Below are 103397 nucleotides of genomic sequence, written 5' to 3' on the forward strand. Positions count from 1 at the left end.
CAACCGTCTCTCCGGTCCGTTTCCCGTCCAACTCAGCGTCGCCGCCGCCCCGTCCGGTGTGTCTCAGCTGCGCCTCAGCGCCGCCGGTGAGGGGGCTTTTACGGATACCCCCGAACACCCGCAACCCAAAAAACGCAAAAAACAGAACTTTCCAAAAAGAAAAATCACAAATCAAACAATATCAACAACTTACACAACAACAAAGTCAGCAACACTGACCAAAAACCCAAAGCCCGCTCAAACCCAGGACCAACCCAATCACACCAAAACCCCGCCAGAAACCACTTACCCACAGACTCAACAAACATATCCACAAAACCAAAACCAGGAATCGAAAGTTCAGAGCCGAAGCCCCTCTTCCGCACTGCTTCACTTCGGCCAGTCCAGCCCGGAAGCCCCAACCGGAAGCGCTCCGCTGCCCTTTCCGCAGCCGCAGCCGGAGTTTCGCAGTTGCCAAGACGGCCTAGACGCCACGAGCGGCCCCATTGCTCATTAAAACCAGGCCAGCGCAGATCTGGCGGATACAGCAGGTGGCAAGCTCCGGTCGCAGGTAAAGACACCGCGAGCCGGCCTGTATCCAGCGAAGCTGGCAATACCGATCGCCTTGGCTTCGGACTGTAACTTAAGGACCGAGAGAACGGGACCAAAGATGTCCTCGCTTGCGGAACTACCGTGGGGCGCACCGACATCATGCGGCATTTCGACAAGGCGGAAGTGGGCGCTGAAGGCGGGCTGATGCAGCTGGGCACGCTGTAAGGCAATCAGGTGGCGGCGGTTGCGAGCCTGAAAACCATGGAAGTTTTGCGCGGCGAAGGTACCTATGACCAGCTGAACCGCATCGGCCAAAGGCTGATGCAGATGACCGTTGCAGCATTGGAAGAAGCCGGGGTCCCGTTCCAGATCGCAGGTGAACCAGCAGTGTACGAGGTCGTTTTCACAGATTCCAAAGTATGCGATTACCGGGACACCCAGGCCGGAAAAGCCGAACGCACCAAGCGCCAAAACGAGGTGCTGCGCCAGGAAGGCATCTTCAAATCGCCGGGCAAGACCTACCCCAGCCTGGCGCTGACAGACGAGGATCTGGAACAGACCGAAGCGGCCATTAGGAAGGCTGCCGCGGCTCTGGACTAAATATCAGGAAAAGGCGGGCTGCCTGCCCGCCTTTCCCATACCAGCCAAGGCTAACTTAGGCTTTGGCCGCGGTTACGATCAGTTCCACCAGGAAATCCTCGCGGGCCAGCTTCGCTTCGCCGCAGGCGCGCGCCGGGGCATGGCCCTCTGCCACCCAGGCATCCCAGACCGCGTTCATCTCAGCAAAATCCCTCATGTCAGACAGCCAGATAACCGTCTGAAGGATTCTGGTCTTGTCACTGCCCGCCTCCGCCAGCAGCGCGTCGATCTTGTCCAGGCAATCCTGGGTCTGCTGCGCCACACTGGCGCCTGCGGTGCCGACCTGCCCTGCAAGATAGATGGTATCGCCATGGGTCACGATCTGGCTCATGCGCTGGGTGGTGTGGCTGCGGGTAATTTCAGACATCTCTTTTTCCTCGGAATAACTGCTGCGGGGGGGGGCACTGCGGCCTTACTGGGACAGCAGCCACTTGCCTTCGGAAAGGCAGAATTTCCGGCGGGCCTGCTTTGGCGTCTGATCGTCTTTGACAAAGGCCTGGTGCTGCAAAAGAACGCAGTCGCCTTCCTTGCCCGCCACCTGAACCTCGCCGTGCGCGCCGCTGTCCGGGTTGCTCCACTTGGCCCGTTTACCGCCCTGTGCCTCAGCCAGCAGGGATTGCTCCGCCTGCCGCATGATGTTGGTGTCCTGCGGTGTCAGCCCGGACTTGGCCAGGATACGGCTGAGCGGATTGGCAGCTGCGGGCGAGGCAATCACTGCTGCCACCGCGGCAGCTGTCAGAATTCCGGAAAAACGCATGTGAATACTCCTGCCTGAATGAAACCGGCTATACCATCAGTAAGGCGCAACCGGCGAGCAATGTCCATGCGGCGGATCAGGAGAACTTGCGGAACAGCCGGGTCATATCGAACAGCTCATCCAGCCGGTCATAGCGGTCCTTGGTCTTGTCCCAGCTCTCCTCCTGGGTGGCGGCAATCATCGCCTCCAGCAGCATCATGGTGGAGATGTTGGAGTCCCAGGCCGAGGGGATTTCGACCCAGCAGTTGAAGGTGTGCTCGGCTACCGACGCAATCGGGCTGGCCCATTGATCGGTGATCAGCACGATCTTCACCCCGCGCTCCGAGGCCAGCTCGGCCAATCTTTGCAGGTTGGTCTCATAGCGGCGCACGTCGAACATCAGGAGCGTATCGCCCTCAACCATGTCCAGAACGTAATGCGGCCAGGTGGCGGATGAGGACGTCATATGGGTGACCCGCTGCCGGATCGCCTGGAAGTGGGTGAAGGCATAATCCGCCAGCGCCCGGGTGATGCGCCCGCCCACAACGTAAAGCCGCCCCTCAGTGTTGGCCAGCTGATGCACCGCGGCGTCGAAATGGGCGGAGTCGATGTTGGAGAACGTCTGCTGCAGGTTGTCAGTCACCGCCTGTGCAAATCTGTTCAGCAGGTGGCCTTCGGGCGCCTCAGAGGCCCAGTTGTCGCGCCGCTTGGTGGGACCGGAAACCTTGGCCTCCAGCTCCTTAAGCAGGGCCTGATGAAACTGCGGATACCCTTTGAACCCCAGTTTCTGCACCATCCGGGCCACCGTCGGCGTGGACACTTCAGCATTCCCGGCGACGATGGTGATCGAGGCCAGCCCGGCCGCAGGATAGTTTTCCAGCAGCAAGTTCGCGAACTTTCGTTCGGATTGAGTGAGCGAGGAATAGTTTTCGCGGATCAATTCGCGAACGGTGGCAGGAGGTTTCGACAACGGCGCAATCCTGTTTTTGAACAGACACTTTCTACCCCGGAACCGGCCTGAAAAGAAAGTTTCAGGAATCCCTGTCCGGAACCGATCATGAAAAGATATTGACACAAATATCTCTTCATGGAAACATTTTTCCAATTCGCAGGGAGGCGGCGCATGCACGAGAGTGATTCTCACACTCAGAAGGACGCGGTGGAGGTGGTGAACCGTAACGGCACCAGCCCGGTCCTGCTTCTGTGCGAGCATGCCTCCAGCAATATCCCCGCCCGTTATGACGGGCTGGGCCTGCGCGAGGCCGACCGGCTGAGCCATGCCGCATGGGACCCAGGCGCGCGGGCCGTGGCCCTGCATATGTCCAAAGTGCTGGATGCCCCGATGGTTGCCAGCACCGTGTCGCGGCTGGTCTACGACTGCAACCGCCCGCCAGAGGCCTCCAGCGCAATGCCGGGGAAATCCGAACTGGTGGAAATTCCCGGCAACAAGGGACTGACCGCAGAACAGCGCCTGGAACGGGTTGAAACGGTTTATGACCCCTTCTGCGCTGCCGTTTCTGAGGTGATCAAGGCCCGCAAAGAATCCGGGCTGCAGACTGTTCTGGTCACGATGCACAGCTTTACGCCAGTCTATTTCGGCAAGCAGCGCGCGGTGGAGATCGGCATCCTGCACGATGACGACAGCCGCCTGGCAGACGCGATGCTGGCAGAGGCCCCTGCCCTGCCGCACCGCCGGGTTGAACGAAACGAGCCCTATGGCCCGGCTGACGGCGTCACCCATTCATTGAAAATCCACGGGCTGGCGCATGGGCTGGCCAATGTAATGATCGAGATCCGCAATGATCTGGTGGCGTCACCAGAAGAAGAAGAGGCCATGGCAGAAGAAATGCTGACATTGCTGCGCCCAGCCCTGGCCGCGCTGACGGCAGAGGGAGGGCCAGATGCCTAGAATTATCCGGGCTTACGTCCGCGGCATCGACGCGATGAACCGCGCCATTGGCCGCTTTGCCATGTATCTGATCTTTGCTCTGATCGGGGTGCTTCTGTGGTCCTCGGTCTCCAAGACGTTTTTCAACCCGTCGCTCTGGACGCTGGAGACCGCGCAATTCGTGATGGTCGCCTATTACATTCTGGGCGGCCCTTACTCGATGCAGCTTGGGTCAAACGTACGGATGGACCTGTTCTACGGGGCCTGGTCCACGAAGACCAAGGCAATGGTCGATGCTTTCACCGTGCTGTTCCTGATCGCCTATCTGGTGATCCTGATGTACGGCGCTCTCAGCTCAACCGCCTATTCCCTCGGCTATTTCGGGCTGGAACCGCTGCAGTTCTTCTGGGACCTGCTGAAAACGCTGCTGAGCGAAGGCCCCGCCGCCGCAGGCGAAAAACTCGGCTATCTGGAGCGCAGTTCCACCGCCTGGCGCCCCTTCTTGTGGCCCGTCAAAACCATCCTTTGCTTCGGCGTATTCCTGATGCTGCTGCAATGCCTTGCCGAACTGTTCCGGGATATCGGACGCCTGCGCGGAGTTGAAATCTGATGTCCTACGAATGGATCGCCATCGTGATGTTTGCCGGCATGATGCTCATGCTGATGACCGGCCAGAGGGTATTTGGCGCCATCGGCTTTGTCGGCGCGGTTGCGGGCATGCTCCTGTGGGGCACCGGCGGGGTAGAGATCCCCTTCTCCGCCGCCATGAAGCTGATGAAGTGGTATCCCTTGCTGACACTGCCGATGTTCATCTTCATGGGCTACGTGCTGTCGGAGTCGAAAATCGCCGACGATCTCTACAGGATGTTCCACGTCTGGATGGGGCCGGTTAAGGGCGGTTTGGCCATCGGTACTATCGGCCTGATGGTTCTGATCTCAGCCATGAACGGCCTGTCGGTTGCTGGCATGGCCATTGGTGCGACCATTGCGCTGCCGGAACTCTTACGCCGCGGCTATGACAAGATCCTGGTGACCGGTACCATTCAGGCGGGCTCCTCACTGGGTATCCTGGTGCCGCCTTCGGTGGTGCTGGTGCTCTATGCGATGATCGCGCGCCAGCCCGTGGGGCAGCTGTGGCTGGCTGGTGTGATCCCGGGCTTGCTGATGGCCACCATGTTCATCATCTACATCTACGTCCGCGCCCGGATGCAGCCGAACCTCGGCCCGGCAATGCACCCTGAAGATCTGGCTGAGTACGAACAAGTCACCGACCATCCGCTGCGCCTGAACTACATCGTGCTGGGTGCGCTGGTGCTGGTTCCGCTCTTGATCCTGTCCGGTGCTATGGAAACCAAGTCCGCGCTTGGCGTGGCACTGGCGCTCGGCCTCCTCTCCTTCCTGACCCGCAAAAACGCGATGTTCTACAAGGACGTTTTCATGAAGGAGAAGTACCGCCTGCTGTTCTCCGGCGTGCTGCCGCTGGCGATCTTTGCCGCGATGATGGTGCCCTTTGTGAACGGCTGGACCTCTCTGGTGGAAAGCTCTGCCATCGGCGCCATGACCGCCTTCATCGCGGCGGTGCTGAAGGGGCGGATGACCAAAGAGGTGTTCGAAACCTCAGTGCGCTCGACGCTTGGCATCTCCTGCATGTTCATGTGGATCATCCTCGCAGCCCTGGCCTTCGGCGCCATTTTTGACGGCCTAGGTGCAGTCAAGGCAATTGAGGACCTGTTCACCACCAAACTGGGTCTCAGCCCCTGGATGATCCTGATCCTGATGCAGCTGAGCTTTATCGTGATGGGCACCTTCCTGGATGACACCGCGATGCTGGTGATCGTGGCGCCGCTCTATGTGCCGCTGGTGGGGGCGCTTGGCTTCGACCTGATCTGGTACGGGGTGCTTTACACCATCACCACCCAGATCGCCTATATGACGCCGCCGTTTGGCTACAACCTGTTCCTGATGCGCGCCATGGCGCCGCCGGAGATCGGACTGAAGGACATCTATGTCTCGATCATCCCCTTTGCCGCAGTGATGGTGCTGGCGCTCGCCCTGATCATGATCTTCCCGCAAATCGCCCTGTGGCTGCCGGAATATGTCTACGGAAAATAACCAAGGAGAGTCCTGCCAAGGGGCCGGATGTTTCAACAAGGAGTGAGAATTATGACAACAAGACGTAAGTTTCTTCAGTCCGCCGGCGTTGGCGCCATGACGGCACCGCTGGCCACCCCGGCGCTGGCCCAGTCCACCATCAAGTGGCGGATGCAGACCTATGCAGGTGCTGCGCTGGCCGAGCATGTGGTGAAACCCGCCATCGATATGTTCAACAAGATCGCCGGCGACCGGATGCAGATCGAGCTATACTATGCCGACCAGCTGGTTCCCACGGGCGAGCTGTTCCGCGCCATGCAGCGCGGCACCATCGACGCGGTGCAGTCGGATGACGACTCGATGGCTTCGCCCACCGAAGTCACCGTGTTCGGCGGCTACTTCCCCTTTGCCTCCCGCTACTCGCTGGACGTTCCGGTGCTGTTCAACCAGTACGGCCTGAACGAGATCTGGGACGAGGAATACTCCAAGGTCGGCGTCAAGCACATCTCGGCCGGCGCCTGGGATCCATGCCACTTTGCCACCAAGGACCCGATCAACTCGCTGGCGGACCTGAAGGGCAAGCGCGTCTTCACCTTCCCGACCGCGGGCCGCTTCCTGGCCCAGTTCGGCGTGGTGCCGGTCACTCTGCCCTGGGAGGACATCGAAGTTGCGGTGCAGACCGGCGAGCTGGACGGCATCGCCTGGTCCGGCATAACCGAGGACTACACCGTCGGCTGGGCTGATGTGACCGACTACTTCCTGACCAACAACATCTCCGGCGCCTGGGCGGGGTCGTTCTTTGCCAACCAGGGCCGCTGGAACGAGCTTCCGGAAGATCTGCAGACCCTGTTCCGCGTCTGCTGCGACCAGTCGCATTATTACCGCCAGTGGTGGTACTGGGGCGGCGAAGCATCCTTGCGCGTGAACGGTGACAAGATGAAGCTGACCACCATTCCGGACAACGAGTGGCAGCAAGTGGAAGACGCGGCCGTGAAATTCTGGGATGAAATCGCGGCCGAGTCCGAAACCAAGGCGAAGGTTGTGGAGATCTTCAAGAAGTATAACGCTGACATGCAGAAGGCCGGCCGTCCCTACCGTTACGGCTGAGGCCAGCGCTGAAACATGGAATTTGGCCTGCGTCTAAGCGGGCCAAATTCCTTACTCAAGGAATTTGCCAAAACTTTTGAAGAAAAGTTTTGCGCGCAACAGACAAAGGGCCGCTCATGCTCTCCTTCGACACTCTTAAGGACCAGGTTGCCGATGGCACCGTAGACACCGTTCTGGTCTGCCTTGTGGACATGCAGGGCCGCCTGATGGGCAAGCGCTTCCACGCCAAGCATTTCGTGAATGGCGCCTGGGAGGAAACCCATTGCTGCAACTATCTGCTGGCCACCGACCTGGCGATGGCGACGCCGGACGGCTATGCCTCGACCAGCTGGGAACGCGGTTACGGCGATTATGTGATGAAGCCCGACCTCTCCACTCTGCGTCCGGTGCCGTGGCTGGAGGGCACCGTGATGGTGCTGTGCGACGTGCTGGACCACCACACCCACGAGGAAGTCTCCCACTCCCCCCGGGCGATCCTGAAGAAGCAGGTGAACCGGCTGAAGGCGATGGGCTACGACGCCATGTGCGCCACCGAGCTGGAGTTTTTCCTGTTCGCCAGGAGCTTTGACGAGATCCGCCGCTCGGGTTTCCGCGACCTCGAGCCGATCTCCGGCTACAACGAGGATTACAACATCCTGCAGACAACCCGCGAGGAGCATGTGATGCGCCCGATCCGCAACCACTTGTGGGATGCGGGGCTGCCGATCGAGAACTCCAAGGGAGAGGCCGAGACCGGCCAGGAAGAGCTGAACATCAAATACGCGGCGGCGATGGACACGGCAGAGTTCCACACCATTGCCAAACACGCGATCAAGGAAATCGCCGAGCAACAGGGCCACGCGGTGACCTTCCTTCCGAAGTGGAGTCACGACAAGGTCGGCTCCTCCTCCCATGTGCATCAGTCGCTGTGGCAGGACGGCAGCCCTGCGTTCTTTGACGAGAGCGACGAGCTGGGCATGTCCGCGCTGATGAAGAACTATATGGCGGGATTGCTGAAATACGCCCCCGACTACACCGCCTTCATGGCGCCCTATATCAACAGCTACAAGCGCTTCATGAAGGGCACATTTGCGCCGACCCGGATCATCTGGTCGGTGGACAACCGCACGGCGGGCTACCGGCTGTGCGGCGACGGGACCAAGGCAATCCGCGTCGAATGCCGCATTCCGGGCTCCGACATGAACCCCTATCTGGCGATGGCAGGCATGCTGGCGGCCGGCATTGCCGGCATCGAAGAAGGGCTGGAGCTGCAAGCCCCCACTCGGGGCGATGTTTACCAGGGCGATACCGGCATGATCCCGGGCACCCTGCGCGATGCGGCGGCGGCTCTTAAAGGCTCAGCAATGCTGCGCAAGGCCCTTGGCGATGATGTGGTCGACCACTACGTCCGCGCGGCGGAAGTGGAGATCGAGGATTTTGACCGGGTGGTTACCGATTACGAGATTGCGCGCGGGTTCGAGCGGGCATGATCCGGACGCGCCGGGGGCCAGCCCCCGGACCCCCGGAGTATTTTCGGAAAGATGAAGAGGGCTTTGCCCTTTCTGAATGGAGTGAATGGCAATGGGCCAGGTATTGAAATGCATCTCACCGGTTGACGGATCGGTCTTTGCGGAACGCGAAGTGCTGTCGCGCGAGGACGCGTTTGCAGCGGCGGAACGGGCACGGGCAGCGCAGACAGCCTGGGCGGAACGGCCCTTGCAGGAGCGCATTGAACTGGTGATGGCAGGCGTGGCCGCCGTCGGTGCGATGAACGATAAAATCGTGCCGGAACTGGCGCATATGATGGGCCGGCCGGTGCGTTACGGCGGCGAGTTTGGCGGTTTTAACGAGCGCGCAGGCCACATGGCAAAGATCGCTGCAGAGTCGCTGGCGGATATTGAGGTCGGCGAGGACGCAACCTTCAAGCGCTACATCAAGCGTATTCCGCATGGGGTGGTCTTTGTGGTCGCCCCCTGGAACTACCCCTATATGACCGCAATCAACACCGTGGCACCGGCACTGATTGCCGGTAACACCGTGGTTCTTAAGCACGCGACCCAGACCCTCCTGGTGGGCGAGCGCATGGCGCAGGCCTTCCATTCCGCAGGGGTCCCCGCAGACGTGTTCCAGAATGTCTTCTTGGATCACGGCACCACCTCGGAGCTGATTGCCGCCAAGGCCTTCAACTTCGTGAACTTTACCGGATCGGTTGGCGGCGGCCAGGCGATGGAGCGCGCGGCAGCCGGCACCTTCACTGGCGTTGGCACCGAGCTGGGCGGCAAGGACCCGGGCTATGTCATGGAAGACGCCGATCTGGACGCCGCGGTGGACACGCTGATTGACGGCGCCATGTTCAACTCCGGCCAATGCTGCTGCGGCATCGAGCGGATCTATGTGCACGAAAGCCTGTTTGACGCCTTCCTGGAGAAAGCGATTGCCATCGTGAAGGGCTACAAGCTGGGCAACCCGCTTGATGCGGAGACCACCATCGGCCCGATGGCCAATGTGCGTTTTGCCAGCGAGGTGCGCGGCCAGATCGCCGAGGCGGTTGAGGAGGGCGCGGTGGCCCATATCGGGACCTTTTCCGAGGATGACGGCGGCGCCTATCTGACGCCGCAAATCCTGACCAACGTGTCTCACGACATGCGGGTGATGCGGGAGGAAAGCTTTGGCCCGGTTGTCGGCATCATGAAGGTCTCCTCGGATGAGGAAGCCATCCGGCTGATGAATGACAGCGACTTCGGCCTCACCGCCTCGCTCTGGACCAGAGATGTGGAGCGGGCGCAAGCCGTGGGGGACCGGATCGAGACCGGCACTGTCTTCATGAACCGCGCCGACTACCTGGATCCGGGCCTGTGCTGGACCGGCTGCAAGGACACCGGCCGCGGCGGCGGGCTCTCGGTCATCGGCTATCACAATCTGACCCGTCCGAAATCCTATCACCTGAAAAAGGTCACCGGCTGACGGACGGCCCCGCCCGCCCCGTTTCTCCTCCCGGGGCGGGCCACTTGCATCAAAGGAACACATCATGTCTCTCGTTGGAAACTGGTCCTACCCGACCGCAATCAAGTTCGGCGCAGGCCGGATCAAGGAACTGGCGGATGCCTGTGCCGCCGCCGGCATCACGCGCCCGCTGCTGGTCACCGACAAAGGCCTGGCCGATCTGCCGGTCACCCAAGGCACACTCGACATTCTGGAGGCCGCAGGCCTGGGCCGCGCCATGTTCTCCGAGGTCGATCCGAACCCGAATGAGAAGAACCTGGACGCCGGCGTTGCCGCCTACAATGCGGGTGGCCATGACGGGGTGATCGCCTTTGGCGGCGGCTCCGGCCTGGACTTGGGTAAGATGGTCGCCTTCATGGCAGGGCAGACCCGTCCGGTTTGGGATTTTGAGGATATCGGCGACTGGTGGACCCGCGCCGACGCCGATGCCATTGCGCCGATCATCGCAGTGCCGACCACCGCTGGCACGGGTTCCGAAGTGGGCCGCGCCTCGGTGATCACCGACAGCGTCACCCACCAGAAGAAGATCATCTTCCACCCCAAGGTGCTGCCCGCGGTGGTGATCTGCGATCCAGAGCTGACCGTCGGCATGCCCAAGTTCATCACTGCAGGCACCGGACTGGATGCATTTGCTCATTGCGTCGAGGCGTTCAGCAGCCCCCATTATCACCCGATGTCCCAAGGCATTGCGCTGGAGGGCATGCGCCTGGTCAAGGACTACCTCCCGCGCGCCTATGCCGACGGCACCGACATCGAGGCCCGCGCGCAGATGATGTCGGCGGCTGCAATGGGCGCCACCGCCTTCCAGAAGGGCCTCGGCGCGATCCACGCGATGAGCCACCCGATCGGCGCGCATTTCAACACCCACCACGGCACCACCAACGCGGTCTGCATGCCCGCGGTGCTGGAGTTCAATGCCGCTGCGATTGCGGACCGGTTCAAAATGGCGGCGGCTTACTTGGGCATTGATGGCGGCTTCGACGGGTTCCGCAGCTTCGTGCAGGAGCTGAACGACTCCTTGGGCATCCCGCGCGGTCTCTCAGACCTGGGCGTAACCGAAGCGGCCATCCCCGAGCTGGTCAAGGGGGCCATCATTGACCCCTCTTGCGGCGGCAACCCGATTGAGCTGACCGAGGAAAATCTTACCCAGCTTTTCAAGGCTGCGATGTGAACTTAAGCCATATCACAGGCTACGGCGCTCTCCGTCCCGCGGGGAGCGCTTTTTCTTTTGGCAGAGGCTTCACCCGCTGACATAAACCTTGTCCTTCGGGTAATAGAATATCTTTTGGTTATGCAGTTGCCCCAGCAGGGCATGAACCCGGCGCAGGGTTTCCGCATCTGCGCTGCCCGCTGCGGGATGCGCTTCAGATAATGCATCCCGCGTGTGGCGCAACGAGGTTTCAATCAGGTCCATATCTTCGACCGAAAGCTCGAACATGTCGTTGTACTTAGGCATCTGCACTCCTTTAGCGGGCTGACCCGTGCTGCACTGGAACCATGTTCTCAGGTTGCCTCGGGGCGGCCGGTAAAGCTAGAAAAATCGCCGGGCGGCCCGGCAGGCCCGTACCCTTCCGAAGGAAATGCTTATGATTCCGGCGGTTGACTACAGCGTCTCACCCAGGCTGATTGCCGGTGCCAGGCGATTGAATACCAGCCCGTCTGTCCCGCCCGGCTCCCGCGATTTCAGAATGATCTGCGCCGCGCGTTCACCGATTTCATGGCGGCAGGCATCCGTCGTCGCCAGTTGCAGCGGCAAGCCCTGCAGGATTTGAAGATTATTGAAACCGGCCAAGGCGATATCACCGGGCACCGACAGGCCCGCGGCCAGGCAATGCATCAGCCCGCCAACGCTCATCACATCGCTGGAATAGTAAATGCACTCTAAATCCGGTCTGCGCGCCAGCATTTGCGCCGTCAGCTGGCGGCCGGTTTGGATTGCGCTTTCACCGGAGTAATGCTCAGTATCGCCGAGCGTCACACCCTGCGCCGCCAGCCCGTCCGTGAAGCCATCAAAGCGTTTCCTGGCACGAAAATCCTGCGGCATCTTGGTGCCGATGAAACCGATCTTGCGGTAGCCGCGGGCAAGGATCTGCTCTGCCATATCGCGGCCTGCCTGCAAATGCGAAATGCCGACGCAGTGGCGCACAGGGTCGCCGTCAACATCCATCACCTCCACCACCGGGCAGTCGGCCTGCTGCAGCATCCGGCGTGTTGCCTCGGTATGCTCCAGCCCGGCGACAATCAGACCGGAAGGGCGCCAGCTGAGCATCTCGCGGGTGACGCTTTCCTCTTCTTCAAGGTCGTAGCCGGAGACGCCAACGACGGGCTTCAGCGGACTGTCCTTCAAGACGGCAGAAATACCAGAGAGCACCTCCGGGAAAACAAAACTGTTCAGCGACGGCACCACCACCGCCACCAGATTGACCGACTGCGAGGACAGGGAACCGGCAATCCGGTTCGGAACATAACCGTGGGTCCGGGCAATTTCCTCGATCTTCGCCTTGGTCTTGGCTGATACATCCGGTGCCCCGCGCAAGGCACGGGACGCGGTCATCTCACTGACACCGGCCAGCTTGGCCACGTCTTTCAGAAGCAGTTTCTTGGTCATCCCCCCATGCTCCTGCAGTTTGCTGGCCACCGCAAGGGCTGCTCTGCCGGCGAGGGGCTTGATTTTCGCATTCGTTATCGCTATCGGTATCGCAACCGTTATCGCTACCGGATTGAACTCCGGTACACCAGCCGGAGATCAGAGATGACACTGAAAATTGCAATCAACGGATTCGGGCGGATTGGCCGCGGGGTACTGCGGGCGCTGCTGGAACGCGATGCCAGGGATATCGAGGTCGTGGCCATCAACGACCTGTCGCCGCCGGAAACGCTGGTGCATCTGCTGAAATACGACAGCGTGCACGGACGCCTGAAGACACCTGTGTTTCTGGCGGACGATCTGATCCGCGTCGGCCCTCATAGCATCCGCCTAAGCGCCTTCCGCAACCCGGAGGACCTTCCCTGGGAGGATGTGGACATCGCCTATGAGTGTACCGGCCTGTTCACCGCTCGTGACGATGCCGCCCGGCATCTGAAAAACGGCTCCAAGCGGGTTTTGATCTCCGCCCCCGGAAAGAATGCCGACCGGACTGTGGTCTTTGGTGTGAACCACATGGACCTGACGGCAGAGGATTTGATCGTTTCCAACGCCTCCTGCACCACCAACTGCCTGGCGCCGCTGGCCAAGGTGCTGGACGAGGCCTTTGGCATCAAAACCGGCTATATGACCACGATCCACGCCTATACCGGCGACCAGCCGACCCATGACACCAGCCACAAAGACCTCTACCGCGCGCGTGCCGCCGCGTTATCAATGATCCCCACCTCCACCGGAGCGGCCCGGGCAATTTCGGAGGTGCTGCCGCATCTGAATGGCCGCCTGGAAGGCTCTGCCATCCGGGTGCCCACTGCCAACGTTTCCGTTGTGGATCTGAGCTTTGTGCCGGAGCGCCCAGCCACAGTTGAAGCAGTCAATGCCGCAGTCAAAGCGGCTGCCACGAATGGGCTGGAGGGCATCCTTTCCTACGAGGATGACCCGCTTGTCTCCGTCGACTTCAACCACGACCCGCATTCCAGCTGCTTTGCCGCAGCGCAAACCGCTGTCACAGCGGAGGGGCTGGTGCGGGTGGTCAGCTGGTATGACAACGAATGGGGATTCTCTAACCGCATGGTGGACACCGGCCGCCGCATCGGCGCGGTGATGAACGCCGCCGAAGTGGCCTTAGCCAGCTGACGGGATCCTCCCGCCCGTCCTCGGCCCGATGGGCCTCCTCCCGTTGGGCCCAGCGCCGCGCTGACGCGCGGCGCTGCGGCGTTTACCGACAAGTGTCCGGTCTTGAACAAGGCCAGCCCGCAAAAAAGCTGACTCCAGGATGCGCTAAATCAAACTCCTGCCCGGGTATGGCTGGCAAGACCAGCCGAATTGCGCCAGAACAGGCGCAAGACATGACCAGCTACAGGAGACCGGCGTGACCGTCACCCGTGAAACCGTCCTTGAGGCGCTCAAATCCATCACCGACCCCGTCAGCGGCAGTGACATTGTCAGCGCAGGCATCGCCCGCGCAGTTACCGTCGAGGGCAGCACCGTCCGCTTTGTGCTGGAAATTGATCCCGGCAAGTCCGATGCCTACGGCCCGGTGCGCGATAAGGCAGATGCGGCCGTGGCGGCACTGCCCGGGGTGGAGAAGGTCTCTGCGATGCTCACCGCCCATTCGGAAAAGGCACCGCCGGACCTGAAACCGAAGAAAGCAGCCCAGCCGCAGCAGCAGGCGCCGCAGAAGGTGCCCGGCGTGGCCCGGATCCTCGCCGTGGCCTCGGGCAAGGGCGGCGTTGGCAAGTCCACCGTTTCCGCCAATCTCGCCTGCGCGCTGGCAATGCAAGGGCGCAAAGTGGGCCTGCTGGATGCCGACGTCTATGGCCCCTCGCAGCCCAAGATGCTGGGCGTCAGCGGCCGCCCCGCCAGCCCCGACGGCAAGACCATCCTGCCGCTGCGCAACCATGGGGTCACCATGATGTCGATGGGGCTGATGACCGGCGAGGATCAGGCGGTGATCTGGCGCGGACCGATGCTGATGGGCGCGCTGCAGCAGATGCTCTTGCAGGTGCAATGGGGTGATTTGGACGTGCTGATCGTCGACCTGCCGCCGGGAACCGGCGATGTGCAGATGACGCTGGCGCAGAAGACCCATGTGGACGGCGCCATCGTGGTCTCCACCCCTCAGGATGTGGCGCTGATCGACGCGCGCAAGGGCATCGACATGTTCCGCAAAATGAACGTGCCTGTACTGGGCATGATCGAGAACATGTCCATCCACATCTGCTCCAACTGCGGGCATGAAGAACATGTCTTCGGTCACGGCGGCGTCGCACTTGAGGCGCAAAAGCTGAACGTGCCGCTGCTGGGCGAGGTACCGCTGCATCTGGACGTGCGGCTGGCTGGTGACAACGGCACGCCCATCGTGGCAGCCAAGCCCGGCAGCCCCCAGGCCAAGGTGTTCCTCGACATCGCCACCCAACTGGTCGACGCAGGCGCCGCCTGACCCCTGACAGCCCCGGGCCATGGATCGCAAGGCGGCGGCGCGCTGCGCCGTTTACCCTTGAGGCGGGGCTGGCAGACCAAAAATAGAAAAAGCGCTTCAGGGCAAACCTGCCCCTGAAGCGCGTCGCCGCGCAGCGGCGCCACGCCCAACTGTGACGCACGTTCTGGGAATGTGCTGGAACAGGCGGTAGCTGCCCGCCTGCGGAATCAGGAATACTTCTCCAGGAACTCTTCGGCCCTCAAGCTACGGAAGTCCGGCAGCGCGGTCCGCAAGGCCTCGTGGTCCCAGTCCCACCACGCCAGGTCCAGCATCTGCCCGGCAACCGCCTCAGGGTACCGCCGGCGGATCACTTTGGCGGTATTCCCGCCAACAATGGTGTAGGGTGCCACGTCCTTGGTCACAATCGCGCCTGAGGCCACGACAGCGCCATGCCCGATGGTCACCTCAGGCTTGATCATTGCCCCATGGCCGATCCAGGTGTCATGGCCGATGCAGGCAGTTCGCCCGGCGCGGCGGTCAAACCACTCCGCGTCATCCTCCGCATCATCCCAGTAGCTTGCCGACCGGTAGAGGAAGTGGTGCAGAGACGCTTTCTCCATCGGATGGTCGGAGGCGCCGATCCGCACAAAGCTGGCAATATTGGCAAACCTGCCGATCTCTGCGTTGGCAATGTCACAGATCCGGTCGCAATAGCTGTAGTCGCCGACCACTGCGTTCGCCACCCGGCAGCCGGCGCCGATTTCGACATAGGCACCGAAACGGCTGCCAGTGATCGTGCAATCAGGGTGGATGAACGGTTCTTCGGCCTTCAACCGGGGCATTGTCAGTCCTCCTCAGCAAGCCGGGGCAAGGTCAGGGCAGCAGGAACGCCCCGCCCTCTTCCGGCTTCCGCGGCTTGCGCTTGGCCTTGCCGCCCTCGCCCTTGATCAGGCGGCGCCGCAGCCAGCCGGAGAACCAGTCCATCAGCATCACCATCAGGATGATCAAGGTGATGTAATAGGCCACTTCCTCCCAGTCCTTCTGGGTGATGATCGCCTGTGTCAGCAACAGGCCGATGCCGCCGCCGGTGATCGCACCGATAATGGTGGCTGACCGTGTGTTTGACTCCAAGAAATACAGCAGCTGGCTCAGCAGAACCGGCGTGATCTGCGGGATCACCCCGAAGCGGTAGCGCTGCACCGGCTTGGCTCCGGTTGAAGCCACGCCCTCGATCTGCTTCTGGTCAACGTTCTCCAGCGCCTCGGAGAAGATCTTACCGAAGGTGCCAGTGTCCGTCACCAGAATCGCCAGCGCGCCGGTCAGCGGCCCGGGGCCAAAGGCCCGCGCCAGCACCCCTGTCCAGATCAGCGAGTCGACGCCGCGCACGAAATCGAACACGCGGCGCATGGCAAAGCGGACGCTGCGCAAGGGCATGAAATTCCGGGTCGCCAGAAAGGCCAGAGGAAGCGCGATGATGCCTGCACCGATGGTGCCGAGGAAGGCCATCAGCAGGGTCTCAGCAATGGCCCAGGCCACATCCTGGTGGCGCCACATCTTATTGGTCCAGAACTCCTGGAAGATTGCGCCAGCCTCGCCAGTGGCAGCCCGCTGCACCAGCTCCCCTGCGCCCATGCCGTAGTACGGGCTGTCGAGGGTAAAGAAGAACAGCTCCCACCCCGCGAAATAGCGGAAAACTTCCGCCCGGTTGCGGGTCACGGTCAGGCGGCCCGCCTCCGTGGTGACGGCCAGGCGGTTCTTCGAAACACTGATCCACTCCGGCACATCACCGGCAGGCAGTTCCGCTTGCACGCCCGCGCTGCGGCTCGGCGTGGCGCGCACTGTGCCATAGCCGGGGATTTCATATGCGATGGTCTCCGGGCCGAAGGTGACCTTATGCCCAGCCTCCAGATCAATCACAGTGGTCTCGCCCAGGGCCACCCAGTCCGGTGACATGCCGTCGGGATAGGCGCCCTTGCGCTCGCCCTCGATGGCCACCGACACCTCACCGCTGCGGTTGTCTCGGGTGACATGGGTCTTGTAGCTGTAGCTGTCGCTGACCAGGGTCGTGGCGTTGTCCAGGCTGGCACGCTCCCACAGCCCCGGCATGTCGAAGACCACAAAGACATAGGCGAGATAGGCCAGCACCGCGGCGGGCAGGGCAAAATTCATCAGCCGCTTTTTCAGAAACAGCCGCGAGATGTCTGACTTCAGGTCAGCCGAAGTAAGGGTGGTGTCAAAAGTGGTCATGCCTTCGCTCCATGGGTCAGGCGGTCACGCAAGAGGCCGGACAGCTGGTCAACGGCCACTATGGTGACAAACAGAAGAAGGAAGATCGCGGCTGCCTCGTCATAGCGCCCCTGCCCCCAGGACATGGCGTTTTTCAGCTCGTAGCCGATACCGCCCGCACCGACAAAGCCGAGGATGGCAGAGGCCCGGATGTTGATCTCAAAGCGCAAGAGCGCGTAGCTCACATAATTCGGGCCAACCTGCGGGATCACCCCCAGCGTCATCCGCTGGGCCCAGGTGGCGCCGACAGAGGTGAGGCCTTCAACCTGTTTCAGCGAGGCGTTTTCATTCACCTCGGAAAACAGTTTGCCCAGCGCGCCGGCGGTGTGGATGGCAATCGCGATCATCGCAGGCACTGGCCCGCCGCCGAGCACAAATATCAGCACCAGCGCAATGACGATTTCCGGAATTGCCCGGCAGACATCGCTGATGCGGCGGAACAGCGGGATAAGCGCGGGCCAAGGCGCCATGCCGCGGGTCGCCAGCAGCGACAGCAGTGTGCCGAACACGGCCCCCACCAGGGTCGAAGCGGCGGCGATGTTCAATGTCTCCACCAGCGCCGGAAAGAAATGCACCACATGGCCCGGCAGTTGCGCCGCCTTTTCGGCGGCCTCCGCGAGAACTTCGGCAGGATAGTCGAAAATGCGGGTGAACCCGTCAGCAAAGGAGCCTGCGTTACGGGCATCCGCTGTGCGGAATCCAGACACCATTAGCGCCACAAAAACCGCCAGAAGAATACCGCCATAGAGCCGCTTGCGCTGGGTATGGGCGGTGTAGTGCTGCCGGATGTCCTCGATGCCCGGCCGGGCGGCTGTCAAATCTGCCATTTGGGGATCCTGATCTTCTAGGGATGGGTGTTACTGGGTCCATCCAGGAAATTGCGGGGCTCCAAGACCGGCCCGGAACCCCGCAGAGCACAACTAAATAAGTGCTGGGCTGAAATTACTGGGACTTCAGCTTGCGGGCCTCGATGATCACTTCGTAAGCGTCATGGGTGATCGGCATCAGACCTTTGGATTCGCCGCCCAGCACGTTATACATGCAGTCCGGGTCGATAGAGTTCATCGAGGCCAGCAATCCGGTCATTTTGACCTTCACATCTTCGGGCAGTTCGGTGCGCAGAACAAACGGGCCCTCCGGGATCGGCGCCGATTTCCAGATTTCCACCATGTCGTTCATATCGACCAGGCCGGCATCCACGGCGCGGCGCAGCGCGCCCGAATTGTAGCCGTCTTCCCATTCGCCCAGGCCGTCTGCCCAGCTGACGCCGCCATCCACGTCGCCGTTTGCTACGGCCACAATGGTCTGCTCATGGCCGCCAGTGAACTTCACTTCGCCGAAGTAGTCACCGGAGTCCATGGTCGCGCCAGTCACCTGCGGAATTTCGATCGACGGGATCAGGTAGCCGGAGGTGGAGTTCGGGTCGCCAAAGCCGAAAGTCTTGCCTTTCAGGTCTTCCAGGGTTTCGACACCGCTGTCTTTGCGGGCAAAGCCAATGGAGTAATAGCCATAGCTGCCATCGGTGTTCACCTTGACCAGCACCGGCTCAACAGCCTCAGGGTCAGAAAGGTAGGTCTTGGCATAGCCCGAAGCACCCAGCCACGCCATGTCGATGGTACCGCCCAGCAGGCCCTGGATCACGCCGTTATAGTCGGCAGGGGCAAACAGCTTGGTTTCAACGCCCAGCAATTCCTCGGTCTGTTCACGCAGGCATTCCTGCTTGCTCAAACGGTCCTGAGCGTTCTCTCCGCCCAGGATGCCGATGCGGAATTCCTTGATCTCTTCTGCCGCAACAGGGGCAGTCAGCGCGGTGGTTGCCAGAACGGCAGCAATCAGTTTCTTCATCTCATGTCTCTCCGGTTGGGTCCCGGCAGAGCAGCCCGCCGGGTCGATGAATTCAGGTTCGGGGTTATTCGGCGGGAATGGCGGTGCGCATCGCGTCCGTCTTTTCCAGCGTTTCGATCTCGGTTGAGGTGGCGGCCTCGGAAAATTCCTCTCCGGCGCCGTAAATCTCGCGGGCCACCCCGGTGGTCAGCTGCTCCGGAAGCCCGTCAAAGACGATGCGCCCGTCGCGCATCCCGACCACCCGGTCGCAATAGCGGCGCGCAGTGTCCAACGTGTGCAGGTTGGCAATCACGGTGCGCCCGTCTTCCTCGTGGATGCGGCGCAGCGCCTCCATCACGGTTTGGGCGTTCATCGGGTCCAGCGAGGCAATCGGCTCATCCGCCAGAATGATTTTCGGGTCCTGCATCAGCGCCCGGGCAATCGCCACCCGCTGCTGCTGGCCGCCCGACAGCGCCTCTGCCCGCTTGGCGGCATGTTCAGCAATTCCGAGCCGGTCGAGGATGTCGATCGCCGTGTGAATATCTGCCATCGGATAGAGGTTGAACAGCGTCGCCATCGCATTGCGGCGGTTCAATGTGCCGTGCAAAACGTTGGAAACAACGTCCATCCGCGGCACTAGGTTGAACTGCTGGAAAATCATCGCGCACTCGGACTGCCAGGCGCGCTTGCCCTTGCCCTTCAGTCCGGTAATTTCACGCCCCTCGAACAGGATGCGGCCGCCGCTGGCGTCTTCCAGCCGGTTCAGCATCCGCAGCAGAGTGGATTTACCTGCGCCGGAGCGGCCGATGATGCCGATCATGCAGGGCTTGTCGATGTCCAGCGTAGCGGTATCCACCGCGATCTTACCGCCGAACCGTTTGGTCAGTTTATCAATGCGCAGCACCGGGGCGCTCCCTTCTCGTTCGGGGATTGCCTACCGGCCCTGCTCAAAGCTCATGTGTCACTGCCGTGAAAGTTTTGTAACGCGACCCGGCGCAACCGGCAGGCGCAGCGCCCAAGGAAACGGACCCGATGCTTAATCTGCCCCTGTGCACAGCGGGCCGGACGGTCTATACGGCCTTCGACTCCTCATTTCCCTTTGCAAAAGGAAGCTGCCAGATGTCCTTTGACCGCAAGATCAAGATCGCACCCTCCATCCTGTCTGCCGATTTCGCCAATTTCGGGCAGGAGATCCAGGCGATCGAAACCCAAGGCGCCGACTGGGTGCATGTGGATGTGATGGATGGGCATTTTGTGCCGAACCTCACCTTCGGTCCGCAAGCCGTGAAGGCGTTCCGCCCGCATGTGAAGACCGTGATGGACGTGCACCTGATGATCGCGCCGGTCGATCCCTACATCAACGCCTACGCCGATGCCGGCGCCGATGTTCTAACCGCCCATATCGAGGCTGGCCCGCACATCCACCGCACCCTGCAGGCGATCCGCGGCGCGGGCATGAAGGCAGGTGTCGCACTGAACCCCGGCACCCCGGCAGAGGCCGTTGAGCACCTTCTGGACCTCACTGATCTGGTTTGCGTCATGACTGTGAACCCGGGCTTCGGCGGCCAGAAGTTCATCGACATGACCGCCAAGATCCGCCGCCTGCGGTCAATGATCGGCGACCGCCCGGTGCATATCGAGATCGACGGCGGTGTCGATCCCACCACCGCGCCGCTGGTGGCCGAAGCCGGCGCCGACGTGCTGGTCGCAGGCTCCGCCGTGTTCAAGGGAGGTTCGGTCAACACTCCGGAAGTCTACGGCGAGAACATCCGCAAGATCCGTGCCTCGACCGAAGGCACCTGGACCTGAGCACCGGACTCTCCCGCCAATCGCCGGGCGCATCCAAGATGCGCGGCTCTTGTTGGGCCAGGCGCCGCGCGTTCCGCGCGGCGCTTTTTTCGTGCTACGGTCAGCGTTTGCGCGTCCAGCCCGGCAACGCCGGGCCGCGCCCCGATGGCCCTCGACGGGCCGGAGGGGCGCCGCCCGCTTGCCTAGGCGCCTTTGTTCAGATCGCCGAAGGTTCTGCCCTCAGCCACCAAACGCTCCAGCAGCGGCGCCGGCTGCCAGAAGAATTCATCCTCAACCGCAAAAGACCGGATATCGGTCAGGATGCCGTCCAGCCCCTGCAGATCGGCCCATTTCAGCGGCCCACCCCAGAAGCGGGGGAAGCCGTAGCCGAACAGCATCACCATATCCACATCCAGCGGACGCCGGGCGATTCCCTCGCCCACCACCTTGGCGGCTTCGTTCACCATGGCGCACATGTAGCGGCGCAGTACCTCGGCATCACTAAACTCCCGCGGGGTGACACCCTGCTGCTCCTGGTCCCGGGCAATCAGCTCCGCCACCTCCGGGTTCGGGACGCCGCCGCGCTTGCCTTCCTCGTAGACATAAAAGCCCTTGCCGGTCTTCTGGCCGAAGTCACCGCCCTCGCAGAGCATCTCGTAGAACCGCGGCACCCTCTCACGCGGATCCCGCGTCGGCGCGCGGCGCTTGCGGGCCGCCCAGTTGATGTCCAACCCCGCCAAATCGCCCATCGCAAACGGTCCCATCGGGAAGCCGAAAGTGGTCACCACCTTGTCCACCTGGTAGGGCGAAGCGCCATCCAGCACCACATATTCCGCCGCCTTGCGGTAGGCGTTCATGATCCGGTTGCCGATGAAGCCGTCGCAGATGCCGGAACGGACCGCCACCTTCTTCAGCCGCTTTCCGAGAGCAAAGCCGGTGGCCAGAACCTCCGGCGCGGTTTTCTGAGCGACCACAACTTCCAAAAGCTTCATCACGTGGGCGGGGGAGAAGAAATGCAGCCCGATCACATCCTGCGGGCGGGAAGTTGCAACGGCGATCTCATCCACATCCAGATAGGAGGTATTGGTCGCCAGCACCGCCCCCTGCTTGCAATGCGCATCCAGCTTGCCGAAAACCTCGCGCTTGACGCCCATGTCCTCGAACACGGCCTCGACCACCAGATCCACCTGCCCCAGCGCGGCATAGTCCGTGGACACGGTCAGCGCCTCTCCGGTCAGCTGATCAAATTGCATCTGGGTGATCTTGCCCCGCTTCAGGGCGCCTTGTAGATTGCCTTCGATCCGGCCGCGCGCGGCGGCGACCCCCTTATCCGTCATCTCTATCAGCGCCACCGGCAACCCGGCCAGCAGCGCGGCTGTGGCGATGCCCGCCCCCATGGTGCCGCCGCCGATTACCCCCATGGCGGAAACGTCCCGCGGTTCAACGCCGTCCAGCTCCGGCAGCTTGCTGACCGCACGTTCCGAGAAGAAGGCATGGATCAGCCCCTGCCGCTGATCTGATTCCATCAGCTCTGTGAACAGCGCACGCTCGCGTTTGAGGCCCGCCTCAAAGCTCTCTGCTTCCACCGCTGCCTGAACCGCCCGCACCGCCGTCGCCGGAGAAAGCTGGCCGCGGCCCTTCTTCAGCGTCGCATCATAGACGGCATCGAATTCCACAGCTTCCGGCGCAGGCATTTCGCCTACAGCCCGGCGCGGCGCACCTGCATCCAGCAGTTCCTGCGCATAAGCCAGGCCGATTTCACGGGGTTCGCCGTCTGCAATACGGTCGATGATGCCCTTGTCCAGCGCCTCCGCCGCGCCAAAGTGGCGGCCCGAGGTGATCATCTCCAGCGCAGCCTCCGTTCCGGCCAGCCGCGGCAGCCGCTGGGTTCCGCCCGCACCGGGCAGAATGCCCAGGTTGACCTCGGGCAGCCCCATCTTTGCCGTAGGCACTGCAATCCGGTAGTGCGAGGACAAGGCCACCTCCAGCCCGCCGCCCAGCGCCGTGCCGTGCATGGCAGAGACCACGATCAGCGGTGAGGCTTCGATCCGGCTGCACAGACCCGGCAGGTAGGGGTCCTGCGGCGGCTTGCCGAATTCGCGAATATCGGCACCCGCAAAATAGGTCTTACCCTCGCCGTAAATCAGCACTGCCTTGGCACCCTCTTCTTCGGCACGCTCAATCCCGGCCAGCAGCCCTTTGCGCACATCAATGCCCAGCGCGTTCACAGGCGGGTTCTGCGCCTTCAGAACGGCAATATCGCCGACGCGCTCATATGCAATGGCTTCACTCATCCGGTCTTCCTCTCTCTTCCGCGGCGGCAGTGCCTGCCCCCCGCTCCCAACAGATTAGGCACGGCAGCCGGACCGGCGCCAAGCCCCAATGACAGCAGAAGCCCCGCAAACCCCGCATCACGGTGCTCGCAGCCTCCGGCGGCCTGTTTTGCTGGAATTTACGTAACAGAAACTGAGGAAAATGGAACCTTTTTGAAACACCTTATCCGGCAACGCTGCCGCAAAGCGTATCAGCCGGTTTTCACCACCCCGCTGGCGATCCAGCCATCGAGGATTTCCAAGGTCTTGGCGCAGAAGTCAGCGTCATTGATGTGGCAATCCAGCTCATGCAGCTCCGCATTCTCCGGGCAGCGCTCTCGCATTTCCTCGCAAAAGGCCGCCAGCCCTTCCGCATCATGCAGCGGCGCGCCGGGCCGGTCCCATTCGTTGCACCCGCCTGAGGGCAGCAGCACCGCCACCGGCGCCTGCGCGGTGGAGAGCTTGCCGCAGATCGCCTGCGCCACCTGGCGGCGCTCCCCCGCTTCCAGCATGGCGGAGGTCAAGAGCCGGTTGTGGGCGTGCGTCTCCCGGCCTTGCAACTGTACCGGAGTGTCCTGCCACCCAACAAAATCCACCAGGTCATAGCAGCCCGGCGCCACCAGCTGCGGCGTCGCGGATTTACCTGCGTTGGTCATCCGGTCCGCCCCCGCTGACAGCCCGCCAAACAGGTGGTTCGACACTTCCTGCGGGGCAAAATCCATCACCGCCGCAAAGGCGCCCTCCGCTGCCAAGCTCTCGAAAGCCCGCCCGCCCATGCCGGTGGCATGGAAAACCGCGACCTCAAAGCCGCGGTCCTCCAAGGCCGGTTTCAGCGACACCATGTAGCGCAGCACCGTTTTGCCGAAAGAGGTCATGCCGATCAGCGGCCGGTCGCGTTTGGGCGGCTCCACCGCCCGAGCCGCCCCCAGCACCGCACCGGCGGCCTGGCTGAGCGATGCCTTGCAGATCGAATTCAATCCATAGAGCCCGCCAGCCCAAAGGATCATCTGCACATCCGCCGGAATCCGCTCCGGCGGCATCAGCGGCGAAAATGCGACGGTGGAGACGATATACTTCGGCACTCCAACCGGCAATGCCGCGCACATGTCCAGCGCCAGGTCGGTGCCCATAGTGCCGCCCAGCACGATCACCCCGTCAATGCGACCTGCCCGGTATAGCTCCAGCGACTTGGCCGCGGACCCTGTCCCCATGATCTGCATGGCTGTGTTTTCGTCCCCCGAAGCAATCGCCGCCTCAATCGAACTGCCACCAGCCTCAGCCACCTCGTGCTTGCTGATATCCGCGGGCTGGCTGGGATCCCCCAGCACGCTCACATCCATCGTCAGCACCTTGCCGCCCTGACCACGGATCACCTCCGCCAGGTAGCCCAGTTCATCGTCCTTGGTGTCATAGGTTCCGGCAACCAGAATGGTCTTGTCTGCCACAGGCTTTGTCTCCCGTTTAATCAGCGCCTGGACGGCGGTCACCGGCACGCCCAAGCTTTTCATCTTACCAAAAATACGCCCGCCGGAGGCCGCAGATTTTGCTCTCGCGAAGCCTGCTTCAGAGCTGGATCCAAGCGGTTTTTAGATCGGTGTATTTGTCCAGCGCGTGCAGCGACTTGTCATGCCCGTTGCCCGACTGTCCGACGCCCCCTAACGGAACGGTATTATCCGAACCGCCGTAGGTGTTCACATGCACGACACCGGCACGAACGCCAGCGACCATCCGGTGCGCGCGTGACAGGTTTTCGGTCCACACCGCGGCGGCCAATCCGAAGTCGGTACCATTGGCCAAACTCAACGCTTCTTGTTCGGTCTCGAATTTGGTTACTGCCAGAACCGGCCCGAAAACCTCGCGCTGGAACAGCGCATGATCCCGGGTCACATGGGTCACGATGGCCGGCGACATATAGGTGCCGCCTGTGTCCTCCAGAATGCGCGTGCCGCCGGTCACCACCTGCCCGCCTTCGGACCGCGCCATGTCCATGAAAGACAAGTTGCGGCGAAGCTGCTCCTCAGAGTTCACAGCGCCGACCTGCGTGCTCAGTTCGAGCGGGTCGCCCACCAGCAGTGCCTCCGCCTCAGCTTTCAGCATCTCAACAAACTCGTCGTGAATCGAAGCCTCAACCAGCAGGCGGGAACCGGCAATGCAGACCTGTCCGGAGTTTCGGAAGATACCCGCCGCAGAGACTTTTGCGGCCTTGCCCAGATCCGGCGCATCCGCAAAGACAATGTTGGGAGACTTGCCGCCCAGCTCCAGGTAACAACGCTTGAGGTTAGACCGCGCCGAAGCTTCCAAAAGCTTGCGCCCCGTAGCGCCTGAGCCGGTGAAGGCCAGCACATCCACATCTATTGAAGCGGCCAGTGCCGCGCCGGTTTCAGCACCGGAGCCGGTCACCACGTTCAGCACCCCGTCCGGCAGCCCGCATTCGGAACAGATTTCGGCCAGCCGGAGCAAGGAGAGCGAAGCGGTTTCGGCAGGCTTCAGCACCACCGAATTGCCCATCGCCAGCGCCGGCGCCAGCTTCCAGGCACCGATCATCAGCGGAAAATTCCAAGGAACAATTGCCCCCACCACGCCCACCGGCATCCTGTGCACCAGCCCCAGAACGTCGGGTGCTGTCGGTGCGACCTCACCCGCCACCTTGTCCAGCGCCTCAGCATAATAGCGGAAAGTTCCCGCAGCCGATCCCGGCTCTGCTTTCAGAGCCATATTGAACTCGGTGCCATTGTCGCGCACGCCCAGAACCGCCAGCTCAACCGCCTCGGCAGCGATCCGGTCCGCAATCCTGTGCAGCACCTGCTTGCGCGCGGCGGGGCTCTGCCCCGCCCAGCGGCGATCCTCATATGCCCGCCGCGCCGAAGCCACAGCCTTTTCGACATCGGTTGCAGAGGCGCCCGCCAGCGTCGTCAGAACAGATCCGTCAACCGGCGAAGCAACTTCGAGTGTCTGGCCCGAACCTTCTTGCCATGATCCTTCAAGAAAGAGTTTCTGCGGCGCCACATCAAGCTTCCGAAGCTCGTCGATGCGCGATTGGTCTGCCATTCGGCCTCCTTCAGTTCCTTCCGGTCCTTCAGCACCCGCAGGATATGGACCGCCAGAACGATGATGATGATGCAAAACAGGATGAACGCCACCGGGCGGTCAATGAAATCAAAGGGTTCCTTCACCCGCGCCATGCCCGCGCGCAGCTTCACCTCCATGATGCCGCCCAGGACCATGCCCAGGATGATCGGCACCGACGGCAGCGACAGGCGCTTCAGGATATAGCCGAGGATGCCAAACGCTGCCGCCATCACACAGTCGGTGGCGGAGTTGCGCAGGGAATAAACCCCGACGAAGCTGAGCGTCAGGATGCAGACGCCGAGAAACCGGTTGGGGATGCGCACCACCTGGATCAGCGACCGGGTGGCAAACAGCAGGAACAGCAGCACCAGCACATTCAGCACCAGCAGTGCGAGATACAGTGCGACGACAAAGTCCATGTCGTTCTGGAAAAGCCCCGGCCCCGGCACCACGTTGTGCACATAGAACACCGACAGCATCATTGCCGTCAGCGCCTCACCCGGAATGCCCAGCGCCAGAAGCGGCACCATGGCAGCAGCAGGCACCGCGTTGTTGGCGGTTTCTGCAGCAATCAGACCTTCGGTGGAGCCATTGCCGAAATCCTGCGGCCGTTTCGATGTCTTTTGCGCATAGGTGTAGGACATGAACTGCGCGGTGAACTCGCCCACACCGGGGATCATCCCCATCAAGACGCCAAAGGTGGCAGAGACCCCCGCTACGCGCGGATGGCGTACCAGCTCGCGCAGCCCCTGGAACATGCCGCCGCGCAGGCGGGTCATCCGGACTTTCTCGTCTTCGTCGGTCAGCAGGACAAACGCCTGCGAGATCGCAAACAGCCCCAGAACCACAACGATAAGGTTGATCCCGCCGCCCAGGAAATCCTGCCCGAAGGTGTAGCGCTGGGTGTATTTCACCGGCTCCAGCCCGATGGTCTGAAGGAAGATCCCGAAGCAGGCCAGCGTCCCGGCAATCAACGCCTGGCCGCGGTGCGCGACCACCACCAGGATGAGGCCCAGCAGCGCCGCCATGAAAATCTCGCGCGAACCGAACATCGGCGCAATCTTTGCCAGCACCGGCGCAAACAGGATCAGACAGATGACCGAGAAGATGCCGCCGAAGAAGCTGGCCGAATAAGCCAGGCTCAAGGCGCGGCGCGGCTCGCCCCGCGCGGTCATCGGATAGCCGTCATAGGTGGTCAGCGCATTGACCGCGGTGCCGGGCGTGTTGATCAGGATCGCCGGGATCGCACCGCCGTACATGGAGGAGCCGTAGATCCCCAGCAGCACCGTCAGCCCGACAATCGGGTCCATCGAGAAGGTCGCGGGCAGCAGGATCGCAATTGCCACTGCCGGGCCAACACCGGGAATGGCGCCAATCAGCACGCCGCCGACTGAACCCGCCAGCAGCGCCAGCGCCACGTCCCAGCGCATCAGGATGTCTATTGCAGAGAGGATCAGGTCCATGACGGGCACTCAGAGATAGAGAATGAAGAAACTGCGCAGCGATCCCGGCAGGTACTCATAGATGAGCGCGCCAGGGATCTTGACTGACAGCAAGGCCTTGAACAGCACCACCACGGCCACGGCAAAACCCGCGCTGGTCCACAGCATGAGCGGGCTGCGGTAGCCCATCCGCCAGCTCAACAGCGGAACGAAAACCAGCGTCACCGGGAGGTAACCGATTATGGGAACCAGCAGGACATAACCCATGAACCAGCCGGCGAATTCAAACACCTGCCCCCAGCGCTTGACCTCCCACAGGTCATAACGGCTGACCCGCCGCCAGGGCAGCTTGTAGAGGTGCAGCCCGCCCAAGAGCACCATGCCGCCGATGGCGACAGCAGGCCAGAACCGGGGTTGGGCAAACAGTTTCGTCTTCTGCACCCAAGTGGTCTGCTCCGTAATCAGGACCAGCAGCAGCAATGCGACGCCCACCATGACCAGGGCAAAGACAAGCTGACCGCGCCGCGGTCCTACAAAGCGGCGTTCACGTTCCGATGGCATCTGAGGAGCTCTTTGTCCGCGCGAAGGGAAAGGGCACCGGGACCCCGCAAGGCCCCGATGCAGGGGGAGGATTATTCCGACAGCAAACCGCCGATGCGGGCCATGGTGTCGATGTCATTGGCCACGCGGGCTGCGCTGTCGTCCGCGCTCTGCCAGTAAACCAGTGCTCCGGTTTCCTTGGCGATATTCTGGGCGCGCTCGCTCATTACCGTCTTTTCAGCAACCGCAATGATCTTGTCACGCACGTCCTGCGGGGTGTCCTTGGTCACGAACAGCCCGTTCCACAGGGCGATATTCAGGCTTTCGTCCAGCTCGCCGATGGTCGGTGCATCAGGCGCCAGCGGGATACGCTCGTCAGTGATAGAGACCAGCACCTTGACCTGATCCAGACAGGGCAGCACCAGCTGCAGCGTGGTGTTGATCACATCCGCATCGCCGGAGGCCAGCGTGTTGCAGTCCAGCGCATCAAATGCCGCATCCGAGCCCCATTCAAAGCCGGCGTTCTTGGCATAGGCCTTGGTCACCTGCGTCGGGGTCAGAACATCGCCGAAATGACCCAGCGCCACGTCGTTATCCTTGGCATAGGCCGCCAGCTCTTCCATCGTGCTGTAGGGCGCATCGCCTGAGGTGGCGATCACAAAGGGATAGGTCAGGAAGATACCCAGCGGGTCGAACTTGGCCGGTGTCAGCGGCGGGATGTCGATCTGGTGGCCCATCACCGGCACACCGATCACGAAAGAGCCGATGGTGTAGCCATCTGCCGGCGCATTCGCGACCTCGATTGCCCCCGGGAAGGGCCCGCCGCCGCCGCCCGGTTTATTCACCACAGCTGCAGCAACACCGTATTCGTTCTGGAAATCCTCGGCGATCATCCGCGTCAGCACATCCTCCAAGTCACCCGGCGGCCACGGCACGATGAAGTTAACCGGTTTTTCCGGATACTCGGCCTGCGCCGCAACCGCGCTCAGCCCCAGCGCCGCCGCTGCGACCGCCCCTTTCATGAGGGTTTTGAGTTTCATGGCTTTCCTCCCAGTTTGGCCATTCGGTTCACTATTCGAACCATTGGTTTGAATTTAGATTGACAGGCGCCCCCGTTATCTGTCAACAAAATTGCATCAAAGGTGCGTCTTTTTGCGCAGACGGCACCTGGCAAGACCTAACAGGGAGCATCGGCAAGAGCATGGGAACCGTGTCCAAAGCCTTGTCATTACTGACTTATTTTAACCATGGCCGGACTGAGATCGGGCTCAGCGACCTCACGCGCTTGTCGAGCATGAACAAGGCAACGGTCTACCGGCTGATGAGCGAACTGCAGGAATCAGGCTTTGTCGAACAGGCCGGCAGCGATCGTTCCTACCGGCTCGGCCCGCAGGTCTTGCGCCTCGCAGCTCTGCGCGAGGCAGCGGTTCCGATTCTTTCTGTTTCGCGCCGGGTGCTGCGTGACCTCAGCGACGAGACCGGTGAGACCACCCACCTGTCGCTGCTTCAGGGCAGCCAGCTGAATTCACTGTCGCACGCCTATTCCCCGCGCAATGCCACCAAAGTCATGATGGAGGACGCCGAGGTTCTGACCTTCCACGGCACCAGTTCCGGCATGGCGGTTCTGGCTTATGCCGACCCCGGATTTGCCGAGGAGGTGCTGTCGCGGCCGCTTGAGGCACGCACTTCCGAAACCATCACCGACCCCCAGGAAATCCGCGCCCAGCTGGACGAGGTCCGCAGCACCGGCATTGCCCAGTCCATCGGCGGATTTGAGGCGGATGTGCATTCCCACGCGGTTCCCATCTTTGGCCCGGACCGCAAAGTGATCGGCGCATTGGCCGTGGCCGCGCCAGTCTCCCGGATGACCGCAGAACAAAAAAATCTGATCCCGGCGGCCCTGCGCCGCGCGGGCGCCACTCTCACCCATCGCATCGGCGGCTCTGCCCCTTCGGACTATCCGCAGGAAGAAACCGCCTGAACCTCTCACCGGCCCGGACCGGGCCGCATCCAGGAGCTGCCCCCATGAAAGACTCCAACTTTCTTAAAGAACACAATGCCAAATCCCTCTGGCACCCGATGGCGCATCCCGGCGACAGCCTGGCCAACCCGCCCGCCATCATCACCTCGGCCCAGGGAGTGAAGATCACTGACATTGACGGGCATGAGGTGGTCGATGCTGTCGGCGGCCTGTGGAACGTGAACCTCGGCTTTTCCTGCCAGGTGGTAAAGGACGCCATCGCCGCGCAGCTGGACGTCCTGCCCTACTACTCCACCTTCCGCGGCACCACCAACGACCAGGTGATTCAGCTGGCAGAGGAGCTGCGCAAGTTTTTTGCACCCGACGGGCTCACCCGCGCCTTCTTCACCTCCGGCGGCTCGGATTCGGTGGAAACCGCCCTGCGGCTCGCCCGCCAGTACCACAAGATCCGCGGCGAAGAAGGCCGCACCAAGTTCCTGAGCCTGAAGAAGGGCTACCACGGCACCCACATGGGCGGCGCCTCGGTGAATGGCAATGCCAACTTCCGCACCCAGTACGAACCGCTGCTGCCCGGCTGTTTCCAGATCCCTGCCCCCTACACCTACCGCAACCCGTTCAACGAAACCGACCCGGAACGCCTCGCCCAGCTCTGCCTGCAGGCGCTGGAGGACGAAATCGCCTTCCAGGGCGCAGGCACCATTGCCGCCTTCATCATGGAGCCGATCCTCGGCGCGGGCGGGGTGATACCGCCGCATTCCAGCTTCATGCCCGGCGTGCGGGATATCTGCACCAAACACGGCATCCTGCTGCTCGCCGACGAGGTGATCACCGCCTTCGGCCGCAGCGGATCATGGAGCGGCTCGCGCCACTGGGGCGTGCAGCCCGACATGATGGCGACGGCCAAGGCCATCACCAACGGCTACTTCCCATTCGGCGCGGTGATGATTGCGGACCATATGACAGAGACCTTCGAGAAAGACACCACTGGCAAGGCAGCGATCGGCCACGGCTACACCTACTCAGGCCACCCGGTCGGCGCCGCCGCCGCCCTCGCCTGCCTCGAAGAAACGCTTCGCCTGAACGTGCCGGAAAACGCCGCCGTCCGCGGAACCCAGATCCACCAGGGACTGCTGGCGCTGCAGCAGAAACACGAATTGATCGGCGATGTCCGCGGCGGCCATGGCCTGATGTGCGCGCTGGAGCTGGTCTCCAACCGCAGCACAAAGGCAGCCGTGGACAAGAAAACCATCGGCAAATTGCAGGAGGTTGCTTATGAGGCAGGCGCAATGGTGCGGGTTTCCGGGCCCAACATCATTCTGTCGCCGCCGCTGGTGCTGAGCGAAGCAGAGGCGGATACCATCCTCTCCGCCCTCGACGCAGGTTTCGCGGCTGTGAGCTAAGTCCGGCGGACAGCGCAACCCGCGCCCGGGCCGCCAGGGCCGGGCGCCACCAGATACCATAGCGGGCCCGAAGCAGATGCTTCGGGCCCGCACCTTCTGTGGCGCAATAAGGACACAGGCGCAGCTATCGCAACCGCGCCTGAGAGCATTTCCGCGATAGAGCCGCCAGACTCAGCCCTCCGGCACCTCCAGCACCAAACCATCCAAATCAGGATGCGCCTCAATCTGGCAACTGAGGCGGCTGGTCTCCCGGCGCTCCTCTGCCAGATCCAGCATGGCGCCCTCGAACTCACCGGCCTCACCGCATTTTGCGGCCCACTCCGGATCCACATACACATGGCAGGTTGCGCAAGCGAGGCTGCCGCCGCACTCCCCCACCACACCCGGCACATCCTGCGCCAGCGCTGCTTCCATAAGGCTCTGACCATAGTCCACCGTTGCCGTGACAGCCCCGCCGCCCGGCAGTTTCCAGGTTAGTTGCATCGGTATTCTCCTACGGAGGATCAGATGAAATGCACGTAGAAATCGCGCATCCCGTCACCTTCCAGGTCGCGGGTCTTGCGCACTTCCTTGCGTTTCATGAAGACGTGGTTTGCAACCAGCTCCGGCCCGACTGCCGCGGCCAGCACGCGATCCCCTTCCAGATCGCCAACAGCGCCCTTCAGGTCCACCGCCGTGCCTTCCCGCGCATCGGTACGGTCAAACCCGTCGCCGGTCTCCATCGGCGGCAACTGGTGGCCGTTCTCAACCCCCAGCCGCGCCGCTTGCAGGACTGCCGCCACCGCGGTGTAAGGATTGGCCGAGGCATCCGCCATCCGGTGCTCCAGCCGCGCCTTGGCACCGCCCTCAGAGCTGATGCGCGTTGTCACATTGCGATGGTCGCCGCCCCAGTTCTGCCAGTACCCGGACAAAGACCCCGGCTGCAGCCGCATATAGCTGTTGGCAGTCGGCGCGATCAGCCCTGCAAGCCCCTTATGATGATGCAAAAGCCCCGCCAGGCAGCCGCGTGCCAGATCGTTCATATGCTCCGGCCCGCCCCGCGGCCCTGACGACAGCGCATTGCCGCCCGCCTCGTCCACGAATGAAAAGTTGATATGCATGCCAGAGCCGCCGGCCTCGGCAATCGGTTTCGGCATGAACGTCAGGACAATGCCGTATTCCAGCGCCACTTCCCGCGCCATCAGGCGGAACAGCACGATGTCATCCACCGCCTTCACCGCATCATCAAAGGTCAGCGTGTATTCGAACTGCGGGCTGTCGAACTCGGCGGTGATCATGTCCAGCGAGAAGCCCATGTCATCTGCCATCGCCCAGATCCGGTCATTGAACCGCAAGGGGTCGGCAAACGGCCCGGTGCCATAGACCACCCCGCCCGGCGCATCATAGGGCATGAGCCGCCCGCTGTCGTCCGCCTGCAGGGCAAAGGCCTCCAGCTCGATCCCGACTTTTGGCGTCACCCCGTGCTTCTGCCAGTCCGCAACCGCACGCTTCAGCGCCCAGCGCGGGCACAGCGCCAGCGGCCGCCCCTCATCGTCATAGAGATCGCCCAGCACCACCTGGGTCGAGGCATGCCAGCTGTCGCGGATATCGTCATGCAGCCATTTCAGCTCCATATCCGGAAGACCCTGTTTCACCATCGATCCCGGCGCGTCCAGCAGATCCTTATCGTAATGGGTGCCAAAAACCGATCGGCAGAACCGCGTCGAGCCGTCACCGATCTTGGAATTCGGCAGGTATTTCCCCCGCATGATGCTGAGGTGGTCGCAGAACATCGCGCGCAAGCGGGTCTTCATGGCTCCAGGTCCTTCCCTGTTGGACAGTCTTCGGCATCGTTTTCCCGTGCCTTGTTACTTAACATATTTAGCGGTTTTCGCAGAGTCTTTCCTGCAAGAGCGCAATCCTCAAGCGGCCTCAACCCGCACCGGCAGTGACTTGATGCCGCCGACAAAATTTGACCGCAGGAACTTATGAGGTCCCGCAGCCTCGATATGCCGGATCCGCTTGGCCAGCTCCTGGAACAGCACCGTGACCTCCAGCCGCGCCAGCCACATGCCCAGGCAGACATGCGGGCCGAACTGGCCGAACGACAGATGCCGGTTCGGGCTGCGGAGCAGATTCACGTGAAATGGATCATCAAACTGCTTTTCGTCGCGGTTGGCCGAGACAAACCAGTACAGCAGCTTGTCGCCCTCCCGGATGGTCTTGCCGTGCATCTCCACATCCCGGGTCGCCGTGCGGCGGAAGTAGAGCGCGGGCGTCGCCCAGCGGATGATCTCATCCGCTGCCGTCTCCCAGACCGCACCGCCCTCTTGCATCTGCGCCAGCAGCTCCGGCTGGTGGCACATCGCCTGAATGCCCGCGGCAATCGAATAGCGCGTGGTGTCATTGCCCGCTGCCACCAAGAGGCAAAAAAAGTTGCGGAACTCGGTTTCAGTGATGACCGAGCCATCCTTGGCCGGTTCCAGGATCAGGTTCAGCACGCCCGAGGTGTCGCCCTTGCGCGCTTTCTCCTCCATCAGATCCTTGGCATAGACATACAGCTCCGCCCCGGCGGGGGAATTGAAGGGCATCATCCGGAACTCATCCGTCTGCATCTTATCGAGCACATGCGATGTGAAATCCGGATCGGTATTGGCGATCAGCGCATCCCCCTTTTCCACCAGCCAAGGCAAGTCCGCCTCCGGCAGGCCCACCACCCGGCCCAGCATCCGCATCGGCAGCTGGCGGGCAATCTCTTTGGTGGCGTCGAACTCCCCCTTGGCCAGCGCCTGATCCAGAATATCCGCGCAAAGGTCCCGGATGTCCTGCTCGTACTGCGCCATCGTAGTCTTGGAAAACGCCTTCAGGAGTTTCATCCGCACCTTGGAATGCTCCGGCGGGTCAGTCTCCTGAAAGGTGCGCCGCGCCAGGTATTCCTCGTAGGACTGATCCTCCATCCGGATCCCACGGGCAGAGGAGAACACCTCAGTGTTCTTGTTCATCACCGTGATGTCCTCATAGCGGGTCACCGACCAGAAATTCCTGCCGCCGTCGTATTCGGTCCAATGCAACGGATCCTCCTGCCGCAGCCGGGCAAAGGTGTTGTGCGGCGCGCCATTGGCAAAGGTGTCATGGCTGCTCAGATCCGCATAGCCGTCGTCGGTGGGGGTCCAAACTGTCATTGCGGGCTTTCCTAACTTACTTGCATTATGTATATTAATAGAGCCTGTAATTATGTAAATGAAAATCTTGCGAGCGTTCCCATGCACTTGGCCATTCTGATGACCAACACAGACGAAAGCGAATTTGCCCAAAGGCACCCCAAGGACGGTGAGAAGTTCACCGACCTGATCCGGATGGCCAGGCCGGGCTGGCGCACATCCGTCTTTGCCGTGAAGGACGCAGAGTTCCCGCAGGATCTGTTTGCGTTTGATGGCGCGATGATCACTGGAAGCCCAGCCTCTGTCCGCTCCGGTGCGCCTTGGGTCACACAGCTGCTAACGCTGATCCGCACAGCCCATGCCCGGAAATTCCCGCTGTTCGGCGCCTGCTTCGGGCATCAGGCCATTGCACAGGCCCTTGGCGGCAGTCTTGACCGCAACCCGGACGGCTGGGTCCATGGGCTGACCCGCAATCATCTGCTGCACCACCCGGATTGGGCCATCCCGCTGCCTGATGAGGTCAAACTCTACGGCTCCCATTGCGAATGCGTCAGCACCCTGCCGGGCGGCGCTTCACCGCTTAGCGAAAGCGGCGGCATGAACACGGGCTTCACCCTTGGCCGCCACATCTTCACCACACAGCATCATCCGGAGATGACCCACAGCTTCATCCTCGCGCTAAGCGACGAAATGCGGGACACACTTGGCCCGGCCGGTTTTGCCCGTGCCCTGGAAAGCCTGGCGGAACAGTCAGATCAGCAAGCCTTTGCGGAAACCCTCGCCCGTTTCTTCGAGCAAGCTGCGCAGCCCTGACCCTGCGGCTTCTTTCTGGTCAAAATACCCGCGCCGCAGGCAGGGGCCGCCAGGCCCCCCTTCCCTTCCGCTTCAGCCCAGAGCGGCCAGCAAGTCCATCACTGTCACCTGATCGAACTGCACATGCGCGGTCATTGCAGCTTCAGCCGCCTCCCGGTCATGGGCAAGGATCAGCGCGGCAATCTCCCGGTGCTCCTTGGCCGACTGCGCTATGACGCCGGGATACCGGTAACGCGCCCGGTAATAGGCCATTAGCTTGCGCGCGTTGGTTTTGATCATCTCAACAAGAAACGGATTGCCGGACCCTTCTGCCACGCAGGCATGAAACCGCAGGTTCAGCTGGTAATAGCCAGCCGGATCGCCGTCACCCTTCTCTGCTGCGTGTTTCTCGCAGGCGGCCACCGCCGCTTCCAGTTCCCCGGCCTGCGCCGGAGACAAACGCCGCGCGGCCAGCGCCGCTGCCTGCCCTTCCAGCCGGGCATGAACCTCAAGGATCGCCAGGAACTCCTCAAGCGTCGGCTTGAACAGAACCGCCCCCTTGCGCGGCAAACGCTTGATCAATCCAATGGCTTCCAGCTGAATGAAAGCCTCCCGTACCGGCGTGCGCGACACCCCGTGGCGCTGCACCAGCTCGCTCTCCTCCAGTGGCGCGCCGGGCACCAGCCGTCCGGCCTCGATATCCTCAAGGATTGCGTTCAGAACCTGTTCCGTCTGCCCTGCCATTCTGCCGCCTCTGATGCGTTTCCGGTCAATTTATGCGCCCCTCTGCAGCTTGGCAACGCGGGTAAGGGGCGCTGCCCCCGCCCTTACGGGCTCCCCCGAAATACTTGCGCAAAGGTGAATAGGCAGGACAGCTACTGCGGCACGGGACCGCGGTATTTCTCCGTCAGCTCGGGTGCGACCTCGTCAGCTTCATAGACCCCAAGCAGAATCCCCTTGCGCCCAGACTTGCCGCGGCGCGCCTTGATCTGCGTGTCCGACAGGGTGATCCGCTGCGACATCCTGAGCCCCCATTCCAGCAAGCGGTCATACATCAGATCGATGATCTCCCGATGACCATCGCCCTTTGCCAGGTCCACCAGCTCCTGCGGATCATTCTCCATGTCGAACAGCATCGGCCGCAGCCCGCCTTCCGCATGCATGAACTTCCAGCGCTTATCGGTGACCATGAACAGTCGTGCATCCTTCGGCTCCAGCCCCAGTTTTTCGCACAGCGGCATGGTGGAAAAGTCGAACTCTGCAATCGCATACTCGCGCCAGTCCGGGCTTTCGCCGCGCAGCAAGGGCATCAGCGAGCGCCCCTCCAGGATGTGCGGCGCAGGTTCACCGCCCGCTGACTCCAAGAAGGTGGGCAGCAGGTCGATCGCCTCCACCAGTTCGTCGCAGGTGGTGCCGCGGGTGGCGTCGGCCTCCGCGCGCGGGTCATAGATGATCAGCGGCACCTTGATTGACGGCTCGTGAAACAGGTTCTTTTCCCCCAGCCAGTGATCACCCAGGTAATCGCCATGGTCCGAGGTCACCACGATCATCGTGCCCTGCATCCGCCCGGTTTCCTCCAGCCAGGCAAACAGCCGCCCCATCTGGTCATCAGCTTGCTTGATCAGCCCCATATAGGCCGGGATCACCTTCTCGCGCACTTCATCGCGGCTGAAGGTCTTGCCGATCTGGTTGTTCATCATGCCGTCGAACACAGGGTGCGCGTCTTCGCGCTCTGCCTCCGAGCGCACCACTGGCAGCACATGCTCCGGCCCGTACATATCGTGATAGGGTGCGGGCACGATATAGGGCCAATGCGGCTTGATGTAGCTGAGATGCGCGCACCACGGCCCCTCAGCCTGTGCGATGAATTCCATCGCCTGAGTGGTCAGCCAAGGTGTTTCGCTGTCTTCCTCCGCGATATTGGCGGGTTTGTCCGCATTGACCATGAACCAGCCGGAGGCAATGTCATTCCCCTCCACCCCAGCATTGGCAAAGTCGTTCCACGGGTTTTCACCGGGATAGCCCCTTTCCTTCAGGTACTCATTATAGGGGCTGCGTTTCTGGTCATAGAACCCGTCCGGCCCTTCTGCCCACAGCCCGTCATCGCGCACCCAGGGATCAAAGCCGCATTCCGACTGGCGCACGCCGATCAGGCTGTCCGGCGCCAGCCCCAGCCGCTGCATCCCCTCGGCATCCGCCACCATATGGGTCTTGCCGATCAGGTGGCAGCCCATCCCTGCCTTGCGCAGATGGTCGCCCATCGTCCACTCGCCGACCCGCAGCGGGTAGCTGTTGAACTGCACTCCGTGGCTGGATGGGTAACGCCCCGTATAGCTCGACATCCGCGATGATCCGCAGGTCGGCGACTGCACATAGGCGCGGGTAAAGCGCACACCCCTGGAGGCCAGCCCGTCGATATGCGGCGTGTGCAGATGCGGGTGGCCGGCGCAGCTCAGATAGTCGAACCGCAGCTGGTCGAACATGATATAGAGAATGTTCATCGGCGCCTCCCGCGTTGCGTTGCCACATTAATAAACAAGTGAAGCAATTTTGGCGAGGGGATCTTCTTGACCTCGGCGCCCGCCGCCCGACTATGGCGCGTGTTTTTCTTATTCCCAATGGCATTCATGACCGGAAATTCAGACCACACCGTTATCCGCCCCGCAAATGCAGAGGACTGCTCCAGCCTCGCCGCCCTTTCAATTGAAGTCTGGCTAGGCACCTACCTGCGCAACGGGATCAGCGGGCATTTCGCTGATTATGTGCTTAGCCAATATACCACTGCGTATTTTGCTGAGGCATTGGACAGCACAGCCGAACGTTTGCTGGTTTCGCAGAACCGTGACGGCATAGACGGCTACATCCGGGTATCAAATGGGCGGCCCAGCCCGGCAGGCGGGCCGTCTAGGACCGAAATCTCCACGCTCTATGTCCAGCCCCGGCATCACGGCCGTGGCATCGGCGCCCGCCTTCTGCAAGCCGGACTGCAGCTCTGCCGCAGCAACAGCTGGGAAGCGCCCTGGCTCACCAGCAATTCAGAGAACGCCCGCGCCCGCAGGTTCTACCTTCGAAACGGATTTGAGCATGCGGGGCTGACCCGCTTCAGGATCGGACAGGAGAACTACCCTAACGACATCCTGCAATACTCTGCACTCTGACGGCACCAGCGGACCACGTCCGGCCGCCTGCCTCTCCCGCCGGCCGTCAGCCTTTCTGGCGAAAGACCTCCATCCGTTGGGCCCGGCACCGCGCAGCGCGCGGTGCCGGGCCCAACCGCTACGGTGCATTTCCAATGCTCCGGCAGCGGGCGGGGGAACCCGCTTAAGGCATCCTGCCGCTTAATACACGCCCCGCCAGGAGTCTCTCAGCCGGTTGCCGAACCCCAAAGCGTTACAAAAATTAACACCCGCCACTTTTCGCGTTACATTTTATCTTGCCGCGAATCATCTTCCGTCGTAATACCGACCCAACGGTCGGCTTTTCCTGCCGCCGCCACAGGAGACGCGAACACCCATGGATGCTTTCATCTGCGATGCCACCCGCACCCCGATCGGCCGCTACGGCGGCGCGCTGAGCCAGGTGCGGACTGACGACTTGGCCTCTTTGCCGATTGCGGCACTGGTTGAACGGAACCCGGATGTGGACTGGGGCTCCTTGGATGACGTGATCCTGGGCGATGCCAATCAGGCGGGTGAAAGCAACCGCAATGTGGCCCGCATGGCCGCCCTGCTGGCAGGCCTGCCAACAACAGTGCCCGGCACCACCATCAACCGCCTCTGCGCCTCCGGCATGGATGCCGTCGGCATGGCGTCGCGCGGGATCAAGGCCGGCGACTATGATATGGCCATCGCCGGCGGCGTCGAAAGCATGAGCCGCGCGCCCTTCGTGATGCCCAAGGCCACCAGCGCCTTCACCCGCGCCAATGCGGTCTATGACACCACCATCGGCTGGCGCTTCGTGAACAAGAAGATGCACGACATGTACGGCACCGACTCGATGCCGCAAACCGCCGACAACGTGGCCGAGGATTACGGCGTCTCCCGCGCGGACCAGGACGCCTTTGCCGCCCGCAGCCAGGCCCGCTGGGCCGCCGCGCATGAGGGTGGCATCTTCAAGGACGAAATCACCCCGGTCACCATCCCGCAGCGCAAGGGCGATGACCTGGTGGTGGATACCGACGAACACCCCCGCCCCGGCACCTCGGCCGAAAAGCTTTCGAGCCTCAAGGGCGTCAACGGCCCGGACAAATCCGTGACCGCAGGCAATGCCTCCGGCGTCAACGACGGCGCCGCAGCGATCCTGATGGCAAATGAGGCCGCGGCTGCGAAGAACGGCCTGAAGCCAATGGCCCGCATCGTCGGCATGGCCGCTGCGGGGGTTGAGCCGCGCATCATGGGCATCGGCCCGGTGCCTGCCACCCGCAAGGTGCTAGCCCGAACCGGCCTGACCATCGAACAGATGGACGTCATCGAACTTAACGAGGCCTTCGCGTCCCAGGGCCTCGCCACCCTGCGCGAGCTTGGCGTTGCGGACGATGCGCCCCATGTTAATCCCAACGGCGGTGCGATTGCGCTTGGCCACCCGCTCGGCATGTCCGGTGCGCGGCTGGTGCTGACCGCCGCCTACCAATTGCAGCGCACTGGCGGGCGGTATGCCCTCTGCACCATGTGCGTCGGCGTCGGACAGGGCACCGCCCTGATCCTGGAACGCGTGTAAGAACCCTAAGGGAGGTCCCAGACATGTATGCTCAGATGATCAAATCCGAGGCGACCCAGGACGATCCGGAAAAGCTGGCCGCCTTTCAGGCGCGCATCGACGCGGGCGAGAAGATCGAGCCCAAGGACTGGATGCCCGAAGGCTACCGCAAAACCCTGATCCGCCAGATCGGCCAGCACGCCCATTCCGAAATCGTTGGCCAGCTGCCCGAGGGCAACTGGATCACTCGCGCGCCGACACTGGAGCGCAAGGCGATCCTGCTTGCCAAGGTGCAGGATGAGGCGGGCCATGGCCTGTACCTCTATTGCGCGGCGGAGACCCTGGGCGTGTCGCGCGACGAAATCACCGAGATGCTGCTGGATGGCCGCATGAAGTACTCGTCGATCTTCAACTACCCGACGCTGAACTGGGCCGACATCGGTGCGGTCGGCTGGCTGGTAGACGGTGCGGCGATCATGAACCAGGTGCCGCTGCAGCGCACCTCGTTCGGCCCCTACTCCCGCGCGATGATCCGCATCTGCAAGGAGGAAAGCTTCCACCAGCGCCAGGGCTATGACGCGATCCGCAAGATGGCCGAGGGCACGCCCGAGCAGAAGAAGATGGCTCAGGACGCGCTGAACCGCCTCTGGTACCCGTCGCTGATGATGTTCGGCCCGTCTGACAAGGACTCAGTCCATTCCGCCCAGTCTATGGCCTGGAAGATCAAGATGAACACCAACGACGAGCTGCGCCAGAAGTTCGTCGACCAGACCGTGCCGCAGGCCGAATACCTCGGCCTGACCATCCCCGATCCGGACCTGAAATGGAACGAGGAACGCGGCCACTACGACTACACCGATCCGGACTGGAGCGAATTCTTTGACGTGATCAAAGGCAACGGCCCCTGCAACGTGGACCGCCTCGCGGCACGCAACAAGGCCTGGGATGATGGCGCCTGGGTCCGCGACGGCCTGTTGGCCCACGCCAAGAAGAAAGCCGCGCGCCAGCACGCCGCCGAGTAACCCCAAGCATTCCGGCGCCCGCTACAGCGGCGGCGCCCCCTCAGCCAAGAGGATTTGAGACATGAAAAACGAATGGCCCCTCTGGGAAATCTTCATCCGCGGCCAGCACGGCATGAGCCACCGCCACGTCGGCTCCCTGCATGCGCCGGACGCCGAAATGGCGATCAAGAACGCCCGTGACGTCTATACCCGCCGCAACGAAGGCGTGTCGATCTGGGTGGTTGAGGCGAACCACATCGCGGCTTCCTCGCCCAGCGACAAGGGCCCGCTCTATGAGCCGTCGGAAAGTAAGGTCTACCGCCATCCGACCTTCTTCGACATCCCCGAAGAAGTGGGGGCCATGTAATGACCCGCGACGACGCATTTTTTCAATTCCTGCTGCGGATGGGGGACAACACCCTGATCCTCGGCCACCGGGTCAGCGAATGGTGCGGCCATGCACCGGTGCTGGAAGAGGACATCGCGCTGGCCAACACCGCGCTGGACCTGATCGGCCAGACCCAGATGTGGCTCGGCCTCGCCGCTGAAGTGCAGGGCGACGGCAAATCCGCCGACGATCTCGCCTTCCTGCGCGACGCCTGGGATTTCCGCAATGTGCTTCTGTGCGAGGTGCCGAACGGCGACTTCGGACGCACCCTGATGCGCCAGTTCCTGTTTGATGCCTGGCATTCGATCCAGCTGGGCCGTCTGATGAAGTCCTCGGACGAGCGGGTCGCCGCGATCGCCGAGAAGGCCTCGAAAGAGGTGGCCTATCACCTGGAGCGTTCCGCCGACACCGTGGTGGGCCTGGGCGACGGCACTGAGGAAAGCCACCGCCGGATGCAGGAAGCCTTGGACTATCTTTGGCCCTACGTCGGCGAGATGTTCCAGTCCGACGATGTGGACGCCGAGATGGTGAAGGCAGGCATCGCCCCCGATCCAGCCTCCCTGCGCGAAGAATACGACGCGCTGATCTCCCGCATCCTGGGCGACGCGACGCTGACCATTCCGGAGAGCCGCTTTGCCCACAAAGGCGGTCGCACCGGTGCAATGCACACAGAGCACCTGGGCCACCTATTGACCCAGATGCAGTGGTTGCAACGCGCCTATCCCGGCGCCAAGTGGTAAGACCACGGCCAAAGAACTGAGCGCATCCCCGGCGTCAGGCGGGGGTGGGGCCCGCTTCCGCGAGGGAGGCCGGGCGGACCAGCCAATGAGGGTAACCGCATGAGCCAAGTGACGACTCAGCCAAGCACCACCCGGGTCTGGGAGTGGCTCGACGCCGTGCCCGATCCGGAGATCCCGGTGATCTCGCTGGTGGATCTCGGCATCATCCGCGATGTGGCCTGGGAGGGTGAGACCCTGGTGGTCACCGTCACCCCGACCTACTCCGGCTGCCCGGCCACGTCTGTGATCGCGATGGACATCGAAACCGCCCTGCGGGACCGCGGCATCACCGATCTGAAGCTGAAGACCCAGATCTCCCCCGCCTGGACCACCGACTGGCTGACGGAGAAGGGCCGCACCAAGCTGGAGGCATACGGCATCGCCCCGCCTCAGCCCGCAGGCGGCCCGGAAAAATGCCCGCATTGCGGCAGCCCGCATGTCACCAAGGTCAGCCAGTTCGGCTCGACCCCTTGCAAGGCCCACTGGCGCTGCCAGGACTGCCTCGAACCCTTTGATTATTTCAAGTGCATCTGAGGAGACCCTGATGGCGCGCTTTCACGACCTAGAAGTCACCGACGTCCGCAAGACCATCCGCGATGCGGTGGTTGTTACCCTGAAGCCCGTGAACGGCGCGGCTGAGGAGTTCGATTTCACCCAAGGCCAGTACCTGACCTTCCGCCGCGACTTTGAAGGCGAGGAGCTGCGCCGCAGCTACTCGATCTGCGCCGGCAAGGATGAGGGTATCCTGCAGGTCGGCATCAAGCGCGTCGACGGCGGCGCGTTCTCGACCTGGGCCAACACCGAGCTGAAGGCCGGCGACACCCTGCAAGCGATGGCGCCGATGGGCACCTTCTTTACCCCGCTCGAGGCAGGCGCAGAGAAGAACTACCTGGGCTTTGCCGGCGGCTCCGGCATCACCCCGGTGCTGTCGATCCTGAAAACCACGCTGGCGGCAGAACCCAAGTCTTCCTTCACGCTCGTATACGCCAACAAGGGCGTGAACACGATCATGTTCCGCGAGGAGCTGGAAGACCTCAAGAACCTCTACATGGGCCGCTTCAACGTGATCCATGTGCTGGAGTCCGACGCTCAGGAAATCGACCTGTTCACCGGCCTGGTCACCGAAGAGAAATGCGCCCAGCTGTTCGAGCACTGGATCGACATCCAGTCGGTCGACACCGCCTTCATCTGCGGCCCCGAACCGATGATGCTGGGCATCGCCAGCGCCCTGCGCACCGCGGGCCTCGATGACGGCCAGATCAAGTTCGAACTGTTCGCCTCTGCCCAGCCGGGCCGCGCCAAGCGCAAGGCCACCGCAACGGATGCGGCCAGCAGCGCCAACCAGACCAAGGCCGCCATCACCCTGGACGGCGCCACCCAGACCATCGAGATGGGCAAGGACATGACCCTGCTGGACGCGGCGCTGGAAAACGCCATGGACGCGCCCTATGCCTGCAAGGCCGGGGTCTGTTCCACCTGCCGCTGCAAGGTGCTGGAGGGCGAGGTCGAGATGGTCGCCAACCATGCGCTGGAAGATTACGAGGTCGAAAAGGGCTATGTGCTCTCGTGCCAGGCCTATCCGGTGACCGATAACGTCGTGGTCGATTACGACCAGTAATACCTGCCCGAGGGAGGAAAGATCATGACTGACGAAATGAGTATTAGCAGCTATCTGGCCCAGGGCGGCGTGCTGTCCAACCCATCCAACGTGCCGCCGCGCTACCGCGCCGAGCTGATGAAGATGATGGCGACCTTTGTCGACAGCGAGCTGGCGGGTGCCGCAGGCTTTGCCGACATCATCAACGAAGGGCCAGGCATCAAGGCGCGCATCGCCGCCGCAAAAATCGTGCTGGAGAAATCCGACAGCGCCGAAAAGGTGCTGCGCATCATGGGCGACTTCGGTGCTGATACAGAGCGCTATGCCGACCACCACCCCTGGACCGCGCGGCTGGAACGGGACGCCGACATCGGCCAGACCCGCAGCAAGCACGACATGCGGCTGGCCGTGTTCAACTACCCGCTGGAAGGCTGGGCCGACGCGGTGGTGATGAACCTGCTGATGGGCAGCGCGGTTGCTGTGCAACTGGAGGAGCTGAGCCATGTCTCCTACCAGCCGCTGGCCGAAGCTTTCCGCACCATCCAGCCGATCGAGGCGCATCACGCCGAGTTGGCCGAGGAAGGCCTGATGGTGCTGGTGGAAGCACAAGGGACAGAGGCCCTGCAGGAACTGGTCAGCTACTGGTGGCCGCGGGTCGCAGCCAGCTTCGGCTCTGAGACCTCACAGAAGTTCGAAGGGCTGAAGGCGATGGGCCTGCGTCGCACTCCGAATGCAGAGCTGAAGGCACGCTGGGAACAGACTGCCTCTGCCGTTCTGGCCAAGGCCGGTCTGAAACCCGCCGCCTGATCTCCAGTGGAAGCTCTCCCGCCCGGGCTGCCGTGCATCACAGATGCGCAGGTCCGGCTGGGTCCGGCGCGCCTGATGGCGCGCTGAAGATGCCGCGCCGTCAGGCTGTGCATATCCACAGGGAAATGGTGCAGCCTTGCGGAATGGAACCAGCGCCGCGCCGCCTCCATATTGCAGAAAACAAGCAATTGGAGACTGTCATGAGCACCGGAACTGCCCCCCTGCCCCCAGGCACCCGCATCGGCCATGTCCACCTCAAGGTTGCCGACCTTGAACGGGCAATCGGGTTTTACAGCGGCGTGCTGGGTTTTATCGTAACCCAGCAGCTGGGCAGTTCCGCCGCCTTCCTGTCGGCCGGCGGTTACCACCACCACATCGGGCTCAACACCTGGCATTCGCGCGGCGGCCCGGCACCGGCACCGAACATGACCGGCCTCTACCACACCGCCATCCTGCTGCCGGACCGCAAGAGCCTGGCCGCGGTGCTGCGCCGGGTGCTGGAGTCGGGCATCGCGCTCGAAGGCGCAGCCGACCACGGCGTCTCCGAGGCCATCTACCTGCGCGACCCGGACGGCAACGGGGTGGAACTCTACCGCGACCGGCCCGAACAGGACTGGCCGCGCGGGGCGGATGGCAGCCTGCAGATGGTCACTGACCCGTTGGATTTGCAAGATTTGCTCGCAGAGGTTGAGTAGGTCAGAACTGCTGCCCGAATGTTTCGCGCGCGAAACAATTGGTCAGTCACGCTGACCTATATTTCGCTGCGTCAGATTTCGCTCCAGAACGCCAGCCAACCAACTGAAACAAAACAATTAACAGCCTTCCCGCCCCTCCTTGCCTGTATCCGGCGAGGCCTAGAAAGGTCTGAACCCCTGACCTTTCTGGGCCTACCCTTGCGGCAAGCAGAGGGAGCGAGACGATGGCTGTGGGCAGAACTATCCGCACTTATTTCAACGGCAGCTGGCAGAACGGCAACGCGGCGGTGATGCGGGCTGCAGACCATGCGATGTGGCTGGGCTCCTCCGTGTTTGACGGCGCGCGTTTCTTTGACGGGCTGACCCCGGATTTGGACCTGCACTGCGCCCGCACCAATGCCTCTGCGGAGGCGCTGCTGATGACGCCAACCCATTCCGTGGAGCAGATGGTGGAGGTCATCCGCGAAGGACTGGAGGGGTTCGCCCCTAGCTCCGCGGTCTATATCCGGCCAATGTACTGGGCGGCTGATGGCGACGAGACGCTGATCGCCCCGAAGGCGGAGAGCACCCAATTCGCCGTCAGCCTGGAGGAAATCCCGATGGCGGCCCCCGATGCCGCCGCCACGCTGACCCGCACCCGCTTCCGCCGCCCGGTGCTGGAAAGCGCGGTGGTGAATGCCAAGGCGGGCTGCCTCTACCCCAACAACGCCCGGATGCTGAGGGAGGCGCGCAGCAAGGGGTTCAGCAACGCACTGGTGCTGGATGCCATGGGCAATGTGGCTGAAACCGCCACCACCAATGTGTTCATGGTGCGCGACGGCGAGGTCTTCACCCCAATCCCCAACGGCACCTTCCTGGCCGGCATCACCCGCGCCCGCCATATCAGCAACCTTCGCGCCGACGGTATCACCGTGCATGAATGCGTGCTGGGCTATCAGGATTTCGAGGAAGCCGACGAGATCTTTCTGTCGGGCAACATGAGCAAGGTGACCCCGGTCACCGCCTTTGACGAGAACCGCTATCAGGCCGGCCCTGTCGCCAAACGTGTGCGGGAGCTCTATTGGGACTGGGCCGCCAGCCAGCCGTAAATCCGTAAGCTCAACCCGAACATGCCCGGCCGGCGCAAAGTCTATGGCCAGAAATACGCAGCGTTGACGGCTCTTTGGCTCTATTGCCTGATCGCCCCGCATGCGCCATGATCCGCGGTGCAACAACGAGAGAGCGAAGATGCGCAAATTCCTTGTGGTCCTGGACGACAGCCGCGAATGCCTGAACGCCATGCGCTTTGCCGCCATGCGGGCGGCGCATACCGGCGCGGGCGTCACCATCCTGTCGGTCATTCCCCCGGATGAGTTCAACCACTGGATCGGCGTCGGCGAAGTGATGCGGGAGGAAGCGCGCGAGCGCATCCATGCTCATTTCGAAGTTTTCGCCAAATGGATGCGCGACCGCCAGAATGTGGACCCGGAACTGGTGATCCGCGAAGGCGAACCGGTGCCGGAAATCCTCGACTTTATCGAGGGCGATCCGGAAATCGGCGTTCTGGTGCTGGGTGCGGGCACCGGCCGCAAGGGCCCCGGGCCGCTGGTCACCCAGCTCACCAAGAACTCCGGCGCCCTGCCGGTGCCGATCACCATCGTGCCCGGCGACCTTAGCAAGGAAAAGCTGGAAGCAATCACCTGACCAGAAGGGACGGCAGAGGCGATGACCGGCGGGATCACATTCTGGTTCGAATTCGCCTCCACCTACTCCTATCTCAGCGTGATGCGCATCGGCGAACTGGCTGCCGCCCGCGGCGTTGCCGTTACTTGGAAACCGTTTCTGCTGGGGCCAATCTTTGCCGCTCAAGGCTGGGACACCTCGCCTTTCAACATCTATCCAGCCAAGGGCCGCTACATGTGGCGCGACATGGAACGGATTTGTGCGGCTCGCGGCCTGCCCTTTAGCCGCCCTGCGGTGTTCCCGCAGAACGGGCTGATGGCGGCGCGGCTAGCTTTAGCTGCGGCGGAACAGGACCGCATTGAGCCTTTCACCACGGCCGCGTTCCAGGCGCAGTTTGGTACGGGCAAAGATATCGCGGATGAAACTGTCTTGCAGCGTTGCCTGAGCACGGCGGGCCTTGACCGCAATCTGATGCAGCGGGTACAGGCGCCGGATATCAAATCGGCACTCAGGGCGAAGACCGATGAGGCCATTGCGGCGGGCATTTTCGGCGCGCCCAGCTTCACCAGCGGGGCGGAACTGTTCTGGGGTGATGACCGGCTGGAGCAGGCGCTGGAGCACGCCGCGGGCGGCGCAATTTAGAATCGTTCCAAATCTTGACTTGGCGGGCCGCAAGGCGCATATCGGGGACACGCTTAACGGAGACCCGACATGTTCATTCAGACTGAATCCACGCCAAACCCGGCGACGCTGAAATTCCTGCCGGGCCAGACCGTTCTTGAGGTCGGCACCGCCGACTTCCCCAGCGCAGACGCTGCCGGAAAATCGCCGCTGGCCTCCCGCATCTTTGCGGTTGAGGGCGTGACAGGCGTGTTCTTCGGCAATGACTTCGTGACAGTGACCAAGGCGGACGCTGTCGAATGGGACCACATCAAACCCGCCATCCTGGGTGCAGTGATGGAACACTATCAGTCCGGCCAGCCGGTGATGGCAGATGGTTCCGAAAGCCCGGCCTCCGGCCATGCCGAGCATTCCGGCGAGGACGCGGAGATCGTCAACCAGATCAAGGAACTGCTGGACAGCCGGGTGCGCCCGGCAGTGGCCCAGGACGGCGGCGACATCACCTTCCACGGCTTTGACCGCGGCGTGGTCTATCTGCATATGCAGGGTGCCTGCGCCGGCTGCCCATCCTCGACCCTGACCCTGAAGATGGGCATCGAGAACCTGCTGCGCCACTACATCCCGGAAGTCACCGAGGTGCGCCCGGTTGCCGTCTGACCGCGCGCGAAAGGACATCTGATGGCTTCCGAACCGCTGGTTCTGGGTTTTGACACATCGGCCGCGCATTGCGCGGCCGCTTTGCTGCGCGGGGAGACCCTGCTGGCCTCCCGGCTGGAGGAAATGACCCGCGGCCAGGCCGAACGGCTGATGCCGCTTCTGGAAGAGGTGCTGGCTGACGGCGGTGCCGCATGGCAGGATCTTGACGCCATCGGCGTCGGCATCGGTCCCGGCAACTTCACCGGCATCCGCATTGCGGTCTCCGCCGCCCGCGGGCTGGCTCTGGGGCTGGAAGTGCCAGCCGTGGGCGTGGACGGGTTTGAGGCCCGCGCCGCCGAGGGCACCTTGCCCGCCGTGCCCGCGCCGCGCAATCAGGTTTATGCCGCCCTGCCCGGGGAGGCACCGCGTCTGATGCCGCGCCAGGAGGCCGAGGACGCCGCCCGCGGTGCCGGGCTAGCGTTTGCGCCTGAGGCAAGCCCGGCAGGGATCGCCGAAGCGATTGCGCGCATCGCAGCTGCGCGGTTTGAAACCGTGACCGAGCCGCCTGCACCGCTGTACCTGCGTGCAGCCGATGCAGCGCCGTCCAGCGACGTGCCGCCTGCGCTGATTGATGAGTGATCCCCTGACACCGGCGCAGATGGCCGCCACCCATGCCGCGGGTTTCACCCAGTCGCGGCCGTGGTCTGCACTGGAGTTCGCTGCCCTTCTGGACAGCCCGCTGATCTTTGCCGCCGGGGATGCCCGCTGTTTCGCCCTGGTGCGGGTGATCGCGGATGAAGCTGAACTGCTGACCATCGCCACCGATCCCGCCCATCAGCGCCAAGGGCTGGCCCGCGCCTGCATGGCGGAATGGGAATCACTGGCCTGCGCCCGCGGCGCCGCAGAGCTGTTTCTGGAAGTGGCCGAAGACAACGCACCCGCAAAGGCGCTGTACCGCGTCTGCGGATTCGCGGAATGCGGGCGCCGGGCGGGATATTACCGCCGCAAAGATACCAATCCGGCGGACGCAATCCTGATGAGAAAGTCTTTACCCTAGGCCAGTTGCGCGGATTTCGCACCAAATGGTCAAAAAGCGGTTGACCCCCTCCCTGCCCTGCAGGCTAAATTGCCGCACCCTCTAAGGCCTGAACGGGGCCGGGCAGCGGAAAATCCCCGCTGCATCCAACAAATAATGACAGTGGGAGTTAACCTGATGACCCTGATGAAACCGCTGATGGGCGCAGCCGCGACGCTGGCCCTGACTGCAGGTGCCGCACTGGCGGAACCGGCCCTGATCTTTGATCTGGGCGGCAAGTTCGACAAGAGCTTCAACGAGGCCGCACACGGCGGTGCCCAGCGCTGGGCTGAAGAGACCGGCGAAAGCTACCGCGAGATCGAACTGCAGTCCGAAGCCCAGCGTGAGCAGGCCCTGCGCCGCTTTGCCGAGGCCGGCGCCAACCCGATCGTGATGGTCGGCTTCGCCTTTGCTGATGCCCTGGGCCAGGTGGCTGCCGATTATCCGGACACCAAATTCACCATCATCGACATGGTTGTCGAAGGCGACAACGTGCGCTCGGTTGTCTTTAACGAACACGAAGGCTCCTACCTCGTAGGCATGATGGCGGCCATGGCGTCCAAATCGAACACCGTCGGTTTCATCGGCGGCATGGACATCCCGCTGATCCGCAAATTCGCCTGCGGCTATGCAGAAGGCGTCAAGGCAGCTAACCCGGATGCCACCGTAATCGCCAACATGACCGGCACCACCCCGGCGGCCTGGAACGACCCGGTCAAGGGTTCCGAACTGACCAAGGCACAGATCAGCCAGGGCGCGGACGTGGTCTATGCCGCGGCTGGCGGCACCGGTGTGGGCGTGCTGCAGACCGCAGCCGACGAAGGCATCCTGTCGATTGGTGTGGACAGCAACCAGAACCACCTGCACCCGGGCAAGGTGCTGACCTCGATGACCAAGAAGGTCGGCAACGCCGTGTTTGAGGCCTTCAGCGATGGCGCCGACATGGAAACCGGCTTCTCTGTCATGGGTCTGGCCAACGGCGGTGTCGGCTATGCCATGGATGAGCACAATGCGTCGCTGGTTTCTGCCGAGATGCAGGCCGCTGTGGACGAAGCTGCTGCCAAGATCGCCTCGGGTGAGATCAAGGTGCATGACTACATGTCCGACGACAGCTGCCCTGCGCTGAGCTTCTAAGAAGAAAGCCCCAGGCCATGACGGATTCACTTCATATTCTGTTTGAAGCCTGGGGCGACCCATCGCCCGAAGCCCGCGCCGAAAAGACGGACGCAGCCATCGGGTCCGAATTCTATTACTCCGATCCCAACACCCCTGCCCCCATAACCACCCGCGATGCTTACCTGGAGTACATTGCGCAGTTCAGCGCGATGATGCCGGGCGCCGCGGCCAAAGTGGTTGCCGTCTCTGAACACCACGGCCACGCACGCGCCACGGTGGATTTCGAGAAGGACGGCCAGCGCATGGTGCGCGGACAGTATTTTGCCGATCTGAAGGACGGCAAGGTGGTACGGCTGATCGGATTTACAGGCATGGGAGAGCCCGATTGACCGCCCCCGCCATCGAACTCAAAGGCATTTCCAAAGCCTTTGGCCCGGTCCAGGCAAACAAGGACATTTCCATCAGCGTTGCCCCCGGCACCATTCACGGCATCATCGGTGAAAACGGTGCGGGCAAATCGACGCTGATGTCGATCCTCTATGGCTTCTACAAGGCCGACAAAGGCGAAGTCTGGATCAAGGGCAAACGCACCGCGATCCCGGACAGCCAGGCAGCCATTGCCGCAGGCATCGGCATGGTGTTCCAGCACTTTAAACTGGTGGAGAATTTCACCGTGCTGGAAAACATCGTGCTGGGGGCTGAGGACAGCGGCATGCTAATGCCCTCGCTGCGCCGTGCCCGCAAGGAGCTGAAGGCGCTGGAAGAGGAATATGAGCTGTTCGTGGACCCGGACGCCCGCATCGACGAGATCGGCGTTGGCATGCAGCAGCGTGTTGAAATCCTCAAGGCGCTTTACCGCAAGGCTGAGATCCTGATCCTGGATGAGCCGACCGGCGTGCTGACGCCCTCTGAGGCTGACCAGCTGTTCCGCATCCTCGACCGGCTGCGCGCCGAAGGGAAGACCATCATCCTGATCACCCACAAGCTGCGGGAGATCATGGAGTATACCGACACGGTGTCCGTCATGCGCCGCGGCCAGATGACTGCCACCGTCAAGACGGCAGAGACCAGCCCGGAGCATCTGGCCGAGCTGATGGTGGGCCGCAAGGTTCTGCTGCGCGTTGACAAGGTGCCCGCCCAGCCCGGTGCCCCGATCCTGGAGATCGAGAACCTGAGGGTGGTGGACAGTGCCGGCGTCGAGCGCGTCAAGGGCATCGACCTGACCGTGCGTGCGGGCGAGATCGTCGGCATTGCAGGCGTGGCCGGCAACGGTCAGTCGGAGCTGCTGGAGGTTCTGGGCGGCATGCGCCCCGGCACCGGCAGCATCAAGCTGCACGGCAGTCCTCTGCCCCTGCAGGGACTGGGCTCGGACGCCGCCGCGCGGCGCAACGCCCATATCGGCCATGTGCCGGAGGACCGCCAGCGCGAAGGCCTGATCATGGACTTCCACGCCTGGGAAAACGTCGCATTCGGCTACCACCGGGACCCGGCCTACAAGAATGGTGTGCTGATGAACAACGCAGCCCTGCGCGCCGATACTGAGGCCAAGATGGAGAAATTCGACGTGCGCCCGCCCGATCCCTGGCTGGCGGCCAAGAACTTCTCCGGCGGCAACCAGCAGAAAATCGTCGTGGCGCGCGAGATAGAGCGCAACCCCGACCTGTTGCTGGTCGGCCAGCCGACCCGCGGCGTCGACATCGGCGCCATTGAATTCATTCACAAGCAGATCGTCGAGTTGCGCGACCAGGGCAAGGCGATCCTGCTGGTCTCGGTCGAGCTGGAGGAGATCCTGTCGCTCGCGGACCGGGTTGCTGTGATGTTTGACGGCATGATCATGGGCGAACGCCCGGCGGACCAAACCGATGAGAAAGAACTCGGCCTGATGATGGCCGGTGTCGCGGGGGAGGCCGCGTAAATGGACAAGATGCCGAAATGGGCCGATGTGGTCCTGATCCCGCTGATCAGCCTTTTCCTGGCCGCACTCCTGTCGGCGCTGGTGATCCTCGGGATCGGCGAAGACCCGGTCGCCGCGGTCAAGCTGATGGTCGATGGCGCTCTAGGCTCATCCTATGGCTGGGGCTACACGCTCTACTACGCCACCAATTTCATGTTCACCGGCCTTGCGGTGGCGATTGCCGCCCACGCGGGCCTGTTCAACATCGGCGGCGAGGGCCAGGCGATGCTGGGCGGGCTTGGCGTGGCGCTGGTCTGCCTGCTGATCCCTTGGCCGCATTGGACGCTGGCGCTGATCTTTGCGGCCCTTGGTGCGGGCCTGTTTGGTGCCGCCTGGGCCGCGATTCCCGCCTATCTGCAGGCCAAGCGCGGCAGCCACATTGTGATCACCACCATCATGTTCAACTTCATCGCCGCGGCGGTGCTGAACTACGTGCTGGTCAATTTGCTGCGTCCCGAAGGCTCGATGGATCCGGCCACTGAACGCTTCCCCGAAGCGGTGCACCTGCCGTCTTTGCATGAGCTGCTGGCGCCGATCGGGATCGAGTTTTCGAAATCCGCACCGGCCAATGTCAGCCTGCTGGTGGCCGTCGGCGCCTGCCTGTTTGTCTGGCTGCTGATCTGGCGCACGCCGCTGGGGTATGAAATCCGCTCCCTCGGCAAGTCCGAGCCGGGCGCGCGCTATGCCGGTATCTCCTCGGTCCGAACCATCATGATCGCGATGCTGATCTCCGGCGCGCTGGCGGGCATGATGGCCGTCAACAACGTGATGGGAGAGGCAGAGCGGTTGGTTCTGAACGCCACCGAAGGCGCCGGTTTCATCGGCATCGCGGTGGCGCTGATGGGGCGCAACCACCCGTTCGGCGTGTTCCTGGCGGCGATCCTCTTTGGCTTCCTCTACCAGGGCGGCGCTGAACTGGCGCTGTGGACCTCGATCCCGCGGGAGCTGATCGTAGTGATCCAGGCCTTGGTGATCCTGTTCACTGGTGCGCTCGACAACATGGTGCGGATGCCGCTTGAGCGAATCTTCCTGGCGATGCGGAAGGGGCAGAACTGATGGATTTCCTGACGATCATCCAGCTGCTGGACTCCACTGTCCGCCTGGCCACGCCGCTGCTTCTGGCCTGCCTGGCGGGCCTGTTCTCCGAGCGCGCGGGCATCTTCGACATCGGCCTTGAGGGCAAGATGCTGATGGCCGCCTTCTTCTCTGCCGCCGTCGCCGCCGTCACCGGCAATGTCTGGCTGGGGCTGCTGGCCGGCATCGGCTCCTCGCTGGTGCTGGCGGGGCTGCACGGGGTGGCCTCGATCACCTTCCGCGGCAACCAGTTGATCTCCGGGGTGGCGATCAATTTCCTGGCCGCTGGCATGACGGTGCTGATTGCCCAGGACTGGTTTCAGCAAGGCGGCCGCACACCGTCGCTGATCGGCGGCGGGCGGTTCACCCCGATCAACCTCCCCTTTGCCGAAAGCCTCTCCGGCGTGCCGGTGCTGGGTCCTATCTATGCTGAGCTGCTCTCTGGCCATTCGATCCTGGTCTACATTGCCTTCCTAGCGGTGCCTGCGACCTGGTGGGTGCTGTTCCGCACCCGCTTTGGCCTGCGCCTGCGTGCTGTGGGGGAAAACCCGGCCGCAGTGGATACCGCCGGCGTTTCGGTTGTCGGCTTGCGCTATGCGGCGGTGCTGATCTGCGGCCTGCTGTGCGGCATTGCCGGCGCCTATCTGGCCACCGCGCTGCAGGCGGGGTTCGTCAAGGACATGACCGCGGGCCGCGGCTTCATCGCGCTGGCCGCGCTGATCTTTGCCAAGTGGCGGCCCTGGCATGCCATGGGTGCCTGCCTGCTGTTTGGCCTCTTGCAGGCGATTGCGCTGCGGTTCCAGAACATTGAGCTGGGCGGCATCACCATCCCGGTGCAGGCAATGGACGCGCTGCCCTACGTGCTGACGGTGGTGATCCTGGCCGGTTTCGTCGGCAAGGCGATCCCGCCCCGCGCCGGCGGCGAGCCCTACGTCAAGGAACGCTAAACGCCATTCCAGAACCAACGAAACGCCCGGCCAAAGTGCCGGGCCTTTCTTTTTTCCCTCCTTCGTCTTTTCCGGGTCAGGGGCCTCGCAGCGGCGGCGCGGAGGCGCCGTTCACCCTTGACGCGGCAAAGACGCAAACACACTCGACCAGGCCACTGAAGGGCAGTCCTGCCCCTCAGCGGCTTCTCAGCAGAACCCCTTCGCGCCGCTCGCAGAGCGGCGCCCGGCCCAAGGCTGCCGAGGCGAAGGGCTCCGCCCATCACCTGCAGGCGCGGGAGCCTCCGCCTTTAAGTCCAGATCATGCTCCGCTGTCGGTCCTGTCTGCCGCAGTGCCGCCCGGCCGGTTGACCACGCGCACCGCAGTTGCTGTAAGACCTCATGCACATCTTCCTCCCCATCGCCGAGGTCTCGGTCAACTTTCTGCTGCTCTTGGGCATTGGCGGCGCCGTGGGGGTACTCTCGGGCATGTTCGGGGTCGGCGGCGGCTTCCTGATTACGCCGCTCTTGTTCCTGATCGGCATCCCGCCGGGGGTTGCGGTGGCCACCTCCGCCAATCAGGTGGTGGCCTCTTCCGTATCTGGCCTGATGGCGCATTTCCGGCGCCGCACCGTGGATCTGAAGATGGGCTATGTACTGCTGGGCGGCGGCCTCATGGGGGCTGCCCTGGGAATGGCCGTTTTCAACTGGCTCAAGAAGCTGGGCCAGGTCGATCTGGCGGTGCAGCTGTGCTATGTGCTGTTCCTCGGCGTGATCGGCGCGCTGATGTTTATCGAAAGCGTCAATGCAATCCGCAGGGCCCGCCAGGCTGGCGGCGCCCCCGCCTACAAACGGCGCCAGCGGTCCTGGGTGCATGCCCTGCCCTACAAGATGCGGTTCAAAGCCTCTGGTCTCTATATCTCCGTGATCCCGCCCGCGCTGGTCGGCTTTGGCGTCGGCATCCTGTCGGCAATCATGGGCGTCGGCGGCGGCTTCATCATGGTGCCTGCGATGATCTACATCCTCGGCATGCCGACCAAGGTCGTGATCGGCACCTCGCTGTTCCAGATCATCTTTGTCGCCGGGTTTACCACGGTAATGCACGCAACCACCAATTACACCGTCGACGTGGTGCTGGCGCTGTTCCTGCTGATCGGCGGCGTTGCGGGCGCCCAGCTTGGCACCGTGATCGGCGCCAAGCTGAAGGCGGAACAGCTGCGGGTGCTGCTGGCGCTGCTGGTGCTGTCAGTCTCAATCAAAATCGGCTTTGAGCTGCTGCTGGAACCCGCCGACCTGTTTTCCTTGACCGTTCTGAACTTGCCCTGATGCAGGCAAATGCGGAAGGACCTCAGGCTGCAATAAGTCCAGTTTGCAACGGCAAATCAGTCCTGCACGCTGCAGAGCGGCATAGATCATTGATTTTTGATATGACTGCGGTCTAACAAAGAACATGCAGATATACCTTCCCATAGCTGAGGTCTCGGTCAATGCCTTCCTTCTCCTGGGCCTTGGGGGAATGGTCGGGGTTCTCTCGGGCATGTTCGGAGTTGGCGGCGGCTTCCTGATGACGCCGCTTTTGTTTTTCATCGGCATCCCGCCTGCGGTGGCGGTGGCGACAGAGGCGAACCAGATTGTCGCCTCCTCCTTCTCCGGCGTGCTGGCGCATTTCCGAAGGCGGACGGTCGATATCAAGATGGGGCTGGTGCTGCAGGCCGGCGGTCTGATGGGCGCGGCCCTGGGGGTTGTGGTGTTCAACTACCTCAAGGCGCTCGGCCAGGTCGACCTGCTGGTCAAGCTTTGCTACGTCGTCTTCCTGGGCGTGGTCGGCGGGCTGATGTTCATCGAAAGCCTGAATGCGATCCGCAAGTCCAAGAAAGCAGGCGGCGCTGCCCCTGCCCCGCGCCGCCAGCGCGGCTGGGTACATGCGCTGCCGTTCAAGATGCGGTTCCGCACCTCCGGCCTCTACATCTCGGTGATCCCGCCCGTTCTGGTTGGCGTCTGCGTTGGTATCCTGGCTGCGATCATGGGTGTCGGCGGCGGTTTCATCATGGTGCCTGCGATGATTTATATCCTCGGCATGCCGACCAAGGTGGTTGTCGGCACCTCGCTGTTCCAGATCATCCTGGTCACTGGCTTCACCACCATGCTGCATGCCACCACCAACTATACCGTGGACATCGTGCTGGCGGTTCTGCTGCTGGTCGGCGGCGTGATCGGCGCCCAGATCGGCACCCGTATCGGTGTCTACCTCAAGGCCGAACAGCTGCGCATCCTGCTGGCGCTGATGGTTATCGCGGTCTGCGCAAAATTGGGCCTCGACCTCTTGCTGCAACCGGCTGAGCTGTTCTCGCTCGGCGACGCAGGAGGCCACTGATATGCGCAAACTTCTGCTCTCAGCACTTACAGCCGCCGCGCTGGCGTTGCTGCCCCAATCCGCAGCCCAGGCCGCCAAGGAAGAGGTCGTTCTGGGCCTCAGCCAGGACCGGGTGGCGATCACCGCCACCTTTGATGGCTCTGAAATCCTGATCTTCGGCGCGGTCAAGCGCGAGGCTCCGATCCCCACCGACGAGCCGCTGGAGGTCATTGTCGCAGTTTCCGGCCCGGCGCCCTCCGTGATGGTGCGGCGCAAGGAGAAAAAGCTGGGCATCTGGGTCAACGTCGACAGCGTTCTGGTCGACTCGGCTCCTGCGTTCTACGCGGTTGCCACCAGCGCTCCATTTGCCCAGGTGCTGAACGACACCGAAGACCTGCGCTACCGGGTGTCGATCCGGCGCGCGATCCGCTCGGTGGGTGCTGCCATGCACATCCGCGGCGCCCAGGCCTTTGCCGATGCGGTAATGCGGATCCGCGAAAGGAACGGGCTCTACTCCCTGCGTGAAAACACCGTTGCGGTCGATCAGCAAACCTTGTTTCGCACCGCGATCGAGATGCCCGCAGACTTGACCGAAGGCGACTACCAGACCCGTATCTTCCTGACCCGCGGCGGCGAGGTGGTTTCGAGTTACGAGACCACCATCGACGTGCGTAAGGTGGGGCTGGAGCGGTTCCTGTTCTCGCTGTCGCGCGAGCAGCCGTTTCTTTATGGCCTGATGTCGCTGGCGATTGCGATTGCGGCCGGCTGGGGCGCCTCGGCTGCATTCAGCCTGCTCAGGAACCGGTAAAGAGGCGCGCTGCGCGCCAGCGCAGCGCCACGCCCAACGGGAGCGGTGCTTCCTGGATGCACCAGCGACGGCCGGGAGCGCTCAACCGCGGCCGATATAGGGCATCTTGGTCGCCATCACAGTCATGAACTGAACATTGGCCTCCAGCGGCAGATTGGCCATGTGCAGCACGGATGCCGCCGCATCCTCCACCGCAAATGTATGCATCGGCTCAGCACCCGGATTGGCGTCGGCGTGGCGCTGGCTCAGGTCCTCAACCATCGGGGTGCGGGTATTGCCGATGTCGATCTGGCCGCAGGCGATATCAAAGGGGCGGCCATCCAGCGACAGGCTTTTGGTGAGGCCGGTAATGGCCGCCTTGGTCGCTGCATAAGGCGCCGAATGGGGCCGCGGCACGTAAGCAGCGATGGAGCCGTTATTGATGATCCGCCCGCCTTGCGGCGCCTGGTGGCGCATCTGGCGGAAGGCGGCGCGGGCAGTCAGGTACATGCCGGTGAGGTTCACGTTCACAGAGGCGAACCAGTCCTCCAGCGGGATCTCGTCGATGGTGCCAGGCGGGGTGAAGATACCCGCATTGTTGAACAGCACATCAAGCCGGCCCGCAGCCATGGCAAAGCTGTTCACCGCATGATCGACCGCCGCAGGATCAGTTACATCGGCGGGCAGGACATGAGCGTTCGTGTGGCCCATCGCCACGTCTTCAAGCCTCTCTGCCCGGCGTGCTGTCAGACCGACCTGCCAGCCCTCGGCCAGGAATAGTTCTGCAACAGCCCGGCCGATTCCGGAGCTGGCGCCGGTGATCAGGATTGATTTGCTCATGCCGGGGTCTCCTCCTGTGCTTCCAGCGTCAGCGCCGCGGCCGGCACCGCCCTGAGGTCATCCACCTGCAGCGGGCCGGAGGGTTTGGCCAGGCGGTTCCTGACCACCCAGATCAGCCGCTCCTGCGCCCGGGTAATTGCCACATAGGCCAGCCGCTTCCACAAGGGCTGTCCCGCCTCCACCCGGCCCATGCGGGCGGCAGCATAGATGTCGGGTGCAAAGACCTGGGTGGTATCCCATTGCGAGCCTTGCGCCTTGTGGATGGTCACCGCCGCGCCGTGCAGGAACGTGGCCCCCATGCGCGCGGCAAAGGGAATGAAGGGCTCTTCCTCGTCCGGTTTCTCAATTTTCACGATTGAGGCGGCAGAGACCTGCGGGTCCTCTGCGCCCATCACATGCAGGCGTGAAAACCCGGGCTTGCGGCCTGCCCCGAGGTAGATCACCTGCGCGCCCTTGATCAGCCCGCGGGCCTCCAGGTCCAGCCGCTTCTTGCGGTGTTTCATGGGCAGTTCGATACCGTCGCAGATCAGCGGCTCGCCGGCGATCAGCTGATCCTCCGGCGCACCATAGACGGTGCGGAAGGCGTTGATCAGCCGGATGCGGGTGTTGTTGCGCCAGACCAGCACCGGCGAGCGCGCCATCAGATCGACCTCTACCCGCTGGCCCCAGACCACACGCTCATCGCGGCGCGCCGTGTCCTCGATCATCCGCTCGAAATCCTCGAACCCCAGCTGCGGGTCGGCCAGCGCATGTGCCAGATCCAGGATCGGGTTGCCGGCCTCCTGCCGGTGGATGCGGTTCAGGATCAGCCGGCGCGGCTCCGGCAGCGCATCAAACACCATTGACCCCGACTGGTTCACCGGCGCCAGCTGGGCCGGATCGCCGAACAGGATCAGGTTCGGGAAAATCTCCTTCAGGTCTTCGAACTGGCGGTCGTCGAGCATCGAGGCTTCATCGACAAAGCCGATATCCAGCGGCTCCTCGCGCCGTTTCCAGCCGGTGATGAAGTCTGAGCCGCGCAAACCCGCGGCGGCCAGTGCGCCGGGAATGGATTTGTTTTTCTCGTAAAAGGCCGCCGCGCGGGCCAGCGCCTCCTCGGTCAGCCCCTCGATCTCGGGCTGTTCGCCCTGCCCCGCCAGCCATTCGGCGATCTTCTCGAACTCCGGATCATAGACCGGAGTATAGAGAATTCGGTGGATGGTGGTGGCCGGCACCCCGCGCAGGCGCAGCACGCTGGCGGCCTTGTTGGTTGGCGCCAGGATGGCCAGAGTGCGGCGGTCGTCGCCTTTCTTGCGGCTTTCGTAGTCGCCGGAGACCACCTCGACCCCCGACTGCTCCAGCGCCTTGTAAAGCTCTGCCAGAAGCAGGGTCTTGCCCGATCCTGCCTTGCCGATCACCGCCATCACCCCGGCGTCGCCGCGGGGCGGGTGCAAGAGCCCGTCATCAAGGTCCACTCCCGCCTGTCGCAGGAGTTCGGTCACGCTGTCATAAGCAGTGGCCTGGTCATCGGAAAACTGTACGGGCAGAGCTGTCATGGCGCGACCCTACAGCCGCGGGGCCGGGTCCGCCAGAGGCTCCGGCCCCGGAGATCGTATCTGTCAGGCGGTAAGCGCCAAGGGCTCAGCCGCCCGCGCCCCGCCGAACGAACGGTCGAACCAGAGCTGCGAAAGCTCCGGCGCGATGCCTGCTTTAGCGGCCACGTTCAGGTAGACCTCAGGCGCGTATTCCCAAAGCCCCAGGCAGATGCGCTCCCGCCCCTCTCCCTGGGTGCCGATCACCTCAGGGCTGAAGCCCAGGCTGCGGTAGATCCGCACCATGCGGCGGTCAAAGACACCGGCGAAATGCGCCACCGAGAAGTTGCGCATGATCTCGACCCCGCCCAGGGTCAGAGCGCCTGCCACGTTGCGGCCCGCCTCGCGCGACAGGCAGAACCGGGTGCATTCCCAGATCAGCGGGCTGCAAATCGGCACGCCGCCCGTGAGATCCAGAAACACATCATTGACCATCACCGGGCCGGTGGTCGGCAGAAACCGCATGGAGCCGCCATGGCTGCCATCAGGCATTTCCCAGATCACATAAAGCGGGTCCAGCGCGTCATACTGGTCACGCTCCTCACCGTTGCAGTCAACCTGCACCTCCCAGCCCAGCCGGGTCCTGAACTGGTCTGCCCTGTCCCGGAACATCGAATGCGCCAGAAAAGCGTGGTTGTGAAGATCGCGGCCATAGACATAACGAAGCATGATTTAGTCCCCTTCTGGTTGAACAGTGAGGACAGGGTACGGCTATTAGGCACAATCTCAGAATGTATTTGCGGTAGCTTTTTCGCCCTACCGTTAAATCACAATCAAACCGAGCGACATCGCCCGGGCAATTGCATGGGTGGTATTGATTGCGCCCAGCTTGAACCGGGCGCTTTCGATGTAGACGCGCAGCGTGTGCTCGGAGATCGACAGGGTCTTTGCCACCTGCGCACGGCTGTATCCGATCGCCAGAAAGGTCAGCGCGTCCACTTCCCTGGGCGACAGAGGCTGGGCCTGTTCCGGGGTACGCTCAGGTTCGAACTCCAGCGCTTTACGATTGAAGTAATGCGCCATCAGGATCATGTCACGGCTGTAGCGCTCAGTCAGCCTTTCCCAGGCCTCGTCATCGCAGTTGTGGCTTACAGTGAACACCGCGAATTGCCCGTTGGGGCCCCGGATCGGAATTGAGTAGCCCTGATTGCCGACCCCGTGCTCCAGCGCGTCTTTCAGAAACTCGCGCGCCGGTTTCGGCGACCAGTCCAGCCGCTTCCAGTCCACCGGGTGAAAGCGCTGGTAGCAGCCTGCGACGACCGGATCGACGCGGACATAGGCCTTTTCCTGATACCGCTCGACCCAAGTCTGCGGATAGGTGCCGAAGTAGTAGTGGTCGCCAGCGCTGTCGACCCAATGGTACATGGCATGGTCGACACCGAACACGGTGCAGACCTGATCAATGATCTGCTGGAGACCATCCAGGGTATCTGTGGCGTCCAGCGCCTCCAGGATACGGTCCAGTTCTGCTTTGCCTGCCATGGGTCGCTCGCCGCCGTTGTTCGCTGCCTTGGTTCGGATATCTGCAATACCTGTAGCTTCAGGCATGACATATTTGCAGGGTTTTTGCAGCGCCTGCTTCCCCGAGGTCAATGGAAGCTTTTGACTTTCAGGTCAAAAAACGGATCCACGCCTGCCCGAAAGGCGCAATAACTTGCGTAAATGACGGAAATGACGCCTTTAATCTGCAGCCGGCAGCACCCCTCCCCCAAAATAGCGAGTACGCTGCAACTAAGCCGCTGAAATAGATAAATTTATAAATAAAATTTCCCGCGAATAGCCGGAGCGATTCGCGGGACCACTGTTTCATTTCAGCCGGCTGAGCCGGTCCGCCCTCAGGCGTCGAGCACATCCTGCAGGGTGCGCAGGCCGGTCTTCGGTGCCTGCACCAGCACTGACATGTTGCCAGGCAGGTGCTCGTTGCGCAGCATCTTCATGTGCGCTTCGGGCAGGTCGGCCCAGGTGAATACCTCGGACATGCAGGGGTCCAGGCGGCGCTCAACCATCAGCTTGTTGGCAGCCGCGGCCTGCTTGAGGTGGGCAAAGTGCGAGCCCTGCAGGCGCTTCTGGTGCATCCACATGTAGCGCACGTCGAAGGTCAGGTTATAGCCGGTGGTGCCAGCGCAGATCACAACCATGCCGCCCTTCTTCACCACGAAAGTCGAGACGGGGAAAGTGCTTTCGCCCGGATGCTCGAACACCATGTCGACGTTGTTGCCCTTGCCGGTGATGTCCCAGATCGCCTTGCCGAACTTGCGGGCCTCCTTGAACCACTCGGCATATTCCGGGGTGTTGACCGTGGGCAGCTGACCCCAGCAGTTAAAGTCCTTGCGGTTCAGCACGCCCTTGGCGCCGAGGCCCATGACAAAGTCGCGCTTGCTTTCGTCGGAGATCACACCGATGGCATTGGCGCCGGCGGTATTGATCAGCTGGATCGCATAAGAGCCGAGGCCGCCCGAGGCGCCCCAGACCAGCACGTTCTGACCCGGCTTCAGGTCGTGCGGCTCGTGGCCGAACAGCATCCGGTAGGCAGTGGCCAGCGTCAGCGTGTAGCAGGCGCTTTCTTCCCAGGTCAGGTGCTTGGGGCGCGGCATCAGCTGCTGGGCCTGCACGTTGGTGAACTGGGCAAAGGAGCCGTCCGGGGTCTCGTAGCCCCAGATGCGCTGGCTGGGGGAGTACATCGGGTCGCCGCCGTTGCATTCCTCGTCGTCGCCATCGTCCTGGTTGCAGTGGATGACCACCTCGTCGCCGACCTTCCAGCGGGTGACCTTGGAGCCCACCGCCCAGACGATGCCCGAAGCATCGGACCCGGCAATGTGATAAGGCGCCTTGTGGCCGTCAAACGGCGAGATCGGCTTGCCCAGCGAAGCCCAGACGCCATTGTAGTTGACGCCCGCCGCCATCACCAGGACCAGCACCTCGTTGCTGTCCAGCTCCGGCACATCGACCACTTCCTGCTGCATCGCAGTATTCGGCTCACCGTGGCGCTCCTTGCGGATAGCCCATGCGTACATCTTCTTGGGCACATAGCCCATCGGGGGAATTTCCCCCAGCTCATAGAGATCTTTCTCGGGCGCCTCGTACGACATGACGTCAGTCTGGGTATCCAATGCCATGATGGCCTCCTTTGCATCCTGTTCTTTGCCGCGGTGCAGAATCGCAGCGGTTACCTGATGGATAGGATCGGGAAAGTAATATTGCAACCACTTTTGCGCCGTTTGGGTAATTTTATGACCCAGCGGATGCAGCATTGACTTTAGCAGGTGCAGAAAAATCACTGCTTCCGCCAGGCAGATCACTGTCTTCTGGCAGCAGATGACGGATCGAATTGGCGTAAAACGCCAGCAAATCCTGGCGGTCTGCTGCGGGCGCAATCTGTCCCCCGGTTTCGATGATCAGGCCCCGCCTCTGCAAAATATTCAGCGCCATGCCAGCCGCATAAGACAGGTTTTCCTTGGGGAGATGAACATGCGCCAGCGGTACCGCCGCGATCAGATCTTCCAGCCGGTGCTCGATTGCCGCGCGGCTGAGGGGACCGTGCCGCAATAGAACAGCAGCAATCATCGGCACCGGCAGCACCGGGACAATCGCACTGATCCGTTGCATCAGCTCCCGCGCCAGCGGCTTGGTGATGTCGCCCTGCCGCCCGGCGCCAAACCCGGCGAGGCTGAGAGGCCGGCCAAAGTTCACCGCCGCATAGCCCGCCCGGCGGTAGCGGCCGGTCATCCACAGCCACAACTGCCGCAAGAGCCGCAGCGCCACCAGCCCGATCCGGGCCTTGAACCGCCGATCGCCTGCCTTGGCAGCAGAGGTCAGAATGCGGTCTTCCAGCACCCGGTCGTAATTCAGCGCCACCGGCACAAAGACCACATCACGCCGGTCCGGATCATAGCCCTCAACAATGTATTTCAGCAGCCCGAGCCGCGGCGCAGCCAGGGCGCCGTCCAAGCTAAGGCCGCCCTCTGGGAACATCGCCTGCGTGGACCCGCCGAGGGTGGCCAGACGCACATAGGCTGCCAGCACTTTGCGGTAGAGGTCGTTGCGCGAACGCCGCCGGATGAAGTAAGCGCCCATCGCCCGGATCAGGCGGCTAAGCGGCCAAACACGCGCCCACTCCCCTACCGCGTAAGACAGGGCTGAGCGTTCCGCCGCCAGGTAGGTGACCAGCACGTAATCCATGTTGGACCGGTGGTTCATCACAAAGACCACAGTGGCATTGGGATCGATGGCGCGCAGCGCTTCCTCGTCCTGGTGGCCCAGCCGCACCCGGTAGACCGCATTGGACAGGAACCGCGCCGCCCGGATCGCCAGGCTGAAATAGGCAAAGGCGGAAAACCCCGGCACGATCTCACGCGCGTAGCGGCGCACCTGCTCAAACGCCACGTTCTCCGGGATGCCTTCTGCCGCGGCATGGTCCGCCGCCGCCTGCGCCACCTGCGGATCATGGATCAGCCGCTGGATCATGTCATGGCGCCGCGCCAGCTTGAACGGCTCTATCGGGCGTTCCAGCCGTTTGTTCAGCCGTGCCACTGCCCGTTCCAGCCGCCGCCGGAAGAACCAGCGCACCGAGGGGAACAGAAAATGCGACGCAAAGGTCACCGCGGCAAAACCCACGATCAGCATGAATAGCCACAGCGGCAGTTCCACGGTTTGCGTCATGAGAGAACAGTTGCGCATGGCAACCGCCTTGACAAGCACCAAGCCACCCGGGCTTCCCGCCGCAGAAGCGGAATTGCCGCAACGCAGCGAATTGACATGGGTCGAAAATTGCAGTTTACATCTGCGTGACGAAATAAAATTACCGCCACACTGACTCGCGAGGCCCGACATGCCGCAGATGCAAAAAGACCGCCCCTGGCTGATCCGCACCTATGCCGGCCATTCCACGGCATCGGCATCCAATGCGCTTTACCGCGCTAACCTGGCGAAGGGGCAGACCGGCCTGTCCGTCGCCTTCGACCTGCCGACCCAGACCGGCTATGACAGCGACCATGTGCTGGCCCGCGGCGAAGTGGGCAAGGTTGGCGTGCCTGTCTGCCACCTGGGCGATATGCGGGCGCTGTTCGATCAGATCCCGCTGGAGCAGATGAACACCTCGATGACCATCAATGCGACCGCACCCTGGCTGCTGTCGCTGTATATCGCGGTGGCAGAGGAACAAGGCGCTGATGTGTCGAAACTGCAGGGCACGGTGCAGAACGACCTGATCAAGGAATACCTCTCGCGCGGCACCTATGTTTGCCCGCCCAAGCCCAGCCTCAAGATGATCGCGGATGTGGCGGAGTACTGCTACACCAACGTGCCCAAGTGGAACCCGATGAACGTCTGCTCCTACCACCTGCAGGAGGCTGGCGCGACGCCGGAGCAGGAGCTGGCCTTTGCCCTGGCGACCGCGCAGGCGGTGCTGGACGAGCTGAAACCGCGCATCGCGCCGGAAGACTTCCCGGCCATGGTCGGCCGCATCTCCTTCTTTGTGAATGCGGGCATCCGGTTCGTCACTGAAATGTGCAAGATGCGCGCCTTTGTCGACCTGTGGGACGAGATTTGCGAGAAACGCTATGGCGTCGCCGACCCCAAGTTCCGCCGCTTCCGCTATGGCGTGCAGGTGAACTCGCTGGGGCTGACAGAGCAGCAGCCGGAAAACAACGTCTACCGGATCCTGATCGAGATGCTGGCGGTGACGCTATCCAAGAAGGCCCGTGCCCGCGCGGTGCAACTGCCCGCCTGGAACGAGGCGCTTGGCCTGCCCCGCCCCTGGGACCAGCAGTGGTCGATGCGGATGCAGCAGATACTGGCGTATGAAACCGACCTTCTGGAATATGGCGACCTGTTTGACGGCAACCCTGCAGTTGATGCCAAGGTGGAGGAGCTGAAGGACGGCGCCCGCGCCGAACTGGCCAACCTGGAATCGATGGGCGGTGCCGTCGCCTCCATCGAATACATGAAGGGCCGCCTAGTCGATTCCAACGCCGAACGGCTGAACCGGATCGAAAAGAACGAGACCGTGGTGGTCGGCGTCAATAAGTGGACCGAGGGCGAACCCTCGCCGCTGCAGACCGAAGACGGCGGCATCATGGTGGTCGACCCGGCGGTGGAGCAGGAACAGATCAGCCGCCTGAACGACTGGCGCGGCGAGCGTGACAATGACGCGGTGCAGTCGGCGTTGGCCGCCCTGCGCGCCGCAGCGCAAAGCGGCGCGAATATCATGGAACCCTCGATTGCTGCCGCCAAGGCCGGCGTCACCACCGGTGAATGGGCTGAAGAAATGCGCAAGGTCCACGGCACCTACCGCGGCCCGACCGGCGTATCAGCATCGGTGTCGAACAAGACCGAAGGCCTTGACGACTTGCGCGATGCGGTCAACGCCGTCAGCGATGTCTTGGGCCGCCGCATCAAATTCGTGGTCGGCAAGCCGGGGCTGGACGGCCACTCCAACGGCGCCGAGCAGATCGCCTTCCGCGCCCGCGACTGCGGCATGGACATCACCTATGACGGCATCCGCATGACGCCCGCCGAACTGGTGGAGGCGGCGCAAACGGACGACGCCCATGTGGTTGGTCTGTCGATCCTGTCCGGCAGCCACCTGCCGCTGGTCGAGGAAATGATGCAGCGCATGCGTGACGCCGGGCTGGCTCATATTCCTGTGGTCGTGGGCGGCATCATCCCGGACGAGGACGCGCAAAAGCTGAAATCAATGGGGGTCGCACGCGTCTACACCCCCAAGGATTTTGAGCTGAATTCAATTATGAGCGATATTGTCGACCTGGCAAAACCACCGGAACTTGCAGTGAATTGATATTATTTGGGCAGTTTTCTGCAAACCGCTAAAAAAGATGCTGAAATGCGTCTGGCATTCGGTCCATAAGAAATGACATACCGGCATTTCCGGTGTGTCATTTTATAAATGGAGTTCAGAATGACCTTCGATCTTTCGGCAATGAGCAGAAAAGAGCTTCTCCAGCTGCAAAGCGATGTTGATAAAGCATTGCAGGAAGCAGAACTGCGCGAGCGTCAGGAAGCCCTGAAAGCCGCCGAAGAAGCCGCTGCCAAATACGGTTTTTCGCTGGATGAAATCGCCAATGCATCGCGTCAGGGCGCCAAGAAGACCAAGGCAGCCCCGAAATACCGCAACCCGAACAATCCCGAAGAAACCTGGACCGGCCGGGGCCGGAAGCCGCATTGGGTGCATGCCGCGCTGACCGCCGGCATGGATATTTCCGACCTGGAAATCTGAGGCGGCAGCGGAGCAAGGCCATGACCATTCATATTGGCGCCGCACCGGGCGATATTGCCGAAACCGTACTGATGCCCGGCGACCCCTACCGGGCAAAATGGGCAGCTGAAACCTTTTTACAGGATGCCAAGCTGGTCAACGAAGTGCGGGGGATGCTGGGCTATACCGGCACTTGGAACGGCCATCGCGTCACCATCCAGGGCAGCGGCATGGGCATGCCCTCGCTGTCGATCTACGCCAATGAGCTGATCCGCGATTACGGCGCAAAAACCCTGATCCGCATCGGCTCCTGCGGCGGCATGCAGGAGAAGGTCAAGCTGCGCGACGTGATCCTGGCGATGACGGCCAGCACCGTGAACAGCCCCTCCAGCGGCATTTTCCGAGAGCTGAACTTTGCCCCCTGCGCCGATTGGGGCCTGCTGCAGGCGGCTGCAACTGCGGCAGCCAAACGCGGCTCCGCGACCCATATCGGCGGCATTTACTCCTCGGACGTGTTTTACGACGAACGCCCGGACCTGAACGAGCAGATGGTCCGCCACGGCATCCTCGGCGTTGAGATGGAAGCCGCAGAGCTCTACACGCTTGCGGCCCGTCACGGCTGCCGGGCGCTGGCGGTGCTGACGGTCTCTGACCATCTGGGCACCGGCGAAGCCCTGCCCTCCGATCAGCGGGAGCGCAGCTTTGGCGACATGGTGGAAATTGCCTTGGAGGCAGCGTTCAGCTGACGCCACGTAATTTCGATTTACGGCTTTCCCAAGGACAGCGGTTATTCCGCTGTCCTTTTCTTTTTGGGAGCTCGGGAAATTCACAAGGTGCGATTGTTCACGCCGCCCTGAATTTCAGCAAGACCTCTGGCCAAAATAACTTTTGACCGGTTTTACTTGCACCCGTGGCTGCGGTCATATCCATTTGGCGGCGGGCTTTTCCAATCGCCAAGCGCGCCCTCTGCCGGGGCAAAAACTTCGACCAGCATCGGGTAACAGGCGGCGGTATCGCTGGAATGCTCTGCTGAACAATCCCCGCCCGGACAGGCGCTAAGGCAGCCCAAAAGGTCGATCTCGGCAAAAAACTCCAGGTAATCGCCGGGCCGCACCGGGCTGGCTTTCATGAAGTACTGGCCGGTATCGCGGGTGAAGCCGGTGCACATGAAGACATTCAGGACGTCATGCACATGCGGCTCCGCCTCTGCCGGGGAGATGCCCAGATGATCTGCCAGGGCGCGGGTCAGGTTGGAATGGCAGCAATGGTGGTACTGGCTGCCAGCCAGCAGGTTACCGGTATAAGGATCGCAGCGGGTGCCGATCACGTCATGCACCGAACCGCCGAAGTCATCGATGCCGTACCAGTCCAGCGTGTCCGCAACGATGGTTGCCATCGGGCGAAGATGCGGGAAGCTGGTCCACATTCGTTCACCGGTGGTGATATGGGTGCCATGCAGGGCGCGGGTTTTGCCGGAATAGAAGCGTTCGCTCAGGTCATGCCTGTTCCACAGGTTCAAATCGCCCACCTGCGGCCCATCGATTGAGGTGATACGGAAGAAATGCCCGGCGGGCACTTCGAAACAGGCGGCATCACGGGGCGGCACCTGCACTTCGCCGGTCTTAACCGCGCCTTCCCGCGCCCGGCTGTAGAGCGCCAGATCCGGCACCGGCAGTGTCTCGTTCGGGTAGCAGATCACCGGCATGACGGCGCGGCGGGCATCTGCGTCGGCGGGATCAGCGGGTGTGCTGGGCATTGGGGCAAACCTTCCTGTTCGTTTGCCCCATCAAGACCGCATCGCTGACTTGGCGCAAGCCCCTCTCGGCGCAGGTGCGGAATTGGGCCGTTTCATCCGGAACTGAACAGCCAAATCCACGGCGCAGCCGGTGCGCCTGCAGGCGCGGGAGTCCCGCTTAGCCTCGACGCTGCGGATTACGGCAAATGCGGGGAGCGGCGTCACCCGGTTCAACGGCCCCGCAAGAGATACAGCGCCACTGCCCCTCGGACTTCATCTGCCGCCAGCGGCAATTGCGGGTTAGATCCATCGCGCGATGGCGCCACAGGAAGTAGCAAAAAACTCCAACAGCAAGGACGGCAATAAGTATCATGCGGCCTGTCTAGCCCTGTCCTGCCGCCCCTTCAAACGCAAAACCCGGCACTGCAGGGCACCCCGGATCAAGCCGCCTGGTAGTATTCGAACAGCTGATCCTGACGCCGTTCCTGCACTGCTGCCACCGGCGGTTCAGGGATGTAATAGGCATAGGCCTGCTCCAGCGCTTCCAGTGCAGCGCGTGCGTCTTTGGCTTGCTGTTCTTCCAGAGTTTCAACGGGTTTCATCGGGCGGTCTCCTTACTTGCGGCACCATCCTCCCTTAGGTGGCAGGGTATCCGCTGGCGCCGCCCGGCGCACCGGATGTTTTTGCAGGCTTGCCATGCAGCTGATGCAATCCGGCGCGCTGTCCGCAGCTCAGCCGATCAGCAAGTGCCCGGCCAGCCCCAGCGCAAACCCCGCGACCGCCCCCAGCGCCGGGGCGCTGCTGCGGTTGCTGTGCGCCTTGGGGGCGATGTCCTGGAACAGCAGATAAAGGATGCCGCCCGCAGCAAAGATCATGATCCCGCCAAGCACCGCATGAGCTTCCGCCAGCCAGAAAAGCCCCGCAAGCGCGCAGGCAGGCCCCAAGGCAGCCAGCCCCAGGAACAGCAGCAGCACATGCCAGGCCGGGCTGTCACCGCTCCACACTTCGCGGAAGGCGGCAAATCCCTCAGGCAGGTTCTGCAGGAAGATCATCAGCGCCAGCAGCTTGGCAGTTGCGGCATCCGCCACCAGCATCGCCCCCAGCGCCATAGCCTCCGGCAGGTAATCCAGCAGCATTGCCAGCAGCAGGGCGCCGCTGCCGCCATGCCGCTGCAGGAGGGTGTCGACCAGATAAAAAACCAGACCGCCCGCGGCAAACAGGCCAACCGCCCAGGCGGCAGGCAGTGCCGCCGCCGCCTCCGGCACCAGAACCAGCGCCACGGCTGAGGCCAGCGCGCCGCCGCCAAAGGCCGCAATTGTGTGCAGCACCCGGTTGCGCAGCACCGGGTTGCTGATGTGCTCGCACCAAGCCAGAAGCCCGCCCAGAGGCATCGAAAGCCCGGCAACACCGGCAAGCAGAATGGCATAAAAATGCGGTTGCATTGCGGCAGCTTAGGGCGGCAACTGCCGCCGCTCAACCAATTAGGGTCAGGTATTGATGCAGGAGGTCGCCTGCGCCGCCTGCGCCTCTGTCACATTTGGCCCCGGCTGCACGTTTCGCAGCACCGTTGCGCCCGCACCATGGCCCAGGAACTCAGTACTGACGCGCACCTCCCCGGTGATGCCCGCGGCCTCGACACAGCCCGGAATCCGCGCATCGGTCACCGCCAGCTGGCCGCCGATCCGGTCGTGGTCCGTTGCCGTCATGCAGCCCGCCAGGAGGGTCAGCGCGCCCGCGGCACATCCAAGAAGTCTCATGCCGTAAATCCATTTCCTGCCAAAAACACACCCCCGGTTTCGCAAGAAACCGGGGGGCATGCAATTTTCAACATTTTAAGCGGCGGATCCTTGCGGGCCGCCTGCCACGGTCAAACCGCGCGCTCAACCATCATCTTCTTGATATGCGCAATTGCCTTGGCCGGGTTCAGTCCCTTGGGGCAGGTCTTGGCGCAATTCATGATGGTGTGGCAGCGGTAGAGCTTGAACGGATCCTCCAACTGGTCCAGGCGCTCCGGCGTGGCCTCGTCCCGGCTGTCGATGATCCAGCGGTAGGCGTGCAACAGCGCGGCCGGCCCTAGGTAACGGTCACCGTTCCACCAGTAGCTGGGGCAAGAGGTCGAACAGGAGGCACACATCACGCATTCATAGAGGCCATCCAGTTTCTTGCGGTCCTCGATGGACTGCTTCCACTCTTTCGCGGGGCGGTTGGTCTTGGTCTCCAGCCACGGCATGATCGAGGCATGCTGGGCATAGAAATGCGTCAGATCCGGGATCAGGTCCTTGACCACCGGCATATGCGGCAGCGGGTAGATGGCCACATCGCCCTTGATCTCATCCATGCCGTAGATACAGGCCAGCGTGTTGATACCGTCGATGTTCATCGCACAGGACCCGCAGATCCCCTCGCGGCAGGAGCGGCGGAAGGTCAGGGTCGGGTCGATCTCGTTCTTGATCTTGATCAGCGCGTCCAGGACCATCGGGCCGCAGCTGTCCATGTCGACGAAATAGGTGTCGACCTGCGGGTTTTTCCCGTCATCGGGGTTCCAGCGGTAGATCTTGAACTTGCGCACATTGCTGGCGCCCTCCGGCTTGGGCCAGGTCTTGCCGGTGGTGATCTTGGAGTTCTTGGGGAGGCTGAATTGAACCATGGTCTGTCTCCTTAGAACGTCCGCGCCTTGGGCGCGATTTTCTTGAGGCTGATGCCGCCTTCGTCTTCGGTGGTCAGCGGATCCACGATCACCGGACGGTAGGACAGATCAACCTTGTTGCCCTCCACGCGCGACACGGTGTGGACCCGCCAGTTCTCGTCGTCGCGGGTAGTGTAATCCTCATGCGCGTGCGCGCCGCGGCTTTCCTTGCGCGCTTCGGCGCCAACGATGGTGGCCAGCGCGTTCGGCATCAGGTTGGTCAGCTCCAGCGTCTCCATCAGGTCGGAGTTCCAGACCAGCGAGCGGTCGGTCACCTGCAGATCGTCGAGCTTAGCCGCAATCGCGGTCATCTTCTCAACGCCTTCCTTCAGGGTCTTGTCGGTGCGGAACACTGCCGCGTCCGCCTGCATAGTGCGCTGCATCTCCAGCCGCAGATCGGCGGTCGGGATACCGCCCTTGGCGTTGCGCAGGGTATCAAAGCGGTCAAACGCCTTGTCGACAGAGGCCTGGTTCAGCACCGGGTTCGCCGCATCGGCGTCCACAACCTTGCCCGCGCGAATGGCGGAGGCACGGCCAAAGACCACCAGGTCAATCAGCGAGTTGGAGCCCAGCCGGTTGGCGCCATGCACCGAGGCGCAGCCCGCCTCGCCCACGGCCATCAGGCCCGGCACCACGGCGGTCGGATCCTCGGCGGTCGGGTTCAGCACCTCGCCCCAGTAGTTCGTGGGAATACCGCCCATGTTGTAGTGCACGGTAGGCAGAACCGGGATCGGCTCCTTAGTCACATCCACGCCGGCAAAGATCTTGGCGCTCTCGGAAATACCCGGCAGCCGCTCCGCCAGCGCCTCGGCTGGCAGGTGGGAGAGGTTCAGGTGGATATGGTCGCCCTCGGCGCCCACGCCGCGGCCTTCGCGGATTTCCATGGTCATCGAGCGGCTGACATAGTCGCGCGGCGCCAGGTCCTTGTACTGGGGCGCATAGCGCTCCATGAACCGTTCGCCTTCGGAGTTGGTGAGGTAACCGCCCTCGCCCCGCGCGCCCTCGGTGATCAGGCAGCCGGATCCGTAGATGCCGGTCGGGTGGAACTGCACGAATTCCATGTCCTGCAGCGCCAGGCCTGCCCGTGCCACCATGCCGCCGCCGTCGCCGGTGCAGGTATGCGCCGAGGTGGCGGAGAAGTAGGCGCGGCCGTAACCGCCGGTCGCCAGCACCACCATCTTGGCGTTGAACACATGCATGGTGCCGTCGTCCAGCTTCCAGCACACAACACCTTGGCACTGCCCGTCCTCGGACATGATCAGGTCGATGGCGAAATACTCGATGTAGAACTCGGCATTGTTCTTGAGGCTCTGACCATACAGCGTGTGCAGGATCGCGTGGCCGGTCCGGTCAGCCGCCGCACAGGTGCGCTGCACCGCGGGGCCTTCGCCGTATTCGGTGGTGTGGCCGCCGAAGGGGCGCTGGTAGATCTTGCCTTCCTCGGTGCGCGAGAACGGCACGCCGTAATGCTCCAGCTCATAAACCGCCTTGGGGGCCTCACGTGCCAGATATTCCATCGCGTCGGTGTCGCCCAGCCAGTCAGAGCCCTTGACGGTGTCATACATGTGCCACTGCCAGCTGTCCGGCCCCATGTTGCCCAAGCTGGCGGCAATGCCGCCCTGCGCCGCCACAGTGTGGGAGCGGGTCGGGAACACTTTGGTCACACAGGCCGTGCGCAGCCCCTGCTCCGCCATGCCCAGCGTCGCGCGGAGACCGGCCCCGCCGGCGCCAACCACGACCACGTCATATTCATGTGTTTCGTATTCGTAAGCAGCCATTGAAAGAGACCTCGGGGAGTTACAGGGCCAGGCGGATCAGCGCATAGGCGCTGGTCGCGGCGACAGCATAAGACAGGCAATTGACCAGGATGATCGTCAGGCGGCCTTTCAGCCCATGGACGTAATCCTCAATCATGATCTGGGCGCCGGATTTGAAGTGCATCATGCCGACCCACATGGTCAGCGCCGCCACGAGTGCCGGGAACGGGCGGGAGTAATAGGCGGTGATCTGTTCATAGGTGCCGCCCAGCGCAGAACCGAAGGTGAAGACGAACAGCGGCACCAGGATCAAGAGAGCGATTGAGCTCACCTGCATCGACCAGTGATGTTCCGTTCCGGATTTTGCAGCGCCCATGCCAACGGCGCGCTTGCGGTCAGTCAGATATCGCATTGCGTGTGCCTCCCGGGCTTAGACGATGATGATGGTCAGGACGGTCAGAACGGCAGAGCCGATCACCACGAACCAGCCCAGTTTCTCGGCCTGCTCCAGGTCCAGCATCATGCCGTTGTCCCAGATCAGGTGCCGGATGCCCGCCAGCGTGTGATACCACAGGCCCAGCGCCGACAGTGTCATCACCAGATCACCGAACCAGCTGGTCAGCAGGCCGTTGGCAATGGCGAAATACTCGGGCGAGGTTGCGGCAGCCAGGAACCACCAGGCGATCAGCAGCGCCGAGACGATCAGCGCGTTGCCGGTGATCCGTGTCAGGATCGAAGTCACGGAGGTCAGCTGCGGCCGGTAGACCTGCAAATGCGGCGAAAGCGGGCGGTTGCCCCGATTGACATCGGCCATGTTGGCTCCTTTTCAGGTTGGCTGACGACGTTTTAGCCGATTTTTACGGCGTGTCACCCGAAGGAACGGTTAAAAACGGCAGGTTTCTCGCCTGTTGGCGCTAAAACGCCACGGCTTGTGATCACAGCAAATAATTAGTGATCACAAATCCGCCGATTGAAAATTTTTTGCAGAATCAGGGCCCCTTCTGCAAATCACTGCAAAGACGCAACTGCCCTCCCCGTGCCTTCCGGCAGTGCAGCGGTCTGCCGTGCGACCTCCCTGACCAGCTTCTTGCGGATGCGCGACGGGTAATCAGCAAAGCTCGCGGCAGAGACCACAAAGGCCCCCTCACCGCGGATCACGTTTTCAAAGAAATAGGCGGTCAGGTCCGGCTCGCTCTGCTCAATGGCGATGGCATTCACCGTCACACCGGCCGCCGCCAGCGCGCCATGCGCCTCGCGCGGCTCGATCCCTTCGTTGGAGAACCCGTCGCCGGAGACATCAATCACCCGGCGCTTGCACTGCTCCACGGCCGGAAACTGCTCCAGCGCCAGAAACAGCGCCTCCCCCACCGCGGTGGAGTAGTTGCGCCAGGGCCGCGGCGCCTGCTCGATCTGCTGCGCCAGCGCTTCCACATCCCCGAACGTCCGGATCTCGACCCAGGGCAACGTCACCTCCTGACGCGACTCGCCCGACCATTGCAGCAGCAGCACCTGCGCGCGCGCCTTGACCAACGCCTCAGAGACCACCCCGTCGCGCAGGCCTGCCGCCAGCCCGTCCATCTGAATGCGGTATTCCTCGGCATCAACAGAGCCGGAGACATCCACCGCCAGCACCAATGCCAGATCGCAGGCCGCTGCGCGCAGCGGCCCAAGGGAGAGCATGGAGAAAACCAGAAGCTGCAAAACCCGCATGCAGCCAGCTTATGCGGCAAACCGGCTGACGGTCATCACATTTTTGCCATCCCCCTGTTCATCTGGCTGAAAATATCCTGGGGGTGAGCAGGCACCGCCTGCGAGGGGGCAAAGCCCCCTCAGATCACTTCGGCATCAACGCCCAGTAATCCAGATCCAACAGCACATCCGGCAGATACTTGCCATCCTCGCCCTTCAGCTCAAACGGCGCGCCGCCTTTGGTCGCCACCAGCCGCAGCCGGATCGCGCCGACGCCGGGCGCTGCGGTGTCGGCCTTGTCCAGCACCTCGGACCACGCCCGCACAGTGAGCCCGGACAGGCAGGGGTTGGCGTGTGCGCCGCCATTCAGGCCGACAATCATCTGCGCATTTGCGAGGCCATTGAACGACAGCGTCCGCGCCATCGAAATCACATGGCCGCCATAGATCAACCGGGTGCCGTCGGGCCGCGCGGTATTGTCGAAATGCACCTTGGCGGTGTTCTGCCACAGGCGCGTCGCCATCATGTGCTCGGCTTCCTCAATGGTGACGCCATCCACATGGTCGATGGTCTCGCCCACCTCATAGTCGCCCCAGCGGTGCGGCTCGCCTGCCAGGGTGAAATCGTAATTGCTGAAATCCAGCCCCGCCGGGATCACCAGCTGGTCCGCCGGGATCACCTTGTTCAGCTCGGGGATCACGGTCTCCGGCGCCGGGGCATCCAGGTCGCGTTTGCGCACCATCACCCAGCGCACGTACTCCATCACGCATTCATCGCGCTGGTTCAGCCCGCGGGTGCGCACATAGACCACACCCGATTTGCCGTTGGAGTTCTGCTTGAGCCCGATCACCTCGGACTCCGAGCGCAGCGTGTCGCCGGGATAAACCGGCAGCAGCCAGCGCCCCTCGGCATAGCCGAGGTTCGCCAGCGCATTCAGCGAGATATCCGGCACCGTCTTGCCGAACACCACATGGAAGGCCGCCAGATCATCCAGCGGCGCCGAGGTCAGACCAGAGGCCCGGGCAAATTCGTCCGAAGAATAGAGAGCATGGCGCGCCGGGTAGAGCGCATGATACAGCGCCCGCTCGCCGCCCGACACCGTGCGGGGCACCGCATGGCGGATCACTTCGCCAACGGTATAGTCTTCGAAAAAGCGGCCCGGATTGGTCTTGGCCATCAGTGTTCTCCCAGTTTGGTCTCAGGCGTGTAGGTTCCGTCCACCTCCTTCACCACCGCCTGACCGCAGCGCATGATCCCCTTGACGGGATCAAAGGCCTGGGTCGGGCTGCCGTGCAGCTCCCAGCCCTTGTTCAGCGCATCGGTCACCTTGTGGCAAAAGGCAGAGGTGTCGTCTTCGGACAAAAATCGGTAAAGCTTCATGGTTTCCTATCCTGGCTTAGGGCCTAGCCGCCGAACGGTGACGGGCCGACGATGCCGTGGACGTAGCCGATCACCCCCATCAGGACAATCGAGGCGGCAAGGAACATCCCGTCCTTGGCAATCGCGCCCTTCGGCCCCGGCTGCCAGCCCGGCTCTGCCCGGTTGATCACCACTTTCTCGGTGATGGACCATGCCCACAGGCCGCCGAACAGGACAAACGACGCCGGATCCCAGTTCACCAGCAGATGCGCCAGCGCCCACAGGCCAAAGCCCGTCAGCATCGGGTGGCGCATCTTGTAGAACAGCGCGCCCTTATGCGGGCCAGGGCTCATGAAATAGATCGCAACCAGCACCAGCAGGTTGTTGATATGCTTCAGGAACGGCGGCACCAGCGCCAGATCGAAACTCTCGGCTGAGCGGTAGCCGATCACCATCAGCGCAACGCCCGCGACCAGCACCAGCGCCACCACGCCGCGCCCGCCATTGCCCATGGAGGCACGCATATCCGGTGCCAGCCGTTTGAACAGGTGGCCGCCCCACCACAGCAGAAGTCCCAGGATCAACAGTGCCATATCAGCCCCTCTTAGATGTTAAGCTGATTAACACCTACGCGGAAACCGCAGCGATTGCATCCGCTTTTGCCAGAATTTCTCGCGCCGTTACAACATGCAGGTTCTCGACTATCTTGCCATCAACCACGGCAACACCCTGCCCTGCGGCCCGGGCCTCATCAAATGCGGCAATCTGGCGGCGGGAGATGTCGATCTCGCGCTCAGTCGGGGCAAAGGCGGCATTGGCCACCTCTACCTGCGCCGGGTGGATCAGGGTCTTGCCGTCAAAGCCCATGTCGCGGCCTTGCGCGCATTCCGCGGCCAGCCCCTCCACGTCCTTGAAGGCGTTATAGACGCCGTCGACGATCACCAGCCCCTCGGCCTTGGCCGCCAGCAGGCACAGGCCCAGACCTGCCATCATCGGCATCCGGTCGGGGCGGTAGCGGGTCTGCAGTTCCTTGGCCAGGTCATTGGTGCCCATCACCATGCCCTGCAGCTTGGGGTGCGCTGCAATTGCGGCGGCATTCAGCATGCCGCGCGGGGTTTCCATCATCGCCCACAACGGGATATCGCCGGTAATTTCCGCCAGCGCGTCCAAATCCTCCGGCGCATTCACCTTGGGCAGAAGAATCGCATCCGGGTTCATCCGCGCCGCCGCCGCCGCATCACCACGGCCCCATTCGGTATCCAGCCCGTTGATCCGCACGATTTTCATCCGCGCGCCATAGCCGCCACCCTTCAGCGCCTGGGCCAAGGTCTCGCGGGCATTGGTTTTTTCATCGGCTGAAACCGCATCCTCCAGGTCAAAGATCACCGCGTCCACCGGCAAGGTTTTGGCCTTCTCCAGCGCACGCGCGTTGGAGCCGGGGATATACAAAACCGAGCGGTAGGGGCGCGTGCGCGGGTCCATGAGGACTCTCCATAAGTTATTTTGTTGCGTAAAGCGGTACAGATTCGATTGTATACTTTCAAGTACAATTCCGCCGCAGCGCAGCGTAACCTTTCGCGCATTTGCAGCAAGCGCTTGAAAAAATGTGTGAATTTTCGGCGCACGCCTGGTTAACCACTTATCAGCACCTGACCGGCACACTGAGGGGCACCAAGGCACAGGACCACTGCCGCCGCCACAGGCCGCACCTGCTGCCCGCAGGCATGGGGCCTGCATTTCGAATTGCGTCACACACCGGCCCGAACAGGGACACCGGGGGCTGCCGTCAGGCACCCTTCCCTGTCCGGCCGTTCCGGAAAGGGTAAAACGAGATGAAACACTCGACTTTCGCACTGCCGCTGGCGCTGGCCGCGGTGACCATGGCCGCCGCACCCGCCGCTGCCCAAAGCCGCAACTGCGCCCCGCGCGATGCGGTGATCAAAAGGCTGGCCGAAAAATACGGCGAAAGCCGCCAAAGCATCGGCATGGGCCAGCAGGGCATGGTGATGGAAACCTTTGCCTCTGCCGACACCGGCAGCTGGACCATCACGGTGACCACCCCCAACGGCATGACCTGCCTGGTGGCCTCCGGACAATCCTATGAAGTGCTGGCAGAGGCCCTGCCGAACACCGACAGCGACGCCTGAACAGGCATTGAGGCAGGATTCCCGGCTGCAGGCTAATTGGCCGAGGACGCCGCGCGGGCTGGCTGATGCGAGCAGTCTTCAGGCCAGCCCGTCCCAGATCAGCTTGGCGCCGGTCACTGTCAGCAGCACATAGGTCAGCGCAAAGAACCAGCGCTCCGGGATCGAATGGTGCAGCTTCACCCCCAGCCAGGCCCCGAGCAGCGCAAAGGGCGCCAGCATCAGGTCCAGCATCAGGGTTTCCCGCGTGAACATCCCCAGCCCGGCATAAGGCACCGCCTTGGCGATGTTGATGGCCCAGAAGATCAGCACCGTGCTGGCCTGGTATTCGGTTTTCCGCAACTTCAGGCTGAGAAGATAAACCGCGGCCGGCGGCCCGCCCGCATGGCTGACAAAACTGGTGAACCCCACCGCCAGCCCGGCCAGCGCACCGGCGCCCGTTGACAGCGGCGCATCTGCCGCCAGCCGCAGCCCCAGCCGCCCGCGCAGCTGCCACAGCACAAAGCCGACAGAGACCAGCCCGATCAGCACCCGCATCGCATCCGCATCCACCGCCGCATAAAGCCAGGCACCCAGCGCCACGCCGGGCAAGCCGCCGCCAATCAGCAGCAGCGATGCCCGCAGGTTCCAGCGTCCCCAATAGGGTTTCAGATTGGCCACGTCGATCAGCATCAGCAGGGGCAGCATCAGCGCCAGCGCCATGCCCGGCTCCAGCACCAGCGCCAGAATCGACGCCGAGGCAAAGGCCGCGCCGGACCCGAAACCGCCCTTTGACACGCCCGCAAAAACGACCGCCGGGATGGCAAAAACGAAAAACATTGCATCAAACGCCGCCATCACCCGCCCTCCGAAATGCCCAGATTACAGACGGTTTAGCGGTATCAGCACGGTATACACAAGCATACAGCGCCGAATGCCGCAGCGCAGAGCCCTTGCACGGCACGGTTTTACGCCGTAGGCATCAGGAAATTTCAACCGGACCGGAGACATTTTCCAATGGCACGACCCAAAATCGCCCTCATCGGCGCAGGTCAGATCGGCGGCACCCTCGCACATCTCGCAGCCCTCAAGGAACTGGGCGACGTTGTTCTCTTCGACATCGCCGAAGGCATCCCAGAAGGCAAGGCGCTGGACATCGCAGAATCCGGTCCCTCCGAGGGCTTCGACGCCTCCCTGAAGGGCACCCAGTCCTACGAGGACATCGCAGGCGCCGACGTCTGCATCGTGACCGCCGGCGTGCCGCGCAAGCCGGGCATGAGCCGCGACGACCTGCTGGGCATCAACCTCAAGGTGATGAAGTCCGTTGGCGAAGGCATCCGCGACCACGCGCCGAACGCCTTCGTGATCTGCATCACCAACCCGCTGGACGCGATGGTTTGGGCTCTGCGCGAATTCTCCGGCCTGCCCCACAACAAGGTTTGCGGCATGGCCGGCGTTCTGGACTCCGCCCGCTTCCGCCACTTCCTGGCTGAGGAATTCGGTGTCTCCATGAAAGACGTCACCGCGTTTGTGCTGGGCGGCCACGGCGACACCATGGTGCCCTCCGTGCGCTACTCCACCGTGGCCGGCATCCCGCTGCCCGACCTGGTCAAGATGGGCTGGACCACTCAGGAGCGCCTGGACGCGATCCTGCAGCGCACCCGTGACGGCGGCGCAGAAATCGTTGGCCTGCTGAAAACCGGCTCCGCCTTCTATGCGCCCGCCACCTCTGCCATCGAAATGGCCGAGGCCTTCCTGAAAGACCAGAAGCGCGTGCTGCCCTGCGCCGCCTATTGCGACGGCGAGCTGGGCGTCAAGGACATGTACGTGGGCGTGCCCACCGTGATCGGCGCCGGCGGCATCGAGAAGGTGGTGAACATCCAGCTGAACGAAGAAGAACAGACCATGTTCGACAATTCGGTCAACGCCGTGAAGGGCCTGGTCGAAGCCTGCAAGGGCATCGACGCCTCGCTGGCCTGATCCGGCAAAAAGACAAGATGAAAAACGGGGCCTCAGCGCCCCGTTTTTTTGGTTTTCTAGCTGGCAGCCTTCAGTTTGAACTGAGGGCGATTCCCGGAAATTTCCATCGTATACCCCTCCCCTTTGCGAACAGGCGTTCCCCAGGACGGACCATAGAGAAAGGCGCAGACCTCCTCAGGCCGCGCCGGAACACGGATGGGAATGCCCTGCATTTCCGCGTCCTGCAAAGGAAAAATCAGCTCCTTGGGCACATGGATCGTGGTCGCGGGGTCGCGCCACAATCCTGCGAAATTCCACCGTTCGATCAGGTAGTCCGCGGGACTGTCGTCGTAAAAGTAGAAATCGGCGTAGGTCTTGATCCCGTCCTGCATCCGCGTGGCCTGCACAACCAGCGGCTTGCGCCAGAACTGATACCACTTCGCCCGCGGATGAAGCTCCAGCTCGAAACCGCTGCTTTCAAGCGCAGCCAGCAGCTTCTTCCTGTCCCGCGCATTCACATAGATATCGATGTCATCGTCATGCGGAATGATGTCGCCGTCGCGCACACAGCCCAGCAGCGTGCCAAAGAAGACAAATGCCTCCACCCCTGCCAGACGGGCAAAGATATCTCTCAGATTGTTGCGGTTAAGTTCAGCGGGAACCGGATCAATCATTGGCGCTCCAGAACCATGCGCGCAACAAAGGCATCATCGGCCTTGTATTTCGCAAAACCGAAGCCTTCTGCCAGATAAGTGCATGTCAGACCGTGCCGGCCGGCGCTGGCGATCACCTGAAGCGGCTCCACATAGCGGCGGTAGTGCTCTGATGTCACCTTGGTCTGGAACTGATCCCGCGGCGTGCGGAACTCCAGGCACAGACGGCCTCGGTCTCCAACCAGCCCCGCTGCAAGACGCAGCAGGTTTGCTTCGGCGTCTTCGTCAATCGCGTGCAGAAAGAAACGCGCATAGACAATCGCGTCACCCCAATCGGCGGCGTTCTGCTCCAGGAAGCTCGAACAGGCGGCGGCGTCCTGCATATCCAGCTGGCTGAACCCGATATTGTCCACCCCCCGGCGTTCCGCCACAGCCTGGCACAGCGAGACCGCGGAGGCAGATCCGTCGATGCCGCGGACGGACTTGCCGTGCATGGCGAAAAAGAAACTGTCCCGGCCGTCACCGCAACCGAGGTCCACGAACCTCTGCCGGTCGGAAAATTCATTCAGCACAAAGGCTGCGAATTGCGACGGCACCGCCGGTCTTTCCTTTTTGCCGTAGTAGGCATCCCAATAGTCTTTGGTGTCGATAGTCAAAACAACTCTCCTGAGTCTCGCGCCGCGGCGCTGCGGTCCATGCGCCCTAATGCCAAAAAAGCCCCCTTCAGGCAACGTGCTCAAGCCTGCTTTCCTGCCGCGGCCTGCGGGAGCTGCCTGTTCTGAGGCAACAGCAGCAAACTGCTGCCGTCCAGCACGCGCGGCACGAAAACGGCAGATCAAGCCAAGGAATCGGCGCCGGTGCCCCAAGACGGCAGCGGCGCTATGTGATCACACGGCCAAATAGTGTGATCACAAAAGTCGAAAATCTTCCGCATTTCCCCGCGGCCAGTCAAAAAAGCCTTTAACACTTGGCATTATGACGGCCTATAAAACAGCAGACAATTGCAGCCAGACGGGACAGTTTCAAATGAACATCCACGAATATCAGGCCAAAGCCCTTCTTCGCAGCTACGGTGCGCCGGTGTCCGACGGACGCGTGGTGCTGCGGGCCGAAGAAGCCAAGACAGCCGCCGGTGAACTCGACGGCCCGCTTTGGGTCGTAAAGGCACAGATCCACGCAGGCGGCCGCGGCAAGGGCTCCTTCAAGGAAGCCGATGCCGGCGAAAAAGGCGGCGTGCGCCTGACCAAATCGGTGGAAGAAGCTGCCGAGGAAGCCAAGAAGATGCTGGGCCGCACTCTTGTGACCCATCAGACCGGCCCGGCCGGCAAGCAGGTGAACCGCATCTACATCGAAGCGGGCTCCGGCATCCAGACCGAGCTGTACCTGGCACTGCTGGTCGACCGCCAGACCTCCCGAATCTCCTTTGTCTGCTCCACCGAGGGCGGCATGGACATCGAGGAAGTGGCCGCCGCCACCCCGGAAAAGATCCTGTCCTTCTCTGTCGACCCGGCCACCGGCTACCAGCCCTACCACGGCCGCCGCATCGCGTTTTCGCTGGGCCTTGAAGGCGCGCAGATCAAGCAGTGCGTCAAGCTGATGGGCCAGCTCTACAAAGCCTTCGTCGAGAAGGACATGGAGATGCTGGAGATCAACCCGCTGATCGTCGGCGACGACGGCGCGCTGAAAGTGCTGGACGCCAAGGTCGGCTTTGACGGCAACGCGGTTTACCGCCACGCCGACGTGGCTGAGCTGCGCGACACCACCGAGGAAGACCCGAAAGAGCTGGAAGCCTCCAAGTACGACCTGAACTACATCGCGCTCGACGGTGAGATCGGCTGCATGGTGAACGGCGCGGGCCTGGCGATGGCCACCATGGACATCATCAAGCTTTATGGCGCCGAGCCTGCCAACTTCCTCGACGTGGGCGGCGGCGCCACCAAGGAGAAGGTGACCGAGGCCTTCAAGATCATCACTTCCGACCCGAACGTCAAAGGCATCCTGGTGAACATTTTCGGCGGCATCATGCGCTGCGACGTGATCGCCGAGGGCGTGGTTGCCGCGGTCAAGGAAGTCGGCCTCAAGGTGCCGCTGGTGGTCCGCCTCGAGGGCACCAACGTCGAGAAGGGCAAGGAGATCATCAACACCTCCGGCCTCGACGTGATCGCCGCCGACAACCTCAAGGACGGCGCCGAAAAGATCGTGAAGGCGGTGAAGGGCTGATCCTGCTCTCCCGGGCTCAGCCCGGGAGCTTTCCGGATCAAGGACAGGTTCCAGCACATGAAACTCGCAGCCTACATGATCTCGCTCGAACGGGCGGCCGGGCGGCACGCAGCAATGCGGGCAGCACTGGCGGACGCCCGCATCGAGGCCGAGTTCGTGCCTGCCGTTGACCTGCAGACAACACCTGAATCCGAACTGCTGAAGCAATGCCGCAGCTTTGGCCCCTGGGGGGCCTTTGCAGCGGGCAACATGGCGTGCACGCTGAGCCACGCCCGTGTCTGGGAAACATTTCTGGACAGTGATGCGGATATCGCTCTTGTGTTTGAGGATGACGTCTTCATCTCGCCGGAGCTGCGTCTGTGGCTGGATGATCTGAGCTGGTGGCCGGACGGCTGCGGGCTGGTGAATATCGAATTCTGGCGCAGCGACTCGCTGCGGGTGATGCTGGGCACTGGCGGCACGGCGCGTCATGGCCGCAGTCTCGCACCGATGCTGTCACGCAACCCAGGCTCAGCCGGCTATCTGGTGACACGGTCCGCTGCGGAACAGCTTCTGGCGGCGCGCCCGTTCGACCTCTCGATCGACCAGTTGCTGTTCAATCCGCTGGTTTCCCGCCTGGCAGTTTCCCTCAACCCCTATCAGATCACTCCAGCGCTGGTGAAACAGGGCAATACGCCCCCCGAAGAAAGCACTTTTCTGGGGCATGGCACCCGCCGCCCTGCTTCTGCTGTCCGCTGGCGCCAAAAACGTTTGCGGGGCATGGCTGAACTCAGTGCCTTGCCCCGGTCTCTCTTCCGCCTGATCTCCGGCCGCGCACGGCTTGCCCGTGTCACCTATGCAGATCGGGCACTTACCGACGACAACGCGGCGCGTGCCGCAAAGACACAAGCCGTTTAATCGAAAGGAAAGGACAACATGGCAGTCCTCATCGACGAAAACACCAAGGTCATCTGTCAGGGCTTCACCGGCTCTCAAGGCACATTCCACTCCGAACAGGCCATCGCCTACGGCACCAAGATGGTTGGCGGCGTGACCCCCGGCAAAGGCGGCCAGACCCATCTGGAGCTGCCGGTCTTCAACTCCGTGCATGAAGCTAAGCATGTGACCGGCGCCAATGCCTCGGTGATCTACGTGCCGCCGCCGTTTGCCGCGGATTCCATCCTCGAAGCCATCGACGCCGAAATGGAAGTGATCGTCGCCATCACCGAGGGCATCCCGGTTCTCGACATGATGAAGGTGAAGCGGGCGCTGGAGAACTCCTCCTCGATCCTGATCGGCCCGAACTGCCCCGGCGTGATCACCCCGGATGCCTGCAAGATCGGCATCATGCCCGGCCACATCCACCGCCGCGGTTCTGTCGGCGTGGTGTCCCGCTCCGGCACCCTGACTTATGAAGCGGTCAAGCAGACCACCGATGTGGGCCTGGGCCAGTCGACCTGCGTCGGCATCGGCGGCGACCCGATCAAGGGCACCGAGCATATCGACGTGCTGGAATGGTTCCTGGCTGACGACGAGACCGAAAGCATCATCATGATCGGCGAAATCGGCGGCTCCGCCGAGGAAGAAGCGGCGCAGTTCCTGGCTGATGAGGCCAAGAAGGGCCGCAAGAAGCCGGTTGCAGGCTTCATCGCCGGGCGCACCGCCCCTCCGGGCCGCCGCATGGGCCACGCGGGCGCGATTGTCGCCGGCGGCAAGGGCGGCGCCGAGGACAAGATCGAAGCGATGAAATCCGCAGGCATCGTGGTCGCCGAAAGCCCGGCCGGCCTGGGTGAAGCGGTTCTGAAAGCGATCGGCAAGTAAGCATGACGACCGAGCAAGCAGTCAAAGCTTGTTATGCCAAGTGGCGCGACCTCAAAGGTCGCGCCCAGAGAAGCGAGTTTTGGCAATTCTATATGCTCGTAACTGTCATGGTAATGGTCTCAAAAGCAGCAGATGAATGGCTTTCAGAGACCGCAGGACTTCGTTTCTCTGTTTTCTACCTTGCAGTTGTTTTAGCGACCCTGCTTCCCATAATCAGCTGCGCCGTAAGACGCTACCACGACATCGGTCTTAGCGGATGGCTATTGCTCATTTGGTCGGCCGCTTTTGTGGCACCTGCCTTCAGTTTTTCTGAAGAAACCGCATTTATCGTGACCTGCGTTTTATTTCTCGCTTTTCTGATTACCTTTGCACTTCCTTCCCAACCTGGCTCCAACAAATACGGCCCCAACCCGCAGGAGGCACACCAATGACCAAGAGAATTCGCTCCTCCCGCGTCCTCAGGCCAACGTCGGCAAGTGCAAGCACACTATGCCTCGCCCTCCTCACCGCCACCTCCGCCGCGGCCATCACCGCGCCGATGCAGGGCGTGCTGAACTTCGAGCCCGGCACCAGCATCGAGGACGTCCAGGCCCGTATCGAAACCGAAATCTGCAAGGGCGCCAGTTCCGTGACCATCACCTCCGGCCCGGAACAATCGCTCGACCCGACCAAGGAACAGGTCACGTTCCAGTGCGAACCCTGACCCGCCCCCACCAACCGCGTACCGACTCTTCGGGAGCTTAAGATGACCGACCAATCGCCCAACGACCTCTTCCACGCCTCCTCTTTCATGCAGGGGCACAATGCGGAGTATCTGGAGCAGCTTTATGCCCGTTACGCCAATGACCCCAATGCGGTGGATGCCGCCTGGGCCGAGTTCTTCCGCCAGATGGGCGATGCAGAACTGGACGTGAAGGCAGAGGCCAAGGGCCCCTCCTGGGCGCGCGGCGACTGGCCGCCGGCCCCCAATGACGATCTGACCGGCGCGCTGACCGGCGAATGGCCGGCCCCGGCAGAGGCCAAGGGCGCGGGCAAGAAGATCAAGGACAAGGCCGCCGCCAAAGGCGTTGAGCTGACCGACGATCAGGTGCAGCGCGCGGTGCTGGACTCGATCCGCGCCCTGATGCTGATCCGCGCCTACCGGATCCGCGGCCATCTGGCGGCGGATCTCGACCCGCTGGGCATGCGTGCCGCCACGCCGCACCCGGAGCTGGACCCGAAATCCTACGGCTTCACCGATGCCGATATGGACCGGCCGATCTTCATCGACAACGTTCTGGGCCTGCAGGTCGCGACCATGCGCCAGATCGTCGAGATCGTGAAACGCACCTATTGCGGCACCTTCGCGCTGCAGTACATGCACATCTCCAATCCCGAAGAGGCCAGCTGGCTGAAGGAACGGATCGAGGGTTACGACAAGGAAATCACCTTCACCCGCGAGGGCCGCAAGGCGATCCTCAACAAGATGGTCGAGGCCGAGGGCTTTGAGAAGTTCCTGCACGTCAAATACACCGGTACCAAGCGGTTCGGCCTGGACGGCGGCGAGAGCCTCATCCCGGCGATGGAGCAGATCATCAAGCGCGGCGGCGCCCTGGGTGTGCGCGACATCGTGATCGGCATGCCGCACCGCGGCCGCCTCAACATCCTCGCCAACGTGATGCAGAAGCCCTACCGGGCGATCTTCAACGAATTCCAGGGCGGCAGCTTCAAGCCCGAGGATGTGGACGGCTCCGGCGACGTGAAATACCACCTCGGCGCCTCCTCCGACCGCGAGTTTGACGGCAACAACGTGCACCTCAGCCTGACCGCCAACCCCTCGCACCTGGAGGCGGTGAACCCGGTGGTTCTGGGCAAGGTCCGCGCCAAGCAGGACCAGCTGGGCGACACCGAGCGCAGCCAGGTCCTGCCGATCCTGCTGCATGGCGACGCGGCCTTTGCCGGCCAGGGCGTGGTGGCGGAATGCTTTGCGCTGTCGGGCCTGCGCGGCCACAAGGCCGGCGGCACCATGCATATCGTGGTGAACAACCAGATCGGTTTCACCACCGCACCGCATTTCTCGCGTTCCTCCCCCTATCCCACCGACAACGCGCTGGTGGTTGAGGCGCCGATTTTCCACGTGAACGGCGACGACCCGGAGGCGGTGGTGCACGCCGCCAAGGTCGCCACCGAGTTCCGCCAGAAGTTCCACAAGGACGTGGTGCTGGACATCTTCTGCTACCGCCGCTTCGGTCACAACGAAGGCGATGAGCCGATGTTCACCAACCCCTTGATGTACAAGAAGATCAAGGGCCACAAGACCACCCTCACCCTCTACACCGACCGGCTGGTCAAGGATGGCCTCATCCCCGAGGGCGAGATCGAGGACATGAAGGCCGCCTTCCAGGCGCATCTGAACGAGGAGTTCGAGACCGGCAAGAACTACAAGCCCAACAAGGCCGACTGGCTGGACGGGCGCTGGTCGCATCTGGACAAGAAGGACGCCGACTACCAGCGCGGCCGCACCGCAATCGAGCCGGACACCCTGGCCGACATCGGCCGCGCGCTGAGCCAGGTGCCCGAGGGCTTCCCGCTGCACCGCACCGTCGGCCGCGTCCTGGACGCCCGCGGCAAGATGTTCGAGAGCGGCGAGGGCTTTGACTGGGCCACCGGCGAGGCGATGGCCTTTGGCTCGCTGATGCTGGAAGGCTACCCGGTGCGCCTCGCGGGCCAGGACGCCACCCGCGGCACCTTCTCGCAGCGCCATTCCGGCATCGTCAACCAGGAGACCGAGGAGCGCTACTATCCGCTCAACAACATCCGCGCGGGCCAGTCCCAGTACGAGGTGATCGACTCGGCCCTCAGCGAATACGCGGTACTGGGTTTTGAATACGGCTACTCGCTGGCGGAACCCAATGCGCTCACGCTGTGGGAGGCCCAGTTCGGCGACTTCGCCAACGGCGCCCAGATCATGTTCGACCAGTTCATCTCCTCGGGCGAAAGCAAATGGCTCAGGATGTCAGGCCTTGTCTGCCTGCTGCCGCACGGGTTTGAGGGCCAGGGGCCGGAGCACTCCTCCGCCCGGCTGGAGCGCTTCCTGCAGATGTGCGGCCAGGACAACTGGATCGTGGCCAACTGCACCACGCCTGCAAACTATTTCCACATCCTGCGCCGCCAGCTGCACCGCACCTTCCGCAAGCCGCTGATCCTGGTGACCCCGAAGTCGCTGCTGCGCCACAAGCTGGCAGTCAGCAAGGCAGAGGAATTCACCACCGGCTCCAGCTTCCACCGGGTGCTGTGGGACGACGCGCAGCACGGCAACTCCGACACCCAGCTGGTGGCGGACGACAAGATAAAGCGCGTGGTGATGTGCTCGGGCAAGGTCTACTACGACCTGCTGGAAGAACGCGACGCCCGCGGCATCAATGACGTCTACCTGATGCGGATCGAGCAGTTCTACCCGTTCCCCGCCATCTCGATGGTGAAGGAGCTGGAACGCTTCAAGCAGGCGGAAATGGTCTGGTGCCAGGAAGAGCCCAAGAACCAGGGCGCCTGGACCTTCATCGAGCCCAACATCGAATGGGTGCTGACCCGCATCGGCGCCAAGCACACCCGGCCCGTCTATACAGGCCGCGCCACTTCGGCCTCGCCCGCAACCGGCCTGGCCAGCGAACACAAAGCCCAACAAGCAGCCCTCGTGAACGAAGCGCTGAGCATCTGAGGATAAAGAGACATGACAACCGAAGTCCGCGTACCCACCCTGGGCGAATCCGTGACCGAGGCCACCGTGGCCACCTGGTTCAAGAAGCCCGGCGACAGCGTCAATGCCGATGAAATGCTCTGCGAGCTGGAAACCGACAAGGTGACGGTCGAGGTGCCCTCGCCCGCCGCCGGCACATTGGGCGAGATTGTCGCCGCTGAAGGCGACACCGTCGGCGTCGACGCACTGCTGGCCACCCTGACCGAGGCCAACGGTGCTGCCGCGGCCCCTGCCGCCAAGGCGGCAGCACCGGCTCCGTCTGCTGCGCCCTCCGGCGAAGACAGCGCCCCGGTGCCGGTCATGGTTCCCGCCCTTGGCGAGTCGGTCTCCGAGGCCACCGTTTCCTCGTGGTTCAAGAAGGTGGGCGACACCGTCGCGCAAGATGAAATGCTGTGCGAGCTGGAAACCGACAAGGTCTCCGTCGAGGTGCCCGCGCCCGCCGCCGGCGTGCTGACGGAGATCATGGCAGCAGAAGGCGCCACCGTACAGGCCTCCTCGCAGCTGGGCGTGATTGCCTCCGGTGCCGCCGGGGCCGCCGCCGCACCTGCCGCAGCCCCTGCCCCTGCTGCCGCTGCCGGCGGCTCCAAGGACGTCGCCAACGCGCCCTCTGCGGAGAAAGCCATGGCCGAGGCCGGCATCAGCGCCGATCAGGTCACCGGCTCTGGCCGCGACGGCCGCATCATGAAGGAAGACGTCGCCGCCGCCGTGGCCGCCGCCAAGGCAGCCCCTGCCGCCGCGCCTGCGCAGGCACCGGCCCAGGTCCGTGGCCCCGTCACCGCCGATGACGCCGCGCGCGAGGAGCGCGTGAAGATGACCCGCCTGCGCCAGACCATCGCCAAGCGCCTGAAGGACAGCCAGAACACCGCTGCCATGCTGACCACCTACAACGAGGTCGACATGACCGAGGTGATGGCGCTGCGCAACGAGTACAAGGATCTGTTCCTGAAGAAGCACGGCGTGAAACTGGGCTTCATGTCCTTCTTCACCAAGGCCTGCTGCCACGCGCTGAAGGAAGTACCGGAGGTCAACGCCGAGATCGACGGCACCGACATCGTCTACAAGAACTACGTCCACATGGGCATCGCCGCAGGCACGCCCACGGGTCTGGTTGTTCCGGTGATCCGCGACGCCGACGCGATGTCCTTTGCCTCCATCGAGAAAGCGATTGCCGAAAAAGGCGCCCGCGCCCGCGACGGCAAGCTGTCGATGGCGGAAATGCAGGGCGGCACCTTCACCATCTCCAACGGCGGCGTCTACGGCTCGCTGATGTCCTCGCCGATCCTGAACCCGCCGCAGTCCGGCATCCTGGGCATGCACAAGATCCAGGACCGCCCGATGGCGATCAATGGCAAGGTGGAAATCCGCCCGATGATGTATCTGGCGCTGAGCTATGACCACCGCATCGTCGACGGCAAAGGCGCCGTGACCTTCCTGGTCCGCGTCAAGGAAGCGCTGGAGGATCCGCGCCGTCTGCTGATGGACCTGTAAAGAAGACAAATTGCGCCCCGGACATATTCCCGGGGCGCTTATCGCGATTGGAGATATTCGTTGTTCGCGACAAAATACGAAAAAGCCATTGAAGGGCTGGAGCTGGATTCCTCCCCGGTGCTGTTTCCACAAGACATTGAACGCCAAGATCTTGTGAACCGCATGTACCTTAGCGACGAGACTTCGATTTCGGAAAATGAAGCAAGACAGTATATCCTGATGCGCTTGCTCATCTGGCTTGTTTTCTTTGCCGGGACTGCAGCCTACGCTTTAGGCCTACTAAGCGCTTCCCGTCTGCTAGAAACCGCTGTTTTGGCCGTCGTGTTCATAGGGGGCATGGCGATTACCGAAAACTCCCCTGTAGTGAAGAAAATGTCATGGTCTTGGGACAATCGCATCCAGATTAAACTGCTGGGTGCGGCCGCAGGTCTTCTGGCACTGGCGCTTCTGGAGCCTGAGCTACGGAAATTTGTAGGCACGTTTAATCCTTGGCTAGCGGTTGTGATCGTCGCCATCAGCGGTGACGGTTTGTTCCGCGCTTACTGGAAACTCACCGTTTTCCGGAAGGGCTACGCGGTGGCAGCATTTCTTAAGGGCAAGTCGCAAGCCGAACGACAAAAGGTCTTAGAAACTCTGGCGTCGCCTGCAGTGTCTTCCGTTCTGTGGCGAAACAAAGGGAAACTTAAGTGATTTTGGAAGCCCGCGTTTCACATTGGCCGCAGCCCGATCAGAGGATGAGAACTCAGTAATGGCTTCCGTCCCATGACCCTCCCGCTCTGGGGCCTTGTCTGCCTCTCGATCCTCGCCCTGATCCACGTGAGCTGCGACAGCTTCCTGTTGAAGCTCTCGGTCGGCAACGCCTGGACCGCAGGCCCGCGCGACACATCTGTCAGCCGCGGCGCATTGGCGGGCCGGGCGCGGCGGGCCTTCACCAATTTCCTGGAAACCGCCCCGGTCTTCATCAGCCTGGTGCTGGTGGCAGAACTGGCAGGCCTGCACAGCGCGCTGATTACCGGCGGCATCTACACTTACCTCGCCGGCCGCACCCTCTACTTGCCTGCCTACCTCAGCGGCGTGCCCTACCTGCGCACCACCATCTGGCTCATTGCCACCAGCGGCCTTGCCGCGATGCTCGCGGGGGTACTCCTCGCATGACCATTCACCTTTCCGAAAATACTCAAATTGGCTCCGCCCAAGCCGGGGGCAGCGCCGCTATTCTGCGGAAACTTCTGCGGCACACGCCTTTCTTGAGTGGAATCAAAGCGCTCCTTACCCTTACCGGGGCATCCTGCCCTCAATACGGATAAAGGAGTAACCCCGATGGCAACCCATGTTCTCTGGCAGGCCGATGTGGCCGATTTCAACGCCTGGCTCACCGTGTTCCGGCAGGACAAGCGCAACCGGCAGGCCGCTGGCATCACCGATCTGAACGTCTGGAGCGATCCGGACCGGAAAAACCACGCCGTGGCGCTGTTCGCGATCACCGATCTGGAGAAGGCCCGCGCTTTCTTCGGCTCCGAAGAACTCGCCATGCACCTTGAACGCGACGGGGTCACCAATATCTCGATCAAGATGTTGACCCCGGTCTGATCATAACACCACAATCCCCTAACGCGTGTTCCGAGAAACGGAACCGGGGAGAAACGAGGAAAACCGACCCATGTCCCAATATGACGTCATCGTAATCGGCGCCGGCCCCGGCGGCTATGTCTGCGCCATCCGCTGCGCCCAGCTGGGACTGAAAACAGCTGTTGTCGAGGGCCGCGAAACCCTCGGCGGCACCTGCCTGAACGTGGGCTGCATCCCGTCCAAGGCGCTGCTGCATTCGACCCACCTGCTGCATGAGGCAGAGCACAACTTTGCCCATATGGGCCTCAAGGGCAAAAGCCCCTCGGTCGATTGGGACCAGATGAAGGCCTACAAGGACGAGGTGATCGGCCAGAACACCGGCGGCATCGAGTTCCTGTTCAAGAAGAACAAGATCGACTGGATCAAGGGCTGGGCTTCCATCCCGGCGGCCGGCAAGGTGCAGGTCGGCGACGAGGTGCACGAGGCCAAGAACATCGTGATCGCCTCCGGCTCGGTGCCTGCCTCCATTCCGGGTGTGGAGATCGACGAGAAGATCGTGGTCTCCTCCACCGGTGCGCTGGAACTGCCGAAGATCCCGAAGAAACTGGCCGTCATTGGTGCCGGCGTGATCGGTCTGGAACTGGGCTCGGTCTATGCCCGCCTCGGGTCGGAAGTGACCGTGGTCGAATACATGGACGCGGTCTGCCCCGGCATGGACAAGGACGTGCAGCGCTCCTTCAAGCGGATCCTGGAGAAACAGGGCCTCAACATCATTCTGGGCGCCGCGGTACAGGGGGTGGAAACCTCCAAGACCAAGGCCAAGGTCAAGTACCAGCCCAAGAAGGGCGGTGACGAGGTGGTGCTGGACGCCGATGTGGTGCTGGTGGCAACCGGCCGCAAACCCTACAGCGAAGGCCTGGGGCTGGACAGCCTCGGCATCAAGATGACCGAGCGCGGCCAGATCGCCACCGACAACCACTGGCGCACCAACCTGCCCGGCATCTATGCCATCGGCGATGTGATCGAAGGCCCCATGCTGGCTCACAAAGCCGAGGATGAAGGCATGGCGGTGGCCGAAGTGATCGCCGGCAAGCATGGCCATGTGAACTACGGCGTCATTCCGGGCGTCGTCTACACCACGCCCGAGGTGGCCACCGTTGGTGCGACCGAGGACGCGCTGAAGGCCGAAGGCAAGAAGGTCAAGACCGGCAAGTTCATGTTCATGGGCAACGCCCGCGCCAAGGCCGTCGGCCAGGCCGAGGGCGGTTTTGTCAAGATCATCACCGATGCGGAAACCGACCGCATCCTGGGCGCCGCGATCATCGGCCCGGCAGCGGGCGACATGATCCACGAGCTCTGCGTTGCGATGGAATTCGGTGCCTCGGCCGAGGATGTGGCGCTGACCTGCCACGCGCACCCGACCTATTCCGAAGCCGTGCGCGAAGCGGCGCTTGCCTGCGGCGACGGGCCGATCCACAGCTGAGCAGCCACTGAGGCAAACCACCATAAAAAGAGGCGCCGCTGCCGCAAGCGGCGCCTTTTCATTTTGCCAAGCGCCTGGGTTCAAACAGCTTTTTCCGTCAGCCTTAAATAATTTAGCTAAACGGGCGCAGCAAACCTTTACCGAATGTTAAAGCCGCCGCCGCTAGCGTCGAGCGGCGCCGGCAACCATCTGGCGCAAAACATGTTTCACCCTTAGATTGAGTAGGCATTCCATGATAAAGCTGACGCATTCCCTGACTGCCCTGGCACTGGCCGCCGCCGCCACTGCCGCCTTTGCCGCCGCACAATCCGGCACCGTGAAATTGGAGCTGACCCAGGAATTCGGTGTCGAGCAGAACGGCTCCTATTCCGCTGCAGGCACCAAGATGTGCCAGGAAAGCATGGGCGGCATTGCCGGGTCGCCGCTGAAGGTCAGCTACTCGATCGACCCCAGCACCATGATTGAATCCGCCACCGCGGACTTCATGGGCGAAAGCGTGCAGCTCTATCCGCTGGGTATCTCGGGGACCTATTCATTTATGTCCGACGGCGTGCCACCAAGCCTGAAAGGCAAACATGTCAACAGGATCATTTTCAAGCTGAATGAGGACTTCAGCCATCCCGAAGGTGATGTGATGTTCACGCCAGGCGGCGAGTACAACTGCGTGATTTCCAACATGACGCCAAACTGAACCCCGGCCCCGTGAGGCAGAAAACAAGGGCCGGCTTGCGGGGCACTCCTCCGGCCAGCCGGTCGCTTGGACATCTCTCTCGGGTAGTGCGGCAAACGCAGCCTGTGCGTTTTCCGCATGTGCAGCGAGCCAGCCCCAAAGGGGTTCCCGGGCCTGCGGTCCTATTTCCGCACGGACGCAGCTGCATCTGATGCCCGATGCGCATCCAGGCCTTGCCGTACGTTCCTGTGCCCGTGCGGCACTGCCCATCCCGCCGGTCTCTGGCAGAGTCCGCGGCTGCCTTTTTCATTTGGCACGGTACCAAACCGGCCTATTACTGGGACAGCCGTTTCAACCCTCAGGAGACACAGCCATGCCCGTAACTTTGCAAGTCATCTACCCCGCCGCCGAGGGCAAGACCTTCGATCACGCCTACTATGCCGACACCCATATGCAGATCGTGGACCAGCATATGGGCCCGCATATCCAATCGGCTGTGGTGACCAAGGGGCTGGCAGGCGGGCCGGACATCGCGCCGCCGTTCTTTGCCATCGCCACATTTGTCTTTGCCGATCAGGCGGCGATGGACGCGGCTATGAAGGCGGCAGGCCCGGCGCTGGAGGACATTCCGAACTTCACCGATGTGCAGCCGCAGATACTGGTTGGCGATGTGATCCGCTGACAGGGTTCCGGGCTGACAGCGTAATGCGCCGCCAGCCCGGTCCGGCCAAAGCGGCCGGCCACCTGTGAGTGGTGTAACAAGCGCAGGACGAGTGCGCTTGCTGACGGCATAAACGCCCGCGGAAAGAACTTCCGTCGCTGATCTGCAGAAAATTTTTGAAGGCGTCCGGGCGGCGCCCGCCGGATCAGGCCTGAGCCGGCGCCTGTTCCGGGTCGAAACCGGCGTCGCGCATCAGCGCATCGGAGCGCGCCTCGACCCGCTCCTCCAGCTGCGTCATGAAATCCTCGCGGGTGATCCCGGGCTGCATCACTTCCAGGAACTCCACCACCGCCAGGCCGGGCTTGCGGTAGATGCCTGTGCGGGGCCAGAACACGCCGGCATTGGTGGCCGCAGGTACGCAGGGCTGCTTCAGCCCTTCATACAAAACCACAGTGCCGATCTTGTAGGGTTTCTTGGCCCCCGGTGCCACGCGGGTGCCTTGGGAATAGATGATCAGCTGGCCTGGCTCCTTGGTCTCCTTGGCGACGTCCTTGACCATCTTGGCAATCGCCGCGCCGCGCTTGCCGCGGTTCACCGGCACGCAGCCCAGCCGCTTGGCATAGACACCGATCACCGGCGTCCACATCAGCTCCCGCTTCATGATGAACCGGGCCGAGGGCACCGCGTTGAAGATGATGATAATATCCAGGAAGCTCTGGTGCTTGGCGGCGACGATCACCTCGCCATCAGGCACCTGCCCGCGCACTTCGGTGCGGATGCCGACCATCCAGCGCGCAGTCCAGATCACCCAGCGGGCATAGGCCTTGCAAGCCGTGCGCGCACCCTTCGGGGACACCAGCGCCCAGGGCGCGAACACGATGCCCAGCACCAGCATCGCCAGATACATCTGCGTGATGAACAGCAGCGAGCGCAGCCATTGGATCGGGTTTTTCACGACAGTTCCCCCAGTCGTTTGGTGGCCGCCCGGGTGGTGGCGGCAAAGGCCACCAGCGCGCCCAGCGGCGGAATCAGCAAGGGCACCAGCCAGCCCCAGCCCTGAAAGCCGAGCCCGGTCAGGAAACCGCCCTCATCAGAGGCTTCGGGCATCAGCCAGACACCGATCATGCCAAGAAAGACACCGGCGGCAGCGCCGGTCAGCGCCCGCAGGGTGAAGCGGCGGATAAAGGCCTGGGCGATATAGCTGTCGAGCGCGCCAACCAGCCGCAGCACCTCGATCACCTGGGCGTTTGCCGCCAGCGCCGCATTGGCGGCCAGGGTGATCATCGCGGCGGTGGCGCCGCCGATCAGCAGGATCGACACCCAGGCAAGGCGGCGCAGCGCGTGCGCCGCATCCACCAGAGGCGCCCGCCAGCGGGTGTGGTCATCCAGCACCGCGCCCGGCACCTCTGCCTGCAGCCGCAGCCGCAGACCCTGCGCATCATAGCCCGCATCGTCGCCGGTCACCTCGATCAGCTGCGGCAGCGGCAGGTCGCCCACCGGCACACTGGCGCCGAACCAGGGCGCCAGCAGCGCCGCCTGCTCCTCGCCCGTCAGCGCCCGCGCGGTGGCCACACCAGGGGTCTGGCGCAGGATCTCCAGCGCCGCCTCGGTCTGAGCCGTGCGCTGCTCTGCCGGGGCATTGATGCGCAGAGTGGCGGCGCGGGCCAGTTCCTCGGCCCATTGGTCCGCCAGGCGGCCAGAGGCCATCGACAGCGCCAGCGCAAAGACCGCCAGGAACGCCATGGCGCCGGAGACAAACAATGTCAGCTGGGCGGTGAAGCCGCTTGGCGGCACCACCCGGTCTGCCTGGGCATCACCCAGGATCAGTTTGCGCAGCCTGCCCTCGCTCATAGGTCCGCCCCCGCCAGCTGCAATTGACGGTTGGAAATCCGCAGCACCCGCGCCTGCACCTGGTTCTTGGCCGCGCGGATCAGCGACAGGTCATGGGTGGCGACCAGGATGGTCTTGCCCATCCGGTTCAGCTCCACCAGCAGCTGCAGCAGCCGTTGCGACATTTCCCAGTCGACGTTGCCGGTCGGCTCATCTGCGATGATCACATCCGGCGACAGGATCACGGAACGGGCCAGCGCCGCCCGCTGCCGCTCGCCGCCCGACAGCTCCGGCGGCAGCGCATGGGCGCGCTCGCTGAGGCCCACCCAATTCAGCAGTTCCTGCAGGTTGGCTTCCTCGTGGCTCAGCTCACGCCCGGAGACCAGCAGCGGCAGCGCGATATTCTCGATCACCGGCAGGTGGTCCAGGAACCGGCAGTCCTGATGCACAACACCCACGCGGCGGCGCAGATAGGCCATCTGGTCGCGGTCCAGCCCGTGCACATCCATGTTGAAGGCGCGCACCCGTCCCGCGGTCGGGTTCAAGGCGCCGTAGCAGAGCTTCAACAGCGTGGTCTTGCCCGCACCGGACGGGCCGGTCAGGAAATGGAACGAGCCCGGCGCCAGCTGCACCGACACCGCGTTCAGCAGCTCGCCGCCGCCATAGTTGTAGCCCACATTTTCCAGCTCGATCACTGCTGCCCCCTGAACGCGCGCGTTTTGGCGCCCGGCTGTTTTGCCCCAAGGGGCCGGCAGTTTCAATGGGGGCTCTGTTGCCGGGAAACCCGGGGCCGGCAGGTTGCGGCAATTGCCGCTTTCGCAAGATGCGGCGGATGCCTATAATCCCTTAAAAAAACAACCTGCCGCCAGTCAGGGCGGCGGGAAGGTGCCGAGGAGAGCATGATGCGCCTGACCTGCCCGAATTGCGCAGCCCAGTACGAAGTGCCTGAAGATGTGATCCCGCCTGAGGGCCGGGATGTGCAGTGCTCCAACTGCGGCCAGACCTGGTTCCAGGCGGCAGCGGGCGCGGATGCGGCGGAAGATGCCGCACTTGAAAATATCGGCATCGAGGAAGCCTTTGCCCGGGCAGCCGAAGCCGAGGCAAAGGAAAAGTCCGAACGGGAGCTGACAGCAAAGGCGGAACAGGACGCCGAACCGGAGCCTGAGCCGCAGCCTGAACCTGAGACCGGCACATCGGAGAGACCTGCACAGGAAGCGGACCCGGAAGAGGCGGTAACCGCCGCAGAGCCGCCCCAGGACAGCACCGAAGACGACGCGGCCGGGCAGCCCGGCGCGGATGAAGACATTTCGGACGAAGAGCCTGAGCCTGAACAGGCACCGCAGCCGCCGCAGCGGGGACGTTCGCTGGATCCGGAAATGTCCGATATCCTGCGCGAGGAAGCCGCGCGGGAAGCGGAACTGCGCGCCGCGGAAAGCCAGAGCCTGGAAACCCAGCCCGATCTGGGGCTGGAGGAAGCAGCGCCCGCCGAGGACGAAGCCGCCCGCCGCAGCCGCCAGGCCCGCGACCGGATGGCCCGCATGCGCGGCGAGGACCCGCGCCAGATCGCCGCTGCCGAAAGCGGCTCGCGCAAGGAACTCCTGCCGGACATCGAGGAAATCAACTCCACCCTGCGCTCTGCCGGCAGCGCGGCCCCTGCGCCGCAGGCGGACCCGGAGGCGCTGCCGGTACCGCGCAAGAGCAGCTTTGCCCGCGGCTTTGCCTTGTCGGTGATTGCGGCGCTGATCCTGCTGATGGTCTATGACAAGGCACCGCTGATTGCCGAGAAGCTGCCGCAGGCAGATCCGGTTCTCAGCAGCTATGTGGATTGGGTCGATCAGGCGCGGCTGTGGCTGGACAACCAGGTGAAGTCTGTCACCGCCACCCAGTAATCCGGGGTCATTTCTGAAGTAATTGCGCCGCAGATTTGCCTGCAGCACCCTGCGCTGCCGGGGTTAGAACCGGTCCAGCAGCCGCTGCAGGTAGCCGCGCTCCCGCTCGTCGCGCTCGCGCTCGCCGGCCCGGCGGCGGATGTCCTCCAGCAGGTCCCAGGCGCGGCGGTAGGCCGTGCCCTCGCCCACCTTGCCGCCGTCATTGATGCTGCCGTTGTTGCGACCCAGCGGGTCCAGCCGCTCTCCTTGCGCATTGGCTGAGGGCTGCTGCCCGTTCTGCTGCCCCGGTTGCTGCTGCTGCGCCAGCGCCTCGCCCAGGCTGCGCATGCCTTCGCGCAGCGCCTCCATGGCGTCGGACTGGCGGTCGATGGCCTCGGCGTGGTCGCCGCCGCGCAACGCGTCCTCGGCGCCCTCCATGGCGCGGCCCGCGCGGTCCAGCGCTTCGCGTGCGGCCTCACCGGCCTCACCGCCCAGATAGGGCAATCCTTCGCGCTGCTGCTGCAGCTGCTGTCGCAGCGCCTGCTGGCGGTCGGCCAGCGCGCCGCCCTGCCCCGGCTGTTCGCGGTTGCTGCCGCCCTGGCCGCCCTGGCCATCCGGGTTGCGGCTCTCTGCGCCCTCGCCGCCCTGACCGTCGCCTTGGTCGCCGCCCTGGCCGCCCTGGTGGCTCTGGCCGCGGCCCAAGCCGCCATCGCGGCCCTCGTTGCCCTGGCTCTCGCCGCTGCGGGCGCCGGGGTTGAACTGCTCCTGCAGGTCGCGGAAGGCCTGATCCGACAGCCCCTGCTGCTCGCGCAGGGTCTCTGCCAGCCCCTCCATCGCCTCGCGGCCCTCATTGCCCTGACCCTGCCCCTGCTGCGAACGGGTCATCCGCATGTTTTCCATCATCTCCTGGAACTCGCGCAGCGCCTGCTCGGCCTCGGCCATGCGGCCCTGCTCCATCAGTTCCTGGATGCGGTCCATCATTGCCTGCAAGTCATCCTGGCTGAGCGTCATCATGTCTTCGGGCATATCGCCCGGGTCCATCATCTCGCCATTGTTTTCAGCCATCCGGCTCAGCTGGCGCAGATAGTCCTGGGTCGCCTCGCGCAGCTCCTGCATCAGCCGGGCAATCTCCTGCTCGCTGGCGCCGTCGCGCATCGCCTGGCTCAGCCGCTCCTGCGCCCGCTGCATCCGCTCCAGCGCGTCGCCCACGTCGCCCTCTTCCAGCTGCACCGCCAGATCCCACAACGCGGCGGCAATCTCCTCCTGCCGCGGCTCGGGGATCGTGCCGGCAACGGTATAGCTTTCCAGCCGCCGAAGGATGGTGCGCAGCCGCAGGTAATCGCCATAGTCGCGGAACAGACCCTCTGGCCGGTGCGTCAGGGTGCGGATCACCTGCGCCACCCGCACCGCATTGGCGCGCGCCCACAGCAGGTCGCGGCGCTGTTCGATCACAGCCGCTGCCAGCGGATCGAAGAAGCGGCGGGTCAGCAGTTCGGCGCCGTAACCCGCAGCGGCCGAAGACTGCCCAGCCTCGTCGGTGGCAGAGAAGGTAAAGACCACCGGCAGGTTGGCCCAGGGGTGCTGGGCAAAGTCCTCGATCAGCTTCTCGGTGAAGTCCTGGCGCGACCCGCTGAGGGGCAGCGGCAGGTCCAGCACCAGCGCCTCACGCGGATCGGGATCGGCCGCCAGCCCATGCTGACGTTCCACCGCCACCAGATCCAATGCGATGCGCACCTGCCCGGCGGCCACGCCGTAGTCATCCTGCGCTGCAAAAGCCAGGGTGGTGTAGCCGTCGTTTTCCAGTTCCGGCTCGCCTGCAACCGCCACCATGGGCGGGTTGTCGGGGATCACCTCCACCTGCCAGCTGCGCCCGCCATCGCCCTCGATGGCAAAGCTGCCGCTGCGGGTGACATCGAATTCCATCGCAGCCTGCGGCGGTTCCGCTTCGCTGCCGCCCTGGCCGGACACAGTCTCCGCCAGTTCCAGCGCACCCAGTTCGCCATAAAAGCGCAGGGTGACGCGGCTGCCCTCAGGCAGCTTCAGCACCCCTGCGTCCAGGTCATTCAGATAGAGCACCGGCAGGCGGGTATAGGCGGGCGGCTCTGCCCAGCCCTCCCAAGCCGGGCCATTCAGGGCCGCGCTGCCGCCTGCACCCAGGTCCTTGACCGTGGCGACCTGCCAGATCGAGCCGAACAGAACCGCCACTGCCAGCATCAGCCCCGCCATATAGCGCAGGCCGTAAGCGTCGGAGGAGGCAATATTCAGATCGGGTGCCGGCGCCTTGGCCCTTGCCGCCGCCGCGGCCATCCGGCGCTGGTGTGCCTGCCATAGCGCGGCGGAAGCAGCGTCGTCTGCACCGATGGCCTGGGTATCCAGCAAGGCTGAGACGGGGCGGCCCGGCAGGGTCTGATCCAGACGGTCCAGCGCCGCGGCCTTGCTGGGCCAGCGGAAGCGCCAGAGCCCCCAGCCCAGCGCCGCCGCGGCGGCGATCAGCACCGCCATCGCACCGGTCCAGACCAGCCGCTCCGGCAGCATCTGGTGCAGCCCGAGCATCAGCGCCGCCAGCGCTGCCATCATCAATGAGGCCAGCGGCCAGAAACTGCGCAAAGCACGCTCTGCCACGAGACCGGCCCGCGTCAAGGCCAGCGGCCAGCGCAGGGGTTTCAGGGCCGGATCGGCCTGCCGGTTTCTATGGCGGTCAAAGGGCATACGGGCCATTTCCTCCGGTGGCCCGCGCCGGTTCGCGCCCGGATCGCTTCAGAGCCACTCCGGGATGGTATCGCGGTTTATCATCTCTTCATAGTCCGGGCGGCGGCGAATAACCGCGAATTGATCCCCGTGCACAAGCACTTCGGGGATCAAGGGGCGGGAGTTGTACTCGCTCGCCATCACCGCGCCATAGGCGCCCGCACTGCGGAAGGAGACCAGATCGCCCGCAGCCAGCGGCGGCAGGTCGCGCTGCTTGGCAAAGGTATCGCCGGTCTCGCAGACCGGGCCGACGATGTCATAGGGCTGGCTTTCCACGCCCGCGGCGGCTTCCTCAACCGGGATGATATCGTGATACGCCTCATACATCGCCGGGCGGATCAGGTCGTTCATCGCCGCGTCCAGAATGAGGAAATCGCGCCCCTCGCCCGACTTTACGTAAATCACCTTGCTGACCAGCTGGCCCGCGTTGCCCGCGATCAGGCGGCCCGGCTCGATCTCGATCTCGCAGCCAAGGTGGCCCAGGGTCTCCTTGACCATCTGGCCGTATTCCACCGGCAGCGGCGGCGCCGAGTTGGAGCGCTCATACGGGATGCCAAGCCCGCCGCCCAGATCGAGGCGGCGGATGTTGTGGCCCTCGGCGCGCAGCGTTTCGGTCAGCTCCGCCACCTTCTGATAGGCCAGCCGGAACGGCTCCAGGTCGGTCAGCTGCGAGCCGATGTGGACGTCGATCCCCACCACCTCCAGCCCTGGCAGCGCGGCGGCGCGGGCATAGACCTCGCGGGCGCGGGCAATCGGGATGCCGAACTTGTTCTCGGATTTGCCGGTGGCGATCTTGGCGTGGGTCTTGGCATCCACATCCGGATTAACCCGGATGGTGATGGGGGCTTTGGCGCCCAATTCCTCAGCCACGGCGCTGATCACTTCCATCTCCGGCTCGGATTCCACGTTGAACTGGCGGATACCGCCGGTCAAAGCCACGCGGATTTCCTCTGCCGTCTTGCCGACGCCGGAAAACACGATCCTGTCGCCCGGCACGCCCGCCGCCTTGGCCCTCAGGTATTCGCCCTGGCTGACCACGTCCATACCCGCGCCAGCCTGCGCCAGCGTCTTGAGGATCGCCTGGTTGGAGGCGGCTTTCATCGCAAAGCAGACCAGGTGGTCGGTGCCCTCCAGCGCCTCGTCGAACAGGCGGAAATGGCGCAACAGGGTGGCGGTGGAGTAGACATAGAACGGGGTGCCCACCGCCGCGGCGATCTCGGAGATGGGAACGTCTTCGGCGAAAAGCGCGCCGTCGCGGTAGAGAAAATGGTCCATGCCCCCGCGTTTAGGGCAAAAGGGGCTGATGGATCAAATGATTCCGCCCCGCCCGCCCTGGAGGACACAAAGCGGCACTCCCGCCCGCCGCAAACGCATCAAAGATGCGCCCGCGCCCGTTGGGCCGTGCGCCGCGCCATGCCCCGCCGGCGTTTCGTTCCGGGCGGCGGAGTTTGAGAATTTCGGGAAAGATGAAAACACCGGGCCTGCGCCTTCATCTTTCCCTAAATACTCACAGCGAAACAGCGGCAGCAAACGCAATGCCCAGGGTGTTGCGCACCCTGCGTACGCTGGTCTCACGGGATCTTAAGCGGCGTGCGGCATAGTTCCAATTGATCGCGGTCACCGCCGGGCCTGACACCCCCGGCACTTTGGAACAGGGCCCTTTGGCAAGGGCACGCACAGACGACGTTTCGCGTGCGGGAGCAACCCTCCCGTCCCGCCTCCGCCCCTTGGCGGCGCCGCCAACCTTAACTGCTGAAGATCAGCATATCAGATACGGAACACACAGCAGCAGGCATCAACCGGACGGGACAGGAACCCGGACCGGGTATTGCCCGTGTGTGCTAGAAGCTGGTGGACACCCCAACCCGGCCATACCCGGAGACTTTCACACCGGTTGCCGCTGGTTCTTGCTTTTGCGGCGGGCTGGACGCCGGGGCGCCGGTGTCGCAGGCGGCCAGGCCC

At 62.9% G+C, this 103397-nt stretch carries 105 protein-coding genes; 57 read left to right on the forward strand and 48 right to left on the reverse strand.

The features are described from left to right. Both RA24_RS22680 and RA24_RS18285 read left to right on the forward strand, forming a co-directional pair. Positions 1-496, forward strand: a 496-nt coding sequence (locus RA24_RS22680; RefSeq protein WP_206540667.1) for a hypothetical protein, incomplete at its 5' end; no start/stop codon positions are given. A 269-nt stretch (positions 497-765) separates the two neighbouring features. After that, positions 766-1131: a hypothetical protein gene (locus RA24_RS18285; protein ID WP_052257645.1), complete on the forward strand. Its 366-nt coding sequence runs from the start codon at positions 766-768 to the stop codon at positions 1129-1131. 55 nt (positions 1132-1186) lie between these two features. Here the strand turns inward: RA24_RS18285 and RA24_RS18290 are convergent, their stop codons facing one another. The 3 genes from RA24_RS18290 to RA24_RS18300 form a co-directional block, all read right to left on the reverse strand. After that, a complete protein-coding gene (locus RA24_RS18290; RefSeq protein WP_019296715.1) occupies positions 1187-1537 on the reverse strand; it encodes a RidA family protein in 351 nt (116 codons plus the stop codon). Positions 1538-1582: 45 nt separating this feature from the next. Further along, positions 1583-1927 carry a hypothetical protein gene (locus tag RA24_RS18295; RefSeq protein WP_019296716.1) on the reverse strand — a complete coding sequence of 115 codons (345 nt, stop codon included), beginning with the start codon at positions 1925-1927 and terminating at the stop codon, positions 1583-1585. 76 nt (positions 1928-2003) lie between these two features. After that, entirely contained in the window at positions 2004-2876 is an 873-nt protein-coding gene (locus tag RA24_RS18300) for a MurR/RpiR family transcriptional regulator (protein ID WP_019296717.1), read from the reverse strand. Between the two features lie 153 nt (positions 2877-3029). Here RA24_RS18300 and RA24_RS18305 point away from each other — a divergent pair, with 153 nt between their 5' ends. The 7 genes from RA24_RS18305 to RA24_RS18335 all read left to right on the forward strand — a co-directional run bounded on the left by RA24_RS18305 (position 3030) and on the right by RA24_RS18335 (position 11145). Then, positions 3030-3815, forward strand: a complete 786-nt coding sequence (locus tag RA24_RS18305) for an N-formylglutamate amidohydrolase (RefSeq protein WP_019296718.1) — start codon at positions 3030-3032, stop codon at positions 3813-3815. After that, positions 3808-4404, forward strand: a complete 597-nt coding sequence (locus RA24_RS18310) for a TRAP transporter small permease subunit (RefSeq protein WP_039149163.1) — start codon at positions 3808-3810, stop codon at positions 4402-4404. The genes RA24_RS18305 and RA24_RS18310 overlap by 8 nt, the downstream gene beginning before the upstream one ends. Next, positions 4404-5906: a TRAP transporter large permease gene (locus RA24_RS18315; protein WP_039149166.1), complete on the forward strand. Its 1503-nt coding sequence runs from the start codon at positions 4404-4406 to the stop codon at positions 5904-5906. The genes RA24_RS18310 and RA24_RS18315 overlap by 1 nt, the downstream gene beginning before the upstream one ends. Positions 5907-5957: 51 nt before the next feature. Then, on the forward strand, positions 5958-6992 hold the full coding sequence (locus RA24_RS18320; RefSeq protein ID WP_039193399.1) for a TRAP transporter substrate-binding protein: 1035 nt from the start codon (positions 5958-5960) through the stop codon (positions 6990-6992). Between the two features lie 116 nt (positions 6993-7108). Further along, a complete protein-coding gene (locus RA24_RS18325) occupies positions 7109-8461 on the forward strand; it encodes a glutamine synthetase family protein (protein WP_039193401.1) in 1353 nt (450 codons plus the stop codon). A 91-nt stretch (positions 8462-8552) separates the two neighbouring features. After that, on the forward strand, positions 8553-9935 hold the full coding sequence (locus tag RA24_RS18330; RefSeq protein ID WP_039149172.1) for an aldehyde dehydrogenase family protein: 1383 nt from the start codon (positions 8553-8555) through the stop codon (positions 9933-9935). Positions 9936-9999: 64 nt separating this feature from the next. Further along, positions 10000-11145: an iron-containing alcohol dehydrogenase gene (locus tag RA24_RS18335; protein ID WP_019296724.1), complete on the forward strand. Its 1146-nt coding sequence runs from the start codon at positions 10000-10002 to the stop codon at positions 11143-11145. Positions 11146-11214: 69 nt separating this feature from the next. Here RA24_RS18335 and RA24_RS18340 read toward each other — a convergent pair whose 3' ends face one another. Further along, the gene (locus RA24_RS18340; RefSeq protein WP_019296725.1) at positions 11215-11430 is read right to left on the reverse strand and encodes a hypothetical protein; all 216 of its coding nucleotides are present in this window, start codon (positions 11428-11430) and stop codon (positions 11215-11217) included. Between the two features lie 147 nt (positions 11431-11577). Then, a complete protein-coding gene (locus tag RA24_RS18345) occupies positions 11578-12582 on the reverse strand; it encodes a LacI family DNA-binding transcriptional regulator (RefSeq protein WP_019296726.1) in 1005 nt (334 codons plus the stop codon). 144 nt (positions 12583-12726) lie between these two features. On the opposite strand from RA24_RS18345, the gene gap reads away from it, so the two are divergent. Both gap and RA24_RS18355 read left to right on the forward strand, forming a co-directional pair. After that, entirely contained in the window at positions 12727-13755 is a 1029-nt protein-coding gene (gene gap / locus RA24_RS18350; protein ID WP_019296727.1) for a type I glyceraldehyde-3-phosphate dehydrogenase, read from the forward strand. A 235-nt stretch (positions 13756-13990) separates the two neighbouring features. Beyond that, positions 13991-15061, forward strand: coding sequence for an Mrp/NBP35 family ATP-binding protein (locus tag RA24_RS18355; RefSeq protein WP_039193403.1), 1071 nt, complete (start codon positions 13991-13993; stop codon positions 15059-15061). A 206-nt stretch (positions 15062-15267) separates the two neighbouring features. Here the strand turns inward: RA24_RS18355 and RA24_RS18360 are convergent, their stop codons facing one another. The 5 genes from RA24_RS18360 to phnC form a co-directional block, all read right to left on the reverse strand. Further along, the gene (locus tag RA24_RS18360; protein WP_019296729.1) at positions 15268-15882 is read right to left on the reverse strand and encodes a chloramphenicol acetyltransferase; all 615 of its coding nucleotides are present in this window, start codon (positions 15880-15882) and stop codon (positions 15268-15270) included. Between the two features lie 31 nt (positions 15883-15913). Beyond that, positions 15914-17287, reverse strand: a complete 1374-nt coding sequence (gene phnE, locus RA24_RS18365) for a phosphonate ABC transporter, permease protein PhnE (RefSeq protein ID WP_039193405.1) — start codon at positions 17285-17287, stop codon at positions 15914-15916. Further along, the gene (phnE, locus tag RA24_RS18370) at positions 17284-18153 is read right to left on the reverse strand and encodes a phosphonate ABC transporter, permease protein PhnE (protein ID WP_039193407.1); all 870 of its coding nucleotides are present in this window, start codon (positions 18151-18153) and stop codon (positions 17284-17286) included. Before phnE (RA24_RS18370) ends, phnE (RA24_RS18365) begins: the two co-directional genes overlap by 4 nt. Positions 18154-18268: 115 nt before the next feature. After that, positions 18269-19171, reverse strand: coding sequence for a phosphonate ABC transporter substrate-binding protein (gene phnD / locus RA24_RS18375; RefSeq protein ID WP_039149185.1), 903 nt, complete (start codon positions 19169-19171; stop codon positions 18269-18271). Positions 19172-19235: 64 nt separating this feature from the next. After that, on the reverse strand, positions 19236-20054 hold the full coding sequence (gene phnC / locus RA24_RS18380; RefSeq protein WP_039136719.1) for a phosphonate ABC transporter ATP-binding protein: 819 nt from the start codon (positions 20052-20054) through the stop codon (positions 19236-19238). A gap of 215 nt (positions 20055-20269) precedes the next feature. On the opposite strand from phnC, the gene rpe reads away from it, so the two are divergent. Further along, complete coding sequence (gene rpe / locus RA24_RS18385) at positions 20270-20959, forward strand: ribulose-phosphate 3-epimerase (RefSeq protein ID WP_039193478.1); 690 nt, start codon at positions 20270-20272, stop codon at positions 20957-20959. 182 nt (positions 20960-21141) lie between these two features. Here rpe and RA24_RS18390 read toward each other — a convergent pair whose 3' ends face one another. The 6 genes from RA24_RS18390 to RA24_RS18415 form a co-directional block, all read right to left on the reverse strand. Further along, on the reverse strand, positions 21142-23232 hold the full coding sequence (locus RA24_RS18390) for a 3-hydroxyacyl-CoA dehydrogenase NAD-binding domain-containing protein (protein WP_039193409.1): 2091 nt from the start codon (positions 23230-23232) through the stop codon (positions 21142-21144). A 230-nt stretch (positions 23233-23462) separates the two neighbouring features. Beyond that, positions 23463-24758 (reverse strand): Tm-1-like ATP-binding domain-containing protein, encoded by a 1296-nt coding sequence (locus RA24_RS18395; RefSeq protein WP_446720216.1) that lies wholly within the window; start codon positions 24756-24758, stop codon positions 23463-23465. A gap of 55 nt (positions 24759-24813) precedes the next feature. Next, a complete protein-coding gene (locus RA24_RS22085; protein ID WP_082020395.1) occupies positions 24814-26256 on the reverse strand; it encodes an aldehyde dehydrogenase family protein in 1443 nt (480 codons plus the stop codon). After that, positions 26163-27782, reverse strand: a complete 1620-nt coding sequence (locus RA24_RS18405) for a tripartite tricarboxylate transporter permease (protein ID WP_039193412.1) — start codon at positions 27780-27782, stop codon at positions 26163-26165. Before RA24_RS18405 ends, RA24_RS22085 begins: the two co-directional genes overlap by 94 nt. A 9-nt stretch (positions 27783-27791) precedes the next feature. Then, positions 27792-28322 carry a tripartite tricarboxylate transporter TctB family protein gene (locus tag RA24_RS18410; RefSeq protein WP_039174885.1) on the reverse strand — a complete coding sequence of 177 codons (531 nt, stop codon included), beginning with the start codon at positions 28320-28322 and terminating at the stop codon, positions 27792-27794. 71 nt (positions 28323-28393) lie between these two features. Continuing rightward, the gene (locus RA24_RS18415) at positions 28394-29341 is read right to left on the reverse strand and encodes a tripartite tricarboxylate transporter substrate binding protein (RefSeq protein WP_039149195.1); all 948 of its coding nucleotides are present in this window, start codon (positions 29339-29341) and stop codon (positions 28394-28396) included. A 161-nt stretch (positions 29342-29502) separates the two neighbouring features. Between RA24_RS18415 and RA24_RS18420 the strand changes: the two genes are divergently transcribed. Together RA24_RS18420 and RA24_RS18425 are read left to right on the forward strand one after the other, a co-directional pair. Further along, positions 29503-30282 (forward strand): IclR family transcriptional regulator, encoded by a 780-nt coding sequence (locus RA24_RS18420; RefSeq protein WP_029204888.1) that lies wholly within the window; start codon positions 29503-29505, stop codon positions 30280-30282. Positions 30283-30326: 44 nt separating this feature from the next. Then, on the forward strand, positions 30327-31682 hold the full coding sequence (locus tag RA24_RS18425; RefSeq protein WP_039193414.1) for an aspartate aminotransferase family protein: 1356 nt from the start codon (positions 30327-30329) through the stop codon (positions 31680-31682). A 171-nt stretch (positions 31683-31853) separates the two neighbouring features. On the opposite strand, the gene RA24_RS18430 is transcribed toward RA24_RS18425, so the two are convergent. From RA24_RS18430 to RA24_RS18440, 3 genes are all read right to left on the reverse strand, one after another. Further along, complete coding sequence (locus tag RA24_RS18430) at positions 31854-32165, reverse strand: 2Fe-2S iron-sulfur cluster-binding protein (protein WP_052269629.1); 312 nt, start codon at positions 32163-32165, stop codon at positions 31854-31856. A 20-nt stretch (positions 32166-32185) separates the two neighbouring features. Continuing rightward, on the reverse strand, positions 32186-33475 hold the full coding sequence (locus RA24_RS18435) for a glutamine synthetase family protein (RefSeq protein ID WP_019297016.1): 1290 nt from the start codon (positions 33473-33475) through the stop codon (positions 32186-32188). Between the two features lie 108 nt (positions 33476-33583). Continuing rightward, positions 33584-34843, reverse strand: coding sequence for a cytochrome P450 (locus tag RA24_RS18440; protein WP_039193416.1), 1260 nt, complete (start codon positions 34841-34843; stop codon positions 33584-33586). An 81-nt stretch (positions 34844-34924) separates the two neighbouring features. Between RA24_RS18440 and RA24_RS18445 the strand changes: the two genes are divergently transcribed. Continuing rightward, positions 34925-35635 carry a type 1 glutamine amidotransferase gene (locus RA24_RS18445; protein WP_039193418.1) on the forward strand — a complete coding sequence of 237 codons (711 nt, stop codon included), beginning with the start codon at positions 34925-34927 and terminating at the stop codon, positions 35633-35635. A gap of 72 nt (positions 35636-35707) precedes the next feature. Here the strand turns inward: RA24_RS18445 and RA24_RS18450 are convergent, their stop codons facing one another. After that, complete coding sequence (locus RA24_RS18450; RefSeq protein WP_019297019.1) at positions 35708-36358, reverse strand: GntR family transcriptional regulator; 651 nt, start codon at positions 36356-36358, stop codon at positions 35708-35710. A 131-nt stretch (positions 36359-36489) separates the two neighbouring features. Next, complete coding sequence (locus RA24_RS18455; protein ID WP_039193420.1) at positions 36490-38115, reverse strand: sulfatase-like hydrolase/transferase; 1626 nt, start codon at positions 38113-38115, stop codon at positions 36490-36492. A gap of 117 nt (positions 38116-38232) precedes the next feature. Between RA24_RS18455 and RA24_RS18460 the strand changes: the two genes are divergently transcribed. The 23 genes from RA24_RS18460 to RA24_RS18570 all read left to right on the forward strand — a co-directional run bounded on the left by RA24_RS18460 (position 38233) and on the right by RA24_RS18570 (position 57798). Then, entirely contained in the window at positions 38233-38772 is a 540-nt protein-coding gene (locus RA24_RS18460) for a GNAT family N-acetyltransferase (protein ID WP_193747148.1), read from the forward strand. Positions 38773-39127: 355 nt separating this feature from the next. Continuing rightward, the gene (gene pcaF / locus RA24_RS18465) at positions 39128-40330 is read left to right on the forward strand and encodes a 3-oxoadipyl-CoA thiolase (protein ID WP_019297022.1); all 1203 of its coding nucleotides are present in this window, start codon (positions 39128-39130) and stop codon (positions 40328-40330) included. Between the two features lie 23 nt (positions 40331-40353). Next, a complete protein-coding gene (gene paaA / locus RA24_RS18470; protein ID WP_019297023.1) occupies positions 40354-41331 on the forward strand; it encodes a 1,2-phenylacetyl-CoA epoxidase subunit PaaA in 978 nt (325 codons plus the stop codon). 61 nt (positions 41332-41392) lie between these two features. Then, on the forward strand, positions 41393-41677 hold the full coding sequence (gene paaB, locus RA24_RS18475; protein ID WP_008557866.1) for a 1,2-phenylacetyl-CoA epoxidase subunit PaaB: 285 nt from the start codon (positions 41393-41395) through the stop codon (positions 41675-41677). Further along, a complete protein-coding gene (gene paaC, locus RA24_RS18480; RefSeq protein ID WP_039193422.1) occupies positions 41677-42438 on the forward strand; it encodes a 1,2-phenylacetyl-CoA epoxidase subunit PaaC in 762 nt (253 codons plus the stop codon). Before paaB ends, paaC begins: the two co-directional genes overlap by 1 nt. Positions 42439-42537: 99 nt before the next feature. Beyond that, positions 42538-43011: a 1,2-phenylacetyl-CoA epoxidase subunit PaaD gene (gene paaD, locus RA24_RS18485; RefSeq protein ID WP_039149221.1), complete on the forward strand. Its 474-nt coding sequence runs from the start codon at positions 42538-42540 to the stop codon at positions 43009-43011. Positions 43012-43021: 10 nt separating this feature from the next. Continuing rightward, the gene (gene paaE, locus RA24_RS18490) at positions 43022-44095 is read left to right on the forward strand and encodes a 1,2-phenylacetyl-CoA epoxidase subunit PaaE (protein WP_039193424.1); all 1074 of its coding nucleotides are present in this window, start codon (positions 43022-43024) and stop codon (positions 44093-44095) included. A 24-nt stretch (positions 44096-44119) separates the two neighbouring features. Then, positions 44120-44881 carry a Phenylacetic acid catabolic protein gene (locus tag RA24_RS18495; RefSeq protein WP_039193427.1) on the forward strand — a complete coding sequence of 254 codons (762 nt, stop codon included), beginning with the start codon at positions 44120-44122 and terminating at the stop codon, positions 44879-44881. Between the two features lie 200 nt (positions 44882-45081). Next, positions 45082-45576: a VOC family protein gene (locus RA24_RS18500; RefSeq protein WP_039193491.1), complete on the forward strand. Its 495-nt coding sequence runs from the start codon at positions 45082-45084 to the stop codon at positions 45574-45576. A 224-nt stretch (positions 45577-45800) separates the two neighbouring features. Further along, positions 45801-46664, forward strand: a complete 864-nt coding sequence (locus tag RA24_RS18505) for a branched-chain amino acid aminotransferase (RefSeq protein ID WP_039193430.1) — start codon at positions 45801-45803, stop codon at positions 46662-46664. A gap of 139 nt (positions 46665-46803) precedes the next feature. Beyond that, complete coding sequence (locus RA24_RS18510; protein ID WP_019297030.1) at positions 46804-47259, forward strand: universal stress protein; 456 nt, start codon at positions 46804-46806, stop codon at positions 47257-47259. Between the two features lie 21 nt (positions 47260-47280). After that, positions 47281-47880: a 2-hydroxychromene-2-carboxylate isomerase gene (locus RA24_RS18515; protein WP_039174863.1), complete on the forward strand. Its 600-nt coding sequence runs from the start codon at positions 47281-47283 to the stop codon at positions 47878-47880. 69 nt (positions 47881-47949) lie between these two features. After that, the gene (locus tag RA24_RS18520; RefSeq protein WP_039174861.1) at positions 47950-48516 is read left to right on the forward strand and encodes a NifU family protein; all 567 of its coding nucleotides are present in this window, start codon (positions 47950-47952) and stop codon (positions 48514-48516) included. 21 nt (positions 48517-48537) lie between these two features. After that, on the forward strand, positions 48538-49134 hold the full coding sequence (gene tsaB, locus RA24_RS18525; protein WP_019297033.1) for a tRNA (adenosine(37)-N6)-threonylcarbamoyltransferase complex dimerization subunit type 1 TsaB: 597 nt from the start codon (positions 48538-48540) through the stop codon (positions 49132-49134). Next, positions 49127-49552 (forward strand): GNAT family N-acetyltransferase, encoded by a 426-nt coding sequence (locus RA24_RS18530; RefSeq protein ID WP_039193432.1) that lies wholly within the window; start codon positions 49127-49129, stop codon positions 49550-49552. Before tsaB ends, RA24_RS18530 begins: the two co-directional genes overlap by 8 nt. A gap of 156 nt (positions 49553-49708) precedes the next feature. After that, the gene (locus tag RA24_RS18535; protein ID WP_039193493.1) at positions 49709-50704 is read left to right on the forward strand and encodes a BMP family lipoprotein; all 996 of its coding nucleotides are present in this window, start codon (positions 49709-49711) and stop codon (positions 50702-50704) included. A gap of 17 nt (positions 50705-50721) precedes the next feature. Beyond that, positions 50722-51075, forward strand: a complete 354-nt coding sequence (locus RA24_RS18540; protein ID WP_019297036.1) for a nuclear transport factor 2 family protein — start codon at positions 50722-50724, stop codon at positions 51073-51075. Further along, positions 51072-52601: an ABC transporter ATP-binding protein gene (locus RA24_RS18545; RefSeq protein ID WP_039193435.1), complete on the forward strand. Its 1530-nt coding sequence runs from the start codon at positions 51072-51074 to the stop codon at positions 52599-52601. Before RA24_RS18540 ends, RA24_RS18545 begins: the two co-directional genes overlap by 4 nt. Then, positions 52602-53696, forward strand: a complete 1095-nt coding sequence (locus tag RA24_RS18550; protein WP_039193438.1) for an ABC transporter permease — start codon at positions 52602-52604, stop codon at positions 53694-53696. Then, the gene (locus RA24_RS18555; protein ID WP_019297039.1) at positions 53696-54661 is read left to right on the forward strand and encodes an ABC transporter permease; all 966 of its coding nucleotides are present in this window, start codon (positions 53696-53698) and stop codon (positions 54659-54661) included. Before RA24_RS18550 ends, RA24_RS18555 begins: the two co-directional genes overlap by 1 nt. A gap of 378 nt (positions 54662-55039) precedes the next feature. Beyond that, positions 55040-55963: a sulfite exporter TauE/SafE family protein gene (locus tag RA24_RS18560; RefSeq protein ID WP_019297040.1), complete on the forward strand. Its 924-nt coding sequence runs from the start codon at positions 55040-55042 to the stop codon at positions 55961-55963. A 124-nt stretch (positions 55964-56087) separates the two neighbouring features. Further along, the gene (locus tag RA24_RS18565) at positions 56088-57011 is read left to right on the forward strand and encodes a sulfite exporter TauE/SafE family protein (protein ID WP_019297041.1); all 924 of its coding nucleotides are present in this window, start codon (positions 56088-56090) and stop codon (positions 57009-57011) included. Position 57012: 1 nt separating this feature from the next. Continuing rightward, the gene (locus RA24_RS18570) at positions 57013-57798 is read left to right on the forward strand and encodes a TIGR02186 family protein (RefSeq protein WP_019297042.1); all 786 of its coding nucleotides are present in this window, start codon (positions 57013-57015) and stop codon (positions 57796-57798) included. Positions 57799-57879: 81 nt separating this feature from the next. On the opposite strand, the gene RA24_RS18575 is transcribed toward RA24_RS18570, so the two are convergent. The 6 genes from RA24_RS18575 to RA24_RS18600 all read right to left on the reverse strand — a co-directional run bounded on the left by RA24_RS18575 (position 57880) and on the right by RA24_RS18600 (position 64847). Further along, the gene (locus RA24_RS18575) at positions 57880-58617 is read right to left on the reverse strand and encodes an SDR family oxidoreductase (RefSeq protein ID WP_039193441.1); all 738 of its coding nucleotides are present in this window, start codon (positions 58615-58617) and stop codon (positions 57880-57882) included. Continuing rightward, complete coding sequence (locus RA24_RS18580; RefSeq protein WP_019297044.1) at positions 58614-60152, reverse strand: ATP-dependent DNA helicase; 1539 nt, start codon at positions 60150-60152, stop codon at positions 58614-58616. Before RA24_RS18580 ends, RA24_RS18575 begins: the two co-directional genes overlap by 4 nt. A gap of 63 nt (positions 60153-60215) precedes the next feature. Then, positions 60216-60857: an acyl-homoserine-lactone synthase gene (locus RA24_RS18585; protein WP_039193443.1), complete on the reverse strand. Its 642-nt coding sequence runs from the start codon at positions 60855-60857 to the stop codon at positions 60216-60218. A 93-nt stretch (positions 60858-60950) separates the two neighbouring features. Beyond that, positions 60951-61670: a helix-turn-helix transcriptional regulator gene (locus tag RA24_RS18590; protein WP_029204893.1), complete on the reverse strand. Its 720-nt coding sequence runs from the start codon at positions 61668-61670 to the stop codon at positions 60951-60953. A gap of 353 nt (positions 61671-62023) precedes the next feature. Further along, positions 62024-63304, reverse strand: a complete 1281-nt coding sequence (gene ccrA / locus RA24_RS18595) for a crotonyl-CoA carboxylase/reductase (protein WP_039182111.1) — start codon at positions 63302-63304, stop codon at positions 62024-62026. 112 nt (positions 63305-63416) lie between these two features. Then, positions 63417-64847, reverse strand: coding sequence for a 1-acyl-sn-glycerol-3-phosphate acyltransferase (locus RA24_RS18600; RefSeq protein ID WP_039193496.1), 1431 nt, complete (start codon positions 64845-64847; stop codon positions 63417-63419). A 169-nt stretch (positions 64848-65016) separates the two neighbouring features. Between RA24_RS18600 and RA24_RS18605 the strand changes: the two genes are divergently transcribed. The 3 genes from RA24_RS18605 to deoD all read left to right on the forward strand — a co-directional run bounded on the left by RA24_RS18605 (position 65017) and on the right by deoD (position 68147). Next, positions 65017-66984: a protein meaA gene (locus RA24_RS18605; RefSeq protein ID WP_019297049.1), complete on the forward strand. Its 1968-nt coding sequence runs from the start codon at positions 65017-65019 to the stop codon at positions 66982-66984. A gap of 120 nt (positions 66985-67104) precedes the next feature. After that, positions 67105-67422, forward strand: a complete 318-nt coding sequence (locus RA24_RS18610; RefSeq protein ID WP_019297050.1) for an H-NS histone family protein — start codon at positions 67105-67107, stop codon at positions 67420-67422. 20 nt (positions 67423-67442) lie between these two features. After that, positions 67443-68147: a purine-nucleoside phosphorylase gene (deoD, locus tag RA24_RS18615; protein ID WP_039149246.1), complete on the forward strand. Its 705-nt coding sequence runs from the start codon at positions 67443-67445 to the stop codon at positions 68145-68147. Between the two features lie 152 nt (positions 68148-68299). Here deoD and RA24_RS18620 read toward each other — a convergent pair whose 3' ends face one another. The 13 genes from RA24_RS18620 to RA24_RS18675 form a co-directional block, all read right to left on the reverse strand. After that, complete coding sequence (locus RA24_RS18620; protein ID WP_039193446.1) at positions 68300-69157, reverse strand: urea carboxylase-associated family protein; 858 nt, start codon at positions 69155-69157, stop codon at positions 68300-68302. A 419-nt stretch (positions 69158-69576) separates the two neighbouring features. After that, entirely contained in the window at positions 69577-69738 is a 162-nt protein-coding gene (locus RA24_RS22570; RefSeq protein ID WP_193747147.1) for a hypothetical protein, read from the reverse strand. 129 nt (positions 69739-69867) lie between these two features. Next, on the reverse strand, positions 69868-70578 hold the full coding sequence (locus RA24_RS18625; RefSeq protein WP_039193449.1) for a ZIP family metal transporter: 711 nt from the start codon (positions 70576-70578) through the stop codon (positions 69868-69870). A gap of 45 nt (positions 70579-70623) precedes the next feature. Further along, positions 70624-70893, reverse strand: coding sequence for a hypothetical protein (locus RA24_RS18630; protein ID WP_019297055.1), 270 nt, complete (start codon positions 70891-70893; stop codon positions 70624-70626). Between the two features lie 110 nt (positions 70894-71003). Next, positions 71004-71783: a succinate dehydrogenase iron-sulfur subunit gene (locus RA24_RS18635; protein WP_019297056.1), complete on the reverse strand. Its 780-nt coding sequence runs from the start codon at positions 71781-71783 to the stop codon at positions 71004-71006. An 11-nt stretch (positions 71784-71794) separates the two neighbouring features. Beyond that, positions 71795-73600: a succinate dehydrogenase flavoprotein subunit gene (gene sdhA / locus RA24_RS18640; protein WP_039193451.1), complete on the reverse strand. Its 1806-nt coding sequence runs from the start codon at positions 73598-73600 to the stop codon at positions 71795-71797. Between the two features lie 19 nt (positions 73601-73619). Beyond that, positions 73620-73991 (reverse strand): succinate dehydrogenase, hydrophobic membrane anchor protein, encoded by a 372-nt coding sequence (gene sdhD, locus RA24_RS18645; RefSeq protein ID WP_039193453.1) that lies wholly within the window; start codon positions 73989-73991, stop codon positions 73620-73622. Positions 73992-74009: 18 nt separating this feature from the next. Next, the gene (gene sdhC / locus RA24_RS18650) at positions 74010-74393 is read right to left on the reverse strand and encodes a succinate dehydrogenase, cytochrome b556 subunit (RefSeq protein ID WP_019297059.1); all 384 of its coding nucleotides are present in this window, start codon (positions 74391-74393) and stop codon (positions 74010-74012) included. Positions 74394-74587: 194 nt separating this feature from the next. Then, positions 74588-75289, reverse strand: a complete 702-nt coding sequence (locus RA24_RS18655) for a DUF1194 domain-containing protein (protein WP_039193455.1) — start codon at positions 75287-75289, stop codon at positions 74588-74590. 124 nt (positions 75290-75413) lie between these two features. Next, a complete protein-coding gene (locus RA24_RS18660; protein WP_039193458.1) occupies positions 75414-76445 on the reverse strand; it encodes a MaoC family dehydratase in 1032 nt (343 codons plus the stop codon). Beyond that, positions 76445-76648 carry a DUF1737 domain-containing protein gene (locus RA24_RS18665; protein ID WP_019297062.1) on the reverse strand — a complete coding sequence of 68 codons (204 nt, stop codon included), beginning with the start codon at positions 76646-76648 and terminating at the stop codon, positions 76445-76447. The genes RA24_RS18660 and RA24_RS18665 overlap by 1 nt, the downstream gene beginning before the upstream one ends. Positions 76649-76671: 23 nt before the next feature. Further along, entirely contained in the window at positions 76672-77220 is a 549-nt protein-coding gene (locus RA24_RS18670) for an NnrU family protein (RefSeq protein ID WP_019297063.1), read from the reverse strand. A gap of 34 nt (positions 77221-77254) precedes the next feature. Then, positions 77255-78109 carry an HpcH/HpaI aldolase/citrate lyase family protein gene (locus RA24_RS18675; RefSeq protein WP_039193459.1) on the reverse strand — a complete coding sequence of 285 codons (855 nt, stop codon included), beginning with the start codon at positions 78107-78109 and terminating at the stop codon, positions 77255-77257. A 350-nt stretch (positions 78110-78459) separates the two neighbouring features. On the opposite strand from RA24_RS18675, the gene RA24_RS18680 reads away from it, so the two are divergent. After that, complete coding sequence (locus RA24_RS18680; protein WP_039193461.1) at positions 78460-78774, forward strand: hypothetical protein; 315 nt, start codon at positions 78460-78462, stop codon at positions 78772-78774. A gap of 78 nt (positions 78775-78852) precedes the next feature. Here the strand turns inward: RA24_RS18680 and RA24_RS18685 are convergent, their stop codons facing one another. Next, positions 78853-79608 carry a sulfite exporter TauE/SafE family protein gene (locus RA24_RS18685; protein ID WP_039173892.1) on the reverse strand — a complete coding sequence of 252 codons (756 nt, stop codon included), beginning with the start codon at positions 79606-79608 and terminating at the stop codon, positions 78853-78855. Between the two features lie 159 nt (positions 79609-79767). On the opposite strand from RA24_RS18685, the gene mdh reads away from it, so the two are divergent. After that, positions 79768-80730, forward strand: coding sequence for a malate dehydrogenase (gene mdh / locus RA24_RS18690; RefSeq protein ID WP_019297067.1), 963 nt, complete (start codon positions 79768-79770; stop codon positions 80728-80730). A 56-nt stretch (positions 80731-80786) separates the two neighbouring features. Here mdh and RA24_RS18695 read toward each other — a convergent pair whose 3' ends face one another. Both RA24_RS18695 and RA24_RS18700 read right to left on the reverse strand, forming a co-directional pair. Next, complete coding sequence (locus RA24_RS18695) at positions 80787-81383, reverse strand: LicD family protein (RefSeq protein ID WP_039193463.1); 597 nt, start codon at positions 81381-81383, stop codon at positions 80787-80789. After that, positions 81380-82018 (reverse strand): class I SAM-dependent methyltransferase, encoded by a 639-nt coding sequence (locus tag RA24_RS18700; RefSeq protein WP_052254276.1) that lies wholly within the window; start codon positions 82016-82018, stop codon positions 81380-81382. Before RA24_RS18700 ends, RA24_RS18695 begins: the two co-directional genes overlap by 4 nt. Positions 82019-82388: 370 nt before the next feature. Between RA24_RS18700 and sucC the strand changes: the two genes are divergently transcribed. The 13 genes from sucC (at position 82389) to RA24_RS18760 (ending at position 95010) form a co-directional block, all read left to right on the forward strand. Further along, complete coding sequence (gene sucC, locus RA24_RS18705; RefSeq protein WP_019297070.1) at positions 82389-83582, forward strand: ADP-forming succinate--CoA ligase subunit beta; 1194 nt, start codon at positions 82389-82391, stop codon at positions 83580-83582. 57 nt (positions 83583-83639) lie between these two features. Beyond that, positions 83640-84479, forward strand: a complete 840-nt coding sequence (locus RA24_RS18710; protein WP_039193465.1) for a glycosyltransferase family 25 protein — start codon at positions 83640-83642, stop codon at positions 84477-84479. An 18-nt stretch (positions 84480-84497) separates the two neighbouring features. Next, positions 84498-85382, forward strand: a complete 885-nt coding sequence (sucD, locus tag RA24_RS18715; RefSeq protein WP_019297072.1) for a succinate--CoA ligase subunit alpha — start codon at positions 84498-84500, stop codon at positions 85380-85382. 2 nt (positions 85383-85384) lie between these two features. Further along, positions 85385-85813 (forward strand): DUF805 domain-containing protein, encoded by a 429-nt coding sequence (locus tag RA24_RS21835; RefSeq protein ID WP_019297073.1) that lies wholly within the window; start codon positions 85385-85387, stop codon positions 85811-85813. After that, positions 85810-86085, forward strand: a complete 276-nt coding sequence (locus RA24_RS22360; protein WP_019297074.1) for a hypothetical protein — start codon at positions 85810-85812, stop codon at positions 86083-86085. Before RA24_RS21835 ends, RA24_RS22360 begins: the two co-directional genes overlap by 4 nt. Positions 86086-86127: 42 nt before the next feature. Then, on the forward strand, positions 86128-89079 hold the full coding sequence (locus RA24_RS18725; RefSeq protein WP_039193467.1) for a 2-oxoglutarate dehydrogenase E1 component: 2952 nt from the start codon (positions 86128-86130) through the stop codon (positions 89077-89079). A 12-nt stretch (positions 89080-89091) separates the two neighbouring features. Beyond that, complete coding sequence (gene odhB / locus RA24_RS18730) at positions 89092-90606, forward strand: 2-oxoglutarate dehydrogenase complex dihydrolipoyllysine-residue succinyltransferase (RefSeq protein ID WP_039193470.1); 1515 nt, start codon at positions 89092-89094, stop codon at positions 90604-90606. Between the two features lie 60 nt (positions 90607-90666). Further along, positions 90667-91296 (forward strand): hypothetical protein, encoded by a 630-nt coding sequence (locus RA24_RS18735; RefSeq protein ID WP_039193473.1) that lies wholly within the window; start codon positions 90667-90669, stop codon positions 91294-91296. A 72-nt stretch (positions 91297-91368) separates the two neighbouring features. Then, a complete protein-coding gene (locus RA24_RS18740; protein WP_039149286.1) occupies positions 91369-91761 on the forward strand; it encodes an MAPEG family protein in 393 nt (130 codons plus the stop codon). Positions 91762-91926: 165 nt separating this feature from the next. After that, positions 91927-92196 carry a hypothetical protein gene (locus tag RA24_RS18745; protein WP_019297079.1) on the forward strand — a complete coding sequence of 90 codons (270 nt, stop codon included), beginning with the start codon at positions 91927-91929 and terminating at the stop codon, positions 92194-92196. 70 nt (positions 92197-92266) lie between these two features. Beyond that, the gene (lpdA, locus tag RA24_RS18750; RefSeq protein ID WP_019297080.1) at positions 92267-93658 is read left to right on the forward strand and encodes a dihydrolipoyl dehydrogenase; all 1392 of its coding nucleotides are present in this window, start codon (positions 92267-92269) and stop codon (positions 93656-93658) included. 232 nt (positions 93659-93890) lie between these two features. After that, positions 93891-94349 carry a hypothetical protein gene (locus RA24_RS18755; RefSeq protein ID WP_039149288.1) on the forward strand — a complete coding sequence of 153 codons (459 nt, stop codon included), beginning with the start codon at positions 93891-93893 and terminating at the stop codon, positions 94347-94349. A gap of 352 nt (positions 94350-94701) precedes the next feature. After that, complete coding sequence (locus tag RA24_RS18760; protein ID WP_039149291.1) at positions 94702-95010, forward strand: EthD family reductase; 309 nt, start codon at positions 94702-94704, stop codon at positions 95008-95010. A gap of 184 nt (positions 95011-95194) precedes the next feature. On the opposite strand, the gene RA24_RS18765 is transcribed toward RA24_RS18760, so the two are convergent. The 3 genes from RA24_RS18765 to RA24_RS18775 are packed head-to-tail and all read right to left on the reverse strand — an operon-like array spanning position 95195 to position 97514. Next, entirely contained in the window at positions 95195-95944 is a 750-nt protein-coding gene (locus tag RA24_RS18765; protein ID WP_019297084.1) for a lysophospholipid acyltransferase family protein, read from the reverse strand. Then, a complete protein-coding gene (locus RA24_RS18770; protein ID WP_039193475.1) occupies positions 95941-96840 on the reverse strand; it encodes a cell division protein FtsX in 900 nt (299 codons plus the stop codon). Before RA24_RS18770 ends, RA24_RS18765 begins: the two co-directional genes overlap by 4 nt. Further along, a complete protein-coding gene (locus tag RA24_RS18775) occupies positions 96837-97514 on the reverse strand; it encodes a cell division ATP-binding protein FtsE (RefSeq protein ID WP_029204897.1) in 678 nt (225 codons plus the stop codon). The genes RA24_RS18770 and RA24_RS18775 overlap by 4 nt, the downstream gene beginning before the upstream one ends. A 207-nt stretch (positions 97515-97721) precedes the next feature. On the opposite strand from RA24_RS18775, the gene RA24_RS18780 reads away from it, so the two are divergent. Beyond that, complete coding sequence (locus tag RA24_RS18780; protein ID WP_039193499.1) at positions 97722-98708, forward strand: zinc-ribbon domain-containing protein; 987 nt, start codon at positions 97722-97724, stop codon at positions 98706-98708. A 63-nt stretch (positions 98709-98771) separates the two neighbouring features. On the opposite strand, the gene RA24_RS18785 is transcribed toward RA24_RS18780, so the two are convergent. Both RA24_RS18785 and lysA read right to left on the reverse strand, forming a co-directional pair. Beyond that, entirely contained in the window at positions 98772-101396 is a 2625-nt protein-coding gene (locus RA24_RS18785) for a DUF4175 domain-containing protein (protein WP_039193477.1), read from the reverse strand. A 48-nt stretch (positions 101397-101444) separates the two neighbouring features. Next, positions 101445-102710, reverse strand: coding sequence for a diaminopimelate decarboxylase (lysA, locus tag RA24_RS18790; protein WP_039173873.1), 1266 nt, complete (start codon positions 102708-102710; stop codon positions 101445-101447). Positions 102711-103397: the final 687 nt, after the last annotated feature.

Origin of the sequence: Leisingera sp. ANG-M6 (assembly GCF_000813905.1) — a bacterium.
GTDB lineage: Bacteria > Pseudomonadota > Alphaproteobacteria > Rhodobacterales > Rhodobacteraceae > Leisingera.

What these genes read in the sequence shown, in the direction of transcription:
- RA24_RS18675 (WP_039193459.1), bottom strand. Translation starts at nt 78,109, where the DNA reads ATGGACCCGCGCACGCGCCCCTACCGCTCGGTTTTGTATATCCCCGGC.
- RA24_RS18760 (WP_039149291.1), top strand. Translation starts at nt 94,702, where the DNA reads ATGCCCGTAACTTTGCAAGTCATCTACCCCGCCGCCGAGGGCAAGACC.
- RA24_RS18405 (WP_039193412.1), bottom strand. Translation starts at nt 27,782, where the DNA reads ATGGACCTGATCCTCTCTGCAATAGACATCCTGATGCGCTGGGACGTG.
- RA24_RS18390 (WP_039193409.1), bottom strand. Translation starts at nt 23,232, where the DNA reads ATGAGTGAAGCCATTGCATATGAGCGCGTCGGCGATATTGCCGTTCTG.
- RA24_RS18445 (WP_039193418.1), top strand. Translation starts at nt 34,925, where the DNA reads ATGCACTTGGCCATTCTGATGACCAACACAGACGAAAGCGAATTTGCC.
- RA24_RS21835 (WP_019297073.1), top strand. Translation starts at nt 85,385, where the DNA reads ATGACGACCGAGCAAGCAGTCAAAGCTTGTTATGCCAAGTGGCGCGAC.
- RA24_RS18520 (WP_039174861.1), top strand. Translation starts at nt 47,950, where the DNA reads ATGTTCATTCAGACTGAATCCACGCCAAACCCGGCGACGCTGAAATTC.
- RA24_RS18330 (WP_039149172.1), top strand. Translation starts at nt 8,553, where the DNA reads ATGGGCCAGGTATTGAAATGCATCTCACCGGTTGACGGATCGGTCTTT.
- ccrA (WP_039182111.1), bottom strand. Translation starts at nt 63,304, where the DNA reads ATGGCATTGGATACCCAGACTGACGTCATGTCGTACGAGGCGCCCGAG.
- RA24_RS18295 (WP_019296716.1), bottom strand. Translation starts at nt 1,927, where the DNA reads ATGCGTTTTTCCGGAATTCTGACAGCTGCCGCGGTGGCAGCAGTGATT.
- RA24_RS18540 (WP_019297036.1), top strand. Translation starts at nt 50,722, where the DNA reads ATGACGGATTCACTTCATATTCTGTTTGAAGCCTGGGGCGACCCATCG.
- RA24_RS18495 (WP_039193427.1), top strand. Translation starts at nt 44,120, where the DNA reads ATGACTGACGAAATGAGTATTAGCAGCTATCTGGCCCAGGGCGGCGTG.
- RA24_RS18570 (WP_019297042.1), top strand. Translation starts at nt 57,013, where the DNA reads ATGCGCAAACTTCTGCTCTCAGCACTTACAGCCGCCGCGCTGGCGTTG.
- sucC (WP_019297070.1), top strand. Translation starts at nt 82,389, where the DNA reads ATGAACATCCACGAATATCAGGCCAAAGCCCTTCTTCGCAGCTACGGT.
- RA24_RS22360 (WP_019297074.1), top strand. Translation starts at nt 85,810, where the DNA reads ATGACCAAGAGAATTCGCTCCTCCCGCGTCCTCAGGCCAACGTCGGCA.
- RA24_RS18535 (WP_039193493.1), top strand. Translation starts at nt 49,709, where the DNA reads ATGACCCTGATGAAACCGCTGATGGGCGCAGCCGCGACGCTGGCCCTG.
- RA24_RS18500 (WP_039193491.1), top strand. Translation starts at nt 45,082, where the DNA reads ATGAGCACCGGAACTGCCCCCCTGCCCCCAGGCACCCGCATCGGCCAT.
- RA24_RS18665 (WP_019297062.1), bottom strand. Translation starts at nt 76,648, where the DNA reads ATGAAGCTTTACCGATTTTTGTCCGAAGACGACACCTCTGCCTTTTGC.
- mdh (WP_019297067.1), top strand. Translation starts at nt 79,768, where the DNA reads ATGGCACGACCCAAAATCGCCCTCATCGGCGCAGGTCAGATCGGCGGC.
- gap (WP_019296727.1), top strand. Translation starts at nt 12,727, where the DNA reads ATGACACTGAAAATTGCAATCAACGGATTCGGGCGGATTGGCCGCGGG.
- RA24_RS18740 (WP_039149286.1), top strand. Translation starts at nt 91,369, where the DNA reads ATGACCCTCCCGCTCTGGGGCCTTGTCTGCCTCTCGATCCTCGCCCTG.
- RA24_RS18575 (WP_039193441.1), bottom strand. Translation starts at nt 58,617, where the DNA reads ATGAGCAAATCAATCCTGATCACCGGCGCCAGCTCCGGAATCGGCCGG.
- RA24_RS18590 (WP_029204893.1), bottom strand. Translation starts at nt 61,670, where the DNA reads ATGGCAGGCAAAGCAGAACTGGACCGTATCCTGGAGGCGCTGGACGCC.
- RA24_RS18680 (WP_039193461.1), top strand. Translation starts at nt 78,460, where the DNA reads ATGAAACACTCGACTTTCGCACTGCCGCTGGCGCTGGCCGCGGTGACC.
- paaE (WP_039193424.1), top strand. Translation starts at nt 43,022, where the DNA reads ATGGCGCGCTTTCACGACCTAGAAGTCACCGACGTCCGCAAGACCATC.
- RA24_RS18310 (WP_039149163.1), top strand. Translation starts at nt 3,808, where the DNA reads ATGCCTAGAATTATCCGGGCTTACGTCCGCGGCATCGACGCGATGAAC.
- RA24_RS18320 (WP_039193399.1), top strand. Translation starts at nt 5,958, where the DNA reads ATGACAACAAGACGTAAGTTTCTTCAGTCCGCCGGCGTTGGCGCCATG.
- RA24_RS18755 (WP_039149288.1), top strand. Translation starts at nt 93,891, where the DNA reads ATGATAAAGCTGACGCATTCCCTGACTGCCCTGGCACTGGCCGCCGCC.
- RA24_RS18770 (WP_039193475.1), bottom strand. Translation starts at nt 96,840, where the DNA reads ATGAGCGAGGGCAGGCTGCGCAAACTGATCCTGGGTGATGCCCAGGCA.
- RA24_RS18450 (WP_019297019.1), bottom strand. Translation starts at nt 36,358, where the DNA reads ATGGCAGGGCAGACGGAACAGGTTCTGAACGCAATCCTTGAGGATATC.
- RA24_RS22570 (WP_193747147.1), bottom strand. Translation starts at nt 69,738, where the DNA reads ATGAAACCCGTTGAAACTCTGGAAGAACAGCAAGCCAAAGACGCACGC.
- RA24_RS18625 (WP_039193449.1), bottom strand. Translation starts at nt 70,578, where the DNA reads ATGCAACCGCATTTTTATGCCATTCTGCTTGCCGGTGTTGCCGGGCTT.
- RA24_RS18655 (WP_039193455.1), bottom strand. Translation starts at nt 75,289, where the DNA reads ATGCGGGTTTTGCAGCTTCTGGTTTTCTCCATGCTCTCCCTTGGGCCG.
- RA24_RS18585 (WP_039193443.1), bottom strand. Translation starts at nt 60,857, where the DNA reads ATGCTTCGTTATGTCTATGGCCGCGATCTTCACAACCACGCTTTTCTG.
- RA24_RS18600 (WP_039193496.1), bottom strand. Translation starts at nt 64,847, where the DNA reads ATGACGCAAACCGTGGAACTGCCGCTGTGGCTATTCATGCTGATCGTG.
- sucD (WP_019297072.1), top strand. Translation starts at nt 84,498, where the DNA reads ATGGCAGTCCTCATCGACGAAAACACCAAGGTCATCTGTCAGGGCTTC.
- RA24_RS18725 (WP_039193467.1), top strand. Translation starts at nt 86,128, where the DNA reads ATGACCGACCAATCGCCCAACGACCTCTTCCACGCCTCCTCTTTCATG.
- RA24_RS18670 (WP_019297063.1), bottom strand. Translation starts at nt 77,220, where the DNA reads ATGGCACTGTTGATCCTGGGACTTCTGCTGTGGTGGGGCGGCCACCTG.
- RA24_RS18560 (WP_019297040.1), top strand. Translation starts at nt 55,040, where the DNA reads ATGCACATCTTCCTCCCCATCGCCGAGGTCTCGGTCAACTTTCTGCTG.
- paaC (WP_039193422.1), top strand. Translation starts at nt 41,677, where the DNA reads ATGACCCGCGACGACGCATTTTTTCAATTCCTGCTGCGGATGGGGGAC.
- RA24_RS18435 (WP_019297016.1), bottom strand. Translation starts at nt 33,475, where the DNA reads ATGAAGACCCGCTTGCGCGCGATGTTCTGCGACCACCTCAGCATCATG.
- RA24_RS18420 (WP_029204888.1), top strand. Translation starts at nt 29,503, where the DNA reads ATGGGAACCGTGTCCAAAGCCTTGTCATTACTGACTTATTTTAACCAT.
- RA24_RS18360 (WP_019296729.1), bottom strand. Translation starts at nt 15,882, where the DNA reads ATGCCCCGGTTGAAGGCCGAAGAACCGTTCATCCACCCTGATTGCACG.
- RA24_RS18785 (WP_039193477.1), bottom strand. Translation starts at nt 101,396, where the DNA reads ATGCCCTTTGACCGCCATAGAAACCGGCAGGCCGATCCGGCCCTGAAA.
- rpe (WP_039193478.1), top strand. Translation starts at nt 20,270, where the DNA reads ATGTCCTTTGACCGCAAGATCAAGATCGCACCCTCCATCCTGTCTGCC.
- RA24_RS18395 (WP_446720216.1), bottom strand. Translation starts at nt 24,758, where the DNA reads ATGAAAAGCTTGGGCGTGCCGGTGACCGCCGTCCAGGCGCTGATTAAA.
- RA24_RS18565 (WP_019297041.1), top strand. Translation starts at nt 56,088, where the DNA reads ATGCAGATATACCTTCCCATAGCTGAGGTCTCGGTCAATGCCTTCCTT.
- RA24_RS18325 (WP_039193401.1), top strand. Translation starts at nt 7,109, where the DNA reads ATGCTCTCCTTCGACACTCTTAAGGACCAGGTTGCCGATGGCACCGTA.
- RA24_RS18630 (WP_019297055.1), bottom strand. Translation starts at nt 70,893, where the DNA reads ATGAGACTTCTTGGATGTGCCGCGGGCGCGCTGACCCTCCTGGCGGGC.
- paaA (WP_019297023.1), top strand. Translation starts at nt 40,354, where the DNA reads ATGTATGCTCAGATGATCAAATCCGAGGCGACCCAGGACGATCCGGAA.
- RA24_RS18605 (WP_019297049.1), top strand. Translation starts at nt 65,017, where the DNA reads ATGCCGCAGATGCAAAAAGACCGCCCCTGGCTGATCCGCACCTATGCC.
- RA24_RS18695 (WP_039193463.1), bottom strand. Translation starts at nt 81,383, where the DNA reads ATGATTGATCCGGTTCCCGCTGAACTTAACCGCAACAATCTGAGAGAT.
- RA24_RS18550 (WP_039193438.1), top strand. Translation starts at nt 52,602, where the DNA reads ATGGACAAGATGCCGAAATGGGCCGATGTGGTCCTGATCCCGCTGATC.
- RA24_RS18340 (WP_019296725.1), bottom strand. Translation starts at nt 11,430, where the DNA reads ATGCCTAAGTACAACGACATGTTCGAGCTTTCGGTCGAAGATATGGAC.
- RA24_RS18685 (WP_039173892.1), bottom strand. Translation starts at nt 79,608, where the DNA reads ATGGCGGCGTTTGATGCAATGTTTTTCGTTTTTGCCATCCCGGCGGTC.
- RA24_RS18610 (WP_019297050.1), top strand. Translation starts at nt 67,105, where the DNA reads ATGACCTTCGATCTTTCGGCAATGAGCAGAAAAGAGCTTCTCCAGCTG.
- sdhC (WP_019297059.1), bottom strand. Translation starts at nt 74,393, where the DNA reads ATGGCCGATGTCAATCGGGGCAACCGCCCGCTTTCGCCGCATTTGCAG.
- RA24_RS18505 (WP_039193430.1), top strand. Translation starts at nt 45,801, where the DNA reads ATGGCTGTGGGCAGAACTATCCGCACTTATTTCAACGGCAGCTGGCAG.
- RA24_RS18305 (WP_019296718.1), top strand. Translation starts at nt 3,030, where the DNA reads ATGCACGAGAGTGATTCTCACACTCAGAAGGACGCGGTGGAGGTGGTG.
- paaB (WP_008557866.1), top strand. Translation starts at nt 41,393, where the DNA reads ATGAAAAACGAATGGCCCCTCTGGGAAATCTTCATCCGCGGCCAGCAC.
- sdhA (WP_039193451.1), bottom strand. Translation starts at nt 73,600, where the DNA reads ATGGCTGCTTACGAATACGAAACACATGAATATGACGTGGTCGTGGTT.
- RA24_RS18345 (WP_019296726.1), bottom strand. Translation starts at nt 12,582, where the DNA reads ATGACCAAGAAACTGCTTCTGAAAGACGTGGCCAAGCTGGCCGGTGTC.
- paaD (WP_039149221.1), top strand. Translation starts at nt 42,538, where the DNA reads ATGAGCCAAGTGACGACTCAGCCAAGCACCACCCGGGTCTGGGAGTGG.
- RA24_RS18335 (WP_019296724.1), top strand. Translation starts at nt 10,000, where the DNA reads ATGTCTCTCGTTGGAAACTGGTCCTACCCGACCGCAATCAAGTTCGGC.
- RA24_RS18425 (WP_039193414.1), top strand. Translation starts at nt 30,327, where the DNA reads ATGAAAGACTCCAACTTTCTTAAAGAACACAATGCCAAATCCCTCTGG.
- sdhD (WP_039193453.1), bottom strand. Translation starts at nt 73,991, where the DNA reads ATGCGATATCTGACTGACCGCAAGCGCGCCGTTGGCATGGGCGCTGCA.
- RA24_RS18510 (WP_019297030.1), top strand. Translation starts at nt 46,804, where the DNA reads ATGCGCAAATTCCTTGTGGTCCTGGACGACAGCCGCGAATGCCTGAAC.
- RA24_RS18635 (WP_019297056.1), bottom strand. Translation starts at nt 71,783, where the DNA reads ATGGTTCAATTCAGCCTCCCCAAGAACTCCAAGATCACCACCGGCAAG.
- RA24_RS18555 (WP_019297039.1), top strand. Translation starts at nt 53,696, where the DNA reads ATGGATTTCCTGACGATCATCCAGCTGCTGGACTCCACTGTCCGCCTG.
- phnE (WP_039193407.1), bottom strand. Translation starts at nt 18,153, where the DNA reads ATGGCAGATTTGACAGCCGCCCGGCCGGGCATCGAGGACATCCGGCAG.
- tsaB (WP_019297033.1), top strand. Translation starts at nt 48,538, where the DNA reads ATGGCTTCCGAACCGCTGGTTCTGGGTTTTGACACATCGGCCGCGCAT.
- RA24_RS18410 (WP_039174885.1), bottom strand. Translation starts at nt 28,322, where the DNA reads ATGCCATCGGAACGTGAACGCCGCTTTGTAGGACCGCGGCGCGGTCAG.
- RA24_RS18710 (WP_039193465.1), top strand. Translation starts at nt 83,640, where the DNA reads ATGAAACTCGCAGCCTACATGATCTCGCTCGAACGGGCGGCCGGGCGG.
- RA24_RS18415 (WP_039149195.1), bottom strand. Translation starts at nt 29,341, where the DNA reads ATGAAACTCAAAACCCTCATGAAAGGGGCGGTCGCAGCGGCGGCGCTG.
- lysA (WP_039173873.1), bottom strand. Translation starts at nt 102,710, where the DNA reads ATGGACCATTTTCTCTACCGCGACGGCGCGCTTTTCGCCGAAGACGTT.
- RA24_RS18460 (WP_193747148.1), top strand. Translation starts at nt 38,233, where the DNA reads ATGGCATTCATGACCGGAAATTCAGACCACACCGTTATCCGCCCCGCA.
- pcaF (WP_019297022.1), top strand. Translation starts at nt 39,128, where the DNA reads ATGGATGCTTTCATCTGCGATGCCACCCGCACCCCGATCGGCCGCTAC.
- RA24_RS18530 (WP_039193432.1), top strand. Translation starts at nt 49,127, where the DNA reads ATGAGTGATCCCCTGACACCGGCGCAGATGGCCGCCACCCATGCCGCG.
- RA24_RS18430 (WP_052269629.1), bottom strand. Translation starts at nt 32,165, where the DNA reads ATGCAACTAACCTGGAAACTGCCGGGCGGCGGGGCTGTCACGGCAACG.
- phnE (WP_039193405.1), bottom strand. Translation starts at nt 17,287, where the DNA reads ATGACCACTTTTGACACCACCCTTACTTCGGCTGACCTGAAGTCAGAC.
- RA24_RS18745 (WP_019297079.1), top strand. Translation starts at nt 91,927, where the DNA reads ATGGCAACCCATGTTCTCTGGCAGGCCGATGTGGCCGATTTCAACGCC.
- RA24_RS18515 (WP_039174863.1), top strand. Translation starts at nt 47,281, where the DNA reads ATGACCGGCGGGATCACATTCTGGTTCGAATTCGCCTCCACCTACTCC.
- lpdA (WP_019297080.1), top strand. Translation starts at nt 92,267, where the DNA reads ATGTCCCAATATGACGTCATCGTAATCGGCGCCGGCCCCGGCGGCTAT.
- RA24_RS18440 (WP_039193416.1), bottom strand. Translation starts at nt 34,843, where the DNA reads ATGACAGTTTGGACCCCCACCGACGACGGCTATGCGGATCTGAGCAGC.
- RA24_RS18620 (WP_039193446.1), bottom strand. Translation starts at nt 69,157, where the DNA reads ATGCCCAGCACACCCGCTGATCCCGCCGACGCAGATGCCCGCCGCGCC.
- RA24_RS18315 (WP_039149166.1), top strand. Translation starts at nt 4,404, where the DNA reads ATGTCCTACGAATGGATCGCCATCGTGATGTTTGCCGGCATGATGCTC.
- odhB (WP_039193470.1), top strand. Translation starts at nt 89,092, where the DNA reads ATGACAACCGAAGTCCGCGTACCCACCCTGGGCGAATCCGTGACCGAG.
- RA24_RS18580 (WP_019297044.1), bottom strand. Translation starts at nt 60,152, where the DNA reads ATGACAGCTCTGCCCGTACAGTTTTCCGATGACCAGGCCACTGCTTAT.
- RA24_RS18780 (WP_039193499.1), top strand. Translation starts at nt 97,722, where the DNA reads ATGCGCCTGACCTGCCCGAATTGCGCAGCCCAGTACGAAGTGCCTGAA.
- deoD (WP_039149246.1), top strand. Translation starts at nt 67,443, where the DNA reads ATGACCATTCATATTGGCGCCGCACCGGGCGATATTGCCGAAACCGTA.
- RA24_RS18455 (WP_039193420.1), bottom strand. Translation starts at nt 38,115, where the DNA reads ATGAACATTCTCTATATCATGTTCGACCAGCTGCGGTTCGACTATCTG.
- phnD (WP_039149185.1), bottom strand. Translation starts at nt 19,171, where the DNA reads ATGAAGAAACTGATTGCTGCCGTTCTGGCAACCACCGCGCTGACTGCC.
- RA24_RS18660 (WP_039193458.1), bottom strand. Translation starts at nt 76,445, where the DNA reads ATGGCCAAGACCAATCCGGGCCGCTTTTTCGAAGACTATACCGTTGGC.
- RA24_RS18290 (WP_019296715.1), bottom strand. Translation starts at nt 1,537, where the DNA reads ATGTCTGAAATTACCCGCAGCCACACCACCCAGCGCATGAGCCAGATC.